Genomic DNA, 115,343 nt, shown 5'->3' with positions numbered 1-115,343 from the left:
CGCATCCACCGGGTAGAGCTCGGCCGCTGGCAGTCCGCCAGCAAGGCTGATGATATCCGCCCGCCCGCCGATCGCCATGAACTGCTGGGTGATGCTGTTGCCGGATTTGAACCACTGCGAGAGCGCAGGACGTGCTGCCGGCAGCTGGGCATTCGATATCGCCATGACGCTTGAACCACCTTTGTTTCAGCCGGGCACGATGTCCTTTGAGCGACTATAGCAGTCGTGAAGTGAGAGAATCCGTGCGATGTTCCGGCCTGCTGCGTTTCCTTTGCGGATAATCGCCATCAACCCGCAATTCTGGAGTGAAAATCACTCATGATCGAATTGGACCGGATCGACCGAAGGATCCTGGCCGCACTTCAGGATAACGGTCGGATTTCAACTCTCGAACTCGCCGAGAAAGTCGGCCTTTCGCCGACGCCATGCAGCCGCCGGATCAAGCGGCTCGAAGACGCCGGCGTCATCGAGGGGTACTCGGCGCAGATCAGTCCGACTGCGCTCGGTTTCGGCATCTGCGTGATGGTGAGCGTGAAACTGGCCAAGCAAAGCCCGGATGCGGCAAGCCAGTTCATGACCGCGATCCAGGGCCAGCCCGAGATCACGGAATGCCTGCTGGTCACCGGCAATGTCGACTATCTCTTGCGCGTCTGGGTCAGGGATATCGAGGCGCTCCGCACCTTCATCAGCGCTGCATTGCAGGCGATTCCCTGCGTCGCGGAGACCTCGACCATGGTGATCCTCGACACGCAGAAATCCAACCAGCTCCTGGATGTAGCCAGCCACGCACCAGGCAGGAAACCACGGTTCAGCCAGCCCAGGCATGCGCCCGGCAGCGTGTAGCGCCGACTCATCCGAATGTCGGAGACGACTTGCGCAGCCCTCTGGCGTTATCTTCGCCGCAGTGCAACATTGGGATTGCATTGGGTCCAGGGTGGAACGGCAAGGGAGCGGCGATGAACGCGATCGGCCCAATCGGCGACAAGCCGGCGCAGCGTGAGAAACCCTGGATTTTCCGCACGTATGCGGGCCATTCGGACGCGGCCGAGTCGAACAAGCTCTATCGCACCAATCTCGCCAAGGGACAGACCGGCCTGTCCGTCGCTTTCGATCTGCCGACCCAGACCGGCTACGATCCCGACCATGTGCTGTCGCGCGGCGAGGTCGGCAAGGTCGGTGTGCCGATCAGCCATCTCGGCGACATGCGGGCTCTGTTCGACCAGATCCCGCTGGCGCAGATGAACACCTCGATGACGATCAACGCGACCGCCGCCTGGCTGCTCTCGCTTTACGTCGCGGTTGCCGATGAGCAGGGCGCGCCGCGCGCGACGCTGCAAGGCACGACCCAGAACGATCTCGTCAAGGAATACCTGTCGCGCGGCACCTATGTGTTCCCCCCGCGCCCCTCGATGCAGCTGACCACCGATATCGTCGTGTTCACGGCCCGGGAGTTGCCGAAATGGAACCCGACGAACGTCTGCTCCTATCATTTGCAGGAAGCGGGCGCCTCGCCGGTGCAGGAACTCTCCTATGCGCTCGCGACCGCGATCGCGCTGCTCGACTCGATTCGGGCCCAGCCGGAGGTCAGCGAAGCGGAATTTCCGGGAATCGTCGGGCGCATTTCGTTCTTCGTCAACGCCGGCATGCGCTTCATCACCGAACTCTGCAAGATGCGGGCTTTCGTCGATCTCTGGGACGAGATCACGCTGAAGCGCTATGGCGTGCAGGAGGAGGCGATGCGCCGTTTCCGCTATGGCGTGCAGGTCAATTCTCTCGGCCTGACCGAGCCGCAGGCCGAGAACAATGTCTACCGCATCCTGATCGAGATGCTGGCAGTGACGCTCTCGAAGAAGGCACGCGCGCGGGCCGTTCAGCTTCCGGCCTGGAACGAGGCCCTGGGGCTGCCCCGCCCCTTCGACCAGCAATGGTCCCTGCGCATGCAACAGGTCCTGGCCTACGAGACCGACCTGCTCGAATTCGGCGACATCTTCGACGGTTCGGCCGCAATCGACGCCAAGGTCGAGGAGTTGAAGGCCGCTGCCCTCGACGAACTCGCGAAGATCGATGCCATGGGCGGCGCGCTGGCCGCAGTCGAGTCCGGCTACATGAAACAGGCGCTGGTCGAGAACGGCGCACGCCGTATCGAGGCGATCGAGCGCGGTGAGCAGATCGTCGTCGGCGTCAACAAGTTCACCACCAGCGAGCCCTCACCGCTCTCGGCCGGAGAGGGCAATGTCGTCACCGTGCCGGATTCCGTCGAGATGGAAGCCATCGGCCGGCTCAAGGCCTGGCGTTCGGCCCGCGACGACAAGGCAGCACAGGCTGCGCTTGCGGAGCTCTCGGCAGCCGCCAGGGAAGTCCGAAACGTCATGCCGGCCTCGATCGCCTGCGCCAAGGCCGGCGTCACCACCGGCGAATGGGCCCAGGCCCTGCGCGAGATCTTTGGCGAGTATCGCGCCCCGACCGGCGTCGACACCGGCAAGCGGGGCGACGATCCCGGCCTTGCGACCGTCAAGGCCGCCGTCGCGCGCGCGACCGCAAAGCTCGGACGCCCACCGCGCTTCCTCGTCGGCAAGCCTGGCCTCGACGGTCACTCCAACGGCGCCGAGCAGATCGCCGTCCGCGCCCGCGATGCCGGCATGGCGGTGAACTATGGCGGCATTCGCCAGACCCCTGAGGAGATCGTCACGCAGGCCCAGGAGACCAAGGCCGACATCATCGGCCTCTCGATCCTTTCCGGTTCGCATCTGCCATTGGTGCGCGATGTCACGGCCCGGCTGCGCGTCGCCGGCATGACGATCCCGGTCGTGGTCGGCGGCATCATCCCGCCCGATGACGAGAATGCCCTGCGCAACATGGGCGTGGCCGCGGTCTATACGCCGAAGGATTTCGCCTTGGACGGGATCATCGCGGATGTCGCCGGGCTCGCGGCGAAAACGCAGAAATAGGGCACTCGGCGCGCCATCGGCAAACCCGCCGGGGGTAGATGGGCGAGCCGGCGCACCGGCAGCGCAGCAGGTTACGTCACATGATCATCCCGGAGGGCCCGATAGGTCGTCTCAGACCAGCCCCGTGGTCTTCAGCTGCTGATACGCCTTGAGGATCTCCTGCAGCGTGCCTTCGCGCGAGCGGTCGCCGCCATTGGCGTCGGGGTGGAAGCGCTTCACCAGTTCCTTGTAGCGCGCCTTGATCGCGACGGAATCGGCCGTGTCGTCCAGCCCAAGCGCGTCGAGCGCCTTGCGCGCCACGGCGCCGACGCGGGGCTCCGGCTTTGCAGCCTGCTGCTCCCTGCGCGTGCCAAAGATGTTGAAACCGTCCTGCACCTCGGGCCCGGCATCGCCGGCAGCCGCCGCGCGTCCGCGCTGCGACATGCGTGCCGCCTTGGAATTGACGCCGAGTTTCCAGGTTGGCCGGTGGCCGATCTCTTCCTGCTTCTGATAGGCGGCGAGCGCCTCGTCATTCATGCCGGAGAAGTAGTTATAGGTCGCGTTATAGGCCTTCACATGTTCGAGGCAGAACTGGAAGAACTGGCCTTCCCGCCCCCTGCCCTTCGGCGCGCGGAACTCACCGGCGCGCTGGCACCCGGAATGGTCGCAGCGCACAGCCACAGTCTCGACCACCTCTTCCGCCTCGGAAGGGCCGATCCTGATCCGGTCGAAAAGGCGAGAATTGAAATTCATGGTCTCTCGGTTATGCGGGCGGAAAGCCAAACGGACAAGCTCTGCACGACAGGCGCTGTCAGGCGCCTGCGGCGGACACATTCGAAACGCTGCAGAGATCGGCCCCGATCGCGTCAGAATCCCAGCAATCCGGGTGGCCGTCAATGCGTCCTAGATAATGACGCGCTGCGCCAGTCTCAACGGCTGCATGCGGGATCACCGCCCGAAGCCAATATCGGCCTGGCCCCACGCGGCACGCGGTAGATCGGAGCCTCGCCCGAATCCGCCGCGACCTCGACCAAGCCGACGCCGACATGAGAGCCCGGAGAATCCGGCTCGAATGAGGCGGCGATGACATTCGCCCCCGATTGCGTCATCGGCACGAAGACTGCGGTCGCCGGAACGTCCAGCCGGCGCGGCCTGAGCTCGACCTTCACCGCCTGGTCCGGATTGATGTTCTCGCGATCGGCCTTCTTCACCGTCCCCTTCTGCTCGACGACGAAGGCCTCGACATCGAGCGAAGCCGGCCCGCCCAATGCGCAGACGGCGATGCCCTTCAGCTTCAGGGCTTCAACCGCAGGCTGGCCCGAGGCCAGCACGATATAGCCTTCCGGCCGCACCCGGCGCCCGGTGATCGTCACCTGGCGCGAGTCGCGGAAATCGACTTCCGTCGGCATGTCGGAAGCGGTGTCGGGATTGACCAGCGGGATCGCCATCTTGACGGTGGCAATGCGGTGGCCGACGACCAGCTCGCCTTCGTTCTTCGCCAGTTCGCCGCGCGCAGCCGCGACCGCCTGCAGCACCGCCTTGTCATTGGCGGCGACCGTATCGAGAACCGACCGGGAAATGACGTAATGCGTCGCGATGCGCCGCTCCAGGTTCTCGAGTTTGAGGCCGACGCCGCGCGTCTCGATCAGAAAGGAGACCGCGCCCGAAAGTCCGAACAGGTTGCGCGCGATGCCGGGCGCATTGCCGCCCATCGAGACGACCTTGTCGTCCTTGTTGTAGCCCGTCGTGAAATACCAGAAGGAGGAGAGCCCCTTCTCGGCCATTGCCTTGTCCATCGCAGGCTTGACCAGCTCGGACGCGAGCTTCGTCGTCTGCTGTGGCACGGCCGGATTGGTCGCGTAGAGGATCATAGCATCGGCGGCATTGAGCCCGCCGAACTTCTCGAGCCAGCGATTGGCGACTGAGAACTCATGCACGTCGACGATGACGTCGGGCGGCAGCTCGGCGAGCTTGGCATGCAGCGCCTTCGTCTCCGGCAAGGTCAGCAGCAGGTGATCACGGTTGAGATCAAAGCCGTTGGCACCGGTGCGCTTGTCGGCCGCTGCCCCGTCAGGGTTGGTGCGCGGCACGATCACCACCACCAGCTTGTCGAGCACGGCCTTGAGGTCGGTCGTGGCCAGATCATTGGCGAGTGCGAGCATCGCTTCACCACCGGCCGGCTCGTTGCCGTGCTGCTGGCCGACGAACCAGACGATGGGCCGCCCCAACGCCCTGAGCGCCGCCGCATCCTTGGCGCCTTCCTTGGAGAAGATCAGATAGGGCAGATCACGTCCCTGCTGCGACGTGCCAAGCGAGCCGAGCACGACCTGGGCCGGCGCCTTGGCGGCGAGATCGGCAACGAAGGCGTCGAGCTCGGCCTGCGTGGTCAGCCCGGGCGTGCCGCGTGTCAGCGACGGCGTCGCCAGCGGGATCGGCACGGATTTGTAGCGGGCAAGCACGGCCTCGCTCTGCTTGTAGTCGGCGACCTTGCCCTCCTCCTGCGCCAGAGCGGGAGCGGCTCCGAGCAGCGTCAACAGCCCAAGAGCGAACGCCGTTCTCGTCTTCATCCCAACCTCCAGCGAAATGCCGCATTCACCTGACACCAGGCGGCGACTATGAAACGGCGACGGAGACCGGACAAGCAATCCGCGATTGCTGACGGCCCAGCGGAACGAGGCGACAGATGACCAGCATGGCGGAACGCATCACCAGCAAGCTCGATTCGGCACTGGCGCCGGAGCATCTGCGTGTCATCGATGAATCGCATCAGCACCAGGGCCATGGTGGCTGGCGCGAGGGCGGCGAGACGCATTTTCGCGTCGAGCTCGTTTCCTCCGCCTTTGCCGGCAAGAGCCGGCTGGAGCGTCATCGCCTCGTCAACGCGGCGTTGGCCCAGGAACTGGCCGACCGGGTGCATGCGCTGGCGATTGTCGCCAAGGCACCGGGAGAGGCCTGAGCCGATCAGCTCTTGGCCGATCAGCTCTTGCCGGGCCGCTCCGGCATGAAGGCGTAGATCGCGCTCGGGACGAGCAGCAGCGCCGCAAAGCCCCAATGGAGATGGGCAAAGGTGGTCGCGGCGTCGAGTCCGGCCTGGCGCTGCTCGGCGATGAACCAGCCCGAGCCGGACTGGATCGCCGCTGCGCCTGCAATGAACAGGAAATTGATGCAGGTCATGCCACGCCCGATCAGGTGCTCGGGAAAGAACAGCCGTGCATGCGCCATCAACACCGCATAGGTGAACCCCGTCGCGCCGATGAGCGCGAACAGGCCGATGGCCAGCGCCGAATGCGCATCCCCCCAGAGTGCCAGGGCGATGAAACAGAACGCGGTCAGCACCGTCCCCCACAGGACCAGCGGCTTGCTGCGGCCGAGCCGCTGTTCGAGCCCACCATAGAGGAAGGCGCCCGCGATCATGGTCATCGCCATCGCCGTTGCGACATGGCCGCTGGCGATCGCATCGAAACCGTGCACGCCGCTCATGAAGGGCGCAATCCAGAGACCGCGGATCGTCGCGATGATCGCGTAGCCGGTGAGGGTGATCGGCGCGAGCAGCCAGAGCGGACGGAGCGCGAGAATGCTCCGCAGCCCCTTGAGCAGGCCTTCGTCACCGCCTGAGGCCGCCTTGGCCCTGGGCGGATCACGAACCAGCGCGGCGGCGACCACGGTCGCGGCCAGGAAGCAGGCGGCCACGACCAGCATCGACGGCCGCCAGCCGAAGCGGGCAGCCGCGACCGCCAGCGGGCCCGCGCCGACGAGATTGCCGATCGAGCCGAGGCCGATAAAGGCCGAGGTCAGGAAACCGAAGCGCTTGGGATCTTGCGTGCGTGCGAACAGGAACAGCGCAGACATGAAGATCGGCGAGCAGCCAAGCCCGAGCATCGCCATGCCGAGCGTGCCGGTGACAGCGTGGGTCGCCGTCGCGAAGAGGAAGGCGCCGGCCGAGCCGATTGCCATCGTCACGGCGACGGTCCGGCGCGGCCCCAGCCGGTCGAGCGCCCAGCCGACCGGGAACTGCGCCAGGGCGAAGGTTATGAACCAGGCCGCGCCCAGAAATCCCAGCTCGCGCGGCCCGATCCCCAGATCCGTCATCACCGGGCTGGCGATGACGCTCAGGAAGGATCGGTAGAAGATCGAGAGGATATAGGCCGGCAGCAGCGCCAGGAAGATCGTCACGTCAGACGGTCACTTGATCCGCTCGAGCACCGAGACATAGTTGGCCACCGCAGCCCCACCCATGTTGAAGATACCGCCCAGGCGTGCGTCCTGGACCTGCATGCCTTCGGGCGCCTCGCCAGTGAGCTGCATGGCGCTGAGCACATGCATCGAGACGCCGGTCGCGCCGATCGGATGGCCCTTGGCCTTCAGGCCGCCGGAGACATTGACCGGCAGCTTGCCGCCCTTCTGCGTCCAGCCTTCCTTGATGGCGCGGGCGCCCTCGCCTTCTTTCGTCAGGCCCATCGCCTCGTATTCGATCAGCTCGGCGACGGTGAAGCAGTCATGCGTCTCGACGAAGGAGAGATCATCCAGCGTGACGCCGGCATCGGCGAGCGCCTTCTTCCAGGCTTCGGCACAGCCGTCGAATTTGAGGATGTCGCGCTTCGACATCGGCAGGAAGTCCTGGACATGGGCCATGCCACGGAAGCCGACGGCCCGGCGCATTTCCATCGCCGTCGCCTGATCGGCCAGTACCAGCGCGGCAGCGCCGTCCGAGACCAGCGAACAATCGGTGCGCTTCAGCGGCCCGGCGACATAGGGGTTCTTCTCGCTCTCCTCGCGGCAGAAGGCGAAGCCGAGATCCTTGCGCATCTGCGCATAGGGGTTCTCGACGCCATTCTTGTGGTTCTTGGCCGCGATCATGGCGAGTGCATCCGACTGATCGCCATGGCGCTGGAAATAGGCGGCGGCAATCTTGCCGAACACACCGGCGAAGCCACCGGGGGTCTCGCCATCTTCCGGCAGATAGGAGGCCTTGAGCAGGAATTTGCCGATATCGGCCGAAGGTGTCTTGGTCATCTGCTCGACGCCGACGACGAGCACGATCTTGGCATCGCCGGCCTTGATGGCGCGCACGCCCTGGTGCACGGCGGCCGAGCCGGTCGCACAGGCATTTTCGACCCGCGTCGTCGGCTTGAAGCGCAGCGCCGGGTCCGCCTGCAGCACGAGCGAGGCCGTGAAATCCTGGGCGGAGAAGCCGGCATTGTAGTGGCCGAGAACGATCTCATCGACCTGTTCGGCGGTAATGCCGGCATCGACCAACGCGTCCGTCGCCACGCGGACGATCAGGCTCTCGATGGTTTCGGCATCCTGCTTGCCGAACGGCGTGTGGGCCCAGCCGACGATTGCAGCGCTCATGACGACCTCTCAGAGTAATGTGCAGTTACACTTATCTGCGCCCGACCACGGTATCGTTCAAGCCGGAAACAGCGCAATCCGGCCGTGCGCAGAAAGGGGGACTGCCCGCGAAGCCCCGCTCGTAACGATATAGCGCGTTGCCGCCCATGAGGGGAGAGGATGAGCCTGTTCGCGCATTCTGCGCCGGCTCTCTGCATGACGCTGGAGACTGTGCTGGGCTTGCCTGGTCGAGCTTTCCGCGTCCACCTGTGCCCGCGGCACGTCCAACTGACGGCCTACATTTTCTCGCCGGGCAGCTGACTGGCTTGTTTCACCCAAGCGGCGAACTGCGCCTCGTCGAGTTCGCCCTCATGGATATCGAGATAGCGCACGTCCTTCTGCTTGGACGCACCGGGCGGAACAGGGCTCAGCGATGCGCCGCGGAAGAACGCAACTTTCACGTATGTCGTGAGGCAATGAAAGCCGAGGAACCAGCCTTGGTCCTGACCCTCCACTCCGTAGAAGGGCGAATTCCATTTGACCGCCTTGCGCGCCCCGGGAACGGTGCGCTCGATGATGGCATCGAGGCGGCGTCCGACGTCGCTTTTCCAGCCCGGCATGGCCGCGATATAGGCCTGCACGGGGGCGTCACCATAGCCCTTGGCAATCTGGGGATTGCCACCCGAAAGCAGGACGACTTCGCCCGGCTGCGCCTTCAGCGCCGATTTGCGCGGTCTGGCCCGCTTCTCGAGAACCGGCTCGGCGGCCTCGTTCTCCGTGGCCTGCTCCGGCTTTCTGGACATCCCAGTCATCATCTTCACTGCTGTCTGGCGGTGCGTCGGCCGCCGCCCGATTTGGCGGCATAGGGCAGCGCGAACATGTAGAGACCGGTGGGCAGAAGCACGAAGAGCGGGAACAGCGGCAGGAAATACACCCACTCGGCAGGCTGCTTCCCAAGGCCCAAGGCGATGAAGATCGCGATGACGACCACCGTAAAGATAATCGACATCCAGCGGTGGATCTGCCGAATCCAGTCGTTCCAGTTCATTGGGACCTCCTCTGAGGGCAAGGTGCAGCGGATCGGGCGACGCAGACGTCAATCCGTCCGCGCCATGACCTCTTCCAGATTTCCAAAGAACCGCGGCCAGCCAGCCATTGCTCCCCGGTAATAGGGCTGCTGGTCCGGCCTGAACCCCGTCTGCTCCATGCGCAGAAAGGTCCCGGTGCTCGTAGGGATGAGCGTCCAGGTGACGACGCTCTCGAGATCCTTGGTGTTCCACGTGTAGGTCAGCGTCTTGTGCGGCTCGATCGCCTGAATTTGACACTCGACGACGCCCCAGTCCGCGCTGAGATTGAACCGGTGGCCCAGATCTGGCTTGAAGTTGTTCTTCATCAGCCACTCCTCGATGAGATGCGGTTGCGTGAGAGCGCGCCAGAGCTTTTCCGGCGGATGGGCTATCTCACGCTCGACAACGACCGAGAGCGTTTCGGTCGACGTTTCGTTCATTGGTCCATCCTCTTCAGCAGGTCTTCGAGGTCGTCGAATTTACTGTGCCAGAACCCGGCCATTTGGTTCGTCCAGTCGATCAGCGGGCCCAGGGCGCCGATTTGCGCGCTATAATGCGTCTGACGCCCTTCATGGCGATCCCGCACCAGCCCGGCCTGCTTCAGAATGCCGAGATGCTTTGAAACGGCCGGCTGCGAGATCCCGGCTTGGGCTGTGAGTGCCCCGACCGTCTGCTCACCTTCGCGACACAGCCGTTCGAAAATGCCCCGCCGCGTCGGATCGGCGAGCGTCCTGAAGAGCGCGTCGTGAGCGTTCAGCATCGGAACCCATAACTCATTGGCTATTGATTTGACTCATAACCGCCGAGATATGCGTAGGTCAAGCGCGGTGCTATCGCAGCACCATGATCGGTCACAGGAACCACCGGACATGTCGTACGGAGAGGCAGCCTCGCCACCCGTTGCGGCGCGGCTGTTCATCGGTCAGCCGGCACATATCGGCGCTGGGTCGAACCTGTCAGGCACCCAAGATCGGCCGTGTCCGCAAGATAGTCGCCCAAGCGGTTCCGTGGAGCGGCGGCCGGCTAAATCGCCAGCATCAGGAGCAGGCCGACACCGAAGACGATCATTGCCATGCCCAGCAGTTCGCGCCGCGTCGTACCTTCCGAGAACATCTTGCGCGAGGCGATCTGCGCCAGTGGCACTTCGATCAAAGCCAGGGTCCGGACATTGGCCGCCGTCGTCAGCGAGAAGCCGATGAACCAGAACTGCGAAGCCGCCGCGCCAAGGAAACCCGCCGTCAGCGAACGGCGCCAGTTCTTCAGGCTCAGGACCAGCGCCTTGCGGTTGGCGATCAGCATGTAGAGCGTCAGGATCAGTGTCTGCAGGCCCAGCCCCAGAGCAAGGGTCGTCGTCGCCCGGATCAGGAAGTCGCCATCCGGCAGAGACTGGATCGCGCCGCGATAGCCGATGGCCGACAGCGCGAAGCAGGCGCCTGAGCCGATGCCGAGCAGCGCGGGACGCAGGCCCGCCCGGCTCAGCTTTTCGCCCGGCTTCCAGGAAACCAGGACGACACCGGCCGTTGCGATCACGATCGCTGCGAATTTCGCCGGGCTCAGCGCATCCCCGAGCAGCAGCGCTCCGAAGACCGCCACCTGGACTGGCTCCGTCTTGGTATAGGCGGTGGTCACGGCGAAGGAGCGCTCTCTCATCGCCGCCAGCATCAGGGCCGTCGCCGCGATCTGGGTCAGCGCGCCCCAGCTCGTGATGCCGAGCGTCGCAAGGCTGATCTGCGGCGGCAGGCGCCCCAGGCCAAGGCAGACGAGGAGCAGGAACAGCAGCGCGAAGGGCAGACCGAACAGGAAGCGCACCTGCGTCGCGCCGACGACGCCGATCACCTCCGTCAGCGAGCGCTGGGTGAGGTTGCGCGCCGTCTGCAGCAGCGAGGCGACGATCGTTGCCGGGATCCAGAAGAGGGTAAAGCTCACGCGGGCATCCGGGGCTGGAACTGTGACCAAGGCTTTACGGCCGCCCGACATGACTAGGCAAATCGCTCCGCTGGGGGTAGGTATGCGTCCATGGGCGGGCCGATCGGTCGCGCCGTCTCGAAAATGCCGCACGCGTCGCGTTGAACCCTGCGCCTTCAACCCTCGTCCAGACAGGCTCAAGACCCGCCCGATGAACGCTCCCCGTCTCGCTGTCCTCGCCCTTGCCCTGTCCGTCAGCGCTCCGGCCCTCGCCGGCACGAGTCTGGTGGTCGATGCGTCCAGTGGCGCCGTTCTCTCCAGCGAGAATGCCAGCCAGGCCTGGCACCCGGCCTCGACCACGAAGATGATGACGGCCTATCTGGCGCTCAAGGCAGTGCGGGCCGGCAAGCTCGGGCTTGAAACGGCGATCCCCGCCTCGAAGCGGGCCGCGAGCCAGCCGCGCGTCAAGGTCTATATCCGCGCCGGGCAGGAGATCACGCTCGACAACGCCCTGCGCATCATGATGGTGAAATCGGCCAACGACATCGCCTATGTCATCGCCGAGGGCGTCGGCGGCGATGTCGAGACCTTCGTCGGGATGATGAATGCCGAAGCCCAGCGCCTCGGCATGAATGACACGGTCTTCACCAATCCGAATGGCTGGCATGATCCGAACCAGCAGGTCAGCGCCCGCGACCTCGCGGTTCTCGCCATGGCGCTGATGCGCGAATTCCCGGACTATTCCGATTACTGGAACACCGGCTCGGTTCAGCTCGGCAAGCAGGTTCTCCAGAACACGAACGGCCTCGTCGGACGCTATTCCGGCATCTCCGGCATGAAGACCGGTTTCGTCTGTGCCTCGGGTTTCAACGTCGTGGCGACGGCGACGCGTGGCGGCCGCACGCTCGTCGCGGTCGTGCTGGGTGCGCTGTCCGCCTCCGAACGCACCGTCAAGGCGGCGCAGTTGCTCGATGACGGCTTCTCGAAATGGGGAGGCTCCGGCTACACCCTCGCCAGCCTGCCCTCCGGCAATGGTGGACGCGCCAACAATATCTGCGACGAGGTTCGCCGCAGAGGCGGCGGCGTGGCTTTGGCGGACGATTCCGACGTGTCCGGCCCCATCGCTGCCAATGCCGCATCCGGCAGCGGTAACGACAACGCCATGAGCGAGCGCTTCGGCGGGCCGCAGCCGCAGGCTCGCGCCACAGGCGCCCTGCTGACCCGCACACCTTCCGGCCGGATTGTCCTGGGGCCGCGCGCGCCGATGACACCGGTACAGGTCTCCTTCGGCCGCACGCCGGGCTCTGCTTCGGCCCCGCTCGCCGCCAATGCCACGGCGCGGCCCGACACCCAGTTCGCCCGCGATCGCGCGCCGGTCATTACGCCAGGAGCCCCGGTGTCCGCCGGAGTAGCATCCGGCCCATCGACACGCACCGCCTCGAGCAATGGCGCCATTCCGCGCGGGACGACGGCCTTCGCTCCGAGCAGCGAGGATGTCCAGCCTCCGTCGAATGCCTTCCAGAGCGGCCCCATGAAGCTGCAGGGCGCGATCCGGCCCGGCGCGGCGGCGGCGTCCAGCCTGCGCCCAGGCTCAGCCGCAGGCATCAAACAGGCGGCCCGCCCGCCTGTAAGGCCGGCCCCCGCAAAGCCCGACGCGGCGGCGAAGGCCAAGCCGGAAGCGGCGGCAAAGGCCAAGACCAAGCCCGGCCAGAGTGAACCCAAGCCTCAGCCGGCCCGCACAGGCGCCGTGAAGCCCCCCGTCAAGCCGAAAGCCAAAGTGAACGACGACGCCTGAGTCCTGGAGGGTGCGCGCCGAGACCGCCCGCACCGCCAGTCGACACGGCATCGCCCTGGCGTTTGCCTCGGCTGCCGCCTATGGCAGCAACATCGTCTCGGCCCAGCTCGCGGGCCAGGCCGGCCTGAGCGGGCCGCTGCTGGTTTTCTACCGGGTTTTCATCATGCTCGCGCTGGTGGCCGGAGCCGCCTGGCTTCTGCGGGCGAACTTCAGGGTTCCGCGGGACCAATACCGGGCGCTGCTGGCCTTCGGCCTGACCAGCGCTCTCGTCGGCTCGGCTTACCTGTCCTCGGTCGCCTTCCTGCCCGTAACCGTCGCCGCCGTCATCTTCTACACCTACCCTGTCATCATCGTCCTGGCCGAGCCTCTGCTGACGCCTGCGCGCTTCAGCCTCGACCGACTTGCGGTGGCGCTGACCGCCTTTCTCGGTGTCGGCATGGTCGTCGGGCCCGATCTGCATGGGCTCGATCCGCGCGGGCTTGCGCTCGCGCTCGCAGCCAGCCTAGCGGCCGCGGCACAGTTTTTCGCGGGCTCCGCCTGCGCCGCGACGCCGCTCGCGCCAAAACTGTTCTGGTCGCATCTGCTCATCCTGCCGGTGACAGCGGGCATTCTCGCTTTCGTTGGCGGCTTTGCCCTTCCGAGCGCGCTGGCCTCGGCACCGATGGCCGTCGCGATCACCGTTGGCGGCTATCTCGTCGGCTTCCTGTTCCAGGCGATGGCATTGGCCCGTGTCGCGCCAGGCCCCGCTGCCCTCACCTTTTGTGCCGAGCCGGTCTTTGCCGTCGGGATAGCCGCCGTGATGCTCGGCGAGCGGGTCGGCGCGCTGCAATATGCGGGCGGCGCCCTTGTCGTCGTCGCGATCATGGCTAATGTAATATTGGAACAAAATCGGGCGCGACGCGTGCCCGCCCTCAGCCTTGATCGATGATGCCCGACATGACCGGTAGCGACCAGAGACCCATCCCGATCCCGCTGACCTTGCTCACCGGCTTCCTTGGAGCCGGCAAGACGACCCTGCTCAACCGGCTGCTCAAGGACCCCGCGCTTGCCGATACCCTCGTGATCGTCAACGAGTTCGGCGAGATCGGGCTCGACCATCTGATGATCGAGGGTGTCGAGGAGAACATGGTTCTGCTCGCCTCCGGCTGCCTCTGCTGCACCATCCGCGATGACCTCATCGTCACGCTGGAAGACCTCTTGCGCCGCCGCGACAACCATCGCATCGCGCCATTCAAACGCGTGGTGATCGAGACCACCGGCCTTGCCGACCCGGCACCGATCCTGAATGTGCTGATCAACCACCCCTATCTCGCCATGCGCTTCAGGCTCGACGGCGTCGTCACGCTGGTCGATGCCGTCAACGGCATGGCGACGCTCGACGCCCATGAGGAGGCGCGCAAGCAGGTGGTCGCGGCCGACAGGATCGTGCTGACCAAGGCGGACCTGGTCGCGGATGGTCAGGCGGTCGAGGTGCTACGCCAGCGACTCCTGGCGCTCAATCCCGGGATCAACCTTCTCGCGCCGGATGCTCCGGCTGCGGACTTGATCAGCGCCGGCCTCTACGACCTTGCCGACAGGCCCCAGGCCCTGCGGAACTGGCTTGCCGTCGAGGCTCTGGCGACCGGCTCGGGCGGCCATCACCATCACAATCACTATCACGATCATCACGCCCATGGACACGGGCACGGGCATGACAATCATCATCATGATGTGAACAGGCATGACGAGAGCATCCGCGCCTTCTCGCTCTCGGCTGATGCTCCGATCAATCTGGCGACCTTCGAGCTGTTCTGGACCTTGCTGCGCTCGACCCACGGGGCGAAGCTCCTGCGGCTGAAGGGGCTCGTCGCCATAGCCGAACACGCCGGCCAGCCGCTGCTGGTCCATGCGGTCCAGCAGATCCTGCATCCCCCGATCCTGCTCGACAGCTGGCCTGATGCAGACCAACGCTCGCGCCTGGTCCTCATCGTCAAGGAGCTCGACGAGGCGATGGTGCAGCGCCTCTGGGCCGCCTTCCTTGGTCAGGCTTCGGCGGCGCTCACGCCTCCGCGCGCAACAGCCGCCGGATGATCTTGCCTGTCGTCGTCAGCGGCAGTTCCTCGCGAAAGGCGATCTCGCGCGGATATTCGTGCGCCGAGAGCCGCTCGCGCACGAAGCGTTGAAGTTCACCGGCCAGATCCTGCGAAGGCGCGAAGCCGGCATTCGGCACGACGAAGGCCTTGACGATCTCGGTCCGGAGTTCGTCCGGCTTCCCGACGACCGCCGCCAGCGAAACCGCCGGATGCTTCAGCAGGCAGTCCTCGATCTCCCCCGGCCCGATCCGATACCCCGATGAGGTGATGACATCGTCGTCGCGGCCGACGAAGTGGACATAGCCATCGGCATCCCGCACGGCCTGATCGCCAGTGGTCATCCAGTCGCCGATGAATTTGTCGACCGTCGCCTCCGGTCGGCGCCAATAGCCGAGGAACATCACCGGGTTCGGCCGCCGGATGGCAATCTGCCCTTCCTCGTCCGGCGCACATTCCGAGCCATCGGGCCGGATGATCGCGACCTCATGGCCGGGCGTCGGCTTGCCGATGAAGCCGGGCCGGCTGACCCCGATCGTCGCGCAGGACGACAGCACGAGATTGCACTCGGTCTGGCCATAGGCCTCGTTGATCGTCAGCCCCAGCGCCTCGCGCCCCCAGCTCAGCGTCTCGGCTCCAAGCGTTTCGCCGGCTGCCGCGACCGTGCGCAGTTTCAGGTCAAAGCGGTCGCGCGGCTTGCCCACGCTGCGCAGCATCCGGAGCGCCGTCGGCGGGATGAAGGCATTGCGGATACCGAGATCGGCCATCAGCCGAAAGGCGTCTTCGGGGTCGAAACGGGAATGGGCGCGCGCCACGACCGGAACGCCGAAATGCAGCGCCGGCAGCAGCATATTGAGCAGACCGCCGGCCCAGGCCCAGTCGGCCGGCGTCCAGGCGAGGTCGCCGGGCATCGGCAGGAACTCGTGCACCATCTGCACACCGGGCAGATGCCCCGGCAGGACCCTGTGGCCATGCAGCGCGCCCTTCGGGTTGCCCGTGGTGCCGGAGGTATAGATCATCAGGGCCGGATCGTCGGGCCCGGTGTCCGCAACTGAAAAATCCTCGCTCGCATCCGCCAGCAGCTGCCCCCAGTCCTCAGCACCCGCCCCGGCGCCATCCGTGGACACCATCAGGTCGAGATCGGGCAGCGGCTCGGCAATCTGCCGAACCTTCATCAAGCCCGCAGCATTGGAGATGAGCGCGCTCGCGCCGGAATCGCGAAGGCGATAGGCCAGCGCATCGACCCCGAAGAGCGCGGCCAGCGGCACCGCGATGGCGCCCAACTTATAGGCGGCGAGATGTGCGGTGAGCACGGCCTCTCCCTGCGGCAGCAGGATCGCGACCCGATCCCCGACGCCGACGCCGCGCATCGACAGCGCCGTCGCCAGTCGGTTCGATTGCGCTCGCAACCGGCCGAAGCTGACCGGCGTTACCGTCCAGTCAGGGGTGACGTCGAGAATGGCCGGACGGTCGGGCTCCAGCGCGGCCCAGCGATCGCAGACATCGACAGCAATGTTGTAGCGCTCTGGAATCCGCCACTGGAAGGTCTCGCGCAGGCGGCCGTAATCGCGCAAATCGGGAAGCATGAAAGATTGAGGGTCCGGCGTTGATGGCGCGGCACGATAGGCAGCGCTCGCCGCGCTGTCACCTTGGCGCTAGGTCAGGTCCGCTCTGCACCTTGCTCAGCCATTCGCCATCTGCGAACGCCGGGCCCAGCCCGTCATGCGGCTCTCGACAAGATCGACGATGGCGACGAGAAGCACGCCGAGGACCGCAAGCACGATCAGCGCCGCAAAGATCAGCGGCACGTTGAAATCAGCCGAAGCGCGGGTGATCAGGTTGCCGATGCCGAGATTGGACGCATTCTGCTCGCCGATCACCGAGCCGACATAGGCGAGCGTGATCGAAACCTTCAGCGCCCCGAAGAAATAGGGCAGCGCGCGCGGAATCCCGACCTTGGTCATGATGTCGTAGCGGCTGGCACCCAGTGCCTTCAGCACATCCTCGGTCTCGGGCTCGATCGTGGCCAGCCCGGTCGCGACATTGACGACGATCGGGAAGAACGAAATCACGAACGCGGTCAGCACCGGCGGCTGCCAGCCGACCCCGAACCAGATCACCAGGATCGGCACGACAGCGACCTTGGGAATCGAGTTGAAGCCGACAAGCAGCGGGTTCAGGCCCGCATAGATCAACCGCGACGAGCCGACGAGCAGGCCGAGCGCCAGACCGAACACGATCGAGAGCACAAAGCCGGCCGTGGTCATCCAGAGCGTGTGAAAGGCGTTCGTGTAGAGCGGCTTTTGATACTGCACCAACGCAGCCCAGATCGCGGAGGGCGGCGGGAGGATGAAGGAGGAGATCGCGAAGGCGCGGCAGGCGATCTCCCAGATCGCGAAGAAGCCAAGCGTGAACAGATAGGGCGCGAGCCTCAGCCAGAGCGAGCGCTTCATGCCGCCTCCCGCGCCGTACGGATATGGCCGCGCAACTCATGCACGACCGACGCGAATTCAGGCGTATAGGTGATGTCGAGATCACGCGGGCGCGGGAAATCGATCTCGCGCTCGGCGATGATCCGCCCCGGCCGCGCCGACATGCAGAACACCCGGTCGGCCAGGAAAACGGCCTCGCGCAGATCATGCGTCACCAGGATCACGGTGATGCCGCGCTCGGCATGAAGATCGCGGATCACGCACCAGAGTTCTTCGCGCGTAAAGGCATCGAGCGCACCGAAGGGCTCATCCAGCATCAGGAGCTTCGGCTCATGGATCAGCGAGCGGCACAGCGAGGCGCGTTGCTGCATGCCGCCGGACAGCTGCCAGGGGAATTTCTGGCCCATGCCCTCGAGTCCGACCTTGGCGAGCAGAGCCTCGGCCCGCGCGACATAATCCGACTTGTTGGCACGCAAGCGCGAACGATGCGGCTCGACGATCTCCAGCGGCAGCAACAGGTTCCGCAATGTCGTGCGCCAGGGCAGCATCACCGGGTTCTGGAAGGCCATGCCGGTGATCTTGATCGGCTGCGTCACCTCCTGCCCGGCGACGATCACCGTGCCGCGCCGGGGCCTCTGCAGGCCGGTCGCGAGCTTCATCATCGTGGACTTGCCGCAGCCGGAGGGGCCGACGATCGCCGCGAACTCGCCCTCCCGGATCTTCAGCGAAAGCCCGTCCACGGCGGGGGTGCTTTCGCCTCCGCCGTAGACATGGGTGACTTCGTGGAGTTCGACGAAGGCGCTCAAGCGCGAGCCCGCAAGGTCGAGCGCATCAGAACTTCCGCTCGGCCACAGGCGGCAGGTAGCTGTCGTCGAAAGCCGCCCCGGCCTTCGCCTTGTCCTTGAACGTGAAGGTCAGCCCGATCTGGTCCAGCGCCCGTTCCCAGCGCGCCTTGTCGATACCGCCAAAGCCATCGGCCTTGACTGCTGGCGTCATGACGTTCTGGGCGATCGTCATCTTGAGGCGCTCGACCTCGACCTCGAGCTTGGCGACATCGTTTCGCTGGATCACGAGCTTGCCGCCGAGTTCCGGGTCGGCCACCGTGTCGCGAACGCCTTTGGTGATCGCCCGAAGCAGGCCACGCACGGCCTCGGGCTTTTCGGCCGCGAATTTCGGCGAGACCATCACGACATTGCCGTAGAGCTCGACGCCGTAATCCGACATCAGCAGAGTGACGATGTCGTCGACGGGAACGCCGCGTGATTTCAGGTTGATATAGGAGGAGTTCGCGAAGCCGAACACCGCGTCGACCTCGCCTGAGGCCAACATCGGCTCACGCACGGGGAAGCCGACATTCTCCATCCGCATCTTGCTGTCGTCGAGCTTGTTGACGGTCTTGAAGATCGGCCATTGCGCAAAGGCCGCGTCAGCCGCCGGGGCGCCGAACTTCTTGCCCTCGAGACTCTTCACGTCCGCGTTGATGCCACGGCTCTTGCGGCCGACGATCGAGAACGGCGGCCGGTCATAGACCATCATCACCGCCTTCAGATCGACGCTGGGATTCTCGTCGCGGAACCGGATCAGCGAATTCACGTCGCCGAAGCCGGCATCGTAGGTGCCGGACGCCACCCGCGGGATCGCCTCGCGCGAGCCGTTGCCCGTGTCGATCGTGACGTCGAGGCCCTCGGCTTTGAAATAGCCCTTCTCCTGCGCCATCAGGAACAGCGCAGCCGGACCCTCGAAGCGCCAGTCGAGCGTGAAGCGAACGGCGGTCTGAGCGAAGGCGGGACCCGCGCCGGTCAGGCAGGCTGCGGCGAGCCCCAGGGCGCCCAGCACACGGCTCATCCCACGCCGGGAGAGCATCGTGGGGCGGAACGGGTTCGTCGACATCGGCAGCTCCGGATCATCACATGCAGGCGGGTCGGCAGGACCCGTTCGAACGGAACGCGACCAGCAAATCCCATGCCGTGGCGTCCTATGCTCAAACTGGCCGAATACAAAACAAGGTCAAGCGCATAGCGCCGAAAATGCATGCACTGCGCCTAAAATATAACGCGACGTCACCAGGCCCGATCGCGATCGGCTAAAGCGGCAGCGCTCCGTCGGTCTTGACCTCTTCCATCACGGCATAGGTCCGCGTCTCGCGCACCGCCGGCAGCGCCAGCAGCACTTCGCCGAGGAAACGGCGATAGGCGTTCATATCGGCCACCCGCGTCTTCACGAGATAGTCGAATCCGCCGGCAACCATGTGGCATTCCAGCACTTCGGGCGCCCGTTTCACCGCGGTTGCGAAACGCTCGAAGGCGTCGGGCGTCGTCTTGTCGAGATAGACCTCGACGAAGACCAGCAGATGCAGCCCGAGCTTCAGCGGATCGAGCGTCGCGCGATAGCCCGTGATGTAGCCGTCTCGCGAGAGGCGCTTCAGTCGCTCACCGGTCGCGGTTGGCGACAGGCCAACCTTTTCAGCCAGTTCGACGCCGGCGATGCGCCCGTCGGATTGCAGCATGGCGAGGATACGCCGGTCGGTTCGATCGAGCACGGGATTATTCTCTAAAAGATCCGGAATATTCGAAGATAGATAAAGGCTATCACAGAAAATGGCCATTGATATCCGGCCACGCAAGCGCGATCCTTGAAATCATCCCGTCATTCATTCGGAATCGCACCATGGCCGCTCCTGCCCCCCGTCCGGTCGCCCCGTCCGCTCGCCACGCCTTCCGCGCGCCCTATGCCGAAGACGATGCGACGATTGCGGCACGGCTGCTTGCCGGCGCCAGGCGCGAACCGGCGGCCAAGGCGAGGATCGACCAGCGCGCGACAGGGCTGATCGAGGCCATCCGGACCCGCAAGGTCGGCCTGGGTGGCATCGAGGAACTCCTGCGCGAGTACTCGCTCTCGACCAAGGAGGGGCTTGCGCTGATGGTTCTGGCCGAAGCGCTGCTGCGCGTGCCGGATTCCACGACCGCCGACCAGTTGATCGAGGACAAGCTCGGCCAGGGCGATTTCGCCCATCACGAATCCAAATCGGATGCCTTCCTGATCTCGGCGTCGTCCTGGGCGCTTGGCATCACCGCTCGCATCATCCAGCCGGGCGAGACACCGACCAGCATCATCGGCAATCTGTCGAAGCGCCTCGGCCTGCCTGCCGTCCGCACCGCGACCCGCCAGGCGATGCGTGTCATGGGCAATCATTTCGTGCTCGGCCAGACCATCGAGGAGGCACTGAAGCGCGCCCGCTCGGGCACCGGCAAGCTTTATCGCTATTCCTTCGACATGCTCGGCGAAGGCGCACGCACCCAGGCCGATGCCGACCGCTATTTCGCCTCTTACGCCGCGGCCATCGACGCAATCGGCCGCTCGGCCGGCAATGACCCTCTGCCGAACCGGCCGGGCATCTCGGTCAAGCTGTCGGCCCTGCATCCGCGCTATGAGGCCACCAGCCACGAGCGCGTGCTGAGCGAACTCGTGCCCAAGGTCATCACGCTGGCCCAGCAGGCCAAGGGCTACGACCTGAACTTCACGATCGACGCCGAGGAAGCCGACAGGCTGGAACTCTCGCTCGACGTCATCGATGCGGTGACGGCAGATCCGACGCTCGCCGGCTGGGACGGCTTCGGCCTCGCGATCCAGGCCTACCAGAAGCGCGCCTCGGCGGTGATCGACCATATCGCGGCCCTGGCCGAGCGCCATAACCGCCGCATGATGGTGCGCCTGGTCAAGGGCGCCTACTGGGATACCGAGCTGAAGCGCGCCCAGGAGCGCGGCCTCTCCGACTACCCCGTGTTCAGCCGCAAGGCCATGACCGACCTCAACTACGAGGCCTGCGCCGCGCAGCTGCTAGCCTTGCGTCCACGCATCATTCCGCAATTCGCCACCCACAACGCATTGACGGTCGCAGCGGTCGCCGAGATGGCGGGCGGCTCCCAGGGCTTCGAGTTCCAGCGCCTGCACGGCATGGGCGAGGCGCTCTATGAGAGGTTGCTCCAGGAGGATTCCGGCTTCGCCTGCCGCACCTACGCCCCGGTTGGCGGCCATCAGGATCTGCTCGCCTATCTCGTGCGCCGTCTGCTCGAGAACGGTGCGAACTCCTCCTTCGTCAGCGTGTCCGGCGACCCTGACGTGCCGGTCGCACAGCTGCTCGTACCCCCTGCCGACATCATCGGCACCTCGGCAGCGGCTCGCCATCGACGCATTCCGCTTCCCGCCGACATGTTTGGCGCCTCGCGCAAGAACTCGGCCGGCGTCGAGCTTGGGCATGAGGCCAGCCTCGTCGCGCTTCAGTCGGAGATCGGCCAGGCAGCAGCCAAGCCGTTCCCCGAGGCGACGGTGATCATCAACGGCAAGCCGGCCGGTGGCGTCTCCCGCCCCGTCCTGTCCCCGATCGATGCCCGGCAGGTCGGGACCGTCCTGGAAGCCGATGATGCCCTGGCCGATCGCGCCATCCAGGCGGCCCAGGCCGGCTTCACCAGCTGGAACCGCACCCCCGCCCGGACGCGCGCTGCCGCCCTGCGCAAGGCTGCGGACCTGATGGAGGAACGCCGCGGCCTGCTGCTCGCACTGCTCCAGGCCGAAGCCGGCAAGACGCTTGACGATGCCATTTCGGAGGTGCGCGAGGCCGTCGATTTCTGCCGTTACTATGCGGCCGAAGCCGAAGCGCATTTCGCCACGCCGCAGGTACTTCCCGGCCCGACCGGCGAGGAGAACCGCCTGATCTTGCGTGGGCGCGGGCCGTTCGTCTGCGTCGCGCCCTGGAATTTCCCGCTGGCGATCTTCTCGGGCCAGGTCGTTGCCGCGCTCGTCGCCGGCAATAGCGTCGTCGCCAAGCCAGCCCCGCAGACGCCGCTCATCGCCGCCGCTACTGTCCGCCTGCTCCACGATGCCGGCATTCCGGCTTCCGCCCTCCATCTCGTGCCGGGAGACGGCAAGGTCGGCGCCCGGCTCGTCGCTCATCCAGCCGTGGCCGGCGTCGCCTTCACCGGCTCGACCGCAACGGCGCGCGCCATCAACCGGACGCTCGCGGCCAAGGATGGGCCGATCGTTCCGCTGATCGCAGAGACAGGCGGCCTCAACGCCATGATCGTCGATGCGACCGCCCTGCCTGAGCAGGTCGCCGACGACGTCGTGATGTCGGCCTTCCGCTCGGCCGGGCAGCGCTGCTCGGCGCTGCGCCTCCTGGTGGTGCAGGAGGATGTCGCCGACAAGATCCTCGAGATGATCATCGGTGCCGGGAAGGAGTTGAAGCTCGGCGATCCGCGCGCCATCGACGTTCATGTCGGTCCGGTGATCGATGCCGCCGCCAAGAGCCGGCTCGACAATCATGTCGCGGCGATGCGCGCCGAGGGCCGGGTCGAATGGGCCGGCAGCACGCCGGCCCTCGGCGGCACCTTCGTCGCACCGCATATCGTCAAGCTCGACGGCATCTCCGACCTCACCCAGGAGCATTTCGGCCCCATCCTGCATGTCGTGCGCTGGAAGGCCGGGGAACTCGACAAGGTCATCGACCAGATCGAGGCCACCGGGTATGGGCTGACGCTCGGCGTGCATTCGCGCATCGAGACGACGGTCGAGCGGGTTGCCGAGCGGCTCTCCACCGGCAATGTCTACGTCAATCGCAACATCATCGGTGCCGTCGTCGGTGTGCAGCCCTTTGGCGGTCACGGCCTGTCCGGCACTGGCCCCAAGGCTGGCGGACCGCACTATCTCGCCCGTTTCGCGACGGAGCAGACGGTCACGGTCAACACGGCGGCAGCCGGCGGCAATGCCAGCCTGATCGCGATGGGCGAATGAGCAAGGCAGGGCGAGTGAACAAGCCCTATCGGCCCAATGTCGGCATTGCGCTCTTCAATGCCCAGGGGCTCGTCTTTGCCGGACGCTCATGGAGCGACGGCCCGGAGATCGTCCACCCCGGACATGACTGGCAGATGCCGCAGGGCGGCATCGACCCGGCCGAGGAGATCGTCGCAGCAGCGCGACGCGAGCTGGCCGAGGAAACCGGCATCAGCGAGGCCGCATTTCTGGGTGTCACCGCGGAGTGGTGGCGCTACGACTTCCCACCCTATGACGGGCCGCCGCACCGGCTCGATCGCTTCGCGGGACAGGAACAGCGCTGGGTCGCATTCCGCTTCACCGGCAGCGAGGCGGCGATCGACATCGGCCGCCCGAACGGGGACGCCCCACCGGAGTTCACGCAATGGGCCTGGCTGCCGCTGGCCGAGATGCCGGCGCGCGTGACGCCGTTCAAGCGCGAGACCTATGAGCGCGTGACCGAGGCCTTCGGGCATTTCGCCAGACCGGCCTGATCTCGGGACGCAACGTGCAACAAAAAAGGGCCGCTCGCGCGGCCCTTATGTCATCTCGCTGCCTGAAGGCAGGTACGCGATCTCACGCAGCCTTGCGCTGCTGGAAGACGCCCTTGAACTCATGAAGCTGGATCAGCAGCTCCTGCAGGCGACGCTGCTCGTCTTCGGTCGGCGCAGCCGCCAGGCGAGTCTCGACACGAAGGATTTCGGCGTCGAGCACGTCATTGTCGACGTCCTCGATGAAGCCGGCCTTCTCGGTCAGGATCGTCAGGGCCGTGGGATTGGCTTCGACGATACCGCCGCCAACCACGAATTCCTTGCCGTTGCCCGGCCCCGTCTGGGCGAGCACGATACCCGGCTTCAGCGCGGCGACGATCGGCACGTGGCCGGCGAGAATGGTCATCTCGCCTTCGACCGACGGCACGATGACGCTGACGACTTCGCCCGAGAACAGGATGCTCTCCGGCGAGACGAGTTCGAACTTGAAGGTGGCCATCAAGGGCTCTCCCGCTGCTTCAGTCATCCCGGCTGGAGCGCAGCGTGGAGCCGGGATCCAGGCCAAGGCCTGTGTCGTCGATGCTCGGGCGCGGCTCCCGGGCTGGCGTACGCCATCCCGGGAGCCTCGCCCCAGCGGATTACGCCGCTTCGGCAGCCAGGCGCTGGGCCTTCTCGACTGCTTCGTCGATCGAGCCGACCATGTAGAAGGCCGCCTCCGGGAGGTGGTCGTACTTGCCCTCGACCAGTCCCTTGAAGCCCTTGATGGTGTCCTCGAGCGCAACGAGCTTGCCCGGCGAGCCGGTGAAGACTTCGGCGACGAAGAAGGGCTGCGACAGGAAGCGCTCGATCTTGCGGGCGCGGGCGACCGAGATCTTGTCCTCTTCCGAGAGCTCGTCCATGCCCAGGATCGCGATGATGTCCTGCAGCGCCTTGTAGCGCTGGAGGATCTGCTGGACCTGGCGGGCGATGTTGTAGTGCTCTTCACCGACGATCGCCGCGGACAGCATGCGCGAAGTCGAGTCGAGCGGGTCCACCGCCGGGTAGATGCCCTTTTCCGCGATCGAGCGCGAGAGCACCGTCGTGGCGTCCAAGTGGGCGAAGGAGGTGGCCGGCGCCGGGTCGGTCAGATCGTCCGCCGGCACGTAGATCGCCTGCACCGAGGTGATCGAGCCCTTGTTGGTGGTGGTGATGCGCTCCTGCAGGTTGCCCATGTCGGTCGCCAGCGTCGGCTGATAGCCCACCGCCGAAGGAATACGGCCGAGCAGCGCGGACACTTCCGAGCCGGCCTGCGTGAAGCGGAAGATGTTGTCGACGAAGAACAGCACGTCCTGGCCGCGGTCGCGGAAATCCTCGGCGACGGTCAGGCCCGAGAGAGCGACGCGCATGCGGGCGCCCGGGGGCTCGTTCATCTGGCCATAGACGAGGGCGCATTTCGAGCCTTCGCCGCCGCCCTTCTTGTTCACGCCCGACTCGATCATCTCGTGATAGAGGTCGTTACCCTCGCGGGTGCGCTCGCCGACGCCGGCGAACACCGAGTAGCCGCCATGGGCCTTGGCGACGTTGTTGATCAGCTCCATGATCAGAACGGTCTTGCCGACGCCGGCGCCGCCGAACAGACCGATCTTGCCGCCCTTCGCGTAGGGAGCCAGCAGGTCGACGACCTTGATGCCGGTGACCAGGATCTGCGCTTCCGTGGCCTGCTCGGCATAGCTCGGAGCCGGCTGGTGGATGCCGCGAGTGGTGGAGGTCTTGATCGGGCCAGCCTCGTCGACCGGCTCACCGATGACGTTCATGATGCGGCCGAGGCACTCGTCACCGACCGGAACCGCGATCGGCGCGCCGGTGTCGCTGACTTCCTGGCCACGGACCAGACCTTCGCTCGAATCCATCGCGATGCAGCGCACGGTGTTCTCGCCGAGGTGCTGTGCAACCTCGAGAACCAGGCGGTTGCCCAGGTTCGTGGTCTCGAGCGCGTTCAGGATCGCCGGCAGCTCGCCATCGAACTGCACGTCGACGACGGCGCCGATGACCTGAGCGACGCGGCCCGTACCGGTATTGGCGGACTTCTCGGTCTTGGTCTTGGTGGTCTTGGTTGCGGCTTTGGCCATGGTCGAACCTCGATGAGCGTTCAGCTTTACGGACAAGCCTGCGGGCTTAGGCGCCGCGCAGGCCCTTCAGGCGTTAGAGCGCTTCCGCTCCGGAGATGATTTCGATGAGTTCCTTGGTGATCATTGCCTGACGCGAGCGGTTGTAGAGCTGCGTCTGCTTCTTGATCATCTCACCGGCGTTACGCGTGGCGGAATCCATCGCCGACATGCGCGCGCCCTGCTCGGAGGCGGCATTCTCGAGAAGCGCCCGCAGTACCTGGACAGTCAGGTTGCGTGGCAGCAGAACGTCGAGAATTTCGCCCTCGTCGGGCTCGTACTCATAGACGGCGTCGGTCGTTTTGGTCCCCGCCGGAATCTCGGCCGGAATGATGCGCTGGGCCGTCGGAATCTGCGAAATCACCGACCTGAACTTCGAGAAGAACAGCGTCGCGACATCGAATTCGCCGGCGTCGAAGCGTGCCAGGACGTTCTGCGCGATCGCCTCCGCATTGACGAAGCCGACTTGCTTGAAGCTGCGCAGGTCGACCAGCTCGATGATATCCTGCTCGAACTGCCGGCGCAGGATGTCATAGCCCTTCTTGCCGACGCAGATGATCTTGATCGTCTTGCCTTCGGCCTTCAGCGCCTGCGCCTTGTCACGCGCCAGACGCGCGATCGAGGAGTTGAAGGCGCCGCACAGGCCGCGCTCGGCCGTGCAGACGACGAGCAGATGGACCTTGTCCGAGCCCGTGCCGCCAATCAGCCTTGGAGCGCCGTCACCGGCGACACCGGCAGCCAGACTGGCAAGCACCGTCTCCATGCGCTCGGCATAGGGACGCGCCGCTTCCGCCGCGCTCTGGGCGCGGCGCAGCTTGGCAGCCGCGACCATCTGCATGGCCTTGGTGATCTTCTGCGTCGCCTTCACTGAGGCGATACGATTTCGCAGATCCTTCAATGAAGGCATCGACGATCCTCATATTGCCGGGGTGATGAAACCCCGGTCGACCTCAAGCGAACGACTTGGCGTAATCAGCGACGATCTCTTTCAGCTTCGCGGCATTCGCGTCCGAAAGATCCTTGGTGTCGCGGATTTCGTTGAGCAGGGCGATATGCTTGCCGCGCACCAGCGCGAGCAGGCCGTCCTCGAAAGCGCGAACCTTGTTGACCGGCAGCGGGTCGAGATAGCCGTTCACGCCGGCATAGATCACGACCGTCTGCTCTTCCATCTTCAGCGGCGAGAACTGCCCCTGCTTCAGGAGCTCGGTCAGGCGGGCGCCGCGGTTGAGCAGGCGCTGCGTGACCGCGTCGAGATCCGAACCGAACTGCGCGAAGGCAGCCATCTCGCGATACTGCGCGAGCTCGCCCTTGATCTTGCCGGCAACCTTCTTGGTCGCCTTGGTCTGCGCGGCCGAACCGACGCGCGACACCGAGAGGCCGACGTTCACGGCCGGGCGGATGCCCTGGTAGAACAGGTCGGTCTCGAGGAAGATCTGGCCGTCGGTGATCGAGATCACGTTGGTCGGGATGTAGGCCGACACGTCGTTGGCCTGGGTTTCGATGACCGGCAGCGCCGTCAGCGAGCCCTTGCCGGCCTCGTCGCCCATCTTGGCGGCGCGCTCGAGCAGGCGGGAGTGGAGATAGAACACGTCGCCCGGATAGGCTTCGCGGCCCGGCGGGCGGCGCAGCAGGAGCGACATCTGGCGGTAGGCGACGGCCTGCTTCGACAGGTCGTCATAGATGATGACGGCGTGCATGCCGTTGTCGCGGAAATACTCGCCCATGGCGCAGCCGGCGAACGGAGCCAGGAACTGCATCGGGGCCGGATCGGAGGCGGTGGCCGCCACGACGATCGAGTATTCGAGCGCACCGCGCTCCTCGAGCACCTTCACGAACTGCGCGACGGTGGAACGCTTCTGACCGATGGCGACATAGACGCAGTAGAGCTTCTGGCTCTCGTCCGTGCCTTCGTTCAGGGCCTTCTGGTTGAGGATCGTGTCGAGCGCCACGGCGGTCTTGCCGGTCTGGCGGTCGCCGATGATCAGCTCGCGCTGGCCACGGCCGATCGGGATCAGGGCATCGATCGCCTTGAGGCCAGTCGCCATCGGCTCATGCACGGACTTGCGCGGAATGATGCCGGGCGCCTTCACGTCGACGCGCGAACGGATCTTTGCCTTGATCGGGCCCTTGCCGTCGATCGGATTGCCGAGCGCGTCGACGACGCGGCCGAGCAGCTCCTTGCCGACCGGCACGTCAACGATCGCGCCGGTGCGCTTGACGGTCTGGCCTTCCTTGATCTCTCGGTCGGAGCCGAAGATGACGACGCCGACATTGTCGCTCTCGAGGTTGAGCGCCATGCCGCGCACGCCACTCTCGAACTCGACCATCTCACCGGCCTGGACCTTGTCGAGGCCGTAGACGCGGGCGATGCCGTCGCCGACGGAGAGAACCTGACCGACTTCGGTGACGGAGGCTTCCGACCCGAAATTGCTGATCTGAGCCTTCAGGATCGCGGAGATTTCAGCGGGGCGGATTTCCATCAGCCGACCTCTTTCATGGCAAGACGAATTGAATTGAGTTTGGTTTTCAGCGAGGCGTCGACCATCCGCGAACCCATCTTGACGACGAGACCGCCAATGATGGCCGGATCGACCTTGATAGCGACGGCAACATCCTTGCCCGCCACATCCTTGAGCGTCGCGCGGATCTCGTCGAGGCGCTTGGCCGACGGCTCCTCGGCGACCGTGACTTCGGCACTGACGATGCCCTTGGCTTCGGCGACGAGCGCACGATAACCGCGGATCATGCCCGACAGCGCGAACAGGCGGCGCTTGCTGGCGACGAAACCGATGAAATTGCCGGCGATACCGCCGATGCCCGCCTTGGCCAGCAGGGCGGTGATTGCAGAGACCTGCTCCTCGGCCGTGAAGACCGGGCTGCTGATCAGCCGCTTCAGATCGTCGCTCTCGGCGATCATCGCGCTGAATGCGTCGAGATCGGCCGAAACGGCGTCGATCGCACTGGCCTCCGAAGCCAGTTCGAATAGCGCCGTGGCATAGCGCCCGGCTACGCCCGACACCAATGTCTGATCCTGCGATCCGCCTTCAGCCACGCTCACATCTCTCGTTCAATGGACTGCACCGGCGACCTTCTTGATGAAGGTGGAGTGCATCGTCCTGGCGCTGCGATGTTTCAGACAGACGAAAGCCGCGCGAGTGCGCACCTTGCGTCCGAAATGTGGCGGTGCACTAACATGAGGCTTTGGGGGGCGCAATCCGTAGATCGCGATCAACAGGGCCGTTTTCCGCAGCCGGGCCCTGCACTCACAGGAAGCTTTGCGGGTCGACATCGACCTGAACCCGGACCGAACCCTTCGCTCGCGGAGCGCTCTTCAGCCAGGCACGCAGGTAATCCTGCAGATTGACCTCACGTGCCGTTTTCACGATCAAACGCATGCGATGCCGCCCCCGTAGCACGGCAAGAGGGGCTTCTGCGGGCCCCAGAACGACGACTCCGTCCGGCGGTGCCGCGCAGCGCGCCAGTGCACGGGCATGATTTTCGGCCTCCGCCTGGCTGTTGGCGGAGACGATCAGTCCGGCCAGACGCCCAAAGGGCGGCAGGCCGGCAGCCTCACGAGACGCCGCCTCTGCGGCATAAAACCGCTCCGGGTCGCCCGAGACCAGCGCCTTGAGCACGGGATGGCTGGGATCATGGGTCTGGAGCAGAGCTCGGCCCGGCTTCTCGCCCCGGCCTGCCCTCCCCGTCACCTGACGCAGGACCTGGAAGGTTCGCTCGGCCGCGCGGGGATCGCCCGAGGTCAGGCCGAGATCGGCATCGACGACGCCGACCAGTGTCATCCCCGGAAAATTATGCCCCTTGGCGACGAGCTGGGTACCGATGACGATATCGAACTCCCCCTCCGCCACTGCCATCAGTTCCTGCTTCAGCCGTTCGGTACCACCGGGGAAATCGCTGGAGAGCACGATCGAACGCGCATCGGGGAACAGCGTCGCGACCTCTTCCGCAAGCCGTTCGACACCGGGTCCGCAGGCCGCGAGGCTTTCCGGCGCATGACAGGCCGGGCACTCGTGCGGCCGGCGTTCGACATGGCCGCAATGATGGCAGACCAGCGCCCGCCGAAAGCGATGATCGACCAGCCAGGTCGAGCAGTTCGGGCACTGGAACCGGTGACCGCAATCACGGCAGAGCGTCAGCGGTGCGTAGCCGCGGCGGTTGAGGAACAGCAGCGACTGCTCCTTCGCCTCCAGATTGGTCGTGATGGCCTTGACGAGCGCGCCCGAAATCCAGCGCCCGCGTTCAGGCTTGTCGCGCTTGAGATCGACGAGATCGAGCGTCGGCAGTTCCCGCCCGCCAAAACGTTCCGGCAGTTTCAGATAGGCATAGCGCCCGCGCTCGGCATTGACGCGCGTTTCCAGCGATGGCGTCGCAGAGGTGAGGATGACCGGCGCCTTCTCGATCATGCCGCGCACCACCGCCATGTCGCGGGCGTGATAGCTGACGCCGTCCTCCTGCTTGTAGGCGGCCTCGTGCTCTTCATCGACGACGATCAGTCCGAGATCGCGGTAAGGCAGGAACAGCGCCGAGCGCGCGCCGGCCACCACTCTCGCCTCGCCGCTTGCGATCGCCGCCTGCAGCCGCTCCCGCCGCCGCCCCGAGACTGCCGAGTGCCAAAGCCCGGGCCGCACGCCGAACCGGGCCTCGAAGCGGTCGATGAACTGCGCCGTCAGCGCGATTTCCGGCATCAGGATCAGGCTCTGGCGACCGAGCCGGATCGCCTCCGCCACAGCTTCGAAATAGACCTCCGTCTTGCCCGATCCCGTGACGCCCTCGAGCAGGGTCACGCCGGAGGCCGCCGCCTTGACGGACGCAACCAGTGCCGTCGCCGCCTCGGCCTGCCCCGCCGACAGGGCCGGTCGCGCGTGATCCGGGTCGGGAATGTCGACGACCTCACCGCGCGGCAGCGCCTCGATGGCAAAGGTCCCCGCATCGACGAGCGAATCGATCACCGCCCCACTCACCGAGGCCGTCTCGGCCAGCGCCGATTTCGCGATCAGCAGGCCGCCCTCCGCCGCCGCGATGGCTCGCGCCCGGGCCGGCGTCATGCGCTGGGGCGGCAGCCCGACGAGTCGGACGCCCATCTTCGGTCGTTCCGGCGTATCATCGGGCGGGCGCCGCAGCGCAAGCGCCAGCACCGAACCTTTGGCCGCAAGCGTGTACCAAGCGACCCAGTCGACCAGCTTCATCAGGGCCGGATCGAGCGGCGGCATGTCCACTTTGGCGCTGACGCGCTTCAGGTTGCCACCACGCCCCGAGCCCAGGCTCCAGACGACGCCCACAGTCTCGCGCGGGCCCAGCGGCACCTGCACGATATCGCCGGGTTTGAGCGCGAGCCCGTCTGGAACCGCATAACTATAGGCCTGATCGAGCGCGAGCGGGATCAGTACGTCGACCGTGCCGCCTGTTTCGATGCCTGTCTCAACCTCGCTCATGCGCCCGTGTCTAGCATCGATTCGGTCCCTGTTAAGGCAGGGGCGTCATGCTCGGCTCAGACCACAGGGGACGCCGATGACCGATTTCGAGACCCTGCGCCAAAACTGGCTCGTCCATCTCGCCAGCGAGCGCCGTCTTTCACCCAAGACGCTCGAGGCCTATGGCCGCGACCTTGCGCAGTTCTCTACCTTTCTCGACGGCCATTTCGGCGGCAAGCCGACCCTCGAGGATCTGGCAGCGCTGAAGCCGCTCGACTTGCGCGCCTTTCTCGGCCAGCGTCGGCGTGACGGTGTCGGCAACCGCACACTGATGCGCCAGCTTGCCTCGCTGCGCTCCTTTGCCCGCTTCGGAGAACGCACCGGCAAGCTCACGGCCTCGGCCTTTGCCGCGACGCGCGGGCCGCGCATTGGAAAATCGCTGCCGCGCCCGCTTGATGCCAAGGCCGCAAGGGCCGTGATGCAGGCCGATATCCGCGCCGGCGAGGACCGCGAAACCTGGATCCTGGCACGAGACGCAGCCGTGCTCGCCCTGCTCTATGGCTGCGGCCTGCGCATCTCCGAGGCGCTTGGGTTGTCGCGCGCGCAGGCACCAAGGAGCGCATCGGATACGCTGACCGTGATCGGCAAGGGCCAGAAGACCCGCATGGTGCCTGTTCTGCCGGTCGTGGTCACCGCGATCGAGGAGTATCTCTCGCTCTGCCCCTGGCGATTGCCGCCGGAGGGCCCGCTCTTCCTCGGCGCCAAGGGTGGACCGCTCTCGCCCCGCATCATCCAGCTCGCGGTCGAGGGCCTGCGCGGCGCGCTCGGCCTGCCCTCGTCTGCGACCCCGCATAGCCTGCGCCATTCCTTCGCGACCCATCTGCTCGGGCGTGGCGGCGATTTAAGGGCCATCCAGGAGCTACTCGGGCACGCGTCCCTCTCGACGACGCAGATCTATACCCGCATCGATTCGGCCCGTTTGATGGCGGCTTATGATGCGGCCCATCCCCGCGCCCAACGATAAGAGCCCAAGGCGAGCGAGCCCCCTTGATTCCGCCGCGGAACCCGGCCATTGCCCGCCGTCTCCGGGGGGAACCAGAATCGCATGTCTTCGCCAGCAGCCGACGTCACCGAAACCGCCACCAGCGGCAGCAACAAGCGCATCGCCCTGCTCATCGCGATGCTCGCCCTGATGCTGGCCTTCTCAGAAATCGGCGGCAAGAACGCCGAGCAGGAATCGATCGCCAAGAACATCGAGGCTTCGAACCTCTGGTCATTCTTCCAGGCCAAGACGATCCGCGGCACCACACTGCGCACGGCCGCGGACGCGATGGAGATCGATCTCGCAGCCGCGACGGACCCCGCCACCCGCGAGCGCATGCAGAAGCGCATCGACGGCTGGAAGCAGACCATTGCGCGCTATGATTCGGAGCCCGAGACCAATGAAGGCCGCAAGGAACTGGTCGCGCGCGCCAAGACGGCCGAGGCCGTGCGTGACGTCGCAGCGGCCCGCGACGACAAATACGACATCGTCTCAGGCCTGCTTCAGATCGCGATCGTGATTTCCTCGGCCGCGATCATCACCGGCGTGACGATGCTGGCCCTCACCGGCGCCGGCCTTGGCGTGATCAGTTTCGCCCTGATGCTGGTGGCGCAGTTCGCGCCGACCGCGCTGTTCTGAACCCTCACACGGTCTGTGGCGGCGCAGGCCATGGCACCTCGCTGCCGCGTAGAATTTCCCAGGCCCGCGCCATTCTCAACACGCCGAGATCGTCGAACCGCCGCCCGGTGATCTGCAAGCCGATCGGCAACCCCTCGGGAGTAAGCCCGGCATGGACCGAGACCGCCGGCTGATCCGACATGTTCGCTGAGACCGTGAACGCGATGTGCTCGAAGGGCCGCTCAGGGTCGTGGATGGGCGAGGCCAGCTCAGCCGCATAGGCCGGCACAGGGGAAACCGGCGACAGCACGAAATCGAACGGTGCACAGGCTTTCAGCGCCGCATCGCGCATCGCCAGCATCTGGCTCATCCCGCGATAGACTCTTTCGCCACTCAGATTCCGGCCGCCCTCGGCCCAGGCGTAGATATAGGGCAGAACCCGTCCCTGCCTGGCATCCGACAGGCCGCCAATGTCGACCCAGGCGCGCTGCCGCCAGAAATCATCAAGCCCGTCCAGCATTTCGCGGGTCAGGAAGGGCGCAACCGGCTCGACAATCGCGCCAGCCGCCACAAAGGCCCTGGCCGCCGCCTCGATCGCAGCCCGGGTATGCGGCTCGACGGCAAGCCCGACTCCGGCATCGACCTGGAGCCCCAGCCGCAAGCCCTTGACGTCAAACTCCAGCGCCAGCCAGTCGATCTCCTGTGGCGGCAGGCTCATGCCATCGCGCCTGTCCGGCCGGGACAGCTCCCGCATCATCAGCGCCGCATCCGCGACCGAGCGGGTCATCGGCCCGGCGACGCGGCCGTAATAGGTCGGGTCGATCGGCACGCGGCCAAAGCTCGGCTTGAGGCCGACCAAGCCGCACCAGCCGGCCGGCAGGCGGATCGAGCCACCGATATCGGTGCCGACATGAAGCGGCCCATAGCCCGCAGCTCCCGCCGCACCCGCCCCAGCCGAGGAGCCGCCAGGATTCTTGGTCAGGTCCCAGGGGTTGCAGGCGAGTTCGTGAAAGCTCGACAAACCCGAGGAGAGCATGCCGTAATCCGGCATCGTCGTCTTGGCGAGGATGACGCAGCCGGCCTCCCTCAACCGCGCCGCCGGCGGTGCGTCCGCCGATGCCGGCTCGAGATCGCGCGCGGCCGTGCCGAGCGGCACCGGCACGCCCTTGGTCGCGATGTTCTCCTTGATCGTGCCGGGCACCCCGTCGAGAGCCAGCGCCTCCCCCTTCAGCCAGCGCATCTCGGAGGCCTTCGCCATCGCCCGCGCCGCGGCGGGATCATAGGCATAGAGCGCCTTGAGCTGCGGCTCCCATGCGGTAATCCGTGCGATCACCGCCTCGGTCGCCTCGACCGGCGAGAATGTCCGTGCGGCATAGCCGGCGAGAAGCTCCGTCGCGCTCAGATCGGCAAGATCGGTCATCGTCTCATCCTCATCGTCACTCAGCGGCTTCGGCGCAGGCGCGGGTCGATGGCATCGCGCAGGCCGTCGCCGAGCAGATTGAAGCCGAGCACCGCGATGGCAATCGCCGCGCCGGGAAAGATAGCGAGCCATGGCTGCACCGCCATGAAGGTCTGCGCCTCGTTCAGCATGCGTCCCCAGGACGGATTCGGCGGCTGCGTGCCGAGCCCGAGATAGGACAGCCCCGCCTCCGCCAGGATCGCCAGTGCGAACTGGATCGTCGCCTGTACGACGATGACGCCAGCAACATTCGGCAGGACATGGCGGACGCTGATCTGCACATTGTCGAGCCCGGCCGCCCGCGCCGCCTGGATATAATCCCGCGTCCAGACCTGAATCGCCACCCCACGCGCCAGGCGCGCGAAATAAGGCAGGTTCAGGATGCCGATCGCGACGATGGCGTTGAGCATGCCCGGCCCGGCGATCGCCGTGATCATGATCGCCGTCAGCACCGCCGGGAAGGCATGGGTGAAGTCGGCCGTGCGCATGATCAGGTTGTCGAGGAAGCCGTCGCGCCGGATCGCGGCCAGCAGACCGAGCGTTGTGCCGAGCACCAGACCGAACCCGACCGCGCCGAGCCCGACCGCCAGCGAGTTGCGGGCGCCCACCATGATCATCGAGAAGACGTCGCGACCGAATTGGTCGGTCCCGAACCAGTTCGTCGCCGAAGGGGGCTTCAGGCGATTCAGGATCATCATCTGCGTCGGCGGATAGGGCGTCCAGACATAGGACAGCAGCGCCCCCGCAACGATGATCCCGGTCAGCGCGAAACCGATCAGGAAGGAGGGGCCCGTCCACCAGCGTTTCGCCGAGACCGGGGCCGACGCACCGGCCGGTGTCACGACGCCTCCCTCAGGCGCGGGTCGATGAGCCCATAGACGAGCTCGACCGCAAAATTCACCAGGATGGCGAGGCCGGCAAACAGCATCACCAGATCCTTCACGACGATCAGGTCATGCTGGGTGATCGACTGGAAGACGAGGCGCCCGAGCCCCGGCAGCGCAAAGACATTCTCGATGATGATCGCGCCGGCGATCAGCACCGAGAATTGCAGCCCCATGATGGTAACGACCGGAATCAAGGCGTTGCGCAGTGCATGCCTGACCACCGTGACCGGTTCTGCCAGTCCCTTGGCGCGAGCGGTACGGACGAAATCCTCCTGCAGCGTGTCGAGCATCGAGGAGCGCGTCACCCTGGCCAGGATCGCCGCCTGCGGCAGGGCGAGCGCGAAGGCCGGCAGCAGCAGCGCCTTCACGGCAGCAGCCGGCCCGGCCTGCCAGCCCGGGAAACCGCCGGCCGGAAACCAGCCGAGCCCGATCGCGAAAAGCAGCACGAGCAAGAGGCCGAACCAGAAATTCGGAACAGCCAGCCCGAGCTGCGCGAAGACCATCACGGCCGCATCGGTCGGCCGATTATGATTGGCTGCGGCGAGCAAGCCAAGTGGAACGCCGATCGATGTAGCTAGCATGATCGCCGCCAGCGCCAATGGCAGGGTCACGGCCATCCGCTCGCCGATCAGCTGGGCCACCGGCACACGATAGGTGTAGCTCAGGCCGAGATCGCCGGTCAGAAGACCCGAGATCCAGGCGAGAAAACGGACCGGCGCCGGCTTGTCGAGCCCCATCTCCAGGCGCAGGGCCGCCAGCGCCTCGGGAGCCGCATTGAGCCCAAGCGTCACGGCAGCCGGATCGCCCGGCAGCACCTCGAGCGCGATGAAGATCACCAGCGCCGCACCAAGCAGAGTGGCGACAAGCGCCACGCACCGGCGCGCCAGGAACGACAGCACGACCTAGCGCCAGCGCACCTCGGCGAGCGGCGTGATCGGGAGCGGCCAATCCGTCCACATCCCGTCCAGCCCGGCCGCCGTCACCGTGATCTTCGGCAGGATGAAGAGGAAGCCGTTGACCGCATCGCGCGCCAGGATGCGCTGGGCTTGCCTGTACATCTCATTGCGCTGGCCCTCGTCGAGGGTGACGTCGATCTTCGCCATCAGTGCCTTGAACTCGGGGTTCTTGTACTGGAAGTAGTAGTCGTCGCGGGCATAGATATTGATGTCGAGCGGTTCGGTATGGGCGATCACGCTCAGGTCGAAATCCTTGCCGCGGAAGACGCGCTCCAGCCATTGCGGAAATTCGAGCGGCTCGATCGAGGCGTTGATGCCGATCTGCGCCAGCAATGCCGCGATGATCTCGCCCGAACGCCGGGCATAGGTCGGCGGTGGCAGTTTCAGCGTGCAGGAGAAGCCGTTCGGGAAGCCGGCCGCGGCAAGCAGCGCCTTGGCCTTGGGGATATCGACCGGATAGGTGCCGGTCAGATCGATATAGGCCGGATGCAGCGGCGAGAAATGACTGCCGATCAGGTCGACATCGAAACCGTAGACCCCGAGCGCGATCGTCTTGCGGTCGAGCACATGAGCGATCGCCTGACGCACGCGCAGATCGTTGAACGGCGCTTTGGCATTGTTGATGGCGAGGATGACCTCGCCCTCCGTCTTGCCGAAGCTGACCTTGAGCTTGGGATCAGCCTTGAGCTGCGGCACGGCTTCAGGGGCCGCCAGATTGGTTTGCGCGTGGACATCCCCGGCGCGCAACGCGGCGACCTGCGCCTGTGGATCGGCGATGAAGCGGAAGGTCGCCTTGGCGAGTGTCGGCTTCTCCCCCCAATAGCCGTCGAAGCGTTCGAGCTCGAGCCTGTCGCCACGATTCCAGCGCACGAACTTGAACGGGCCGGTGCCAACCGGATTGGTCTTGTTGTTGGCGGCGCTCGCTGGCGCCACGATCACCGCATCGCCCCAGGCGAGACCGTAGAGGAAATTCGCCGTCGGCTGTTTCAGCCTGATGACCACGGACGCCGGATCAGGCGTCGCGATCTCGGCGATCGGCGTGAACAGCTGGCGCTGGGCGTTGGTCGATTCCGGAGCGACGGCCCGCTCGAACGAGAACCTGACCTGCTCGGAGCTGAACGGGGTGCCGTCATGGAACGTCGCGCCCCGCCGCAGCTTGAAGCTGTACGTGATATTGTCAGGTGCGATCTCCCAGCTTTCGGCGAGGCAGGGCACGATCTTGCCGGTCCGGTCCATCTTGACCAGGCCTTCGAAGATGTTCTGCAAGGTGACTTCGCGGATCGCCTGCGCCGCGCCCGAGGTCGGGTCGAGCGTCGGCGGTTCCAGCGTCATCGCAATGATGACGCTGTCCTTGGCCTGCGCCAGAGCAACGAGAGGCAACTGGGCCGCCAGCGCGGCTGCGCCTGCTCCGGCAAGAAGGTCACGCCGCGTCGTCATCAGCCACTCCCATGCATGTCGCGGCGCAAGATGGCGCGGGAGATGGGCCCGGCGCAAGACGGCTCTTCCGTTTCGTCCACGCGACAGATCGATCGCGTCAGACGAAGTAATCCGGATGCTTTGCCTGAAGATGCACGAGATCGGGAAGGAGCGTGCCGAGATGGGTGCGCATCGCCGCAACCGCCTCGGTGGCGCGGCCCTTGCGGATGGCATCGACGATCGACAGGTGCTCGCGGATCACCATCGCCATGCGCCCGGGCACCGGCAGGGTCATGCGTCGGCAGCGGTCGATCTGGCTTTTCGCCGCCTGTGCGATTTTCCAGATACCGGGATACCCGGCGGCATCGGCCAGCGTCTCGTGAAAGGCTTCGTCCGCGAGATGGAAATTCTCCTGATCGCCGATATCGAAGGCTTCGTGCAGGCGCGCGATCGTGGCATCAAGTCGGGCGATGGCCTCCGGCGTCGCGATGCGGGCAAGCAGTTCCACGGTCGCGCATTCCAGCGCCTGCCGGATGAAGACCGCTTCGGGAATAGCCCCGGTCGGGATGCGCGCAACGAAAGTCCCCGCCTGCGGAAAGATCTCGACCAGCCCCTCTTCCTTGAGACGGATCAGCGCTTCACGGACCGGGGTACGGCTGACGCCGAAGCGCGCCGTCAGCTCCTTCTCGGAGAGCGGCACGCCGGGCCTCAGCTCCATGGCGAGGATGGCGCGTCGGAGATCGTCCTGAACCAGTGAAGCGGCCGTCGAGCGCCCGGCGGGAGCCACGGCCCGCCCCAGGGGGCGCCGCTCGCGTCGATTATCCGCTGCATGGCCGCGGCCGCCTGCGAGCTCGTTCATCGTCCCGTCCCAGCCACTCATGTCTCCCGAACGCTCCGGCCTGAGCCCTGTGAGCGCCACCCTCCTTAGGCGCTACCACAATCACCTTTGACATACTAGTATATTAGTATATTGATCCGATACGCTTCTCGCCCGTACAGTCGCGGGCCTATCGGGACAGATTGCTGATGTTGCTGCACGATGATCGCCTGTTTCCTGCCGATCCGGTGACGCGAGGCATCGCGCGCCGTCTCTATGCCGGGATTCGCGATCTCCCGATCATCTCGCCACACGGCCATACCGACCCGCGCTGGTTCGCCGAGGACAAGCCGTTCCCGGATCCGGCGACGCTGCTGGTCAAGCCCGACCACTACATCTTCCGGATGCTTTACTCGCAGGGCGTCAGGCTCGAGCAGCTCGGCATCGCCCGCAAGGATGGCGGCCCGGTCGAGACCGATCCCCGCGCGATCTGGCGGCTCTTCGCCAGCCATTGGCGGCTGTTCCGCGGCACGCCGACCCGGCTCTGGTTCGAGCATGCCCTGTCCGGGGTCTTCGGCATCAACGAGCGCCTGAGCCCGGAGAATGCCGACCGCATCTACGACCGCATCGCCGAAAAGCTCGAGCAGCCGGAGTTTCGTCCCCGCGCCCTGTTCGAGCGTTTCAACATCGAGGCGATCGCGACCACCGAGGGCGCGCTCGACGACCTGAAATGGCACGACATGATCCGGGAATCCGGCTGGGGCGGCAAGGTCGTCACGGCCTATCGGCCGGACAGCGTCGTCGACCCCGAATTCGGGGGCTTCAAGGACAATCTCGCACAGTTCGGCGAGCTGACCGGCGAAGATGTCATGAACTGGACCGGCTATCTCGCGGCCCACCGCGCCCGCCGGGCCTATTTCAAACAGCGTGGCGCGACCTCCTCGGACCATGGCCACGCCACCGCGCGCACGGCAAATCTCTCGCAGGCAGAATCCGAAAAACTCTTCGCCAAGATCCTGAAGGGCAAGTTCTCGGCCGAGGATGCCGACCTGTTCCGCGGTCAGATGCTCACCGAGATGGCGAAGATGAGCCTCGATGACGGCTTCGTCCTGCAGATCCACCCCGGCTCCGTCCGCAACCATAACCCGATGCTGTTCGAAACCTTCGGCCGCGATATGGGCTGCGATATCCCGCGCGGCGTGGATTACGTCTCGGCACTGAAGCCGCTGCTCGATGCGGTGGGCAACGAACCCAACCTGACGGTCATCGCCTTCACCCTCGACGAGACCGTCTACTCCCGCGAACTCGCGCCGCTCGCCGGACATTATCCCGCTTTGAAGCTCGGACCCGGCTGGTGGTTCCTCGACGCGCCGGAAGCCATGCTGCGCTTCCGCGAGCTCACGACGGAGACCGCAGGCTTCTACAATACCGTCGGCTTCAACGACGACACGCGCGCCTATCTCTCGATTCCAGCCCGTCACGACGTCGCTCGCCGCTGCGACTGCACCTATCTCGCCAAGCTCGTCGCCGAGCATCGCCTCGGCGAGGACGAGGCGGCGGAGGTGGCCTACGACCTCGCCTATCGCCTGGCCAAGGAGGCCTACCGCCTGTGACCAGCGCAGCGAGCTCGATCGACGAACGCCAGGCCGCGCATCCACGCGATGTGAAGCGCTACGACACCGAGGCACTGCGTCAGGACTTCCTGGTCGAGCGCATCTTCGTGCCGGGTGAGCTGACGCGGACCTACAGCCATTACGACCGCATGATCGTCGGCGGCGCCACCCCGGTGAGCAAGCCGCTGACGCTCGACCCCTTCGCCCCGACCGGCACGCCCTTCTTCCTGGCGCGCCGCGAACTCGGGGTGATCAATATCGGAGGCGCCGGCACGGTCACCGTCGACGGTAAGCAGTTCGAACTGCCGAACCTCGACGCGCTCTATGTCGGACTGGGCGCGAAGGAGGTCAGCTTCTCCAGCGCCGATCCGGCCAACCCCGCCAAGTTCTACCTGACCAGCGCCCCCGCCCATCGCGAGGCGCCGCATCAGCTCGTCCGCCAATCGGATGCCAACACTCTGCATCTCGGCACGGCCGAGACCTCGAACAAGCGCACCATCCGGCAATACATCATGCCGAACACGACGGGCACCAACCAGCTCGTCATGGGCATGACGGCACTCGAGCCCGGTTCGGTCTGGAACTCCATGCCCTGCCACACCCACACGCGGCGGATGGAAGCCTATCTCTATTTCAACCTCGACCCGGCCCATCGCGTCTTCCATTTCATGGGCGAACCGACCGAAACCCGGCACCTGCTCGTCGCCAACGAGCAGGCCGTGATTTCGCCGAACTGGTCGATCCATTGCGGCTGCGGCACCTCGAACTACGCCTTCGTCTGGGCCATGGCCGGCGACAATGTCGAGTTCACCGACATGGACGCCGCGCCCGTCGAGATGCTGCGCTGATGGTTGCGCGTGCGCCCTTCGATCTCGTCGGGCGCACGGCGCTCGTCACCGGCGCCAATACCGGCATAGGCCAGGGCATTGCGCTGGCGCTGGCCGAGGCCGGAGCCACGGTCGTCGCCGCCGGCCGCTCGTCCATGACCGAGACGGTGGCAAAGATCACCAATGCCGGCGGACGCTGCCTGCCGCTCGCCGTCGATCTGCAGCAACCCGGGATCGCAGCCGAGGCCGTCACCAGAGCCGCCGAAGCCGCCGGCCCGCTCGATATCCTCGTCAACAATGCCGGCATCATCCGCCGCGCCGACGCTCTCGATTTCAGCGAGAGCGACTGGGACGAGGTCATGAACGTGAACCTCAAGGCGAGTTTCTTCCTGTCCCAGGCCTTTGCGAAGGCAGCGCTCGCGGCCGGCCGCACCGGGCGCATCGTCAACATCGCCTCGCTGCTTTCCTTCCAGGGCGGTATCCGCGTCGCCTCCTATACTGCGAGCAAGAGCGGGCTTGCCGGCCTGACCCGGCTGTTGGCCTGCGAATGGGCGGGCAAGGGCATCAATGTGAACGCGATCGCCCCCGGCTATATCGAGAGCAACAACACGCAGGCCCTGCGTGAGGATGCCGACCGTAACGCCGCCATCCTTGCCCGCATCCCGGCTGGTCGTTGGGGCAAGCCTTCGGATATCGGCGGGGCTGCCGTCTTCCTTGCAAGCGACGCGGCGGCCTACGTGCATGGTGCGATCATCCCCGTCGATGGAGGCTGGCTGGCACGATGAGCGAGCGTCTCAACTCCTTCTTCCAGCATGAGCGCGACTTCGCCTGGCAGGCGACCGAGCCTGGCGTGAAGCGCAAGATCATGGCCTATGGGCCCGACCTGATGATCGTCCGCGTCGTCTTCGAGGCCGGAGCCATCGGCAGGGCGCACCAGCACCCGCATCGTCAGGCGTCCTATGTCGAGAGCGGCGTCTTCGACGTCACGATTGACGGCAGGACCAGCAGGCTAGCGGCCGGCGACAGCTTCTTCGTGCCCGAAAACCTCGTCCATGGCGTCGTCGCCATCGAGGCCGGGCAGTTGATCGATTCCTTCACGCCGATGCGGAGGGAATTTCTCTAAGGCCGAAGCCGGCATGGGGCGGCACGGCTCCCGAACACGGGACAAGAACGACCGGGAAAATCCGGCGATCTACTCAAACGGGAGGAACAGGAACATGCTTACAAGACGGACAGTCTCCGCGCTCGTCGGCGCGGCTTTCATCGCAGCGACCGTCGGCGCGGCTCAGGCGCAGAACGTCACCCTGCGCTCCACCGACATCCACCCTGACGGCTATCCGACCATCGAAGCGGTCAAATACATGGGCCAGCTGCTGGATCAGCGGACCAATGGACGCATCAAGATCAACGTCTTCCACTCCGCCCAGCTCGGCCAGGAGAAGGATACGATCGATCAGACGCGCTTTGGCGTCATCGACATGAACCGCATCAACATGGCGCCGTTCAACAACCTGATCCCGGCGACCAACATACCCTCGCTGCCCTTCATCTTCCGCTCGGTCGATCATATGCGGAAAGTCATGGACGGCCCGATCGGCGACAACCTGCTCAAGGATTTTGAGAAGCACGACCTGATCGGCCTCGCCTTCTACGATTCCGGCTCGCGCTCCTTCTATAACGGCAAGCGCCCGATCGGCTCGCCAGCCGACATGAAGGGCATGAAGATTCGCGTCCAGCAGTCCGACATGTTCGTGGCTCTGGTCTCGGCGCTCGGCGCCAATGCCACCCCGATGCCGTTCGGCGAAGTCTATTCGGCGCTGCAGACCGGCGTCATCGACGGCGCCGAGAACAACTGGCCGTCCTACGAGTCGACCCGCCATTTCGAGGTCTCGAAGTTCTATTCGACCACCGAGCACTCGCTCTCGCCGGAGGTGCTCGTGATGTCGAAGCGCAGCTTCGACAAGTTCAACGCGGCGGACCAGGCGCTGATCAAGACCGCAGCCAAGGAATCCGTCGCCAAGATGCGCGAGCTCTGGGATGCGCGCGAGAAGGAGTCGGAAGCCAAGGTCAAAGCTGGCGGCGCACAGATCAACACGGTCGAGAAGCAGCCCTTCATCGATGCGATGAAGCCCGTCTACGACAAGTTCGTCACCGATCCGAAGCTCAAGGAGATGGTGGCTGCCATCCAGGCGGTGAAGTGAAGGCCGGCGCGGCCCTTCCGGCCGCGCCCAGTCACTTGCGTCTCCTTTTCGGCCTTCCCCGGGTGGAGCGGTTCTGACGATCCCGCTTCGCAGGCGGCTTTCACCGCCGGCGAAACTGGAACAAGCCAGCATCACCCGGGAAAAAGCGCCTCACGCGGCGCCGGAGCGTCTTGATGCTTCTCCTTGCACAAATCCTGACCCGGCTGGGCGCCAAGCTCTGCCTCATTGCACTGGTCATCGCCGGGGCAGGTCTTGTCGCCATGACCGTGATCGTCGCATGGGGCGTCTTCGGGCGTTATGTGCTGAACGACACGCCGATCTGGGTCGAGGCCAGCGCCCTCTTCCTGATGTCCTGGTTCATCCTGCTCGGCGCCGCAGTCGGCGTGCGCGAGAGCGATCATCTCGGCTTCGAGGTCGGCCTCGCCATGTCGCCGCCGCCGCTGCGCAACGGGCTGATCATCCTGACCGAGCTTCTGGTGATTGCCTTCGGCCTCGCCATGCTGGTCTATGGCGCGCAGCTCGCCATCGGGACCTGGAGCGACCGCCTGCCGATCATCGGCATCTCGCGCGGCTGGGACTATGTCCCCATCGCGGTCGGCGGCGCCTTGATCGCCCTCTTCTCCTTCGAAAAGCTCATGCTCTTTCTCACCAAGGCGAAATCCGCCCCGCTCGGCTTCACGCATTTCGGCAGCGCACAGGAAGTCTGAGCGATGGAACTCTGGATCCTCTTTGGTACCTTCGCGCTGCTTCTCCTCATCGGCGTGCCCGTGGCTTTCTGCCTGGGCATGTCGTCGATCGCCACCGTCGTCTATATGGGCCTGCCGCCGGTCGTCGTCTTCCAGCAGATGAATTCCGGCATGAACGCCTTCGCCATGATGGCGATTCCGTTCTTCATCTATGCCGGCGACCTGATGATCCGCGGCGGCATCGCCGAGCGCCTGATCCAGATGGCCTCGAGTCTCGTCGGCCATCTGCGCGGCGGCCTGGGGCAGGTCAATGTCGTCACCTGCACGCTGTTCGGCGGCATTTCCGGCTCGGCCGTCGCGGATGCATCCGCCGTCGGCGGCCTGATGATCCCGCAAATGGTCAAACGCGGCTACGACGCGGACTATGCGGTCAATGTCACGGCCAATGCGGCGATCATCGCGCTGCTGATCCCGCCCTCGCACAACATGATCATCTATTCGCTCTCGGCGGGCGGAAACATCTCGATCGCCGATCTGTTTACCGCCGGCATCATTCCCGGCCTGATGCTCTGCGCCGCGCTGATGGTTGCGGCCTGGGCCGTCGCGGTCCGGCGCGGCTATCCGCGCGAGGCGTTTCCGGGATTTGCTGCGGTGGGCCGCTACATGGTGCTGGCGCTGCCCGGCATCCTGCTGATCTTCATCATCTTCGGCGGGGTCCGGTCCGGCGTTTTCACCGCAACGGAATCCTCCTGCGTGGCTGTCGTCTACGCCGTCCTCGTCACCATCTTCGTCTATCGCCAGCTCACCTGGACGGCCTTTGTCGAAGCGACCCTTGGCGCGGTTCGCACCACGGCTATGGTGCTGCTGGTGATCGGGACGGCCGGCGCCTTCGGCTGGCTGATGGCCTTCCTGCAGGTGCCGCAGGCGACGATCGGCGCGATGAAGGCGGTCTCGGACAACCCACTCGTCATCCTGCTGATGATCAATCTCATCCTGCTCGTGCTCGGCACGTTCATGGACATGGCGCCGATGATCATCATCTGCACGCCGATCTTTCTGCCGGTTGTGAAGGCCTTTGGCGTCGACCCCGTGCATTTCGGCGTGATCCTGATCCTGAACGCCGGCATCGGCCTGAACACGCCGCCGGTCGGATCGGTACAGTTCGTCGCCTGTGCCATCGGGCGCGTCTCGATCGGGGAATCGATGCGGACGATCTGGCCCTTCTACGGCGCCAGCGTTGCCGTACTCCTGCTGGTGACCTATGTCCCTGCAATCTCCCTCTGGCTGCCAAGAGTGTTCCATTGACCAGACTGTCGCCGCAAACCCTTGGCAGCCTGCCCAAGACTGTCCGCCGTCCATCCTATGAGCGCGCAGGGCTGAAGCCCGGCATCGTGCATCTCGGGCTCGGCGCCTTCGCCCGCGCCCATCTCTGCGAATATACGGATGATGCGCTCGAGCACGCTTTCGGCGCCTGGGGTATCATCGGCGCCAGCCTGCAGCGCCCCGACCAGCGCGACAGGCTGAAGCCACAAGGCGGTCTCTACAGCTTCCTGAAGCGGGCTCCAGACGGCCCGCAGATGCGCATCATCGGTTCCGTGCTCGATGTGCTCGTCGCGCCCGAGAATCCCGCCGCTCTCGTCACACGTCTCGCCGCCGCCGAAACGCGCATCGTCTCGCTGACCGTGACCGAGAAGGGCTATTGCCACGACCCGGCCACCGGCCGACTGCGGCAGGATCATCCCGACATTGTTCACGATCTGGAACATCCCGATGCCCCGCGCTCGGCCATTGGCCTGATCGTCGCCGCCCTGAAGCTGCGAAAGGCCGAAGGCCTCGCTCCCTTTACCGCGCTGAGCTGCGACAACCTTCCGCATAACGGCAAGGTCCTGCGCGGCCTGGTGCGCGACTTCGCAGCTCTGCAGGACGATACGCTTGCAGCCTGGATCGAAGCGAATGGAGCCTTCCCGGCGACGATGGTCGACCGCATCGTGCCCGCCACCACCGACGCCGACATCGCGGAGGCCGCCGGCCTGCTCGGTGTCGAAGACGCCGCACCGGTGATCGGAGAACCCTTCCGGCAATGGGCGGTCGAGGATCGTTTTGCCAGTGGCAGGCCCGCATGGGACGAAGTCGGCGCCCAGATGGTCTCCGAGGTCGCGCCCTTCGAGTTCATGAAGCTGCGCATGCTCAACGGTGCCCATTCCAGCCTCGCCTATCTCGGCTATCTCTCCGGCCACGAGACCGTAGCCGAGGCGAGCGGCGATCCCGTGCTCGCCCGCTTCCTGCAGGGGCTCTGGGCCGAGATCATCCCGACCGTGCCCGCTCCGCAAGGCGTCGATCTCTCCGACTATGCCGGCGCGCTGCTCACCCGCTTCCGCAACCCCGCCATTCGCCACCGTACCTGGCAGATCGCCATGGACGGCTCGCAGAAGCTGCCGCAGCGCCTGCTCGGCACGATCCGCGAACGCCTCAAGGCCGGTGCGCCGATCGATCACCTTGCGCTCGGCGTCGCGGCCTGGATGCGTTACGTCACCGGCACGGACGAGACGGGCGCCGTCATCGATGTCCGCGACCCGCTGGCGGGCGAATTCGCCCGCATCGCGACGCAGGCGGGCCGGAATGCGCAGGCGCTGAGCAGCGGCCTTCTCGGCATCGAAGCGATCTTCGGTAGCGATCTGCCGCGCGAGACGGCCTTCACCCAGGCTGTCGCCCGGCAGCTCGATAGCCTGTTCTCGCAGGGCGCGAAGGCAACGGCGGCGGCGCTGGCGGCCTGAGGCCGAAGCCCGGAAAGCAACAGCGCATGTGGAACCCTCTCCTGCCGGGACAGGGTTCCACATGCGAATAGCGAAACCTCTTGATCAGGCTCGCCCCCTGTCGCCAGATGCGGCCATGAAGCGGCTCGCCCTCCTTGCCTCCACATTCTGCCTTGGCCTCCTGATAGCCGGCACAGCTGCGGCGCAATCTCCCGCGACCGTCCCCAATTTCTGGGACGGCAAGATCAGGCTCGATCGGCCGGAGCCCGGGCCCCCACGCGTGGTTCGCTTCCTGACCGACGACGACTATCCGCCGCTGCATTTTGCTGCGCCGGACGGCGCGCTGACCGGTTTCTCGGTCGAGCTCGCCCGTGCGGTCTGCGAGAGGATGCTGTGGACCTGCACGGTTCAGGCCCGCCGCTTCGACACGCTGCTCGATTCCCTGGCCGAAGGGCGCGGCGACGTCCTGGCGGCGGCGATGGCGGTGACGCCGCAGATCCGCGCCCGTTTCAGCGCCAGCCATCTCTATTTCCGCTCCCCTGCCCGTTTCGTCACGACCCGCGGCAGTGCTCAGCCGGAACTCGACAGCCGCGAGTTGCAGGGCAAGCGGATCGCCGTCATCAGCGGCTCGGCGCATCAGGCCTTCCTCGAACGTCTGATGCCCTTCGCCCAGCGCCGTGAAGCCCCCAGCCTGACGGCAGCGATTGCCGCATTGCGCAGCGGCGAGGTTGAATATGTCTTCGGGGACGGCGTCGCGCTTGCACTCACGCTCGCCGGCCGCAACGGCGGCGAGCTCGCCTTCAGCGGCGGCCCCTTCCTGGAAAGCCGCTATTTCGGCGAGGGGGTCAGCTTCCTCACGCGCAAGGATGACCCGACCCTGATACGCGCAATCGACTATGCGCTCCAATCGCTCTGGGACGACGGCACCTATGCCAGGCTCTATCTGCGGTTCTTTCCGGTGAGCCCGTTCTGAAGGGAAGCCAACCCAGGCTCCTCGCCGATCTCGTGTCCGGAGCGCTCGCAATCGGCGCCCGGCCTACCCGGTTCCCCGAGGGCTCGCTGCCGCCCCAATCTCGTCAGGTTCGGTTGCCCCACGCAGAATCAGGAGGGAGGTGAGCCCGTGGACCCGCCTCCCTCCCGTTTCATCGCGCGGGGCGCGTATTGGAGAGCTCGCCCTCGAGCGCCAGGCGGGCCGCGCTTGCCATCCAGCCAGCCGTGGCGGGCAGGATATCGTCATTGAAGTTGTAGCGCTCGTTGTGGAGCTCGCCACCGTCGGTCACCGGGCCATTGCCGATCCAGACATAGGCGCCCGGCCTGTCCGCCATGAAATGGCAGAAATCCTCGCTCGCGGTGCTCGGCGGCACGTCGCGCCGAACCGTCAGACCAGCCTGCTTCGCTGCCGCGACCGAGATCTCTTCTTCCAGTTCGGTATTCGCCGTGGCGCGACCGCCAGTGATGATCTCGATCTCGGCCCGCATCTCGAAGGCCTCGGCCGTGCTGTTGGCAATGCGCTTGAGGCTCCCGATCACGCGATCGCGCACCGCCGGCCGATAGGTCCGGAAAGTGCCGTCGATGGTGACGCTGGACGGGATCTGGTTCGGCGCCTGGCCGCCATGCACCATGCCGACCGAGACGACCGCGCTGTCGAGCGGATCGACATTGCGGGCGACGATCGTCTGCAGAGCCACGATCAGATGGCTCATCGCAACGATCGGATCGCGCGTCAGGTCGGGCTTGGCGGCATGGCCGGCCGTGCCCTGCAGGGTGATCCGGAATCGGCCGGGCTCGGCCATAACCGGTCCGTGATGAACCGCCACCGTGCCGGCTTCCAGGCCGGGCCAGTTATGGAATCCGAAGACGCGCTCCATCGGGAAGCGTTCGAACAGACCGTCGGCGATCATCGCCCGGGCGCCGGCACCATTCTCCTCCGAAGGCTGGAACAGCAGATGGACCGTCCCGCTCCAGCTTTCGTCGCGCGCCAGCAGGGCGGCGGCTCCGAGCAGGGAGGTCGTGTGGCCATCATGGCCGCAAGCGTGCATCACGCCCTTGTTCGTGGAGACATAGGGCAGGTCATTCGCCTCGAGAATCGGCAAGGCGTCCATATCGGCCCGCAATCCGACGCTGCGGTCCGAGTTGCCGCGCTTCAGCGTCGCGACGACGCCGTGGCCACCAATGCCGGCGGTAAAGGGAATGCCGAGTTCGGTCAGCTTCTCCTGAACGAAGGCGGCCGTCGCGCTCTCCTTCAGCGAGAGTTCGGGATGCGCGTGGAGATGTCGTCGCCACGTCTTGAGCGTTTCGAGGAGAGCGTGATCCATGAGGTATCCGATACAGAGCCAATCGCGGGGCGGAGCCTATACGCATGCGCCGCAAGAGCAATTCGACCGAACGCGACCCGGGCAGGCAATGAATGCGGTGCAGGGCAGGCAACGCCCCAGGACAGCCGGCACCGATTGACGCCGCCCGTTCTCATCTGTCAAAGCCGGAGCTTCCGAAAACCTTGAGACAGACGAGGACCCGCCGCAAATGTCCGCTTTCGATCCCACGCTCGTGGATGCCGCCCAGCGTTCGGCCGCCTGGCCGTTCGAGGAAGCACGCAAGCTCGTGGCCCGGATCGAGAAATCGGGCAAGAAAGAGGTGCTCTTCGAGACCGGATACGGCCCCTCGGGCCTGCCGCATATCGGCACCTTTGGCGAGGTCGCGCGCACCTCGATGGTGCGCCACGCCTTCCGCGTGCTCACTGACGACACGGTGCCGACGCGGCTGATCGCCTTCTCCGACGATCTCGACGGCCTGCGCAAGGTGCCGGACAACGTCCCGAACAAGGAATTGCTGGCGAAGCATCTCGGACGGCCGCTGACCGAGGTCCCCGATCCTTTCGGCACGCATGACTCGTTCGGCCGGCATAACAACGCCCGCCTGCGTGCCTTCCTCGACCAGTTCGGCTTCGATTACGAGTTCAAGTCCTCGACCGACAGCTATCGGGCGGGCGAGTTCGACGCGACCCTGCTGAAGCTGCTGGCGCGCTACGACGCGGTGATGAAGATCATGCTGCCAACGCTCCGCGAGGAGCGCGCCGCGACCTATTCGCCCTTCCTGCCGATCCATCCCAGGACCCGCATCGTCATGCAGGTGCCGATCGAGGCGCGCGATGTCGAGAAGGGGACCATCACCTGGACCGACCCGGAGAGCGGCGAGCGTTTCGAGACCCCTGTCACCGGCGGCCATGCCAAGCTGCAATGGAAGCCGGATTGGGCGATGCGCTGGGTCGCGCTCGGCATCGACTACGAGATGGCCGGCAAGGACCTGATCGATTCCGTCAAGGTCTCGTCGGCCATCGCGCGCGCCCTCGATGCGACGCCGCCGGACGGCTTCAACTACGAGCTCTTCCTCGATGAGCAGGGCCAGAAGATCTCGAAGTCGAAGGGCAACGGCCTGACCATCGAGCAATGGCTCTCCTATGGCTCGCAGGAGAGCCTGGCGCTCTTCATGTACTCGCGTCCGCGCGAGGCCAAGAAGCTGCATTTCGACGTCATTCCGCGTGCGGCTGACGAATATCTGCAGTTCCTCGGCGGCTACGAGCGGCAGGATTGGAAGAACCGGCTCGGCAATCCCGTCTGGCATATCCATAACGGCAACCCGCCGGCGCCGGAGGTGATCGCCTCGGGCGAAGGCGATAACGCCGCCAAGACGCAGGTCACCTTCGGGCTGCTGATGAACCTCGTCGCCGTGGCCAATGCCGAGGACAAGGATGTACTCTGGGGCTTCCTGCGCCGCTATGCGCCGGGTGCCTCGCCTGCGACCCATCCGCGTCTCGACGCGCTGGTCGGCTACGCGATCCGCTATTTCCAGGATTTCGTGAAGCCAGCCAAGCAATACCGTCCGGCGACGCTGGAGGAGCGGCAGGCCCTGCAGGATCTCTCAGCCAGGCTCGGCGAACTCTCGGCTGCAGGCGTCACCGATGCCGGCACGATCCAGGACGCGGTCTACGATATCGGCCGACGCGATCCCTACAAGACCGTGCAGAAGGACGGCTCGGCCGGCGTCTCGCTCGCCTGGTTCAACACGCTCTACGAGATCCTGCTCGGTGAGCCCAAAGGCCCACGCTTCGGCTCCTTCGCTGCGATCTACGGCATCGAGAACACCCGCGCGCTGATCGCCAAGGCGCTCGCCGGCGACCTGCTCGCCGAGCACCACGCCTTCCTGAAGGCGCGTGAGGCCGCACGGGGATGAACAAACGCACCGCGCTTGCACCGGATATGGTCGAACAGGCCATCCGCAGTCGCCGCGCGGTGCGTGCCTTTCTGCCGGATCCGGTCGATCCTGCGCTGGTGCGGCTCCTGCTCGAACTCGCCGCCCAAGCGCCGAGCGGGACCAATATGCAGCCCTGGAAGGCGCGTGTGCTCGGCCCCAAGAGCCGGGCACGGCTGGAAGCCGGGTTGCTCGCTGCGCTGGACGATCCCGACTTCAAACCGGCGGAGGAGTACCGCTACTACCCGCAGACCTTCACCGAGCCCTATCAGTCGCGCCGCCGCAAGGTCGGCTGGGACCTCTATGGCCTGCTCGGCGTCACCAGGGGTGACCATGAGGGCATGAAGCGGCAGACGGCCTATAACCTGCGCTTTTTCGGCGCGCCGGTCGCGCTGATGGTGACGATCGACCGCGACCTCGAAATCGGCTCCTGGCTCGATCTCGGCATGTTCATCCAGAATCTGCTGATCGCTGCCCAGGCGCATGGCCTCGATACCTGCCCGCAGGCGATTTTTGCCCGCTTTCATCCGGTCGTGCGCGATGCGTTGGCGATCCCCGAGAGCGAGGTCGTCGTCTGCGGCATCGCGATCGGCCATGCCGACCCTGACGCAGCTGCGAACCGGCTAGTGCCGGAGCGCGAGCCGGTCGAGACCTTCACCACCTGGCTCGACTGAAGGCAGGAGCTACACCAGCTTCGGCCTGCTCTTGCCGAACAGCTTCAGCACTGGCGCAACGGCGAAGTGAATGCCGATCATCGTTGCCACGCCCGCGGCCAGCCCGACGACCGCCGACAGCGCCGCCGTCACCAGCCATTCGACAACCGCGCCCAGGCCGGGGACGGGGCGGGCCGATGCCACGGCGGCATCGTGAATGAGGTGCCCCACCGCACTGAAGCCATAGCCCTCGAAACCGTGGATCAGGATGCCGCCGCCGACCCAGAGCATGGCAACGGTCCCGACAGCGCTGAGGATCGAGAGCAGCACGGGCATGCTCACCACGAGCCCCCGCCCGAATCCCTTGGACAGGGGCCGCAGCAGGCGGTCGACGATGCTGGGCTCGGCTTCGGCGGGGCGTTTGCCACGCCCAAGGTGAAGCAGGTTTGAGATGGGGTGATCGTTCTGCGCCAGAGCAACGCCGGCATCATCGGCCTTCACGATCAGCGCGACGAGACCGTAGACGAAGGCGGTCATCCCGATGCCGACGATGGCCAGGACCAGCGCCTGCGTCCAGAACGAGGACTGAGACACGCTTGCGAGCGTGATCGCCATGATCTCCGCCGAGAGGATGAAGTCGGTCCTCACTGCACCGCTGATCCTCTGGTTCTCGAACTGGGTGGCGTCGATCCCCGCCGAGGCGCCCTCGCCTTCGACATCAGCGCCATGAGGCCGGACCAATTCCAGGACCTTCTCGGCTCCCTCGAAGCAGAGATAGAGGCTGCCCAGCATCAGCAGCGGCGTGATTGCCCAGGGTGCGAACAGCGCCAGCAGGAGCGCCGCCGGCAGCAGGAATACCAGCTTGTTCCGCAATGAGCCCAGCGCGATCCGCCCGATGATCGGAAGTTCCCGATCCGCGCTGAACCCGACGGCATAGCGCGGCGTCACGGCCGTATCGTCGATGACGATGCCGGCAGCCTTGGCACTCGCCTTCGCCGCCTGGCTCGCGGCATCGTCGAGGGACGCCGCAGCGACCTTCGCAAGCGCCGCGATATCGTCGAGCAGGGCGACAAGGCCGGAACTCACGATCGCACCTCCGGGGACACGCACTGGGCCAAACCAGTCAACGACGCGGCCCCGAAGATGACAAGGGGCGCCTCCGTCCAGCAAGTCGCCTCAGGAGGCAGCGACCAGCCCGCCAGCCTGCCCGACCCGCCGCAGATGATGGGGGGTATCGCCGAACAGGCTCTCGATCATGGTCAGGCGCTTGAAATAATGCGCGCCGAGATATTCCATCGTCATGCCGATGCCGCCATGGAGCTGCACCGCCTCCTGCCCGACGAGCCGGCAGGAGCGATTGATCTGGACCTTCACGGCCGACAACGCGGCGGTCCGCTCGCCCGCATCGGGATGGCCGACCATCATCGCGGCATAGAGCGCCATCGAGCGGGCTTGTTCGAGCGCCATCAGCATGTCGACGGCGCGATGCTGCAGCACCTGGAACTGGCCGATCGCGACGCCGAACTGCTGGCGCGTCTTGAGATAGTCGACGGTCAGGCCGTGCAGCGCATCCATGATGCCGACAGCTTCGGCGGCGAGCGCAGCAATGGCGTGGTCAGCGACACGCTCGAGGATCGGCAGCCCTGCGCCGAGCGATCCCAGCAGAGCCTCCTGGCCGAGCACGACGCCGGAGAAGGCGATCTCCGCAGCGCGTCCGCCATCCTGTGTCGGGTAGCCTCGGGTTCTCACGCCGGGCGCCGCCGCATCGACGAGGAAGAGGCTGATCCCGGTCCGGTCGCGCCGGCCGCCATCTGTCCTGGCGCTCACCACGATCCGGTGCGCGCTGTCGCCATTGATCACGACGCTCTTGGCGCCATCGAGCACGAACCCTGTCTCCGTGCGCTGCGCGCTCGTCGCCACGTCGAAGAGATCGTAGCGTGACTGCTTCTCGGTGAAGGCCAGCGCCAGGCGCAAGGTGCCGTCAACGATGCCCGGAATGATCCGCGCCTTCTGTTCAGACGAACCGCCGAACCGGACGGCGCCGCCACCCAGCACAATGCTCGCAAGATAGGGCTCCAGCGCCAGTCCCTTGCCCAGCGCCTCCATCACCACCATGGTCTCGACAGGACCGCCGCCGAAACCGCCCTCCTCCTCAGAAAACGGAATGCCGGTGAGGCCCAGCTCCGCAAGCTGCGCCCAACCCTTCTCGGAGAAGCCGAGCGGCTCCTTCGCCAAGGCCTGCCGCGCGTCGAGCGTGCCATAGGCCGCACCGATCAGCCGCTCGACACTGTCCTTGAGCTGGGCCTGTTCGGAGGAGAGGTCGAAATCCATCGGGTTTCATCCAGCTGGCGGGGCGCTAGCCACCGCGTCATGCTCGCCCTTGTGGCGAGCTCTTGCGTCCTGCGACGCGCGTGGAGGGAAGACGGGGATGGCCGGGACAAGCCCGGCCAGGACGCGGCAGGGCGCCAAGCCTCATCGTCAAAGCCCCAGCACCGCCTTGGCGATGATGTTCTTCTGGATTTCGTTCGAGCCGCCATAGATCGAGACCTTGCGGTTGTTGAAATAGCTCGCTGCAGCCGCATCGGCCCAGTCATGCTCGAAGGGCCAGTCATTGGTGAGGTCGCCCGTCCGCAGCGGCGCGGCAAGCGCGAATGGCCCGGCCACCTCCAGCAGCAGTTCCGTCGTCGCCTGCTGCAATTGGGAGCCCTTGATCTTGAGGATCGAGGAGGCAGGATCGGGTTTGTTGGGATCGCGCCTGCCCTGTGCTGCGACCACCCGCATCTGGGTGATTTCCAGCGCCTTCAGTTCGATCTCGACCAGCGCAAACCGTTCGCGGAAATCGGCGTCATCCCACAGCACACCGTCGCCGGCCGGCATCTCCTTCGCCAGCCGTTTGATCCGGGCAAGACGTTCCTTGGAGAGGCCGATCCGGGCGATGCCGACACGCTCGTTGGCAAGGAGGAACTTGGCATAGTCCCAGCCTCTGTTCTCCTCGCCGACGAGGTTTTCGACGGGCACGCGGACATCGTCGAAGAAAACCTCGTTGACCTCGTGCCGGCCCTCGAGCGTGATGATCGGGCGCAGGGTGATGCCGGGCGTCTTCATGTCGATCAGGATGAAAGAGATCCCGGCCTGCTTCTTCGCCGCGGGGTCGGTGCGCACGAGGCAGAAGATCCAGTCTGCGTGCTGCCCGAGCGTGGTCCAGGTCTTCTGGCCGTTGACGACGTAATGATCGCCATCGCGGACGGCCCGCGTCTTCAGCGAGGCGAGGTCCGAACCCGCGCCGGGCTCGGAAAAGCCCTGGCACCACCATTCGTCGAGATTGGCGATACGCGCGAGGTGCTTCTCCTTCTGGCTCTGGGAGCCGAAGGCCGCGATCACCGGCCCGACCATGTAGCAATTGAACTGCTGCGGCAGCGGCACGGCGGCGAGCAGCATCTCCTCAGTGAAGATATAGCGCTGGATCGGGCTCCAATCCTGCCCGCCCCATTCGCTCGGCCAATGCGGTACGGCCCAGCCGCGCGCGTTCATGACCCGCTGCGAGGTGACATAATCCTCCCGCGCCAGCCCGAGGCCTTCGGAGACCTTCCTGCGGATAGAAGCCGGGATCTCGGTGCGGAAGAACTGCCTCACCTCATCGCGGAAGGCGATTTCCTCGGGCGTGAAGCGCAGGTCCATGATGGCTAGCCCTGATTGATCTCGAACAGCCCCGCGCAGCCCATGCCGCCGGCGACGCACATGGTGACGACGGCATAGCGCGCCTTGCGGCGGCGCCCCTCCAGCAATGCATGGCCAACCAGCCGCGCCCCGCTCATCCCGAAGGGATGGCCGACCGAGATCGCGCCGCCATTGACGTTGACCTTCTCGGGATCGATGCCGAGCGTGTCGCGGCAATAGATCGACTGGGAGGCGAAGGCCTCGTTGAGTTCCCAGAGATCGATATCCGAAACCTTCAGGCCATTGCGCTCGAGCAGGCGCGGCACGGCGAAGACCGGGCCGATGCCCATCTCGTCCGGCTCGCAGCCGGCCGAGGCGAAGCCACGGAAGATGCCGAGCGGCGACAGGCCCCGCCGCGCAGCCTCCTTCGCCGACATCACGACGCTCGCAGCCGCACCGTCCGAGAGCTGGCTGGCATTGCCGGCGGTGATGAACTTGTCCTCGCCGCGCACCGGCTTCAGCTTCGCAAGTCCCTCCAGCGTAGTGTCCGGCCGGTTGCCCTCGTCCTTGGCGAGCGTGACCTGCTCGTTCCACGTTTCGCCGCTCGCCTTGTCGGTGACGGACATCACTGCGCTCATCGGCACGATCTCGTCGTCGAACAGCAAGCGCTGCTGGGCCGCGGCGGTGCGGCGCTGGCTTTCCAGCGAGAACAGATCCTGCGCCTCGCGCGAGATGCCGTAGCGCTCGGCGACGTTGTCGGCGGTCTCGATCATCGTCGTGTAGATCTCGGGCTTGTGCTTCATCAGCCAGTCGTTCTGGGTGAGTTCGCGCCGCACCACCGGCTGCACCAGGCTGATCGACTCGACGCCTCCGCCGATCGCGACCGGCACGCCGTCCATGACGATGCGCCGCGCCGCATGCGCGATCGCCTCGAGGCCCGAAGCGCAGAAGCGGCTGACGGTGACACCGGCGGACGCGACCGGGATGCCGGCGACCAGCGCGGCATGACGGGCGACATTGCCGCCGGTCGCAGCCTCCGGATAGCCGCAGCCGAGCACGATCTCCTCGATCGCCGCCGGCTCGATCCCGGCCTTCTCATAGGCTGCCTTGATCGCGTGCGCCGCAAGATCGGCACCGCGGGTCTGGTTGAAGGCACCGCGAAAGGCCTTGCCGATCGGCGTGCGGGCGGTGGAGACGATGACGGCTTCTGTCATGGATTTTCTCAGGTCCTATGCAGCGGATTCGGGCGAAGCGGGCTTGGGCCGCTTCTCTTGTTCTTCGGCGATCAACACCTTCGCCAGCAGCTTCCCGGCAGCGCTGCGCGGCAGGCTCTCGCGAAATTCCAGCCCGCGCGGCGTCTCGTGCCGGCCGAGGCGATCCTTGAGGAAGTGCAGCAATTCGTCGAGCGTAAAGGCAGGCATGCCGGCCTTGAGCACGACGAAGGCCTTCGCCGCCTGGCCGCGATAATCGTCGTCGATGCCGATCACCAGCACTTCCTGCACCGCCGGATGCTCGTAGATCGCATTCTCGATCGCCACCGGATAGACGTTGAAGCCGCTCGAGATGATCATGTTCTTGCGCCGGTCGACGATCTGGAACAGCCCGTCGGCGTCCATCCGGCCGAGATCCCCGGTCAGGAACCAGCCCTCGTGGAAGGCATCGCGCGTCGCCTCCGCCTCGTTCCAATAACCCTTGAAGACATTGGGGCCGCGAATGGCGATCTCACCGATTTCGTCGGGCGGGCAATCGGCACGCCCGACGTCGAGCGAGACGATCTTCATCTCGAGGCCTGGCAGCGGTACGCCGATCACGCCCGGCCGAGGTTTCGCCTGCTTCGGCAGGCGCGAGCCGGCGGGCGCGGTCTCGGTCATGCCCCAGCCATTGTTCAGCCTGACGCCCAATATGCCTTCGAGTCGGGTCTGGACCTCGAAGGGCAGGGGCGCGCCGCCCGAGACGCAGGAGCGCAACGACGAAAAATCGACCGTGTCGACGCCCTTGCGGTTGAGCAGGGCAAACCACATCGTCGGCACACCGGAGAACATCGTCGCGCGACGGATCGCGATATCCTCGATCAGGGTTTCGACATCGAAGCGCTGGCGCAGCAGGATGCGGTTGCCGTCCCGCAAATGGCGCAGCAGGATCGTGGTCAGCGCGTAGATATGGAACAGCGGCAGCACCGCGATCGCGGTCTGCGCTCCGGCTTCCAACGGTTCGCCATCCGTCCAGAGACGGTAGATGTTCACCGCCGAGACAAGATTGCCATGCGTCAGCATCGCTGCCTTCGGCGCCCCTGTCGTGCCGCCGGTGAACTGCAGCAACACCACATCCTCGGGCGAAAGCACCGGCCAGTTCACCGGGTCAGGCGCCGTCATCAGGTCGTCGAGCCAGACGAAGCCGCCACCAGTCGGAAGATCCTGCCGCTCGGCCTCCCCCGCTCCCCAGCGCGAATCGTCGCCGACCAATACGCGATCGACGAAGCCCGCCGCACGCAGCGCCTGCATCTGCGGCAGGAAGCCTGGAAGGTTCGTGGTGATCAGGCGGACCGGCTGCGTTGCCACGAGCTTGTGTTCAAGCTCCCGCAAGGCATCGAGCGCGCTGAGATGCACGACGGTCGCGCCGCAGCGCGCAACCGCGAAGAACGCGACGGGATGCCAGGGCGTATTGGGAAGGAACAGCGCCACCCGGTCGCCCTGCCTGACGCCATCGGCGATCAACCCCGCCGCGAGCCGGGTGGCCAGCCTGTCGAGTTCGCCATAGCTCAGCTCGCTCTCGCGGAACGCGATGGCCACCGCGTCCGGCCGCGCCGCGACGGCCGGCACGAGCAGGTCCGGCACCGTACCGGTTTCCACTGCCGCGTCCCAGTCGCAGGCCTGCGGAAAGCGCTCCTGCCAGATAGGGCGCGCTGCCTGGATCACGCCGGCATGGCCTTCAGGTCCGCGAAGCCCTTGCCCTCGGCCGCGAGCTTGCGCAGCAGCGGCGCCGGTTCGAGCGCGGCATCACCGCTTTCCGCTGCGAGCCTTTCCAGACGCTTGACGATCACGTCGAGCCCGACAGAGTCAGCCCAGTGCATCGGCCCACCGCGCCAGGCCGGCCAGTTATAGCCGTTGATCCAGATCGTATCGATATCGCCCGGCCGCGCAGCAATCCCCTCCGCGAGGATCTTCGCACCCTCATTGACCATCGGATCGAGCAGGCGCGCCAGGATTTCGTCCGGCTTCATCGCCCGGCGCTCAACGCCCTGCTCCTTGGAAACCTGCGCAATCAGCGCCTCGACCTCCGGGTCGCGTTGCCCGGCGCGCGCGCCCTCTGGATAGAGATAGTAGCCACGCCCGGTCTTCTGACCAAACCAGCCGCGCTCGCAGATCGCGTCCGCGACCGCTGCGGTTTTGCCGCGCGACTTGCGCGTGCGCCAGCCGATATCGTTGCCCGCGAGATCCGACATCGCGAATGGCCCCATCTTGAAGCCGAAACCGGTCAGCGCCGCGTCGACCTCATGCGGCAGCGCACCGGCGATCAGCAGCCGCTCGGCGGCCCGCGTGCGCTGTTCCAGCATGCGGTTGCCAACGAAGCCGAAGCAGTTCCCGACCACGACCGGCACCTTGCCGAGCCTGCGTCCGAGCGAAATCGCAGTGGCCACCGCATCATCCGCAACGCAGGCCGGCCGCACGATTTCAAGCAGCTTCATGACATTGGCCGGGCTGAAGAAATGCATCCCGATCACATCCTGCGGCCGCTTCGTTGCCATGGCGATCGTCGCGAGGTCGAGATAGGAGGTGTTCGAGGCCAGGATTGCGCCTTGCTTCGCAATCCCATCGAGCGCGCCGAAGATCTCCTGCTTGACGCCCATCTCCTCGAAGGCGGCTTCGATCACGATATCCGCCTCCGCTGCCGCCTCGAGCCCGAGCTTCGGCGTGATCAGCGCCATACGCTGGTCACGCGCGGCCTCCGTCAGCGAACCGCGCTTGACCGAGAAGCCGTAGGTGTCGCGGATGCGGGCGTAGCCCTTGTCGAGTTGCTCCCGCGTCGTCTCGATCACGGTCACTGGGATGCCGGCATTGGCGAAACACATCGCGATCCCGCCACCCATCGTGCCGGCGCCAATGACGGCCGCCTGCCGGATCTGACGCGTCCCCTTGCCCTCGTCGATGCCCGGGACCTTGGCCGCCTCGCGCTCGGCAAAGAAGGCGTAGCGCAGGGCCTTGGAACGGTCATCGACGACCAGCTTGAGGAACAGCGCGCGCTCGGCGGCAAGCCCCTCGCCAAATGGCAGGGTGAAGACGCCGCGCACCGCCTCGATCAGCGCCAGCGCATTCGGCATGTCGCCCGACCTGGCTGCCGCATCCTTGGCCAAAGCCTCGAACGCCTCGCGGTCGGATGATGTCAGCATGTCCGCGCGCTCGCCGGTCTTCACGGGGGCCCCCTTGGCCGCCAGCTCCTGCGCCAGCGCAATGGCCGCAGCGACGATGTCGCCCTCGACGACCCGGTCGACGAGGCCGAGTGCGGCCGCCTTCTCCGCAGAGATGGCCTCTCCGCTCAGCATCAGGGGAAAGGCCTTCGCCGCACCGATCACGCGCGGCAGGCGTTGGGTTCCGCCGGCACCCGGAATGATGCCGAGCTTGATCTCGGGCAGGCCGAGCTTTGCCGCTGGTGCCGCCACACGGCCATGGCAGGCGAGCGCCAGTTCCAGCCCCCCGCCCAGCGCGACGCCCTGAATGGCAGCCACCACCGGCTTCGCGGAGCCTTCGATGATCGCGAGCACGCCAGGCAAGGTTGGTTCGACCGGCGGCCTGCCGAACTCGCTGATATCGGCACCGGCGATGAAGGCCCGCCCGGCGGCCGCGATCACGATAGACTCGACCGCCGGATCGGCAGCCGCACGCGAAAGCGCATCGACGAGAGCGGCCCGCAGGCTCGCACTCAGGGCATTCACCGGAGGATTATCGATGGTCGCGATCGCCACCGGGCCGCGCTGCGAGAGCCGGACGGTCTCCATGGGCATGTTCCTGACGCTTTCAGTCTGCACTGCAGAATTGAATGCTGCATTTCTCGGACTAGAGAGGCGACTGGCCACGGCTTGTCAAGAATGGGCAGGACGGCGCCGGCGGCGCCACAAGCGGGAACTGCATTGCAGAATGAACGCCCACAACTTGACCGCTCCGGAAGCTGCATGTCATGCCTTGCACGGATCGACGCTAGGACGGATCGTTCMTGCGAATCCAGCATCACGGCGCATCCTTCCGACAGGCAGAACAGCGCTGCTGGGATTGCGTGAAGATCGACAGGGGATAGGCAAGGGATGACCGCGACCGTTCTGACTCAAAGCCCCTTTCCCGGCGTCCTCCAGATCACCATCAATCGCCCCGACCGGCGCAACGCGCTCGACCGCGCAACCTATGGCGGATTGATCGCGGCCATCACCGCAGGCGAAGCTGATGAGGCTGTCCGCGCGCTGGTGCTCACCGGCGCGGCCGGGTGCTTCACCAGCGGTAACGACATCAAGGATTTCGCCGCGGCCTCGGGCGACGGTGCGCGCATCGCCATCGATTTCCTGACGACGATCTCGACGGCGAAGAAGCCGATCGTCGCCGCGGTCGAAGGCTTTGCCGTCGGCATCGGCACCACCATGCTGTTGCATTGCGACCTTGCCTTCGCCGGGCGCAGCGCCAGCTTCCGCCTGCCCTTCGTTACACTCGGGCTCTGCCCCGAAGGCGGATCGAGCCATCTGCTGCCGATGATTGCCGGCAGCAAGCGCGCCGCGGAACTGCTGCTGCTGGGCGAAGCTTTCCCTCCCGAGACGGCAGCCGAAGCGGGCCTCGTCAATGCCGTGGTGGCGGAAGGCGAAGCGCTCTCGATCGCGCTCGACAAGGCGCGCGCGCTCGCTGCCCTGCCGCCGCAATCGGTCGCCCTGACGAAGATGCTGCTGAAGCGCGGCAATGCCGCCGCCGTGGCCGAAACGATCGCGCTCGAAGCCAGGCATTTCGGCGAGCGCCTGGTCTCGGCCGAGGCGCAGGCCGCCTTCGCCGCGTTCCTGATGAAACGCTGAGGCCATGGCGGCGCAGCTGTCGGACGACCCCGAACGCGGCGAACGAGCCGGGCCGAAGGAAGACCGGCATTTCGTCACCGCCCTGGCGCGCGGGCTCGATGTGCTCGCCTGTTTCAAGCGCAACGAGGATGCGCTCGCCAACTCGGAAATCGCAGCACGCTGCGGACTTGCCCGCTCCACCGTTTCGCGGCTGACTTATACGCTGACCAAGCTGGGCTATCTCCATCATGTCCCGCATAGCGGAGCATACCGGCTTGGCACCGCGCTGATCGCGCTCGGCGCCACCGCGCTTGCCGGGCTCGATGTCCGCCAGATCGCCCGGCCCGGCATGCAGGAACTCGCCGACTTCGCCAAGGCCTCGGTCGGCCTCGGCGTCCGCGACCGGCTGAGCATGCGCTATATCGAGTGCTGCCGGGGCGAGGTCGCGATCGCGCTCAACATCGATACCGGCTCGCGCATCTCGATGGCACGCAGCGCCATGGGCCGGGCCTATCTCGCCGCCTGCGACCCGGCCGAGCGCCAGGCCATCATGGACGATTTCCGCTCCGTCGACGACGCTGCCTGGCCGAGTCTGCGCGAGGGCATTGAACAGGCGCTCGAGGAGTATCGCATGACAGGTTGCGTCCGCTCCTTCGGCGACTGGCAGCCGACGGTGAGCGCGATCGCAGTGGCCTTCCACCCCGGTGGAGGCCTGCCGCCGATGACGATCAATTGCGGCGCGCCGACCGTCATCCTCGATCCCGGTTTCCTGCTCGAGGACGTCCGGCCGCGCCTGATCGCGCTGGCAGCCAGTCTTGAAGGAGTGATGGGTTCGTGATCGCATCCGACCTTCCCCTCGCCGGCATTCGCGTTCTCGATCTCTCGCGCATCCTCGCCGGCCCCTGGTGCGGCCAGGTCCTGGCCGATCTCGGCGCCGATGTCATCAAGGTCGAGCATCCCCAGCGCGGCGACGATACGCGCGACTGGGGCATGCGGCTCGGAGAGCGCAACACCTGCTATTTCAACAGCGTCAACCGCAACAAGCGCTCGATCGGCATCGATCTCGGCCAGCCCGAGGGCCTCGCCATCGTCCTTGAGCTCGCGTGCAAGAGCGACGTGCTGATCCAGAATTTCAAAACCGGCGGCGCCGACAAGCTCGGCCTTGGCTATGCCGCGCTCAGCGCCGGGAACCCCGGCCTGATCTACTGCTCCATTGCCGGCTACGGCTCCGATGGACCGGAGGCCGCACGACCCGGCTACGATCTCGTCATCCAGGGCGAATCCGGCCTCATGGCCATGAACGGCAATGACGACCAGCCCCCGCTGAAATTCGGTGTCGCGATCGCCGATCTCTTCACCGGCCAATATGCGGCGCAGGCCGTGCTCGCGGCGCTCGTCCAGCGCGGACGCTCCGGCAAGGGCAGGCATGTCGAGATGGCGCTGTTCGATTGCGGCCTCTCGGTCACCTCCTATTACGGGCTGGAGGCCCTGGCGCTCGGCGGGGACCCGCCGCGCTACGGCAACGCCCATCCCTCGATCGTGCCCTATGGCGTGTTCGATGCGGCGGACGGCGCGCTCGTCCTCACGGTCGGGAACAACGCTCAATATGATCGTTTCTGCCGTTCGGTGATCGACCGGGTCGACCTTGCCGAGAACCCGCGCTACGCCACAAATCTCCAGCGCACCACCCACCGCTCCGAACTGTTGCCGCTCATCGAGGCGGAGCTGCGCGCCCGCCCGCGCGCCGAACTGCTCACGAAACTGGCGGCGAACGGCATTCCCTGCGGCGAAGTGCTCGGCCTCAACCGCGCCTTGCGCTCGGAGCGGGCTGGGCGGGCCGGCATGCTGGTGGAGGACGGGGACAATGCCGGCGCACCCGCCGTACTCGCTCCGCCCTACCGCCTCGATGGCGAACGGCTGCCGGTGCGCCATATGCCGCCGGCGCTGGGCCATGACACCTGGGCAGTCCTCGCGGACGAACTCGGTCTGCCTGCCGAGCGTCTGGACGCATTGAAGGCGCGCGACGTAATAGCCTGACGCCGCGCGCCCGCCGCAACTACGCGGCGACCGCCCGTCTCGACCGCAGTTTCTCCAGGGACCACATGAAGACCGGCCAGAGCAGTGCCGCGATCGTCATCGAAGACAGCACCATCGAGACCGGGCGGCTGAAGAAGGGCAGGATGGAACCGTCCGACTTGATCAACGAGGTGACGAAGCTCTGCTCCACCATCGTGCCCATGACGATGCCGAGCACCATGGCAGCAACGGGATAGCCGTTCTTCTCCATCACAAAGCCGAGCAGGCCAAAGATCGCGACGCACCAGACCGCAAACAGGTTGTTGCCCGCCGTTGAGAAGGCACCGACCGCACAAAAGATCATGATCACCGGCATGACCGCCGAGCGCGGAGCCCCGACGACACGGCTCGCCAGCCTGATCATGATGATGCCGAACGGGATCATGATGATGTTGCCGAGCAGGAAGATGATGTAGAGCGCATACATGCTCGACGCTTGCTCCGTGAACAGCGTCGGGCCCGGATTGAGCCCCTTCATGTAAAGCACGCCGATGGCGATCGCGGTGATCGTGTCGCCGGGAATGCCGAAGAGCAGCGCCGGAACCCAACCCGACGCGAGCGAGGCGTTATTGCTTGCGCCAGCCTCGATCAAACCTTCGGGATGGCCGGTCCCGAATTTCTCCGGGGTCTTTGAGAAGCGCTTGGACATCGCATAGCTGACCCAGGCAGCCATGTCGGCACCGGCACCGGGCAGGACGCCGATGATGATGCCGACGATGTTCCCGCGCGTCTGCTGCTTCGGATATTTCTTGGTCAGCTCGATCTGCCCCTTGAGGATGCTGCCGAGCCGGCGGTGCTCCAGCTTCGGCGGCTCGCGCTCGGTCAGGGCGCGCATCACCTCGGCAAGCGCAAAGACGCCGACCAGCGCCGGTATCGGCTCGATGCCGCCAAGAAGATCGGTCGAGCCGAAGGTGAAGCGCGGGACGCCGCCGGGATTGTCGATACCGATGCAGGTGATGAGCAGGCCAAGCAGCATCGCGGCGATAGCCTTGATCGGCGAGGAGCGGGCCACCAGCGTCGAGCACATCAGCCCCAGCATGGCGAGCCAGAAATTCTCGTAGGTCGAGAAGGACAGCGCAAACTCGGCCAGCAACGGTGCGATCAGCATCAGCGACAGCGTGCCGGCGATGCCGCCGAGCGCCGAGAACCACAGGCAGATGCCGAGTGCCGTCTCGGCTTGGCCCTTGCGGGTCATTGCATAGGCTTCGTCCGTGTAGGCCGCGGAAGCCGGCGTCCCGGGAATGCGCAGCAGGCAGCCCGGAATATCGCCCGAGAAGATCGCCATCGCCGATGCGGTGATGATGGTGGCAATGGCCGCGATCGGTGACAGATAGAAGGTGATCGGCACCAGCAGCGCCGTTGCCATCGTCGCCGAGAGCCCCGGCAATGCACCGACGGTCAGGCCATAGAAGGCCGAAGCGACGATCGCGATCATCACATCGGTCTGGAAGACCAATCCGAAGGCCTGGATGACGGTATTCATCGGCTCACCACGGGAAAGGCAGAAGGCCGCCGGGCAAGGGCACGCGCAGCAGCTTCAGGAAAATCAGGTTGATGACGAAAGGCGCGACCAGCGCCAACGGCACCGCGAGCTTCGGCCGCGCCCCGAAGGCGAGGCTCGCGATCACAACCATGATCCCTGCCGTCGGCAGAAAGCCCAATGCCTCGGACGCAAGCGCATAGAAGGCGAGCAGGGCCGGCGGCAGCAATGCAAGCCAGTTCCGCCAGGCCGGCAAGGGCTCGAGCAGTTCCGGCGCACTATGGCTCGCGACATCCGCCTCGGCCACTTCCTCGAAATGCCGCCCGATACCGAAGACGATCAGCGTGCCGCAGAGGACGAGGGCAGCGCCGACGGCCATTGGGAAGGCCGAAGGCCCGACCTGCTGGCCAGGGACCGGCGGAAGCGTGGATCCATAGAGGAAGGCAGTGGCTCCGAGCGCCACCATCGCGCCCCCGGTTATCTTGTCGGATAGAAGCATCGTAAAACGTCCGCTGATCCGTGCCGGGGCGGCGCCATGAGCGCGAGCGACCGCATCTCCCGCACTCATTTCAGGCACAGTCTGAAAGATCGAGAAGCGGCGGAAGGATGAAGCTGCCTCACCCTTCCGCCAACCGTTTGCCGCCTCAGGCCTTGGCCAGGCCCGCCGCCTTCATCGCGGACGCCATGGCCTTGTCACCTTCGGCCATGAATGAAGCAAAGCCTGCCGGGTCGGCGAACTTCATGCCGAAGCCCCGGGCGTTCATGAAGTCCTTGTATTCCTTGGAGTCGAAGGCCTTTTTCAGCGCGGCGGCGAGCTTGCCCTGGATATCGGCCGGCAGCCCCTTGGGCGCGCCAATGCCCCGCCAGGCGCCGACCGAGTAGTTGACGCCGAGTGTCTCGTTCAGCGTCGGAACGTCTTTGAACTGCGGATTGCGCTCGGTCGCCATGATGGCGAGCGACTTCGCCTTGCCGGCATCGATCATGGCCCGGGCTTCGGGCACCGAGCAGGTGACGATGTCGATGCCGCCGGCTGCGAGGTCCTGCATGCCGGGTGCTGCGCCATTCGACGGCACCCAGGCGACATGATCGGGCTTCAGCCCCATCGCCACCAGCCAGCCGACCAGCGCCAGGTGCCAGATGCCGCCCTGGCCTGTTCCCGAGGCCTTGAGCTTGCCGGGAGGCGCAGCCTTGATGGCTTCGGCAAGCGCCTTGATGTCCTTGTGCGGGCTCGAGGCGCTGACCTGCACGCCTGGCGGATCCTCGTTCATCAGCGCCAGCGCGGTATAGCTTGCCGGCGTGAGATCGGTGAGACCCTGATGATGCATCATCGAGATCTCGACCGTCAGCATGCCGATATTGTAGCCGTCGGGAGCCGCCGTCGCGATCGCCGAATGGCCGACGACGCCCGAGCCGCCGGTGCGGTTGACGACGTTGCAGGGCTGGCCGAGATCCTTCTCCAGGAGCGAAGCGACGATGCGCGCCGTCGCGTCCGTGCCGCCGCCTGCGCCCCAGGGGCAGATCATCGTCAGGGGGCGGCTCGGCCATTGTGCCTGCGCGATTGCCGGCTTGACGATCAGACCTGCCGCGCCTGCCGCTGCCGCACCCTTCAAAAGCTTACGTCTGTTGATGCCGTCCGTCATTCCCGTGTTCCCTCCGCTTAATCGATTTAGGTCTGGGATGCTTCTCCGCGAGTGCGGGGCTCCCTTGTCAGTCCGCCGCTATCTGAGCCGATTGTCGTTACGGAAACAACTGCTCTTTGAAGACGGGTTCACAGTCCGCATGCGACGGGCAATGCAGCCTTTCCAACCTTCTCGACCACCGCCCCGGTGCTGATCTCCGGCCCCGGCGTCGCGGCTTGAAGCGTTACGCCTGCCTTGCCCAGCAGCGCCTGCATGGCAGCCCCGACGGCAATCGCGTAGGCGCGCTGCGGCGCGACCCCTGCAATCAGCACCTTGTCCGAGGGGTTGGCCGTCACCAACCCGGCAAGACGACCCTGGCGATCGAAGACCGGGCTGCCCGCCTGGCCGGGTTGCAGCGGCGCGAACACCGCCTCGCCGGCGCCGAGGCGCACGGATTGTCCCGGCAAGGCCATCGCCGTGCGCTGCCCGCCGGAATCGCCGAAAGCCATCAGCACGAAGCTCTCCTGCGCCACCAGCGCCTCACTCCGAAGGCCTGGAGGAGCTCCGGCCGCAGTGCCGTCGACATCCAGCAAGGCAAGGCCGCTCGCATCGTCCTTGATGCGCAGCCGCGCCGGCCGACCGGAAACCTTGAGCGATTTGCAGGAGTCGATCGCCGCCGTCGCAGTCAGGACGAGCTTGTCCGAGATAGCGAGGCCGACACCGAAGCGCTCCGTCGGCCTTGCCCCGACCACGACCGGAGGCGCCGCGCCTGGCGTCGCCACGCTCGCGACCGCAGGACCCGCCGTTGCAGGCGCAGGCCCGGTCGGAAAGGGTTCGAAGCTGCTGGCAATGGCGATGACGAGCTTGTCGATGCTCGGCGCGAGAGCCTTGTCGTAGCCGATCGAGAAGCCGCGCAGGCCGCCCGGCCCTGACGACAGGCGCCGGTAGAACCGACCCGACGGCGTCTCTCCGGTGACCACGAAGAAATCCGGCCGGAGCAGCTTGTAGGTGATTTTCCGCCCTGGAACGGCCGCGCTTGTGGCCTTCTCGAACAGCGCCTCGACAGTATCGCCTGCCGGTGCCGTGCTCGTGTCGAGCGTCACCCTGCCATCCTCGCTCTGCCAGCGGCCACCACCGGTCGCGGTCGCCTCGCGGCGCGGCAGCAGCTTGGTCGGAATGCCGATGCGTATGCCGGTGCGTTCGTCGGTGATGACGCGAAATCCCGCCGCCTCGCGCGCCGTCCCCGCCGCCTGCGCCAATGCCCGGCGCTCGACGGGCGTCAGGATACCGTCCGGTGCGCCGCGTGAGCCGGCCTTCAGCGCGTTGATGCCACGAAAGGTCAGCGGCCCGTAAGAGCCGCTAACCGCGCCGTTGAAATGTCCCGCCCAGATCAGGTCGTTCTGGATCGCCTTGCGTTCGACCTCGGGCAAGGCGTCGAAGGCAGCCTGCGCCGCGGCAAGTTGCGGATTCGCCGCAGGTTGCGGCTGGGCTTGCGCGAGCGCCGGCAAGAACAGCAGCCCGGCAGCGACGAGCAGCCCCCTTGTCCCAAGCGAAGACCTCAACCCCGTCGCCATCACGCGCTCCCCTGCAATCGGCAGCATTGAAGCGTCATTGCCGGCGCATCCGCAACTGATCTCGTCAGGCGAGCATTTCGCGGACCAGCGGCATGACCCGGCGTCCATAGAGCTCTATGCAGCCCATGAGCCTGTCATGGCTAAGAGGCCCGGCGCTGTATTTCATCTGGAAGCGCGCCGCATCGAGCGCCTTGACCGTCGCGGCGATCTTGCGCGCGACCGTCTCTGGCGACCCGACATAGAGCGAACCGTAGTCGATCTCCTGATCGAACTCGGCGCGGTTCATCGGCGGCCAGCCACGCTCGCCGCCGATCCGGTCGCGCATCCGCTTGTAATCCGTGAAGAACTCCTCGCGCGCCCGCTCGTCCGTTTCCGCCACATAGCCCGGCGAATGCACCCCGACCGGCGGCACCGGTTTCCCCAGTTGCGCGAAAGCGCGATGATAGAGATCGACATAGGGCCGGAAGCGCGCCGGATCGCCGCCAATGATCGCGAGCATCAGCGGCAGGCCGTAGCGGGCGGCACGAACGACGGATTCGGGACTCCCGCCAACCCCGATCCAGGTCTTCAGCACCCCGGTTTCCAACGAGGGAAAGACGCGCTGGTTCTTGAGCGGCGGCCGCGTCGTGCCCGACCACGTCACCGCATCCTGGCTGATCAGTGCCGCGAAGATTTCGAGCTTCTCCTCGAACAGGGTTTCGTAATCGCGCAGCTCATAGCCGAAGAGCGGGAAGGACTCGGTGAAGGAGCCCCGGCCGAGAATGACCTCGGCCCGTCCGCCCGACGCCGCGTTGAGCGTCGAGAAACGCTGGAACACCCGGATCGGATCGTCGGAGCTCAGCACCGTGACGGCTGAGCCGAGGCGGATCCGCTCTGTGCGCCCGGCAATCGCCGCAAGCACGACCTCCGGCGAGGAAATGGCGAAATCCGCGCGATGATGCTCGCCGACACCGAAGAAATCGACCCCGACCTGATCGGCCAGCATGGCCTCGTCGATCAGGTTGCGGATGACCTCTGCGTGCGGCAACGGCTGGCCGTCCGCCCCGGAGGTGACATCGCCAAACGTGTCCAGGCCCAGTTCGAGAGGCTGTGTCATGCACATGTCCGTTCAGGCTTGCTACGGTCGAGGGAGATTGTGCCGAGATGAGCCCGGCAGAACGCATCCGCACCAATTGAGGCGCAGGACGCGTGCTTTCAAGGAGGCCCGCCATGCGTGCCGGTTCAGAGCCTCAGGCAGCGGATGCGCGGCTGGCTCCGCCTATGCTGCAGACACTCCGTCATCAGCTTTCACGTTGCACCGGCGAACACGGATGCTAGCCTTTGGTGATACCGCGCCGCCCGTGCGACTGCGCGACACTATCGATGACGACAGGCCGGACTGGCCGAAGGGACTGATCATGACCTTGCTCTCCCGGCTCGCGCTGATTCTCGGTCTTGCCCTCGCCGCCACCCCGGCGCTCGCCCAGAAGGCCTATATCCGCAACGATCTCCAGGCTGACGGGCAAAGGCTCGAGGAACGCCTGAAGCGCGACGTCTCGGCCAGCACACGCCCCGCGGCGGTCGCGCTGCGTGACGGCGAAGCTGCGCTCTCCCGAGGCGATGCCCGTGCCGCCCTGCCCCAGGCCAATGCCGCCGTCGTCGCCGATCCCCAGAATTCCGCCGGCTGGCGCCTGATGGCACGCGCCGCCAATGCGATCGAGCCGCGTGACTATCGTGAGCGCTGGGAACTGCGCGAACGCGCGATCAGTGCAGCCTACCTAGCCTATCAGCGCGCAACCTCCCGCCCGGACGAAGCAGCCTCGCTCGCGGTGCTCGCCCGCACCTTCGAGCGCAACGAACTCTGGCGCCCGGCCCTGACCGCCTATCGTCTCAGCCTCGATCTCCAGGACAATGCGCAACTGCGCACCGCCTATGAAGGCCTGCGCGAGAAGCGCGGCTTCCGCTTGCTCTCCAACAAGGTCGATGCCGATGCGGCGAGCCCGCGCGCCTGCTTCGAATTCTCCGAGCCGCTCGCCCGCGGGCGTGTCGACTTCGCGCCCTATGTCGCGATTTCCGGCGGCAAGGGCGATTTCGCCGTCAGCGCCGAGGAGCGCCAGATCTGCGTCGACGGCCTGCGCCACGGCGAACGCTACGCGTTCGTCATTCGCCAGGGTGTACCTTCCGCACTCCCCGACGAGAAGCTGCTGAAATCCGCCGATTATGAGGTCTATGTCCGCGATCGCACACCGTCAGTGCGCTTCACCGGCAAGAACTATGTGCTGCCGCGCACCGGTCAGCAGGGCATCCCGGTCGTCTCCGTGAATGCCGACAAGCTCGACCTCGAAGTCATGCGCATCGGCGACCGCAACCTGATCAACTCCGTCCATTCCGACGATTTCCTCAGCCAGCTCGGCAGCTACAACGCGGGCCAGATCGCGTCCGACAAGGGCCAGCGCGTCTGGGCCGGCGCGATGGACGTCAAGTCCGAGCTCAACAAGGATGTGATCACCGCCTTCCCGGTGCTGGAAGCGGTCGGGCAGCTCAAGCCCGGGGTCTACGTGATGTTTGCCAAGCCGACGGGCGGACAGGCCGCGCAGCCCTCGGGCGACGGCGACTATGACGACGGCTCGACCCGCGCGACACAATGGTTTGTCGTCTCCGATCTCGGCCTGACTTCCTTCTCCGGTCCCGATGGCGTGCATGTGCTGGCGCGCTCGCTCGCCAACGCAGCGCCGATCCCGAATGCGGAGCTGCGCCTCATCGCCCGCAACAACGAGGTGCTCGCCACCGCCCGCACGGATGCGAAGGGCTATGCCCGCTTCGATGCCGGCCTTGCCAAGGGCCAGGGCGGCAATGCGCCGGGCCTCGTCACCGCCCTGCTCGACGAGGATTATGGCTTCCTTGACCTGAAGCAGACTGCCTTCGATCTCTCCGATCGTGGCGTGAAGGGCCGCGTCGCCCCGGCCGGCCTCGACGCCTATCTCTATACCGAGCGCGGCGTTTATCGCTCCGGCGAGACCGTCTATCTCACCAGCCTGCTGCGGGATTCCGCCGGCGCTGCCGTCACCGGCCTGCCGCTGACTCTGGTGGTGAAGCGACCGGACGGTGTCGAGTACCGCCGCCGTCAGGTCGAGGATCAGGGTGCCGGCGGGCGGGCTCATTCCATCCCGCTGATCTCCGGCGCGCAGACCGGCACCTGGCGCGTCCAGGCCCATGCCGACCCGAAGGGCGCAGCCATCGGCGAAGTTTCCTTCCTCGTCGAGGATTACGTGCCCGAGCGCCTCGAGCTGACGCTCGCGCCGAAATCACCCGTGCTCCAGGCCGGCGAACCGGCCGAGATCGATGTCAATGCACGCTATCTCTACGGCGCGCCGGGCTCCGAGCTCGACGTCAACGGCTCGACCACGATCCGCGCCGCCGCGAAATCCGCCATCCCGGGCTTCGCCGAGTTTCAGGTCGGCCTCACCGACGAGGCCTTCGAGTCGATCCAGAGCGACCTCGAGGAGAGCGCCACCACCGACGCCGCAGGCAAGGCCACGATCTCGGCCGGCGTGCAGCAGCCCGAGACCAACCGCCCGCTCGAGGTCGAGATCACCTTGCGCGTCGGTGAGCCGGGCGGCCGCGCCATCGCCCGCTCCGTCACCTTGCCGATCGTGCCGAAGGGCGCCGCCATCGGCGTGAAGCCCCTGTTCAAAGATGGCGAGCTCGGCAATGGCCAAACGGCGAGTTTCGACGTCATCATGGCCAATGGCGACGGCCGCCGCCTTGCCAAGCCGGGCGTGAAATGGACGCTGTCCAAGGTCAATCGCAACTATCAGTGGTTCTTCCAGGATGGTCGCTGGAACTATGAGGGAGTGAAGACGACGCGCCGCGTCGCCGATGGCGAGGTCGCCGTCAGCGAGACGGCCGCGGCCCGCATCGCTGCCCCGGTTCAATGGGGCAATTACCGGCTCGACGTCGCCTCCGATGGCTCCGACGCGACCGAGACCAGCGTCTCCTTCACCGTCGGCTATGAGAGCGACAAGACCGCCGACACGCCCGATGTGCTGGAGGTCGCGCTCGACAAGCCGTCCTATGCGATTGGCGAGACCATGCAGGTCAGGCTCTCGCCGCGCTTCGCGGGCAAGGCAACGCTCGCCGTCGTCGGCGACAAGCTGAACGAGATCCAGACGATCGACATCGCTCCCGACGGCAGCACGGCCTCGATCCCGGTCAAGGCGGAATGGGGTGCGAGCGCCTATCTCGTCGCGTTGGCCCACCGCCCGATGGACACCGCCGCCCAGCGCCTGCCCGGGCGCGCCATCGGCCTGTCCTGGTTCTCGATCGGCAAGGAACAGCGCACGCTCCAGGTCGACCTCGGAGCGCCCAATCTGGTGCGCCCGCTCTCGACGCTGTCCCTGCCGGTCAAGGTCAGCGGGGCACGCGCCGGCGAGGAGGCTTTCGTCACGGTTGCGGCGGTCGATGTCGGCATCCTCAATCTCACCCGCTTCGAAAGCCCGGACGCCAGCAAGTACTTCTTCGGCCAGCGCCAGATCGGCCATGAACTCCGTGATCTTTACGGCTATCTGATCGACGGCATGCAGGGCGTGCGCGGCACCATCCGCTCCGGCGGTGACGCAGCCCCTGCATTGCAGGGCGAGGCGCCTACGCAGGAGCCGCTCGCGCGCTATTCCGGGGTGGTCAAGCTCGGCCAGGACGGCACTGCGAAGATCGATTTCGAACTGCCCGCCTTCAACGGTTCGGTCCGCGTCATGGCTGTCGCCTGGTCGCAAGGCCGCACCGGCCAAACCAGCACCGACGTCATCGTGCGCGACCAGATCGTCGCCCAGGCGACGCTGCCGCGCTTCCTCGCGATCGGCGACCAGTCGCGCTTCCATCTCCAGATCGACAATGTCGAGGGACCCGCGGGCCCCTATCTCGTCGATCTCGACGTGAAGGGGCCCGTCCTCGTTGCCGCCGATGCAACACGGCGCACGCTGACGCTCGCGGCCGGCGCCAAGAGCCAGATGACGATCCCGGTCACGGCGGCGGGTCTCGGCCGCGCCGAGTTCGATGTCCGGATCAGCGGCCCGAACGGCGTCGGTACCGTGCAGAACCTCGCGGTGCGCGTGCAGCCCTCGGCCAACACGATCGCCCGCCGCATCGTCCGGCCGATCCCCGGCAATGGCGGCTCTATCACCGTGTCGTCGGACCTCCTCGCCGATCTCGTACCGCGCTCCGGCCAGGTCTCTGTCTCCGTCTCGCCGCTGGCCGCGCTCGACGTGCCGGCGATCCTGAAGGCGCTTGACCGCTACCCTTATGGCTGCACCGAGCAGACCGTCAGCCGCGCCTTGCCGCTGCTGCATGTCAACCGGCTGGCCAGTCTCGAGCAGCTCGCGCTCGATGCCAATGCCGACGAGCGCGTCAACGGCGCGATCGAGCGCGTGCTCACCCGCCAGGGCGGCAACGGCTCCTTCGGGCTCTGGGGTGTCGGCGGCGAAGACCTCTGGCTCGATGCCTTCGTTACGGACTTCCTGACCCGCGCCCGCGAGCGCCAGTTCAACGTTCCGCAGATCGCCTTCAATCTCGCGCTCGACCGGCTGCGCAATCAGGTCGTCAACACCAGCGAGATCAACAAGGAAGAAGCCGCCGGCATCGCCTATGCGCTCTATGTGCTCGCGCGCAACGGCCGACCCGTGATGGGCGACCTGCGCTATCTCGCCGACAACAAGCTGGCCGAGTTCGCCTCGCCGCTGGCGCGCGCACAGATTGGAGCGGCACTCTCGCTTCTCGGCGATCGCGGTCGCGGTCGCGCCGCCTTCACCAGCGCGCTTGCTGGCCTCCAGGAGGCGCGCGACGATGGCCTTTCGCGGCCCGATTACGGCTCGCGCCTGCGCGACGGCACGGCGGTCCTGACCCTGATCGCCGAAACCAATGGCGAGCGTGCCGACATCGCCCGCGCTTCCGCAATCGTCGAGAGCGCTCGCGGCTCCGCCCGCTACACCTCGACCCAGGAGAACATGTGGATGGTGCTGGCGGCACAGGCCATGGCCAAGGAGGCCGAGGGCATGGCGCTGACCGTCGACGGCACCGAGCGCAAGGGCGCCTTCTACCGCACGCTTTCGGATGAGGCGCTGGAAGCAAAGCCGCTCGTCATCGCCAATCCCGGCGCCGCCTCCGCACAGGCCGTGATCACCGTTGCCGGCATTCCGACCGCAGCCGAGCCCGCCCTGAATCAGGGCTTTGCGCTGGAGCGGACCTATTACACCATGAAGGGCGAGAAGGCTGATCCGGCGCGTCTGCGCCAGAACGAGCGCTATGTCGTCGTGCTGGGGGTGACCGAGCCCTCGGTCCGCTACGGGCGGCTGTTGCTGGTCGATCCTCTGCCGGCCGGGCTCGAGATCGAGAATGCCAATCTCACGGAGGGGGCATCGACGCAGGGGTTGAGCTGGCTGAAACAGGAGGTCACGCCCGTCCACACCGAGGCGCGCGACGATCGCTATGTCGCAGCCTTCGAACGGCCTGGCTCGTCCAACCAGCCGCTCTCCTTCACCGTCGCCTATATCGCGCGCGCCGTCTCGCCCGGCCGCTATGTCGCGCCCGCAGCCGCCATTGAGGACATGTACCGTCCCGACCGCTTCGGCCGTACCGCCTTCGGCACGGTCGACATCGCCTCGGCCAGGTAAGGACGCGAAAGCTCGTGATCGCGCAGGACGCGCATAACGGCATCGCATCTCCCTCCCCTTCGCAGGGCGGAAGGGGTCGACGTCGCTGGCTGAAACCCGTTGCGCTGGCATCGGCGTTCGGGCTTGCGCTCATGGGTTTAGCTGCCGGGTCCGTTGCCTTCTACGCCTCGACCCTCCCCCCACTCGACGTCTCGGCAGCGCATGATCGCTCGACCGTGGTGCTCGATCGCGAGGGCAAGCTGCTGCGCCCCTTCCTCACCGCTGACGGTCGCTGGAAGCTTCCGGTCGGTGTCGAGGATGTCGACCCACGCTATCTCGCGATGCTGAAGGCCTTCGAGGACAGGCGCTTCGACAGCCATTCCGGGATCGACCCGGTCGCGATGCTGCGTGCCGCCGGGCAGATGCTGATCAATGGCCGCATCGTCTCCGGCGGCTCGACACTGACCATGCAGGTCGCGCGGCTGCTCGAACCGCGCGAGGAGCGTTCGCTCGCCGCCAAGCTGCGCCAGGCCGTGCGAGCGATTGAGCTGGAACGCCGCTTCAGCAAGGATCAGATTCTCGATCTCTACCTGGCGCTCGCGCCCTTCGGCGGCAATCTCGAAGGCCTGCGCGCGGCAAGCATCGCCTATTTCGGCCGCGAGCCGAAACGCCTTTCGACTGCGGAAGCCGCCCTGCTCGTCGCGCTGCCACAAGCACCGGAGCAACGCCGTCCCGACCGCTTCGCCGAGACCGCCCGCAAGGCGCGCGACAGGGTGCTCGCCCGCATCGAGGCAGCAGGCCTCGTGACGCAGTCCGAAGTCGCGGCCGCGCGTGATGAGCCGGTTCCGACCGCACGAAGGGCCTTTCCCAATCTGGCGCCGCATGTCGCCGAGCAGGTCGTGGCCGAGGCACCGACCGTTCGCCGCCACCACCTGACCATCGATGCAAGGCTGCAGGCCAATCTCGAACAGCTTGCCCGCGAACGCAGCCTCGGCCTCGCCCCGCAGGTCTCGATTGCCGTTCTCGCCGTCGACAACGAGACCGGTGAGATCCGTGCCTCGGTCGGCGGCGTCGATTATTTTGCAGCCGAGCGCGCCGGCTCGCTCGATCTCACCCGTGCCCTGCGCTCGCCGGGTTCGGCCCTCAAGCCCTTCATCTATGCGCTCGCCTTCGATAACGGCCTCGCCCATCCCGAGACCATGCTGGAGGATCGGCCGGCGCGTTACGGGCTCTATGTGCCGGAGAATTTCGATCTCGGCTTCCAGGGCATGGTCAGCGCGCGCAAGGCCTTGCAGCTTTCGCTGAACGTCCCGACCGTGGAATTGCTTTCGTCACTCGGCCCGCAACGTTTCCTGTCGCGGCTGCGCGATTCCGGCGTCGCGATCGCCATGCCGAAAGAGGGCGGTGCGCCAGGGCTCGCGGTGGGCCTTGGTGGTCTCGGCATCACCCTGTCCGACCTGACGCGGCTCTATGTCGGCCTCGCCCGCGGCGGCGAGATGCTGCCGCTCAAGGTCAAGGCCGGCGATCAGCCGGCCGGAGAGGCGCCTCGCCTCGTCGATCCCGTCGCAGCCTGGTATGTCGCCGACACGCTCCTAGGCGCTCCGCCGCCGCTCAATGCCGCACCAGGGCGTATCGCCTACAAGACCGGCACATCCTATGGCTATCGCGATGCCTGGGCCGTCGGCTTCGACCGCAAGCACACGATCGGCGTCTGGGTCGGCCGCGCCGATAACGGAGCCGTGCCGGGGCTCGTCGGGCGCGTCGTCGCGGCACCGATCCTGTTCGATGCCTTCGCACGTCTCGGCCATGATCCGCGGCCATTCCTGCAGCCGCCGAACGCCATCATATCCTCGACATCGAACCTGCCGCCACCGCTGCGCCATCTCCGGCAGGACGTGCCCAAGACGCTGACCGCACTGGCCCGCCCTGGCCTCACGCTGGCCTTCCCGCCGGAAGGCGCGCGCATCGATCTCGCGGCGTCGGCCGTCGACGGGCACGCGCTGCTCAACCTCAAGGTCGCCGGGGGCGCCCCGCCCTATACCTGGCTGGTCGACGGGGCGCCGGTGACCGCACCGACCCGCCGCCGTGAAACCGCCTGGCAGCCCGGCGGCAAGGGCTTTGTCCGGATTTCGGTGATCGACGGCGCAGGCGCGAGCGAGAGCGTCTCGGTCAGGCTGCAGTAGCGCAAGGCATCAGCGCGGACTGAGCGATCCAGGCGCCGGCGATGCGGCCTGGATCGCCTTTCCGCAGAGTTCATTCCGCGGGCTGGACCTGTGTCTGGCCATGCGCCGCGTCCTCGCCGTGCACGGGCCGATGCGCCCGCGCCAGATAGCTATAGGCGACCGGCACCACATAGAGCGTCAGCAGGGTGCCGAAGGTCATGCCGCCGACGATGACCCAGCCGATCTGAGAGCGGCTTTCGGCACCGGCGCCATGGGCGAGTGCCAGCGGCACCGCACCCAGCACCATCGCGCCCGTCGTCATCAGGATCGGCCGCAGGCGCAGTTCCGCGGCCTCGACCAGCGCATCGACGAGGTCCTTGCCCTCCTCGCGCAACTGGTTGGTGAACTCGAGGATCAGGATGCCGTGCTTGGTGATCAGGCCGACGAGCGTGATCAGGCCGATCTGGCTGTAGACGTTGAGCGTGCCACCGCTGAAATACAAAGCCGCCAGCGCGCCCGTGATCGAGAGCGGCACCGAGACCATGATCACCACCGGGTCGATGAAGCTCTCGAACTGCGCCGCCAGCACCAGGTAGATGAAGCCAAGCGCCAGGAGGAACACGATCGCGATCGAGGAGCCGGCCTGCTTGAACTCGCGGCTCTGGCCGGAATAGTCGATCTGCACCGATTTCGGCAGCACCTTGGCGGCCGCCTGCTCCAGGACGGCCAGTCCATCGCCGAGCGAATAGCCCGGCGCCGGCACCGCCGTGATCGTCGCGGAGCGCAGCTGGTTGAAGCGGATCAGCTCCTTGGGCGCGACGTTCTCCTCGATGCTGACAAGGCTGGAGAGCTGCACCACCGTGCCGTTGCGACCACGCAGATAGATCGACTGCAGCGCCTGGGGCGTGTTGCGATCCTCCCCGGCGACCTGCAGCATCACGTCATACTGCTCGCCGTTCATGTTGAAGCGCGTCACCTGCCGTCCACCGAGCAAGGTCTCCATCGTCCGGCCGATGATGTCGACGCCGACGCCAAGATCGCTGGCGCGCTGCCGGTCGATCGAAACCTTGATCTGCGGCTTGTCCAGGATGAGGTTGGATTCGAGGTTGGTCAGCACCGGCGAGGAGGACGCCTCCGCGATGACCGCATCGACATAGTTCTTGATCTCGGCATAGGAATCCGAGGAGCGCAGCACGAACTCGATCGGCTTGCTGTTGGCTCCGCCGCCGCCAAGCGAGGGCGGATTGACCGCGAAGAGGCGGATGCCCGGAATCTGCGACAGCCCGCGATTGATCTCGGCAACGAGATCCTGCTGTTTGCGGTGGCGCTCTTCCCACGGCTTCAGCCGCGCGAATGCGATGGCGCGCGTCACGTCGGGGAAGCCGGTGATGACGAGATAGCTCTCGACCTCAGGAAGATTCTTGAAATACTCCTCGACCTGCCGCGCATAGCTCGCCGTGAAGCTCAGCGTTGCGCCCTCAGGCGAGACGCCGATGGCGTTGATCGTGCCACGGTCCTCCACCGGAGCCAGCTCCGAGCGCAGGTTGGTGAAGAAGTAATAGCTGCCGCCCGCAACACAGAACGCCAGCAGCACGATGACCGGGCGCATCGAAAGCGCCCCACGCAGCGAACGGCGATAACCGCTGGAAAGCGCATCGAAACCGCGCTCCAGCACGTTGTAGAGCCAGCCATGCGACTCGTGCGGCTTCAGGAGTTTGGCGCACATCATCGGCGTCAGCGTCAGCGCGACGAAACCGGAAACGAGCACCGCCCCTGCCAGCGTCAGGGCAAACTCGATGAAGAGCTTTCCGGTGCGCCCGGTCGAGAACGCCATCGGTGCATAGACCGCTACCAGCGTCAGCGTCATCGCGACGACCGCAAAGGCGATCTCGTTGATGCCGCGGATCGCCGCCTTGCTTGGTTCCATGCCGTTCTCGACATGGCGGTGCACGTTCTCCAGCACGACGATCGCGTCGTCGACTACGAGGCCGATGGCGAGCACCATCGAGAGCAGCGTCAGCGTGTTGACGGTGAAGCCGAGCGCATACATCAGCGCGAAGGAGCCGATCAGCGAAACCGGGATCGTGACCAGCGGGATCAGCGTCGCGCGCAGCGAGCGCAGGAAGACGAAGATGATCAGCACGACGAGGACGACCGCCTCGCCGATCGTGGTGTACACCGCCTGGATCGAGCGATCGATGAAGATCGAGGTGTCGTAGGAGGTCGCGATCGCCATGCCGTCGGGCAGATCATCGGTGATCTCCGGCAGCGCCGCACGAACACCGGAGGAGACATCGAGCGGATTGGCCGTCGCCTGCTTGACGATGCCGATCGTCACCGAAGGGCGGCCGGCGAACCAGGCGGCGTTACGCTCCTCGCGCGCGCCGAGCTCGACCTTCGCGACATCGCTCAGCTTCACCGGAAATGCGCTGACATCCTTGATCACGATCTGCTGGAATTGCTCGGGCGTGGTCAGGCCGGTCTGCGACAGCACCGTGAACTCACGGTCGTTGCTCTCGATGCGGCCGGACGGGATCTCGACATTCTGCGCCCGCAGCGCCGCCTCGATCTCCTGTACGGTGATATTGTAGGCGGCCATGCGGGCCCGATCGAGCCAGATGCGCATCGCATATTGCCGTTGGCCGAGAATGCGCACTTCGGCGACGCCGGTGATGTTCTGCACCCGGTCGGCAATGAAGCGGTCGGCGAAGTCGGTCAGCTCCAGCGGGCTGTGCCGCGTGCTGGTCAGCGACAGATACATCACCGGCTGGGCGTCGGCCTCGACCTTGGCGATGATCGGCTCGTCGATCTCGTCCGGCATGCGCCCACGCACGCGGCTGACGCGGTCGCGCACGTCGGAGGCCGCGACATCCGGATCCACGTCCGGACGGAAGCGCACAGAGATGCTGCTGCGCTCCTGACGGCTGTTCGAGGTGATGATCTCGATGCCCTCGATGCCCGCGATCGAGTTCTCCAGGATCTGCGTGACCTGGGATTCGATGATCTCGGCGCTGGCGCCGCGATAGGTCGTGTTCACCGAGACGATCGGCTCGTCGATGTTCGGGTATTCGCGCACCGTCAGCCGGCCATAGGAGACGATGCCGATGAGGATGACGAGCAGGCTGAGGACGGTCGAGAGAACCGGCCGGCGGACGAAGAGCGCAAACAGGCTCATCGTGCGTCGCTCGTCTGCACCGGAGCCGGAGCATTCTTGACGGCAACGGCCGAGCCGTCACGCAGGCGCATCTGGCCGGCCGTGACGATCTGCATGGTCGGGGTCAGCCCCTTCACGATCTCGACCTTGCCCGGAAGGCGCTTGCCGAGTTCGACCGGCATGCGCTTCGCCTTGCCGTTCTCGACCACGAAGATCATCTTGCCGGTGCCATCGGGGACTACGGCAGTCTCCGGCACGACGAGCGCGTTCTCGCGCTGGTCGACGATGATGTTGATCCGCGCGAACAGGCCGGGCTTCAGGACGCCGTCGCCGTTCGGGATGGTGGCGCGCAGCCGGATCGCACGGCCGTTCACATCGACGATCGGATCGATCGCGAAGATCGTGCCGGTGAAGCCGGTGTCGGGCAGCGCATCGACCTTGAGCTGGATGGTCTGCCCGACCTTGACCCGTGTCAGGTAAATCTCGGGAACCCGGAAATCGACCTTCATCGGGTCGGTTGCGGTGAGCGTGATCAGCTCCTTGCCGACCGAGACATAGTCTCCGACGCTGACCGAACGCAGGCCGACAACCCCGGTGAAGGGCGCACTTATGGCGGTCAGAGCGCGGCGCGAGGTCGCGAGCTGCAGGCGGGCCTCGCTGGAGGCCAGTTGCGCCGTCGCCTGTTCGAGCGCGACCTGCGTGCCCGAGCCACGGTCGACCAGCGCCCGGTTGCGCTCATAGGTATCGCGCGCCAGCCGCAGATCCGCCTCGGCCAGTTTCACTTCGGCGTCGAGGATCGCCCGGTCGAGCTTGACCAGTTCCTGGCCCTTGGTGACGCGCTCACCTTCCTTGAATCCCAGTGCCACGACCCGGCCGGCGATCTCGGGAGCGATGACCACTGTTTCATTCGCGGTCAGCGTGCCCAGCGCCTGGACCTCTTCATTGACCGTTACGGCCTCCACCCGGCTGACCTCGACGGGCACGCCGGCAGCCTGCGGGTTCGCCACCGCGCGCGCTTGCGCAGGCTGCGCGCCAGCCTTGAAGCTGCGGTAGCCGTAATAGCCGCCGCCAGCGACGCCGGCGATCAGGAGGACAAGGACAAGCCGCTTCATAGGTCAGGGTGCTCCGGTATCGTCGCAAGCCCTATGGGACTGGACGATGCAGTTCAAATTACAAATCCGTAAGTGTGGTTTCATGACGGCCGCGACGGTTTAGTGAACCAACCGGCTTTTTCGCATGCAAGACCGGAACCAAGACACGAAACAAGTCCGGAATGGGCTGCTGGCGGCAGATTTCGGGGGTCTGTGGCCGAATTAAGCCTTTAGTGGAAGTCGCGAGAGCGCGGCAGCACCCTGACATTGCGCGGGTGAGTGTGCTGGCGTGGTGGCAGGCGGCTGTCGGATTGCAGGTGCTGCACCTCGTCGGCCCGCGCCAGGGTGCGGTGCAGCAGCCCGTCGGCCAGCCGCGCCAGTTCCTCCGAGCGATCCTCGATCCTGTCGACGACGAGATGGACGATGCCTTCCGGACTGCGTTGCAGCCGGCCGGCGAGCAGGACAAGTCGCGCACCCATCGCCTGCCGGCGGTAACGCTCGAAGGTCTTTGGCCAGAGCACCGCATTGGCGATGCCGGTCTCGTCCTCCAGCGTCATGAACATCACCCCCTTGGCACTGCCCGGCCGCTGGCGCACCGTGATGATGCCCGCCAGCCGGCAGCGCGTGCCATCAGATGCTGCCAGAACCTGCTCGCAGCTCAGGGCCCGCTCACGTGCGAAAAGCGGACGCAGGAACTGCATCGGATGTCCCTTCAGCGACAGGCGCAGATGCTGGTAATCCGCGATGACCTGTTCGGAGTCCCGCATACGCGGCAGCAGGGTCTCGGGCTCCTGGGCGAGTTCGGCGCTCTCGCTCGCCGCAAAAAGCGGCAGTGGCCTGTCATCCGGGAGCCTGCGCACCTCCCAGAGCGCCTCGCGCCGGCTGAGCCCGAGTGAACCGAAGGCATCGGCATCGGCCAGCGCAACGAGGGCACGCGTGGGCAACCTGGCGCCCCGCGCCAGGGCCTCGACGCTGTCATAACCCTGCTCGCGCGCCGTCACGAGCGCCTCGACAAAAGCCTTCGAGATCCCGTCGATCTGGCGCAGACCGAGCCGCATCGCAAGTGCGCCGTCCTCGCGTCGCTCCAGCGTGTTGTCATGATCGCTCAGGTTGATGTCGGCTGGCCGGATCTCGACCTTGTTGTCCTGCGCAGCGCGAATGATCTGCACTGGCGCATAGAAACCCATGGGCTGCGAGTTCAGTAGCGCTGCGGTGAAAGCGGCGGGATGGTGATGCTTGAGCCAGGCCGAGGCATAGACCAGCAGGGCGAAGGAGGCCGCGTGGCTCTCCGGAAAACCGTATTCGCCAAAGCCCTTGATCTGATTGAAACACGCGGACGCGAAGGCGCGGTCATAGCCGCGCGCGACCATGCGCTCGACCATCATCGCCTCGAAATTCTGGATCGTGCCGACATGACGGAAGGTCGCCATGGCACGCCGCAGACCATTGGCCTCATCCTCGGTGAACTTCGCCGCCTCGATGGCGATGCGCATGGCCTGCTCCTGGAACAGCGGCACGCCGAGCGTCTTTTTCAGAACCTGTTCCAGCTCGTCTGGAGGCCCATGTTCCGGTGCGGGCCTGGGGTAGACGACCTCATCCGGATTTTTCCGCCGCCGCAGATAGGGGTGGACCATATTGCCCTGGATCGGGCCCGGCCGGACGATCGCGACCTCGATGACGAGATCGTAGAATTCCTTCGGCCTCAGTCGCGGCAGCATGTTCATCTGCGCCCGGCTCTCGACCTGGAAGACGCCGATCGCATCGGCCCGGCAGAGCATGTCGTAGACCTCGCCATCTTTGGGTGGGATCGTCGCCAGCTCCCAGCGTTTGCCCCCGTGCAGGGCGATCAGGTCGAGCGCCTTGCGGATGCAGGTCAGCATGCCGAGCGCGAGCACATCGACCTTCATCATCCTGAGCGCGTCGATATCGTCCTTGTCCCACTCGATGAAGCTGCGGTCCTTCATGCCGCCCCAGCCGATCGGCACGCATTCATCGAGCCGCCCGCGCGTCAGCACGAAGCCGCCGACATGCTGCGAGAGATGGCGGGGAAAGCCGATCAGTTCGGTAGCCAGCGCGGCCGCGCGCGCGATCATCGGATTGGCGGGGTCGAGCCCCGCCTGCCGGACATGGTTTTCCGGCAGGCCGTCGCCCCAGCTGCCCCAGACCGTGTTGGCGAGCGCGGCCGTGACATCCTCGCTCAGGCCGAGCACCTTGCCGACCTCGCGAATGGCGCTACGCGGCCGATAGCAGATCACCGTCGCGCAGATGCCGGCGCGCAGCCGGCCATAGCGCTCATAGATATACTGCATCACCTCCTCGCGCCGCTCATGCTCGAAGTCGACATCGATATCGGGCGGCTCCTTGCGCTGTTCGGAGAGAAAGCGGGCCAGGAGCGAATTGCCCTCCATCGGGTCGACCGCGGTGACCCAGAGGCAGTAGCAGACCGCCGAATTCGCCGCCGAGCCCCGGCCTTGGCACAGGATCGGCGGCTCCTGTGCACGGGCGAAGCGCACGATGTCGTGGACCGTCAGGAAGTAGCGCGCGTAATCGAGCTTCGCGATCAGTGCGAATTCCTTGTGCAGCAGGTCGCGTACCTTGCTCGGGATGCCCTCGGGATAGCGCCTGTTCGCTCCTTCCCAGGCGAGATGCTCCAGATGTTCCTGCGGGGTGCTGCCCGGCGGCACCGGCTCGTCCGGATACTCATATTGCAACTGGTCGAGCGAGAACCGGCAGCGTTCGAGGAAGCGCACCGTCTCCGCCACCATCTCCGGCGCGTGCCGGAACAGGTGGGCCATCTCGCGCGGCGATTTGAGATGGCGCTCGGCATGGGCCTCCAGCATGCGCCCGGCTCGCTCGATCGGGACATGCTCGCGGATGCAGCTGACGACATCCTGCAAGGGCCGCCGCTCGGGCGCATGATAGAGCACGTCGTTGACGGCAAGGCAGGGCACGCCCGCCCTGGTCGCGAGCTGCACCAATGCATCGGCGCGGCGCCGGTCGTCGCCGCGATGCGGCATGTCGATACCCAGCCAGAGTCGACCGCGCGCAAATTCGAAAACGCTCGCGAGTGCCGCCGCGATCTCGCTGTCCGGCCGCCGGTCCGGCATCAGGATCAGCAGCATGCCTTCCGCGAATTCGCGCAGGTCGGAGAGCGTGAGGATGCATTCGCCCTTCTTCTCGACCTTCATCTTGCCGTGGGTCAGCAGGCGGCAGAGCCTGCCATAGGCGTCGCGATCCTGGGGATAGGCGAGCAGGTCGGGCGTGCCATCGGACAGGACGAGGCGGACCCCGACCGCGAATGTCAGCTTCGTTGTGGCGATACCCCCCTCGCGCATCGCCGCATGGGCCCGCACCACGCCGGCCAGAGAATTGCGGTCGGCGAGCCCGATTCCGGCAAGGTCGAGTTCGGCCGCCCGGCCAACCAGTTCCTCCGGACTCGAGGCTCCGCGCAGGAAGGAGAAGTTGGAGGTAACCGCGAGTTCGGCATAGCGCGCGGCTGGTCCTCCCGGGGCAGCCTCGACCAGGCGATTGTCATTGAGCCCGCTCACGCGAAAAGCCCGTGCATGAACCAGGGTGGATGCGCGGCCTCGCGGCCATAGAGTCCGTCGCGATAAAGCCAGAAGCGCCTCCCGCCCGGCTCTTCGACGCGAAAATAGTCGCGGGTCGGCGCGATCCTGCCCGTCGTCGCCCACCATTCGGCGGCGATCCGCTCCGGCCCCTCCGCCTTGGCGACCTCATGCAGCACGCGCCGCCAGCGGAAACGCGTCGGCGGTCCGTCCGGAATTTCGGCCAGGACCTCGATCGGCTCAGGCCGCGACAGCAGCCGCAGGGGCCGTTCCGGGGCAGCGCTCGGTGCCGGCCAGTCTGGGGAAAGGCCGAGCCGTACAAGCTCGCCATGCCGCAGGGCGGGCACCGCCAGCGCCGCACGCTCGGGATCATGGCTGTCCTGCGCCAAGAAACGCCGCACGCGATCCGGGCCGATCCGGGCCGCGATCGCATCGGCGACCTCCGTCAATGCCCGCTCGGCGGCGGCTTCGTCGGGCTCCTCCTTCCCCCCGGCGGCGAGCGTTCCCTGATCGACGGCGAAAGGCTCGGTCGCACCGGCCGAGAGCCGGATCAGGTCGAAGCCGAAGCCGGGATCGAGCGGGTCCGCCAAGGCATCCAGCTTCAGGGCGAAGAGCCGGTCGAGCGCAGCCGGATCGCGCAACGGCATCCCGGTCTCGATGCCGAGACGGCGCACGGCCCCGTCACTGCGGAAAAAGCTCGCCTCGAACAGTCTTGCGCCTTCGCCCCGCGCTTCCAGCATGCCGGCGAGACTTTCCTCCAGGCCGGCCAGGGCGGCCCGGATACCGGCCTCATGCGCCAGCGGCTCGGCAAAACGCCGCTCCGCCATACAGTCCGGCAGCGGTCGTCGCGGGGACAGCGCCTGCGGCAGGCGGCCAAGCGCCTGGTCGAGCCTGTCGAGCAGGTCGCGGCCGAAACGGGCGGCCAGCGGCGCGCGCGGCCGCGTCTCCAGATCGGCGATATGGGTGAGGCCCATGCGCGCGAGCCCGTGCTGCCGTGCCGCCTCCAGTCCAAGCGCCGCGGTCGGCAAGGGCCACAGGGCCTCGCTCTCCCCGTCCGGCGGCACGATGCCGCCGCGCCCATAGCGCGCGACACCCCAGGCGGCGCGCGCCGTCCCGGCAATGGCGGCGCGCAGCGTAAAGCCCTGTCGTTTCAGCCGAAGCAGGCAGTCGCGGCCAAGCGCGGCCTCGCCGCCAAAGAGATGGGTGCAGCCCGAGATATCGAGCAGCAATCCATCCTCACCATCGAGCGCGACCAGCGGTGTATAGCGGTCGCACCAGTCGGCAACGGCGCAGAGCAGGGCCGCATCGGCCGCCCTGTCCTCCTCGACCACGACCAGCCGCGGGATCATCGCCCGCGCATCGGCCAGCGCCATGGTCGCATGAAGGCCGAGACGTTCGGCTTCGGCATCGAGGCTCGTCAGCCGGAAGGCGCCCTTCGCCTTGCCCACCACAACAAGAGGACCAGGATCATCCGCTGGCCCGCCGGGCTGCGGGCCAGGCCTCTGCGATATTGCCCGAACGGATGCGCCCTGGCTGCGCCTGATCCGGTCGATGGGCAGGCGCGGGAACCAGAGCGACAGGAAGCGGCTCGCGGAAGCTATACGCATGACTGTCCCACTCCATCACCCACTGCCCTGTCGCCCCATGCCGGTTGCGCAGCACCGTGACCGCAAAATTCGGCCGGCCCGGCCCATGCGCTCTCATCCGTCCCTCCGAAGGCGCCGCCGAAACCGACCAGCGGATCGTCGCCGCGCTTGGAGCAGGACTGCTTCCCAGCCGCAGGAGAAAAGCCGTCGCGCCGGCATCCCGCGCCGCCAGGACGAGACGCCGGCTGGCCGTGAGATCGAGGCAGGCCGGCGCACCTTCGAGCTCGATCACCACCGCGCCGATACCCGAGCGCGGGTCATTGCCGCGCGGAAAGGCGTCGCCCGCCGCCTTCAGCACGGCAAGCGGATCGCGCCCCCGCACCGCAAGCACCCGGTCGGGATCGAGCCCGAACGCCGCAAGCCCCGGCGCATAGAGTTCGCCCCCTTCCGCGCCGGCGGAATCCTGCCGCAGCCAGACGACCGGCCGCCGCTCCAGCCGCGCGATCAGCCCGGCGACGAAGCCCGTCGCCGCTGGAGCCTGATGCGCCGCAGCCACGATCTCGTGCAGGGCATGGCGGCGCAGCGGCCCCAGCGCCGCATCGGCCGCCGCGTGGCCAAGGCTGAAGCTCGCCTCCTCGCCCAGCGAGACGGAGACGCTTTCCAAACCGGCAATGCTTCGCCGCAGCGCGGCGACGGCATGATCGCTCACGTCTTGGCACTCCAAATGTTCCTATTTTGTTCTTTATGACTCCGCCGCCTCAGACGAGTCAACAGCCTCCGTGACGCCCCGCCCCACAGCCCCCGATCCTGCTGTCACGGCCCTGTCATCTGTCGCCGATACCGGTTTGCGCACTGCAAGAGAGCATGAGCTCCGGACTGCGCCTCGCCCATGTCCGGATGTCGCCATGCTCGCTCCTCGATGGGAAGACCGTTCATGCTGCGTATCGAAGGCCTGACCAAGCGCTTCAGCGGCAAAGCCGCCGTGGACAATGTCTCGCTGTCGATCCCGAAGGGCGAAATGGTCGGCGTCATCGGCCGCTCCGGCGCCGGCAAGTCGACCCTGCTGCGCATGATCAACCGCTTGGCGGAGCCGAGTTCCGGCCGCCTGATCAGCGACGAGCGCGATGTCACCGCATTGAAGGGCGCCGAACTGCGCGCCTGGCGTCGCGACACCGCGATGATCTTCCAGCAGTTCAATCTCGTCGGCCGCCTCGACGTGCTGACCAATGTCCTGCTTGGCCGGCTCAATCACCGCTCGGCCTTCCTGACGTTGGTGAAGAGCTTCTCGCCGGACGACAAGATCCGCGCCATCGCCGCACTCGAGCGTCTCGACATGGGCCATCTGCTCGCCCAACGCGCCGAGACCCTTTCGGGCGGCCAGCAGCAGCGCGTCGCGATCGCCCGTGCCTTGGTCCAGGAGCCGAAGGTCATCCTTGCCGACGAGCCGATCGCTTCGCTCGATCCGCGCAACACCCAGGTCGTGATGGATGCGCTCTTCCGCATTAATCGCGAGGACGGCATCACCGTGATCTGCAATCTGCATGATCTCGATATCGCGGCGAAATATTGCGACCGACTGATCGGCATGGCCGCAGGCAAGGTCGTGTTCGACGACGTGCCGCAGGCGCTGACCCGCGAGATCGCGGCCGAACTCTACGGCATCGAGGCCAAGGATGCCGGCGCCGAGGCGCTCGACGCGCTCGATGCCATCGCCATCGCCGAAGCCAAGCGCGCCAAGCAGACCGCAGCCTGAGCCGGGTTCAAGCCCGGCCAGGACCACTCACGCCTGAAAAGACCACCAACAGCCTTCAACAGGAGCAAACCATGCTGACCCGTCGTCATACCCTCACGCTCGCCGCCGCCGGCCTGGCCGCGACGCTCGCCGCTCCCGCCTTCGCGCAGGACTGGAAAGCCAAGTATCCGGAGCTGATCTTCGCCATCATCCCGTCCGAGAACGCGTCTGGCGTCGTCGAGCGCTACACCCCCTTCGTCAACTACCTCGCGAAGGAACTCGGCACCAAGGTGACGCTGCGCATCGCCAACGACTATGCCGCGATCATCGAAGGCCAGCGCGCCGGCAACATCCATATCGGCATGTACGGCCCCGCCTCCTTCGCCCGCGCCCGCATGACCGGCGCCAAGGTCGATGCCTTCGCGATCGAGACCAATCTCGACGGCACCAAGGGCTACCACTCCGTCTTCTACGTGAAGAAGGACTCGCCCTATCAGAAGGTCGAGGACCTGAAGGGCAAGAATCTCGGCCTCGTCGATCCCAATTCCACCTCTGGCAACAATGTGCCGCGCTTCGTGCTCGACGGCATGAAGATCGAGCCCGAGACCTTCTTCGGCAAGGTCGTCTATACCGGCAGCCACGAGAACGCGGTCATCGCGCTCGGCCAGGGCACCGTCGACATCGCCGCCAACTGGTGGAACGACGAGCAGGAATCCAACCTGCAGCGCATGGCCCGCAAGAACATGGTCAAGGCCGACGATTTCCGGATCATCTACAAGTCCGAGCAGATCGTGAACTCGCCGATGGCCTATCTTTCCGACCTGCCGGAGCCGCTCAAGGCCTCGATCCGCGACGCCGTCCTCAACCTCGCCACCAAGGACAAGGTCGCCTTCGACAAGATCTATGAAGGCAAGCAGGGCCCGCTCGTCGCGGTCGACAACAAGGCCTACGACCCGATCATCGAACTGAACAAGTTCGTCGACGCGCTCCGCAAGAAGAAGTCTTCGTAAGCGCTTACCCGCCGACCGTCATGGCCGGGCATGTCCCGGCCGTGACGGAGTGGCGTCCCGCCGCGACTGGCGAACCCCGCGACGGAACCAACATGACCCTGACGATCGATCGCAACGACCCCGCCATTCGCGGCCATGCCGATCTCTATCGGCGCGAGATGGGCGCAAAGCGCCGCCAGGCCCTGCTCGGCGCCGCCATCTTCATCGCCTGCGTCACCCTCTCCGCGATCGGCTCGGAGGTCGATCTCGCGAAATTCGCCGCAAACGCCTGGCGTTTCCCGAAATACATCCTCGAGACCCTGCCGACCCTGCACCTCGCCACGCTCGGTGCCGATCTCAAGGAATGGTACTGGGGCCTGAACGGCTGGCTGAAACTGCTCTGGCAAACCCTGTTGATTGCCTATGTCGGCACCGTGCTGGGCGCCGTCGGCGGCTTCCTGCTCTGCTTTTCCGCCGCCGCCAATCTCGGCCGTGCCGGCTGGCTGCGCTGGGCCACCCGCCGATTCCTCGAATTCTGCCGCACCGTGCCGGAGATCGTCTTCGCGCTGATCTTCGTCATCGCCTTCGGCCTCGGCCCGCTGCCGGGCGTGCTCGCCATCGCGATCCACACCATGGGTGCGATGGGCAAGCTCTTCTCCGAGGTGGTCGAGAACATCGACATGAAGCCGGTCGACGGCCTCACCGCGACAGGCGCGGGCTGGTGGCAGACGATCCGCTTTGCCGTCGTCCCGCAGGTGCTTTCCAATTTCGCCAGCTACGCGCTGCTGCGCTTCGAGATCAATGTCCGCGGCGCCTCGATCATGGGCTTCGTCGGTGCCGGCGGCATCGGCCAGGATCTGATCGAAGCCATCCGCAAGTTCTACTTCACCGATGTCAGCGCCATCCTGCTGCTGATCATCGTCACCGTCATGCTGATCGACTACGGCACCGAGCGCCTGCGCCACGCCCTGCTCAACCTGGAGCACCGCTCATGAGCCTCGTCCTCACCGCCACCGAGCGCGCCGATCTCGTCCGTCGCCACCAAGGCGCCATCGACGGCTCGCTGAAGACACGCCTGACCACCATCGCGGTCGTTGCCGCCCTGCTCGGCCTCTTCCTCTATGGCCTGACCACACTGGAAGTCTCGTTCTGGAAGATCATCACCGGCATCGGCAATCTCGGCACATTCGTCGTGCTGATGCTGCCGCCGGATCCCGGCTCTGCGGCCCGCGCCGTGATCTTCGTGAAAGCGCTGTTCGAGACCATCGCCATCGCCTTTCTCGGCACCATCCTCGCCGCGATCCTCGCCTTCCCGCTCGGCTTCCTCGCAGCCAAGAACGTCGTCGCCAACCGCGTCATCCATTTCCTGGCGCGCCGCTCGCTCGACACCGTGCGCGGCGTCGATGCCCTGATCTGGGCCCTGATCTGGGTCAATGTCGTAGGCCTCGGCCCCTTCGCCGGCATGCTCGCAATCATGACCAGCGATCTCGGCGCCTTCGGCAAGCTCTATTCGGAAGCGATCGAATCCGCCGACCGCAAGCCCGTCGAGGGCGTGACCTCCTCCGGCGGCGGCAAGCTCCACGAGATCCGCTTCGGCCTGATCCCGCAGGTGTTGCCGGTCATCGCCAGCCAGGTGCTCTACTATATCGAGTCGAACACCCGCTCCTCGACCATCATCGGCATTGTCGGCGCCGGCGGCATCGGCCTCTATCTCGCCGAGACCATCCGCACCCTGGAATGGCAACAGGTCTCGTTCCTGATCCTGCTCGTGCTTGCCGCCGTGACCGCGATCGACTTCCTGTCCAGCAAGCTGCGCTTCGCTATCATCGGCAAAAGGGCCATCTGACGGACAGGCTCGTCATATGGCCCGGGCCTGCCCCGACCATTCGCACCTCGCCGGGAGCACGAGCGGCTGCCCTCACTCCGTGAACGGCTCGACCACCATTTCCATCCGCTCGCCGGCAAAGATGCCATCGACCAGATGGATCGGGGTCAGGTCAGGCAGCGCGTCGACAGCCGCGGAGAGCATGACCGCGGCGCCGGGCTCGATCCTGAGCAGCAACGCCTCGCGCTCGCTGGCGAGCCGCGCCGAAAGCCGTGTCGAGAGTCGCACATAATCCGGGATGCCGCAGGCGGCGAAGGCTGCCGAGATCGACGAGCCGGCTCGGCTCAGCATCTTGTCGAAATCCGGGAAGCGCTCGGCCGAAAGGAGATGCACGCCGGTGCTCACCGGCACGCCACCGGCAAGGCTCAGCGTCTCGATCCGCCAGAGCGGCGCCCCGTCCTCCAATCGCAGCGCCGCGCAGGTTTCCGCCGCGCCCTTGACGATCTCGGCGCCCAGGATCGAGCCTGCCACGGTGATGCCGGCCGCACCAAAATTGGTCCGCATGCTGACGCGCCGGCCGATGCGATAGGGGAAGCGCGGCGCCGTGACCTGCGTCCCGCGACCGCGAGAGACGCTGACCAGCCCACGATCGGCGAGATGCCGAAAGGCCTGGCGAACCGTATGCCGGTGCACGCCATAGCGCTCAGCCAGCGCGAGCGAAGAGGGCAATGTGGCGCCCGTCTCATATTCGCCGCGCCCGATCGCCGCTTCGATCTCGTCCGCGATACGCCGCCATGCCGTGGCGGCTTCGCCGGCCTGGCTGGCTGCATGGGCATCCGTCATCAAAGCTTCATCCAAAATGTATAGACCTTTCCCCGTGACGACCTTATCGTAGTCTAGACATTAGGCCCTGACCAGAGAGCGACCTGAGATGAGCGGGACCACTCCACGACAGCAATGGCTGGCAATCCTCGCCCGAGCCTCACGCGCCGAGATCGAGAGTCTCGCCGGCGGGCTCGGCGCCCTGCCCGACCATGACGTGCTGAAGGCGCCCGAAACCGGGACCGTCATGGTCGAGGGCCGCGCCGGCGGCGCGGGACGCCGCTTCAACCTCGGCGAAGCCACCGTGACGCGCTGCGTCGTGCGCCTCGGCGACGGCACCATGGGCTTTTCCTACGCTCTCGGTCGCGATGGCCGCAAGGCGCGGCTCGCAGCCGTGATCGACGGGCTGTTGCAGGGCGAAGGCGAGGCTGGGCCGCTCCGCAGCGGCGTCGCCGAACTCGCAGATCGCCAGCAGGCGGCGCGCACCCTCGCCTCCCGCAAGGCTGCAGCCACCAAGGTCGATTTCTTCACTCTGGTCCGGGGCGCGTGATGCAGAACGACACACTCATTGGCGCCGGCCTTTCCGACCCGGTCTTCCAGTCCCAGGCCGCCTTCCGCGCCCTGCTCGCCGCCTTGTCGGAGCCAGGTCTCGTCCAGGACGTCGCAACCGGCTTTGCTGCGCCGGCAGGACTGGAACCGGCAACCGCCATCGCCCTGCTGACCCTTGCCGATTACGAGACGCCGATCTGGCTGCCGGCCGATCTGCGGGCCGGCCCCGCCGGCGCCTGGCTGCGCTTCCATTGCGGCGCGACATTGGTCGAAAGCCCTGATGAAGCCGCCTTCGCCGTGCTGAACGGCACCGATATCGCTCCGGCGCTGTCCGCCTTCAGCCCCGGCACCGACCAGTTTCCGGATCGCTCGACCAGCGTGATCGTACAATGCGCCAGCCTCGCAGGTGGCGACGCCGTGACGCTGGCCGGCCCGGGCATTGCTGACAGCCACGAGATTGCACCGAAGGGACTGCGCCCCGGCTTCTGGACCGAGGTCACGGCCAATGCCGCGCGCTACCCCCTCGGCATCGACCTTATCCTCAGCCATGGCGAGGCGATCATCGGCCTGCCGCGCTCGACGCAGATCCTGGAGGCCCGCTGATGTATGTCGCCGTCAAGGGGGGCGAGGCCGCCATCCTCGCCACACATGATCTCATCGCGGAAGCCCGCCGCGGCAACGAGGCCGTGCCCGAATTGGCCGTCGCGCAGATCCGCGAGCAGATGGGGCTCGCCTGCGCCCGCGTCATGAACGAAGGCTCGCTCTACGATCCCGATCTCGCGGCGCTGGCGCTGAAGCAGGCGCAGGGCGACGCGATCGAGGCCGCCTTCCTGATGCGGGCCTATCGCACGACCTTGCCGCGCTTCGGCTCGTCGGAGCCGGTTGACACGGCGCAGATGGCGATCCGCCGCCGCGTATCCGCCACCTACAAGGATCTGCCGGGTGGCCAGGTGCTTGGCCCGACCTATGACTACACCCACCGCCTGTTCGATTTCGCGCTGATGGATGGCGCCTCGCCTGTCGCAGTACCAGCGGCGGCGGCCGACCCGCTCGACGCCACCATGCCGCGCGTGCCCGACATTCTCGGTGCCGAAGGCCTGATGGAAGCCGAAGAGCCGCCCGAGGGCGATCCGCGTCCCTTCGACCTCACCCGCGAGCCGGTCTCCTTCCCCGCCGACCGTGATGTCCGGCTCCAGGCCATGGCGCGCGGCGATGAGGGCTTCATGCTCGGCCTCGGCTATTCCGTGCAGCGCGGATACGGCAATTCGCATCCCTTCGTCGGCGAGGTCCGGGTCGGTGAGGTCAGCGTCGAATTCGTGCCCGAGGAACTCGGCTTCGCCGTCGATCTCGGCGAGATCACGCTGACCGAATGCCAGATGGTCAACCAGTTCAACGGCACCAAGGACGTGCCGCCGCAGTTCACGCGCGGCTATGGCCTCGCCTTCGGCCATGCCGAGCGCAAGGCGATGTCGATGTCGCTGGTCGACCGTGCACTCAAGGCACGCGAGTTCGGCGAGGCGGCAGAGTATCCCGCGCAGCAGGACGAATTCGTGCTCTACCACTCCGACAATGTCGAAGCGGCCGGCTTCGTCGAGCATCTCAAGCTGCCGCATTATGTCGACTTCCAGGGTGAGCTCGAACTGATCCGCCGCATCCGCCGCGAGCGCGAGCAGCGCCTGGCGGACGAGACCCAAGAGACCCAGGTCCGAGAGACGCAAGACACCCTGCCGGAGGCCGCGGAATGACCCTGCATCAGATCGTCTCCGGCGAAGATACGAAGCCGGCTTATAATTATGCCTATCTCGACGAGCAGACCAAGCGGATGATCCGCCGCGCCCTGCTCAAGGCGGTCGCGGTGCCGGGCTATCAGGTGCCGTTCGGCTCACGCGAAATGCCGTTGGCGCGCGGCTGGGGCACGGGCGGCATCCAGATCACCGCCGCGATCATTGGCCCGGACGATGTGCTGAAGGTCATCGACCAGGGCGCGGACGACACCACCAACGCCGTCTCGATCCGCCGCTTCTTCGAGCGCACGGCCGATGCGAACACGACCGAGGCGACGGACGAGGCCACCATCATCCAGACCCGCCACCGCATCCCGGAAGCGCCGCTCAAGGCCGGGCAGATCATGGTCTACCAGGTGCCGCAGCCCGAACCCCTGCGGAAGCTCGAGCCGCGCGAGGCCGAGACCCGGAAGATGCACGCCTGGGCCGAATACGGGCTGATGCAGGTCAAGCTCTACGAGAATATCGCCCGCTTCGGCGAAGTGACGACGACCTATGACTATCCGGTCGACGTCAATGGCCGCTACGTGATGGCGCCCTCGCCGATCCCGAAATTCGACAATCCCAAGATGCATATGTCGCCCTCGCTCCAGCTCTTCGGAGCCGGCCGCGAGAAGCGCATCTATGCGGTGCCGCCCTATACCAGCGTGCGCAGCCTCGACTTCGAGGACCATCCCTTCCGCATCCAGAGCTGGAACGAGCCCTGCGGGCTCTGCGGCGCGACCGATTCCTATCTCGACGAAGTCATCACGGACGACCGCGGCGGGCGCATGTTCGTCTGCTCCGACAGCCACCATTGCGAGACGCGGCGCGCTGACGGCCATCGCGGCGCGATGCTGGCCGACGCATCGGCGCTCCATCTCGTCGACGACAAGCAGGCCAAGGACGAGGTGTCGAAGTCATGACCCAGCATGTCTCCCCGCAGGATCTCGGCATCGATCCCGATCCGCTGCTCTCGGTCTCCGGCGTCAGCCGCTTCTACGGCGAGCGCATCGGCTGCGCCGATGTCTCCTTCGATCTCTGGCCGGGCGAGGTGCTCGGCATCGTCGGCGAATCCGGCTCGGGCAAATCCACCCTGCTTCGCTGCCTTGCCGGCATCGACGCACCGGACGAGGGCGAAGTGCTCTTTCGCGGCTCCGGCGAGCCGCTCGACATCTATTCGGTCGCCGAGCAGGATCGCCGCCGCCTGATGCGCACGGCCTGGGGCATCGTGCACCAGAACCCACGCGACGGCCTGCGCATGGACGTCTCGGCCGGCGGCAATGTCGGCGAGCGCCTGATGGACCGCGGCGACCGGCATTACGGCAAGATCCGCGAGCGCGCGCTCGACTGGCTCACCCGTGTCGAGATCGCCGAGAACCGCATCGACGATCGTCCGCGCCAGTTCTCGGGCGGCATGCAGCAGCGCCTGCAGATCGCCCGCGTATTGGTCTCGGAGCCGAAACTCGTCTTCATGGACGAGCCGACCGGCGGCCTCGACGTCTCCGTGCAGGCGCGGCTGCTCGATCTGCTGCGCGTGCTGGTCCGTGATCTCGGTCTGGCCGCCATCATCGTCACGCATGACCTCGCCGTCGCGCGCCTGCTCACCGACCGGCTGATGGTGATGAAGGACGGCCGCGTCGTCGAGCAGGGACTGACCGATCAGGTCCTGGACGACCCCCATCACGCCTACACGCAGTTGCTCACCTCGGCGGTGCTGAGCGTATGAGCGTCACAATCGCGTCACCGGAACCGCGCAAGGCATCCCGACCATGACCACGATGATTCACGTCGAGCACGTCGCCAAGACCTTTACCCTGCACAATCAGGGCGGGGTCCGGCTGCCTGTCTTCGACAATATCAATTTCAGCGTCGACGCCGGCGAGGCGCTCGTCCTGGCCGGAGCCTCCGGCGCCGGCAAGTCGAGCCTGCTGCGCATTCTCTACGGCAACTACCGGCCGAGCTCCGGCCATATCCACATCACCCATGCCGGCCGGGCCATCGACATCGTCGCGGCCGTGCCGCGTACCGTGCTCGATATCCGCCGCCGCACGCTCGGTTTCGTCTCGCAGTTCCTGCGCGTGATCCCGCGCGTTTCGGCGCTCGACATCGTCCGCGATCCGCTGCTGGCACGCGGCGTCTCCCCTGATGAGGCCAGCGCGCGCGCCACGGCGATTCTCGCTCGGCTGAACCTGCCGGAACGCCTCTGGCACCTCGCGCCCGCCACCTTCTCCGGCGGCGAGCAGCAGCGCGTCAACATCGCCCGCTCCTTCGTCGATCCGGCGCCGATCCTGCTGATCGACGAACCGACCGCCTCGCTCGATGCCGCCAATCGCGACGTCGTGGTTGACCTGATCGGTGAGGCGCGCGCAAACGGGTCCGCCATCGTCGGGATCTTCCATGACGAGGCGGTGCGCGAGCGCGTCGCCACCCGCTATCTCGACATCACCGCATTCCGGAAGGCCGCCTGATGCAGACCGTTCTCACCAATGCCAAGCTGATCCTGGAGAACGAGGTCGTCACCGGCACGATCGCCTTCGACGCAACCGGGATCACCGATGTCGACCAGGGCCGCTCACAATTGCCGGGCGCGATCGACATCGGCGGCGACTATGTCGCGCCCGGCCTCGTCGAGATGCATACCGACAACATGGAAAAGCACTTCATGCCCCGGCCCAAGGTGTTCTGGCCGAACGGGCTTGCAGCCGCGCTGGTCCATGACGCCCAGATGGCGGCCTCCGGGGTCACCACCGTCTATGACGCGGTCTGCGCCGGCACGCCCTTCTCGGCCAAGGATTACCGCAAGGACATCTTCGCCGACGTGATGAAGGCGCTGCGCGAAGGCAAGGCCGAAGGCGTCTTCCGCATCGACCACCGCATCCACATGCGCTGCGAACTGACCAGCCCGGACCTGATGCGCGACATCGAGCCCTATCGCGAGGACGATCTCGTCCAGCTCGTCTCGCTGATGGACCACACGCCCGGCCAGCGCCAGTGGCGCGACATTCAGCACCTGCGCACCTATGCGCTCGGCAACGGCAAGACCGAGGCCGAGTTCGAGGAGGACGTCGCCGTCCGCCAGTCCGAAGGCACGGCCAATGTGCCGAGCAACTGGAGCGCCGTGGTCGAGATGTTCCGGACGCGCGGCATCCCGATCGCAACCCATGACGACACCACGGTCGACCATGTCGAGGCCGGTGTCGCATCGGGCGCCGTGATCTCGGAATTCCCGACCACGATCGAGGCGGCGGCTGCCGCGAAACAGCGTGGACTTGCCACCATCGCCGGCGCACCGAACGTCGTGCGCGGCGGCTCGCATTCCGGCGGCGTCTCGGTCTCCGAACTGGCCGAGAAGGGCCTGCTCGACGGCCTCTCCTCGGATTATGTGCCGGCAAGCCTGCTGCAGGCGGTGCTGAAGCTGCATGCCAGCCATGGCATCGCGCTGCCCGACGCCATGGGCATGGTGACCTGGAAGGTCGCCGACATCCTCGGCCTGAAGGATCGCGGCCATCTCAAGACCGGCCTGCGCGCCGACCTGGTGCGCTTCAAGGCACTCGGTGCGACGCCGGTGATCGCCGCCGTCTGGTCGAAGGGCGAGCGCGCATTTTGAGCACGCCGCGCTACGCTCTCTATTACGCCCCCGCCGCCGACAGCGCCCTCTGGCGCTTCGGCAGCGCCGTGCTGGGCTATGACGCCGTCACCGGCGCGGATGTCCCCGCCCTCGTGCCGCCCGGCTGCGATCACAGCCAGTGGCCGACGCTGACTGAGGAGCCGCGCCGCTACGGTTTCCACGCCACGCTGAAGGCGCCCTTCGAACTGGCTGCCGGTCGCAGCGAAGGCCAGTTGCGCGCCTTCGCCCATAATTATGCGGCAGGCCTCGAGAGCGTCCGTCTCGACGGCCTGTGTCTCACTGCGCTCGGTTCCTTCATCGCGCTGACTCCTTCGGCCGAAAGCCCGGCGCTGCAGCACTTCGCCTTCGCCCTCGTCCAGGCCTTCGAGCCGTTCCGCGCTCCGCTGGCCGAGGCCGACATGGCGCGGCGGCTGAAGCACCCGCTGACCCCGGCCCAGCGCGCCTATCTCGAAGCCTATGGCTATCCCTATGTCGGCGACGCCTTCCGTTTCCACATGACGCTGACCGGCTCGCTGCCGATGGATCAGGGGGCTGCGGTGCAACTCGCCCTCAGCGACGCCTATGCACGGGCCGTTCCGCCGAAGCCCGCCGTGATCGACCGCATCGCGCTGTTCAAGCAGGACACGCGGGCAGGCCGCTTCCGCCTGCTCGACAGTTTCCCGCTGGCCTGATCAGCGATGCGGGCTGAGCGCGGTCAACACGGCGACGAACTCGCCAGCCGCCTCGGCCACGGTCCGGTCGTTCTGGATCGAAACCAGTTGCGCGCGCTCGGTCGTCAGCGGCACCTCACGGGCAAGCCGGGCACGGATATCGGCCTCGCTTTCGCGTCCACGCGCTGCCAGCCGCCTGGCAAGAACCTCGTTCGGGGCGGTGATGTTGACCACCGTCACCTGGCCGGCAAGACGCTCGGCCGCGGGAACGGCCCGGCGCGAGCCATTGGCGATGACCACCTGCCCGCTCGCGATGCCAGCCAGCGCCGCGGCCGGAATGCCGTAGCAAAGGCCATGGGCGCGCCAGCTGAGCGCGAGTGCGCCGCGCGCCTCCGTCGCGTCGAATTCAGCCTCGCTGCAGCTGTCATGGTCCTCCGCGCCGGCCATGGCCTGGCGGGTGATCAGACGGCGGACGAAGGCGAAGCGGCCATCACCTGCCAGCGCGGCACGGGCGGCCTCCATCAACGTGTCCTTGCCCGCTCCGGACGGGCCAACCACCAGCACCAGGACTCCCGATCCTGCGGCCGTCATGGCTGCAGAGGGTTCCAGCAGATCTTGAGAGGATGATGACATGGCGGGCAAGAAACTCGGACTTGAACCTGTGATCGACCCGACCGCTCATGTGCGGCAGGCGACGCTCGGGCGCTACACCGAAATCGGCGCGCGCACCTCCTTCGTCGAGTCGACGATGGGGGACTACTCCTATGTCGTGAACGACTCGAATGTCATTTACACGACAATCGGCAAATTCTGTTCGATTGCGGCCATGACCCGCATCAACCCCGGCAACCACCCGATGCAGCGGGCGAGCCAGTCGCATTTCAGCTACCGCGCCAGCGCTTATTTTGACGATGCCGAGGACGACGCGCCCTTCTTCGCCTGGCGCCGCTCGACGCCGGTGACGATCGGCCACGATGTCTGGATCGGCCATGGCGCGATCGTGCTGGCCGGCCGCTCGATCGGCACGGGCGCAGTCGTCGCCGGCGGCGCCGTCGTCACCAAGGACGTGCCAGCCTACACCATCGTCGCCGGCAACCCGGCCAGGCCGATCCGCAGGCGCTTTCCCGAAGACATCGCCGAGAGGCTGATCGCGCTATCCTGGTGGGACTGGGATCATGCCGCCTTGCGGACCGCACTCGACGATTTCCGGACGCTGCCCGTCGAAGCCTTTCTCGAGCGCTATGAAGGCCTGCGGTGAACCGCTGGCGACTGACAATCCTGCGGCATAGGACCACAGACGCTCCGTCCTGCAGGCAAGAGCCGCAATCTTCTTCGGATGTTAACCAGCCATCGCCGAGTCTCGGCCGGCGTGCCGAGGGGGCTCGGCGCATCAGGCTTGAGTAAACGGCTATGGCACCATCCGACGATCTCGCCCGGCGGCGCGACTTCATGAAGCTCGGTCCGGACGCGTTGCGGCGCATCCACGATGTCGAGGACACGCTGCTGGAGGCCCTGCCGGATGCGCTCGGCGCCTTCTATGCACAGGTCCGCGCCTTCCCCGAAACCCGCGTTTTCTTCGGCAGCGACGCCCATATCGAGCACGCGAAGAGCAAGCAGCTCGGCTACTGGGATCGTATCGCCAGGGGCCGGCTCGACGAGGATTACGTCGCCGCCGTCACCACGGTCGGCAAGGTCCACGCCAGGATCGGGCTGGAGCCGCGCTGGTATATCGGCGGCTATGCCCTGCTGCTGGAGCAGCTGATCGGCAAGGTGCTCGAGGCGCGCTGGCCGAAGGGCCGCTTCGGCGGCAAGATCGAGGGCGCCGAAGACCGCGCCGCCGAGATCACCGCCATCGTCAAGGCGACCCTGCTCGACATGGACTATGCCATCTCGGTCTATCTCGAGGCGTCCGAGGCCGCCCGTCTCAAGGTCGAGGCCGAGGCCCGCGCCGTCGAGCAGGCCAAGGCGGACGAGCGCGACAGGGTCGTCAGCCTGGTCAGCGAAGGCATGGCCGCGCTCGCCAAGGGTGACCTGACCTTCCGCATGGACGCGGAGATGCCGCCCGAATACGCGCTGCTGCGCAGCCATTTCAATCACGCCATGGAACAGCTCGGCGAGATGGTCACGACCATCCAGGCGACGTCGGGTTCGATCGCCACCTCCTCGCAGGAGATCGCGTCCGGTGCCGACGACCTGTCGCGACGCACCGAGGAACAGGCCGCCGCGCTCGAACAGACGGCGGCCACGACCGAAGAGCTCGCCGCGTCCGTCAAGACCTCAGCCCAGTCTTCGCGCGAGTCGGTTGCGCTGGCCGATGACGCCGCCGCCGTCGCCCGCACCGGCGGCACCATCGTCAGCGACGCGATCGATGCCATGACCCGTATCGAGCAGGCCTCGAAGAAGATCTCGGAGATCACCACGGTGATCGACGGCATCGCCTTCCAGACCAACCTTCTCGCGCTCAACGCCGCGGTCGAAGCGGCGCGCGCCGGCGATGCCGGACGCGGCTTTGCCGTCGTCGCAGCCGAGGTCCGGGCGCTTGCCCAGCGCTCGGCTGAAGCCGCCAAGGACATCACCGGGCTGATCGGATCTTCCGATGCCGAGGTCGCCGAAGGCGTCCGGCTCGTCCGCCTCGCCGGCGGCACGCTGGAGAAGATCGTCGATGCCTCGATGCGCGTCTCCGGCACCGTCAACGAGATCGCGGTGGCGTCCGGCGAACAGGCCAATGGCATCGACGAGATGAGCCAGACCGTCAGCCATATGGACGAGATCACCCAGAGCAACGCGGCTCTCGCCGAACAGAGCGCAGCCTCGGCCCGGACTCTGCTCAGCCAGATCGAGCGGCTGAACCAGCTCGTCGCAGCTTTCCGCACGCAGGAGCAGCGCGCGGCGGCACGGCACCGGGCAGCCTAGGAACCCTGGCCTATCTCCGGACGAGGGCGACGAGATAGACGCTCTCGCCCGCGCCCGGGTTGAAGAAAGACGAATCCGCCGGCGGCCCGAGTTGCAGGCAGTCACCCTGCTGCAGGGTGTGGGTGACGCCGCCTTCGCGGAATTCGAGCTCGCCCTGCAGAACCCAGATCTGCTGGCGCTGGAACAGGAAGGCGGCGGCCGGATACGGCACCCGCACACCGGGCGGCAGCGTGATCTGCAGCAGCTCGAGAATATCTCCGGAGGGCGGCGAGATCGTCCGGCGAACGTAGCCGGTTTCCGGGTCCTGCCAGACCGGCTGATGGCCATGGCGGCTGATGCGGTCTTCCGAGCGCTCGGCCAGGGCCAACAGCACCGAGAGCGACAGGCCAAAAGCTCCCGACAGCCGCCCGAGCACGGTTGCCGTCGGGCTCGCATCGCCGCGCTCGATCTTGCTGATCATCGCCTTCGAGACGCCTGAACGCTCCGCGAGATCGGCCAGCGACCAGCCGCGCGTGTCCCGTTCGATCCGGATGCGGGCGGCGATGGCCTGATTGGGGTCGTCTGGGCTCTGGGAACGCATGGACTCTCGATGGTCAGCTTCTGAGGCGGATCCTAAGCTCTTCCGCGTCTCGCCCGTCCGCTCAAGAGGCTCGACCCGAAAAATGATGCCTCATGCCTGAATCGTCTTCTATAGAAGCCATACGTATACTATAGGAGACGCCAGAGCGCCTTCGGACGGTTCCGCACGGGCGCAGAAGGCCGGTGAGCGATGCATCCTGGACTCCGAACTCCCGGCGGGACCACCACCCCCTATGCCGCGAAGGCGAGCTCGCTTGCGCTCCTCCTCCTCGCCGAAACCCTGGCAATGGCGGCCTGGTTCGCCTCGGCCGCGGCGATCGTGGCGATCCGGCGGGAGCAGCCGCTCGACCCGCTGAGCGAAGTGCTGCTCACCAGTTCCGTCCAGGCCGGCTTCGTCCTCGGCACGCTGGCGAGCAGCCTGCTCGGCCTGGCCGACCGCTTCGATCCGCGCCGCCTCTTTGCTCTCTCCGGCGCGGCAGCGGCTGCGCTGACCGCTGCGCTCGCGTTGCTGCCGCCGGTCGGGCCGGTGACGATCGCCCTGCGGGTCCTGACCGGCCTGTGCATGGGAGGCATCTATCCGGTCGGCATGCGCATCGCCGCGACCTGGGCGAACAGGGACCTCGGCCTGCTGATCGGCCTCCTGGTCGGCGCCCTCGTCATCGGCTCGGCGAGCCCGCATCTGCTCGGTGCCTTCGAGGGCATAGGCTGGCGCGGCATCTATCTCGGCGCCGCCGCCTCGACGCTATGCGGCGCCGTCCTCATCCTGTTTGCCGGGCTCGGGCCCCATCTCGTCCGACGCGCCGGTCTCGCTCTCGGCCAGTTCGCCCAGGCCTGGCGCAACCCTGCGCTGCGTCTCGCCAATGCCGGCTATTGCGGCCACATGTGGGAGCTCTACGCCATGTGGGCCTGGCTCGGCGTGTTCCTGCAGCAGACCATCGCCGGCCGCGGTCCGCAGGCCGGGCACGGCGCAGCCGCAGTGCTGACCTTCTTCGCCGTCGCCTCCGGCGCGCTCGGCGCCTGGCTCGGCGGCTGGCTGGCCGACAGGCTCGGCCGCACCGCTGTCACCATCGGCGCCATGGCGCTGAGCGGCGCCTGCGCGCTTGCGATCGGCTGGCTCGCCGCAGCCCCTGTCATGCTGGCTGTCGTCGCGATCCTCTGGGGCATCTCGGCCGTGGCCGACTCCGCCCAGTTCTCGGCCAGCGTCGCCGAGCTCGCTGAGCCCTCGCTGGTCGGGACCATGATCACGGCGCAGACCTGCGCCGGCTTCCTGGTGACGCTTGTCTCGATTCACCTCGTGCCGCATTTCGTCTCGGCCTTCGGGTGGACGGCGGCCTTCTCGGTGCTGGCGCTCGGCCCCGCCGCCGGCTGCTGGGCCATGTGGCGGCTACGCCGGCTTCCCGAGGCAAGCAGGCTCGCGGGCGGGAACCGCTGAGGCCGCTTAGTCCTCCGCGGCCCGCGCCACCGCCTGGCCCAGCCGCGCGATCGCCTCGGCCGCGCCCGCCTTCAGCGTGACGTCCTGCGCCTCGGCATCCCTGGAGAGCTGCTCGCTCAGCGCCGCGAGGCTGACCTCGTTGCCGCTCGCTGCGAGCTTCAGCACCGCGTTCGCGAGAACATTCGGCCAATAGGCGGCACCGCCCTTGGCCAGCCCCTTCGCCTTGCGGCCCTCGAACTCCTTGGTGAGTTGCTCCGGCGTCTTCCTGGCCATGTCCGTCTCCGGTTCCTCTGCTGGTTTGGCCCCATGGACGAGACGGAAGCGGCGCGGTCAAGCCCGGTGGCACAACGATGGACCCGGCGCCTCTCTTCTGGCCGGAGAAGATGCGAAGCGCCGGCCCCTTCCCACCATGCTTGACCTCGTCTCGGGCGCAGCCGCATCCGACGCATGGGCCGACAACCTCAAAACCGTGATCGTCAGGGCCGAAATCCCTCATGGACCGTTCATTTTACGAGGAATATCCTCTTTTCCGGAGACCTGACCGGGATGGGATGCGCTCGCCCGGCCCAGGTTCCGCCGACGGGCATGCCCCGTCAGGAGGCGATGACCATGACCAAGACCAGCACTGCGCTTGCCCTCGGCCTGTTTGCGCTCGCGGGCGGCTTCGTCCTGCCGGCCGCGACGCCGGCCCAGGCCCTGACGATGAAGGAATGCAGCACGAAGTATAACGCCGCCAAGACCGGCAATACGCTGGGTGGCCAATCCTGGAACGACTTCCGCAAGAGCCAGTGCAGCGAAGCCGCCACGCCGGCGGCCGCGACGCCGGCTGCTGCCCCCGCGGCTGCCCCGGCCGCCCAACCGAAGCCGCAGATGGCAGCTCCCGCCGCCGCGCCGGCCCAGTCGAAGCCGCACGCCGCCATGCCGGCCGCCATGGGCAATGCCGTCTTCCCGGCCAAAATCGACCCGAAATACGCTTCCGAGACCGCCGGCAAGCAGCGTTTCAAGACCTGCAACGACCAGTACAACATCAACAAGGCCAATGGCGGCAATGGCGACCTGAAATGGATCCAGAAGGGCGGTGGCTATTACAGCCAGTGCAACACCAAGCTGAAGGGCGTCTGAGACAGACGCGCCGCGCCCCGCTTCCCCCTCTCCCTGATCTCGGGCCTGCCCGAGATCAGCTCTCGGAAGTATCGAAGTCGGGAACACCCGATTTCGATGCGGGAGGGGGGTCCTCGCAGCGTCCCGGGAAGGAATTGCCCGGCAGTTTCTTCCCGCCTGCCGGGATTGCGTGTGCAGCGGCACCGAAGACAATCAATAAAGCATTGAGAAACAAAGACTTCTCCGGAAGCATCGCTGGCCCGCCCCTTGCGTGACGCGTGCAACCAGCCCGGAGGTTGCCATGTCGATTTCAATCTCGTCGTCCCAGCCGGCGACATCGCTTGCCGATGCCTTCAAGACCGTTGCCAAGGTCGCCGACAAGTCCGCCGCGCAGAAGACGGCGGAAACGGATTTCCTCAAGCACGCCCAGATGACGCCGGCCGAGCGCATGCACACCGCCATGCTCGCCAAGTTCGGTCTGACCAAGGAACAATTCGACCAGCTCGATCCCAAGGCCAAGGGCGAGATCGCCGACAAGATCCGCGACGAAATCAAGAAGCAGCTGGAAGCAAGCGGCACCATGCGGACCGGCGTGATCACCGACAAGAAGATCTGAACGGGCGCGAGCGCGCCGCGCTTTACAGCGCCACCGCCACGGCATCATCCTGCCCTTCCCGGTCGGGAGATGACGCCATGTGTGGACGCTTCAGCCAGGCCTTTACCTGGGAGGAGATCGTCGCCTTCAGCCAGCCGCTGACGGTGCCGACCGAGCGGGCCAATCTCCAGCCACATTACAATCTCGCGCCGACCGACACGGTGCGGATCATCGTCAGGACGCCGCTCGGCCGCGAACTCATCCCGGCGCGCTGGGGGCTGATTCCGCCCTGGCACAAGGGCAGGCCGAACGAGGTCGGCGCCACCTTCAACGCCCGTGTCGAGTCGGTGGCGACGAAGCCGACCTTCCGCTCGGCCTTCAGGAGCCGGCGCTGCATCATCCCGGCCAGCGGCTTCTTCGAATGGACCGGCCCGAAGGGCGACAAGACCCCGCATTTCATCAGCGCCGCCGACGGCGCCCTGCTCGCCTTCGCGGGGCTCTGGGAGCGCTGGAGAGACCCGGAGAGCGGGCAGGAGATCATCAGTTGCACGATCATCGTGCGCGATCCCGTCGCCGGCATCGCGACGCTGCATGACCGCATGCCCTGCATGCTGCATCCCCGGGATTTCGACGCCTGGCTCGACGGCTCCGCCGGCGAAAAGCTGTTGACCGATCCGCCGCCGGCGCTACGCGACTGGATCGTCGACCGCCGCGTCAACAAGAGCGGCGTCGGCGATGACGATCCCGCGACGATCATGCCGGTGGGTTAGCCGGCTCACGCGAAAACCCTGGCTCTTCTGCAATGCCCTGCCTGCAGACCAGGGCGTCGGTCAGCGTCGTTGCGCCGCACGGCCGGGCGGTGCAGGAGCGGCGCAAAAGGGCCGCATGGCCCGGCCGTTCAGGACAACCATCATGCCTCTCGCCTCCCGCGCGCTTGCCGCGGCTTTCGCCTGCCTCCTCCTCTCCTCCCCGGCGTCAGCCGCGATCACCGACCCGGAGATGACCTGCGCCGCCTATCTCAGGAATGGCGGCCACAAGCCGGCTGGCCATGCCGCCAGGGACAGGACACCGGCCGATGTCGCAGCCAGGATCAGGGCGTTTTGTGCCGCCAATCCGAAGATGAAGGCGATGGATGCAGAGATGACGATGACGGGGGATTGAGCCGGGCGAGGCTCGATCGTGGCTACACGTCCAGCAGGCTTTACTCTGTCATCGCGGCTGGGCGAGCCGGCCCGGCAGTCGCCTGCCAGCCCGGCTCTGACCGGGGGGCGGACGAAACCAAGCTCACCTCGGCTGGTCCCAGCAGAGCGCCGACGTTCAAGAGATTCAACACCGGCTTTCGGCGCATTGCTCAACCCAAGGGATGAACCACGCCAGCACCATAACGATGAGTCAGCTGGTTGATGCCGCACAGTGGCTATCAAATACGTGACGTGACATTTCGAGGGTGCCATTCGGGGCGGGCTTCCTGCTCCCGGCAATCCCACCGCTAGTGACTTCTTGGCCGTGGCGCGGCAACCGCTATTCTGAAATCCAATCTGTCACCATTTGATCCTTCGTTCATTGCCATTTGATTGTTCGCGCTACAATAAGCCCGCCGCTTGACTCCCCCCGCCCTGATCCCCTACCCCCATCGACGGGACACGCCGCCCCAACGCGGCGCGCCCATCTGTAAGGATGGAGACATCGATGGCGAATACTGTTCCGGCCACGCGTCCGCGCGTGCCGCATTTCTCGTCCGGCCCCTGCGCCAAGCGCCCCGGCTGGTCCCTCAAAGCCCTGTCAGACGCGGCGCTCGGCCGCTCGCACCGTGCCAAGATCGGCAAGGACAAGCTCAAGCTTGCGATCGACCTGACGCGTGAGATCCTGCAGGTGCCGGCCGATTACCGCATCGGCATCGTGCCCGCCTCCGATACCGGCGCCGTCGAGATGGCGATGTGGTCGCTGCTCGGCGCGCGCGGCGTCGACATGGTCGCCTGGGAGAGCTTTGGCGAGGGATGGGTGACCGATGTCGCCAAGCAGCTCAAGCTCAGCGATGTCCGCATCTTCAATGCGCCCTATGGCGAGCTGCCGAACCTGAAGAAGGTCGACACCAGGAATCGCGACGTCGTCTTCACCTGGAATGGAACGACCTCTGGCGTCCGCGTCATCGACGCGAGCTGGATCGCCGATGACCGCGAGGGCCTGACGATCTGCGACGCGACCTCGGCCGCCTTCGCCCAACGCCTCGACTGGGGCAAGCTCGATGTCACGACCTTCTCCTGGCAGAAGGTCCTGGGCGGCGAAGCGGCCCATGGCATGATCGTGCTCTCGCCACGCGCCGTCGAACGTCTCACCACCTACAAGCCGGCCTGGCCGCTGCCGAAGGTTTTCCGCATGACCTCCGGCGGCAAGCTCTCCGAGGGCATCTTTGTCGGCGAGACGATCAACACGCCCTCCATGCTCGCGGTCGAGGATTATCTCGATGCGCTGCACTGGGCGAAGAAGGTCGGCGGGCTCGAAGGGCTGGTGAAGCGCGCCGACGGCAATGCCCGCGTGCTCGCCAAGTTCGTGCGCGAGAATGACTGGATCGATTTCCTCGCGGTGAAGCCGAAGACGCGTTCGAACACCTCGGTGTGCCTGAAGTTCACCGACCCGGCGGTGACGGCGCTGCCGGCCGACGCCCAGGCGGCCTTTGCCAAGCAGGTGGTTTCGATCATCGAGAAGGCCGGCGCCGGCTTCGATCTCGGGCATTATCGCGACGCCCCTCCCGGTCTGCGCATCTGGTGCGGTGCGACCGTGCAGAGCCGCGATGTCAAGGCGCTGCTGCCTTGGATCACCTATGCCTTCAACGAGGCCAAGGCCGGGCTGAAGAAGGCGGCGTAAGCGCAGCTGCGCCGCGCTCAACGTCATGGTCGGGCCACGCCCGACCATTCTGCCTTGCGACGCCGATGGCGTGCGGGTCGAAGACTTTGAGGCCGGTCGCCTTTTGTCCAGGCGCGCGCCTGACCCGCGCGAAGACGTGGATGGTCGCCGCAAGCGGCGGCCATGACGACCTTCCCCATTTGGCCCGCCCTCATGCGCGGGCAACCGAGGTATTCCCCATGACCGCCCCCAAAGTCCTGATCTCGGACGCTCTTTCTCCCGCCGCCGTGCAGATCTTCAAGGATCGCGGCATCGACGTGACCTTCGATCCGAGCCTCGGCAAGGACAAGGACAAGCTCGCCGCGATCATCGGCGAGTATGACGGCCTCGCCATCCGCTCGGCGACCAAGGCCACCGCCAAGCTCCTGGAGCAGGCGAAGAACCTCAAGGTCATCGGCCGCGCCGGCATCGGCGTCGACAATGTCGAGATTCCGGCCGCGACCGCGCGCGGCATCATCGTGATGAACACGCCCTTCGGCAATTCGATCACCACCGCCGAGCACGCCATCGCCATGATGTTCGCGCTCGCACGGCAGATCCCCTCCGCTGACCTATCGACCCAGGCCGGCAAGTGGGAGAAGAACCGCTTCATGGGCGTCGAGATCACCGCCAAGACGCTCGGCCTGATCGGCTGCGGCAATATCGGCTCGATCGTTGCCGAGCGCGGCATCGGCCTGAAGATGCGCGTCATCGCCTTCGACCCCTATCTCTCGCCGGAGCGGGCCGTGCAGCTCGGCGTCGAGAAAGTCGAGCTCGACGAGTTGCTGAAGCGTGCGGACTTCATCACCCTGCACGTGCCGATGACCGAGAAGACGAAGAACATCCTCTCGGCCGAGAATCTCGCCAAGACCAAGAAGGGCGTGCGCATCATCAACTGCGCGCGCGGCGGCCTGGTCGACGAGGCAGCACTCGCCGAGCTGATCAAGTCCGGCCATGTCGCGGGCGCCGCCTTCGACGTGTTCTCGGCTGAGCCGGCCGAGACAAACCCGCTCTTCGGGCTGGAGAACGTCGTCTGCACGCCGCATCTCGGCGCCTCGACCAATGAGGCGCAGGAGAATGTCGCGCTCCAGGTCGCCGAGCAGATGTCGGACTACCTGCTCAAGGGCGCGATCACCAATGCGGTCAACTTCCCGTCGATCTCGGCCGAGGAAGCGCCGCGGATCAAGCCCTTCGTCGCGCTGGCCGAAAAGCTCGGCTCGTTCCTCGGACAGCTGACCGAAGCCGCCGTGAAGGGCATCCGCATCGAGTATGAGGGCGCGGTCGCCCAGCTCAATCTGAAGGCGATCTCGGCCGCCGCGATCACCGGCGTGCTGCGGCCCTTCCTGCCCGAGATCAACATGGTCAACGCCGCGATGATCGCCAAGGAGAAGGGCATCGTCGTCGAGGAGATGACACGCGAGGTCGCCGGCAATCTCGAAAGCGTCATCCGCATCGTCGTCGATGCCGAGGACATGCCGCGCCATGCCTCCGGCACGGTGTTCCAGGACGGCAAGCCGCGCATCGTCGAGATCCGCGACATCCAGATCGATGCCGAGTTCGCGCCGCACATGCTCTATGTCCGCAATGCCGACAAGCCGGGCTTCATCGGTCAGTTCGGCTCGCTGCTCGGGGCGGCCGGCGTCAATGTCGCGACCTTCAGCCTTGGCCGCGACAAGCCGGGCGGGGATGCGATCTGCTATGTCGCCGTCGACGAGGCGATCTCGGACGAGCTGCTCGCCAAGATCCACGAGATCCCGATGGTGAAGCGGGCGCGCCGGCTGAAGTTCTGAAGCCGCCGGCATCGCGCCCAAACGGCGCCGCAATCCAGATCCCCTGTGGCCCCGCCACAGGGGATTTTTCATGCCGCGATTCGCCGCTCTCGCCCTCGCCTGCCTCGTTGCCACGCCAGCTCTCGCCGACTGGGACAGGGCAAAGCTCGACAGCGGCATCAAGACCATCGAACAGGATGCCAGGGGCCGCCTCGGTGTCGCGCTGATCGATCTGAAGGACCGCAAGAGCTGGTCGCATCGCGGGCAGGAGCGCTTCCCGATGCAGAGCGTCTTCAAGCTGCCGCTCGCGATCGCGGTGCTGCAGGCGGTCGAGGCCGGCAAGCTCGGGCTCGACCAGGAGATCCGCGTGAAGCGCACCGAGTTCGCGCCCTACTGGAGCCCGATGAAGAAGGGCTTCAAGGGTGAGGAACAGGGCTACACGGTCACGGATCTTCTGACCCGCTCGACCGGGGCAAGCGACAACAGCGCCGCCGACGTGCTGATGAAGCGGACCGGCGGGCCGAAGGTCGTCACGACCATGCTGAACGAGGGCGGCATCGCCGGAATTTCGGTCGATCGCTATGAGCGCGAATTCCAGCCCGAGATCGCCGGCCTGCCGGCCTTCGCCTGGGATGAGGTCATCGACGACGAAGCCTTCGAGGCCGCGATCGCGGCCATGCCGAGGGAGAAGCGGCGCCCGGCGCTGGAGAGCTATATCAAGGGCGAAGCTCGGGATTCCGCCACGCCCGAGGCCTCGATCGCCTTTCTCGAAGGCCTCGCCAGGGGCAACTGGCTGCGCGAGCCGGCGCATGACCGGCTTCTGACCGAGATCCTCTTGAAATCACCGACCGGCGCCCAGCGGGTCAGGGCCGGCCTCCCCGCTGGCGCGAGTTTCGCGCATAAGACCGGCACCGGCGACACGCTCGACGGCATCAACAGCGCCACCAACGATATCGGGATCGTCGCTCTGCCCGACGGGCGGCGTTTCGCGATCGCGGTCTATCTTGCCGGCGCGCAGGCCGATGCCACAGCGCGCGAAGCGGCGCATGCAGCCGTGGCGAAGCTCGCGGTCGAGAGCCTGAACTAAAGCATCGGCCCGAAAAGTGGAGTGCGGTTTTCGGGAAAGCCGATGCAAATACAGGAGGTTAGATCATCGGACTGGATATATGATATCCGATCCGTTGATCTAAGGGATCACGCCCTGGAGGCGCGATGTTCGGCGATCCAGATGCCGCCGAGCACCAGCGCCAGCGCCAGCCCGTGATAGAGCGCGAGTCGCTCGCCCAGGATCAGCACGGCGAGCATCGGTGCGAAGACCGGCACCAGGTTGACGAAGACGCCGGCCCGGCCAGGTCCGATCAGCTCGACCGCGCGCAGGAAGAAGAGTTGGGAGAGCAGCGACGGCCCGAGCACGACAAAGGCCAGGATCGCCCAGCCTTCGCGGGTCGGCCAGACGACGCTGCCGTTCCAGATTTCGAGCCCGAGCAGCGGCAGCGAGACGATGCCGGCGACGATCGCCATCGCCGTGAAGAAGACCAGCCCCGGCACGGCCGGACGCGAGCGGATCCCGACCGTGTAGCCGGCATAGAAGACGCAGCCGATGATCATCCAGACGTCACCTGGCACGAAACTGAAATTCGCCAGCGTCGCGAAGTCTCCGCGGCTCGCCGTCACCACGACGCCAAGCATGGTGACCGCGACGCCGATCGCCTGCATCCAGCCGATCGGCGTGCGATAGGCGATGAAGGCCCCGATCAGCACATAGACCGGGATCGAGCCCTGCAGAATTCCGATATTGATCGCGGTCGTCGAATAGGCCGCGAGGTACATCAGCGCGTTGAAGGCCGTGAAGCCAAGGGCGCCGAGCATGATGATCCGCCAGCGATGCGCCAGCAGGACCGGCGCATAGTGCTTCAGCTCGCGCCGCAGCATCAACGGCAGGATCGCGCAGACGAAAACCCAACGCAGCGAGGTCAGCGCCATTGGCGAGATCTGCCCCACGGCAAGCCGGCTCGCCACGGCATTGCCGCCCCACATCAAGGTGGTGAGGATCAGGAGCAGGTAGGCGTTGCCCCAGACACGCTGCGGCAGGGAGGTGGCTGGGGACAAGGTTGCGGCCTGTGCGGGGGCGGAATGCGCTTCAATAGCCTTGTGTCCCCGTCGCATCCTATGAGATGAGGCGCAAGGCTGCCCGTCGCCCGACGCATCCCTCCCAAGAGGCGTTTGCCACCATGCTGCATGTTTCGAGACCGCTGCGCCTGCTCGTCGTCGATGGCAACACACGGGAGCAGCGCGAGAGCCATGCTGCCGGCTATGGCAGCCAACCGGGCGAAGCCTATGCCGATGTCGTGCGCTCGATCGCGCCCGAGAGCATCACCGATATCTGCCTGCCCGCCGATGCCGGCGCGAACCTGCCGGACGGTGCGGGGCTCTCGTCCTATGACGGCATCTTCCTCACCGGTTCAGCCCTGCACATCTACAACCTTGAACCGTCGGTCACGCGCCAGATCGAGCTGATGCGGGCGATCTATGCCAGCGGCACGCCCAGTTTCGGCTCCTGCTGGGGCATCCAGATGGGCGCGGTCGCCGCCGGCGGCACCGTCGTCGCCAACCCCAGGGGCCGCGAGATCGGCGTCGCCCGCAAGATCACCCTGACCGAGGCCGGGCGCTCGCATCCGCTGCTCGCCGGTCGCCCGCTCAGCTTCGATGCGCCCGCGATCCATCTCGACACCATCGCCCTGCCCCCGGCGGATACGACGGTCCTCGCCTCGAATGCCTACAGCGCCGTGCATGCGGCCGAGATCCGCCATGACGGCGGCACCTTCTGGGGCGTGCAGTATCATCCCGAATTCCCGCTCGGTCAGGTCGCCTCGATCCTCGGGCGCATGGTGCCAGCCCTGATCGCGGAAGGTTTCCGCAAGGACGAAGCGGCGGCGCAGAGCTGGCTTGCCGATCTCTACGCGCTCGATGCCGAGCCGACGCGGCATGACCTTGCCTGGGCTCACGGCCTCGACGAAGAGGTTCTGGACAGCGAGCGGCGCGTCACCGAATTGCGGAATTTCATCGCACATCGCGTCAAGCCTCACATGAGCATGCGCGCCAGGGCCTGAAAGCCAGGGCACATCCGCATTCCGGCCCAATTCCGCCTTGGCCGCGCCGAATTCCGACGCGCCAATCCGCCGCACTGATTTGCCTCGGGGGAATGCCTGATGATGAGCCGACTTGCCGCCGCCCTGATCTTCGCGCCGAGCCTTGCAAGCGCAGCCGAGATCGAACTGCCGACGCGGATCGACCGGGTCACGGTCTATCCCGATGGCGCGGTGGTGACGCGGCTCGGCAAGGCCGAATTGCTGCAGGGGGCCTCGCAGGTCGTGCTGCGTGGCCTACCGGCGGCGGTCGATCCCGCCTCGATCCGTGTCGAAGGCAAGGGTGACGGCGCCTTCGCGATTGGCGCGGTCGATGTCCGCCCCGTTCCCGGCGATGCCAGGCAGGGCCTCGATGCGGTGATCGAGACCAAGCTCAAGGCCCTGCGCGAGCAGAAGGAGACGCTCGAAGGTCAGGTCAGCGCGATCGAAGCCAAACGCGGGACCATCGAGCGCTTCGGCCAGACGGGCCCCGACAAGCTCGGCCCCGACGGCAAGGCACTGCCGATCAGCGACTGGCCGGCCGTCTTCGACGCGATCGGCACCGCGCTGGTCAAGGTCAATGACGAGCTCCGCATCGCGCGCAGCCGCGTCTCCGATACGCAGGCTGAAATCGAAGCGCTGGAGCGCACAAGGCCGCAGGCCGGCCGCGGCAATGCACCCAAGCGCGACGTCGCGATCGCGGTCGAGGCCAAGGCCCCGCTCGCAGCCGAGTTCACCGTCAGCTACCGCGTCACCAGCGCGAACTGGCTGCCGAGCTATGAGGCCAGGCTGGCGACCGGCAGCGCCGCCGCCAAGCCCGAGATCACCTTCATTCGCCGCGCGGAGCTGCGCCAGCGCACCGGCGAGGACTGGACCGACGTCGCGCTGACCCTCTCGACCACGCGCTCGGCGGGCGGCACGCGCGCACCCGAGCTCGCCCCGGTGCAGGTCGCCTTCCTCGATGCGGCGGTTCTCTATGAGAGCCGCACACGCGTCAGTGCTGCGCCGGCGCCGATGGCGGCGGCCAAGGCGAGGGCCGAAGCCGAATTCGAGGCCGCGAAGTCGCGCAAGATGGCGGATTCGGCGCGCCCGGCAGAAGTCCAGACGGCCCAGGTCGAGACCAGCTCCTATCAGGCGAGCTTCATCGTGCCTGGCCGCGTCACAGTCCCCCAGGGCGCGACGTCCAAGGCCGTGGTGCTGAGCCAGGGCCAGGTCAGCCCGACGCTCCTGGCCCGCGCCACGCCGGAGCTTGAGGAGAAAGCCTATCTCGAAGCCGCCTTCCTCCACGAGGACGAGGCACCGCTGCTTCCAGGCGAGGTCCTGCTGCACCGTGACGGCGCTTATATCGGCCGCGGCCGGCTCGGGCTGGTCGCGCCCGGCGACAAGGTCGAGCTCGGCTTCGGCGCAGATGACAAGCTCAAGGTCAGCCGCGCCCCGGTGCGCCGCCGGGAGAACGAGCCGACCTGGCTTGGCCAGACGCGCACGGATCTGCGCGAATTCAGGACTGTGGTGAAGAGCCTCCACGCTCAGCCGGTCAAGGTCACCGTCATGGAACGCGTGCCCTTCTCGGAGAACAGTTCGATCACGGTCGAGACCCTGCCGCAAACCACGCCGCCGACCGAGAAACAGGTCGGCGACAAGCGCGGCGTCTCGGCCTGGACCTTCGATCTCGCCCCCGGCGCGGAGAAGGAGATCAAGCTCGCCTACCGCCTGAAATGGCCGGGGGACCGCGAGGTTACCTTCGAACCCAGGCCAATCCAGCCGGCAGACATGCCGCGCCCGCTGGCGCAGAACTGACTGGATGATCGGCGCGGATCTCGTATCCGGCCCGATGATCTCAACTTCTGGGCTTGCATCGGCTTTCCCGAAAACCGCAATCCACTTTTCGGGCCGATGCTCCAGCCTTCTGTGATTGCATCGGCTTTCCCGAAAACCGCAATCCACTTTTCGGGCCGATGCTCGAGGGTTCAGCGCCGCACCGCCGCAGGGACGGCGCGGAAACTGATCGCCATCCGATTATAGGCGTTCATCAGGCCGATCGCGATCGTCAGGTCGGCCAGTTCCTTCTCGCTGAACTGGGCAGAGGCGGCCGCAAACTCCGCATCGGGCACGGTGGTGTCGGCGACACGCGTCACCGTTTCGGCCCAGGCCAGGGCGGCCCGCTCCTGCTCGGAGAACAGGCTCGGCGCCTCGCGCCAGGCCGGCACCAGCACCAGCTTCTCGACGGCAAGGCCGCCCTTGAGCAAATCGCGCGAATGCATGTCGATGCAATAGGCGCAGCCATTGATCTGCGAGATCCTGAGATAGACAAGGTCGACCAGGGATTTGGCGAGGCCGGACTGGCCGACATGAGCATAGACTCCGCCAAGAGCCTTCATGCCGGCAGGCGAAACGCTGGTGTAATCGAGACGCTGGGTCATGGAGTCGCTCCTCACTGGTGATCGGGAGTGGTCAGCACCTCTTCGGTGCTGTCGACGATGAAGACGGCGAGCAGGCGCGCCGGCTCGGTCTTGCTGGCATTCTCGCTGATTGTGTGGTGCGCGCCCGGCACCTCGAACCAGGTCTCGCCGGTCCGGTAGACCCGGGCCGGCTGGTCATCGACCTGGCTGCGGATCGCACCCGAGAGCACATGGGCGTAGATGAAGGCCGAACCGGCATGATGGTGCGGGGTCGAGGCCGCGCCGGGCTTGTAGGTCACCTCGACGCTGACCAGGCTCTTGCCGGGAATGTTGGGAATCGCCTGCCGGAATACCGGCTTGACCGTCTCTCCCCCCGGCCTGGGCGAATGAGCCGAGGCGATGGCG

General features: G+C 66.3%; 100 protein-coding genes (2 of these 100 only partly in view). 50 read left to right on the top strand and 50 right to left on the bottom strand.

Going from position 1 to position 115,343, the window contains the following annotated elements:
* Nucleotides 1-165: the 5' end (the start) of an aminotransferase-like domain-containing protein gene (locus AB4118_RS01535; RefSeq protein WP_441488063.1), read on the bottom strand. Its footprint begins 1,080 nt before the window's first position; the window shows 165 of its 1,245 coding nt (coding positions 1-165); the start codon lies at nt 163-165; its stop codon lies off the left edge, out of view.
* 153 nt (nt 166-318) lie between these two features.
* Between AB4118_RS01535 and AB4118_RS01530 the strand changes: the two genes are divergently transcribed.
* Complete coding sequence (locus tag AB4118_RS01530) at nt 319-843, top strand: Lrp/AsnC family transcriptional regulator (protein ID WP_441488062.1); 525 nt, start codon at nt 319-321, stop codon at nt 841-843.
* 113 nt (nt 844-956) lie between these two features.
* Nucleotides 957-2,948, top strand: a complete 1,992-nt coding sequence (locus tag AB4118_RS01525; RefSeq protein WP_441488061.1) for a methylmalonyl-CoA mutase family protein — start codon at nt 957-959, stop codon at nt 2,946-2,948.
* A 111-nt stretch (nt 2,949-3,059) separates the two neighbouring features.
* On the opposite strand, the gene AB4118_RS01520 is transcribed toward AB4118_RS01525, so the two are convergent.
* Together AB4118_RS01520 and AB4118_RS01515 are read right to left on the bottom strand one after the other, a co-directional pair.
* Nucleotides 3,060-3,680 carry a DnaJ domain-containing protein gene (locus tag AB4118_RS01520; protein ID WP_113512968.1) on the bottom strand — a complete coding sequence of 207 codons (621 nt, stop codon included), beginning with the start codon at nt 3,678-3,680 and terminating at the stop codon, nt 3,060-3,062.
* Nucleotides 3,681-3,856: 176 nt separating this feature from the next.
* Nucleotides 3,857-5,494 carry a M14 family metallopeptidase gene (locus tag AB4118_RS01515; protein ID WP_441488060.1) on the bottom strand — a complete coding sequence of 546 codons (1,638 nt, stop codon included), beginning with the start codon at nt 5,492-5,494 and terminating at the stop codon, nt 3,857-3,859.
* A 116-nt stretch (nt 5,495-5,610) separates the two neighbouring features.
* Here AB4118_RS01515 and AB4118_RS01510 point away from each other — a divergent pair, with 116 nt between their 5' ends.
* On the top strand, nt 5,611-5,883 hold the full coding sequence (locus tag AB4118_RS01510; protein ID WP_441488059.1) for a BolA family protein: 273 nt from the start codon (nt 5,611-5,613) through the stop codon (nt 5,881-5,883).
* Nucleotides 5,884-5,903: 20 nt separating this feature from the next.
* On the opposite strand, the gene AB4118_RS01505 is transcribed toward AB4118_RS01510, so the two are convergent.
* From AB4118_RS01505 to AB4118_RS01475, 7 genes are all read right to left on the bottom strand, one after another.
* The gene (locus AB4118_RS01505; protein WP_441488058.1) at nt 5,904-7,100 is read right to left on the bottom strand and encodes an MFS transporter; all 1,197 of its coding nucleotides are present in this window, start codon (nt 7,098-7,100) and stop codon (nt 5,904-5,906) included.
* Between the two features lie 9 nt (nt 7,101-7,109).
* Nucleotides 7,110-8,279 (bottom strand): acetyl-CoA acetyltransferase, encoded by a 1,170-nt coding sequence (locus tag AB4118_RS01500; protein ID WP_441488057.1) that lies wholly within the window; start codon nt 8,277-8,279, stop codon nt 7,110-7,112.
* A gap of 275 nt (nt 8,280-8,554) precedes the next feature.
* Entirely contained in the window at nt 8,555-9,070 is a 516-nt protein-coding gene (locus tag AB4118_RS01495; protein WP_441488056.1) for a DUF1801 domain-containing protein, read from the bottom strand.
* A gap of 5 nt (nt 9,071-9,075) precedes the next feature.
* Entirely contained in the window at nt 9,076-9,306 is a 231-nt protein-coding gene (locus AB4118_RS01490) for a hypothetical protein (RefSeq protein ID WP_441488055.1), read from the bottom strand.
* 48 nt (nt 9,307-9,354) lie between these two features.
* Nucleotides 9,355-9,765 (bottom strand): SRPBCC family protein, encoded by a 411-nt coding sequence (locus tag AB4118_RS01485; protein ID WP_441488054.1) that lies wholly within the window; start codon nt 9,763-9,765, stop codon nt 9,355-9,357.
* On the bottom strand, nt 9,762-10,085 hold the full coding sequence (locus AB4118_RS01480; protein WP_441488053.1) for an ArsR/SmtB family transcription factor: 324 nt from the start codon (nt 10,083-10,085) through the stop codon (nt 9,762-9,764). The genes AB4118_RS01485 and AB4118_RS01480 overlap by 4 nt, the downstream gene beginning before the upstream one ends.
* A gap of 263 nt (nt 10,086-10,348) precedes the next feature.
* The gene (locus tag AB4118_RS01475; RefSeq protein WP_441488052.1) at nt 10,349-11,251 is read right to left on the bottom strand and encodes an EamA family transporter; all 903 of its coding nucleotides are present in this window, start codon (nt 11,249-11,251) and stop codon (nt 10,349-10,351) included.
* Between the two features lie 190 nt (nt 11,252-11,441).
* On the opposite strand from AB4118_RS01475, the gene AB4118_RS01470 reads away from it, so the two are divergent.
* The 3 genes from AB4118_RS01470 to AB4118_RS01460 are packed head-to-tail and all read left to right on the top strand — an operon-like array spanning nt 11,442 to nt 15,095.
* The gene (locus tag AB4118_RS01470; RefSeq protein WP_441488051.1) at nt 11,442-13,025 is read left to right on the top strand and encodes a D-alanyl-D-alanine carboxypeptidase family protein; all 1,584 of its coding nucleotides are present in this window, start codon (nt 11,442-11,444) and stop codon (nt 13,023-13,025) included.
* A 10-nt stretch (nt 13,026-13,035) separates the two neighbouring features.
* Nucleotides 13,036-13,953, top strand: a complete 918-nt coding sequence (locus tag AB4118_RS01465) for a DMT family transporter (protein WP_441488050.1) — start codon at nt 13,036-13,038, stop codon at nt 13,951-13,953.
* Nucleotides 13,953-15,095: a CobW family GTP-binding protein gene (locus AB4118_RS01460; protein WP_441488049.1), complete on the top strand. Its 1,143-nt coding sequence runs from the start codon at nt 13,953-13,955 to the stop codon at nt 15,093-15,095. Before AB4118_RS01465 ends, AB4118_RS01460 begins: the two co-directional genes overlap by 1 nt.
* On the opposite strand, the gene AB4118_RS01455 is transcribed toward AB4118_RS01460, so the two are convergent.
* From AB4118_RS01455 to AB4118_RS01435, 5 genes are all read right to left on the bottom strand, one after another.
* The gene (locus tag AB4118_RS01455) at nt 15,064-16,680 is read right to left on the bottom strand and encodes an AMP-binding protein (protein ID WP_441488048.1); all 1,617 of its coding nucleotides are present in this window, start codon (nt 16,678-16,680) and stop codon (nt 15,064-15,066) included. The two genes, AB4118_RS01460 and AB4118_RS01455, sit on opposite strands and share 32 nt — an antisense overlap.
* A gap of 96 nt (nt 16,681-16,776) precedes the next feature.
* Nucleotides 16,777-17,547, bottom strand: a complete 771-nt coding sequence (locus AB4118_RS01450) for an ABC transporter permease (RefSeq protein WP_441488047.1) — start codon at nt 17,545-17,547, stop codon at nt 16,777-16,779.
* A complete protein-coding gene (locus AB4118_RS01445) occupies nt 17,544-18,332 on the bottom strand; it encodes an ABC transporter ATP-binding protein (protein WP_441488046.1) in 789 nt (262 codons plus the stop codon). Before AB4118_RS01445 ends, AB4118_RS01450 begins: the two co-directional genes overlap by 4 nt.
* 25 nt (nt 18,333-18,357) lie before the next feature.
* Nucleotides 18,358-19,416, bottom strand: a complete 1,059-nt coding sequence (locus tag AB4118_RS01440) for an ABC transporter substrate-binding protein (RefSeq protein WP_441488045.1) — start codon at nt 19,414-19,416, stop codon at nt 18,358-18,360.
* Between the two features lie 193 nt (nt 19,417-19,609).
* Nucleotides 19,610-20,065 (bottom strand): Lrp/AsnC ligand binding domain-containing protein, encoded by a 456-nt coding sequence (locus AB4118_RS01435; RefSeq protein WP_441488044.1) that lies wholly within the window; start codon nt 20,063-20,065, stop codon nt 19,610-19,612.
* Between the two features lie 128 nt (nt 20,066-20,193).
* Here AB4118_RS01435 and putA point away from each other — a divergent pair, with 128 nt between their 5' ends.
* Both putA and AB4118_RS01425 read left to right on the top strand, forming a co-directional pair.
* Nucleotides 20,194-23,313: a bifunctional proline dehydrogenase/L-glutamate gamma-semialdehyde dehydrogenase PutA gene (gene putA, locus AB4118_RS01430; RefSeq protein ID WP_441488043.1), complete on the top strand. Its 3,120-nt coding sequence runs from the start codon at nt 20,194-20,196 to the stop codon at nt 23,311-23,313.
* Nucleotides 23,314-23,327: 14 nt separating this feature from the next.
* Nucleotides 23,328-23,825, top strand: a complete 498-nt coding sequence (locus AB4118_RS01425) for an RNA pyrophosphohydrolase (protein WP_441488042.1) — start codon at nt 23,328-23,330, stop codon at nt 23,823-23,825.
* A gap of 82 nt (nt 23,826-23,907) precedes the next feature.
* On the opposite strand, the gene atpC is transcribed toward AB4118_RS01425, so the two are convergent.
* The 6 genes from atpC to AB4118_RS01395 all read right to left on the bottom strand — a co-directional run bounded on the left by atpC (nt 23,908) and on the right by AB4118_RS01395 (nt 31,416).
* The gene (atpC, locus tag AB4118_RS01420; RefSeq protein ID WP_441488041.1) at nt 23,908-24,321 is read right to left on the bottom strand and encodes an ATP synthase F1 subunit epsilon; all 414 of its coding nucleotides are present in this window, start codon (nt 24,319-24,321) and stop codon (nt 23,908-23,910) included.
* A 139-nt stretch (nt 24,322-24,460) separates the two neighbouring features.
* Nucleotides 24,461-25,930, bottom strand: a complete 1,470-nt coding sequence (atpD, locus tag AB4118_RS01415) for a F0F1 ATP synthase subunit beta (protein ID WP_113517308.1) — start codon at nt 25,928-25,930, stop codon at nt 24,461-24,463.
* A 73-nt stretch (nt 25,931-26,003) separates the two neighbouring features.
* Nucleotides 26,004-26,873: a F0F1 ATP synthase subunit gamma gene (locus AB4118_RS01410; RefSeq protein ID WP_441488040.1), complete on the bottom strand. Its 870-nt coding sequence runs from the start codon at nt 26,871-26,873 to the stop codon at nt 26,004-26,006.
* 43 nt (nt 26,874-26,916) lie between these two features.
* Complete coding sequence (gene atpA / locus AB4118_RS01405; protein ID WP_441488039.1) at nt 26,917-28,446, bottom strand: F0F1 ATP synthase subunit alpha; 1,530 nt, start codon at nt 28,444-28,446, stop codon at nt 26,917-26,919.
* Nucleotides 28,446-29,018, bottom strand: a complete 573-nt coding sequence (locus tag AB4118_RS01400) for a F0F1 ATP synthase subunit delta (protein ID WP_441488038.1) — start codon at nt 29,016-29,018, stop codon at nt 28,446-28,448. Before AB4118_RS01400 ends, atpA begins: the two co-directional genes overlap by 1 nt.
* 211 nt (nt 29,019-29,229) lie before the next feature.
* Nucleotides 29,230-31,416, bottom strand: coding sequence for a primosomal protein N' (locus AB4118_RS01395; RefSeq protein ID WP_441488037.1), 2,187 nt, complete (start codon nt 31,414-31,416; stop codon nt 29,230-29,232).
* Between the two features lie 76 nt (nt 31,417-31,492).
* Between AB4118_RS01395 and AB4118_RS01390 the strand changes: the two genes are divergently transcribed.
* Nucleotides 31,493-32,419 (top strand): tyrosine recombinase XerC, encoded by a 927-nt coding sequence (locus AB4118_RS01390; RefSeq protein ID WP_441488036.1) that lies wholly within the window; start codon nt 31,493-31,495, stop codon nt 32,417-32,419.
* A gap of 81 nt (nt 32,420-32,500) precedes the next feature.
* Nucleotides 32,501-33,076, top strand: coding sequence for a DUF4337 domain-containing protein (locus tag AB4118_RS01385; RefSeq protein ID WP_441488035.1), 576 nt, complete (start codon nt 32,501-32,503; stop codon nt 33,074-33,076).
* Nucleotides 33,077-33,080: 4 nt separating this feature from the next.
* On the opposite strand, the gene AB4118_RS01380 is transcribed toward AB4118_RS01385, so the two are convergent.
* From AB4118_RS01380 to AB4118_RS01360, 5 genes are all read right to left on the bottom strand, one after another.
* Complete coding sequence (locus AB4118_RS01380) at nt 33,081-34,475, bottom strand: amidase (protein WP_441488034.1); 1,395 nt, start codon at nt 34,473-34,475, stop codon at nt 33,081-33,083.
* Nucleotides 34,476-34,495: 20 nt separating this feature from the next.
* Entirely contained in the window at nt 34,496-35,356 is an 861-nt protein-coding gene (locus AB4118_RS01375) for an ABC transporter permease (RefSeq protein ID WP_441488033.1), read from the bottom strand.
* Entirely contained in the window at nt 35,353-36,300 is a 948-nt protein-coding gene (locus AB4118_RS01370) for an ABC transporter permease (RefSeq protein WP_441488032.1), read from the bottom strand. Before AB4118_RS01370 ends, AB4118_RS01375 begins: the two co-directional genes overlap by 4 nt.
* Before the next feature lie 3 nt (nt 36,301-36,303).
* Entirely contained in the window at nt 36,304-37,794 is a 1,491-nt protein-coding gene (locus AB4118_RS01365) for an ABC transporter substrate-binding protein (protein WP_441488031.1), read from the bottom strand.
* A 97-nt stretch (nt 37,795-37,891) separates the two neighbouring features.
* The gene (locus AB4118_RS01360; RefSeq protein ID WP_441488030.1) at nt 37,892-38,632 is read right to left on the bottom strand and encodes a GntR family transcriptional regulator; all 741 of its coding nucleotides are present in this window, start codon (nt 38,630-38,632) and stop codon (nt 37,892-37,894) included.
* 167 nt (nt 38,633-38,799) lie between these two features.
* Here AB4118_RS01360 and uxaC point away from each other — a divergent pair, with 167 nt between their 5' ends.
* The 9 genes from uxaC (at nt 38,800) to AB4118_RS01315 (ending at nt 47,643) form a co-directional block, all read left to right on the top strand.
* Nucleotides 38,800-40,203 carry a glucuronate isomerase gene (gene uxaC, locus AB4118_RS01355; RefSeq protein ID WP_441488029.1) on the top strand — a complete coding sequence of 468 codons (1,404 nt, stop codon included), beginning with the start codon at nt 38,800-38,802 and terminating at the stop codon, nt 40,201-40,203.
* A complete protein-coding gene (gene kduI, locus AB4118_RS01350) occupies nt 40,200-41,051 on the top strand; it encodes a 5-dehydro-4-deoxy-D-glucuronate isomerase (RefSeq protein WP_441488028.1) in 852 nt (283 codons plus the stop codon). Before uxaC ends, kduI begins: the two co-directional genes overlap by 4 nt.
* Complete coding sequence (kduD, locus tag AB4118_RS01345; RefSeq protein ID WP_441488027.1) at nt 41,051-41,815, top strand: 2-dehydro-3-deoxy-D-gluconate 5-dehydrogenase KduD; 765 nt, start codon at nt 41,051-41,053, stop codon at nt 41,813-41,815. Before kduI ends, kduD begins: the two co-directional genes overlap by 1 nt.
* On the top strand, nt 41,812-42,153 hold the full coding sequence (locus tag AB4118_RS01340) for a cupin domain-containing protein (RefSeq protein ID WP_441488026.1): 342 nt from the start codon (nt 41,812-41,814) through the stop codon (nt 42,151-42,153). Before kduD ends, AB4118_RS01340 begins: the two co-directional genes overlap by 4 nt.
* Before the next feature lie 94 nt (nt 42,154-42,247).
* Complete coding sequence (locus AB4118_RS01335) at nt 42,248-43,231, top strand: TRAP transporter substrate-binding protein (protein WP_441488025.1); 984 nt, start codon at nt 42,248-42,250, stop codon at nt 43,229-43,231.
* A gap of 173 nt (nt 43,232-43,404) precedes the next feature.
* Nucleotides 43,405-43,938: a TRAP transporter small permease gene (locus AB4118_RS01330; protein WP_441488024.1), complete on the top strand. Its 534-nt coding sequence runs from the start codon at nt 43,405-43,407 to the stop codon at nt 43,936-43,938.
* A 3-nt stretch (nt 43,939-43,941) separates the two neighbouring features.
* Nucleotides 43,942-45,222, top strand: a complete 1,281-nt coding sequence (locus AB4118_RS01325) for a TRAP transporter large permease (protein ID WP_441488023.1) — start codon at nt 43,942-43,944, stop codon at nt 45,220-45,222.
* Nucleotides 45,219-46,691, top strand: a complete 1,473-nt coding sequence (locus AB4118_RS01320) for a mannitol dehydrogenase family protein (protein ID WP_441488022.1) — start codon at nt 45,219-45,221, stop codon at nt 46,689-46,691. The genes AB4118_RS01325 and AB4118_RS01320 overlap by 4 nt, the downstream gene beginning before the upstream one ends.
* A gap of 115 nt (nt 46,692-46,806) precedes the next feature.
* The gene (locus AB4118_RS01315) at nt 46,807-47,643 is read left to right on the top strand and encodes a transporter substrate-binding domain-containing protein (RefSeq protein ID WP_441488021.1); all 837 of its coding nucleotides are present in this window, start codon (nt 46,807-46,809) and stop codon (nt 47,641-47,643) included.
* A 169-nt stretch (nt 47,644-47,812) separates the two neighbouring features.
* Here AB4118_RS01315 and AB4118_RS01310 read toward each other — a convergent pair whose 3' ends face one another.
* On the bottom strand, nt 47,813-48,985 hold the full coding sequence (locus AB4118_RS01310) for an amidohydrolase (RefSeq protein WP_441488020.1): 1,173 nt from the start codon (nt 48,983-48,985) through the stop codon (nt 47,813-47,815).
* A gap of 208 nt (nt 48,986-49,193) precedes the next feature.
* Between AB4118_RS01310 and AB4118_RS01305 the strand changes: the two genes are divergently transcribed.
* Both AB4118_RS01305 and AB4118_RS01300 read left to right on the top strand, forming a co-directional pair.
* Nucleotides 49,194-50,900 (top strand): lysine--tRNA ligase, encoded by a 1,707-nt coding sequence (locus AB4118_RS01305; protein ID WP_441488019.1) that lies wholly within the window; start codon nt 49,194-49,196, stop codon nt 50,898-50,900.
* A complete protein-coding gene (locus tag AB4118_RS01300; RefSeq protein WP_441488018.1) occupies nt 50,897-51,592 on the top strand; it encodes a nitroreductase in 696 nt (231 codons plus the stop codon). Before AB4118_RS01305 ends, AB4118_RS01300 begins: the two co-directional genes overlap by 4 nt.
* Nucleotides 51,593-51,601: 9 nt before the next feature.
* Here AB4118_RS01300 and AB4118_RS01295 read toward each other — a convergent pair whose 3' ends face one another.
* From AB4118_RS01295 to AB4118_RS01270, 6 genes are all read right to left on the bottom strand, one after another.
* Nucleotides 51,602-52,657: a DUF808 domain-containing protein gene (locus tag AB4118_RS01295; RefSeq protein WP_441488017.1), complete on the bottom strand. Its 1,056-nt coding sequence runs from the start codon at nt 52,655-52,657 to the stop codon at nt 51,602-51,604.
* A gap of 90 nt (nt 52,658-52,747) precedes the next feature.
* Entirely contained in the window at nt 52,748-53,902 is a 1,155-nt protein-coding gene (locus AB4118_RS01290; RefSeq protein ID WP_441488016.1) for an acyl-CoA dehydrogenase family protein, read from the bottom strand.
* A 147-nt stretch (nt 53,903-54,049) separates the two neighbouring features.
* Entirely contained in the window at nt 54,050-55,249 is a 1,200-nt protein-coding gene (locus AB4118_RS01285) for an acyl-CoA dehydrogenase family protein (protein ID WP_441488015.1), read from the bottom strand.
* A 5-nt stretch (nt 55,250-55,254) separates the two neighbouring features.
* Nucleotides 55,255-56,442: an acetyl-CoA C-acyltransferase gene (locus AB4118_RS01280; RefSeq protein ID WP_441488014.1), complete on the bottom strand. Its 1,188-nt coding sequence runs from the start codon at nt 56,440-56,442 to the stop codon at nt 55,255-55,257.
* Nucleotides 56,443-56,457: 15 nt separating this feature from the next.
* Nucleotides 56,458-58,143: an AMP-binding protein gene (locus tag AB4118_RS01275; RefSeq protein ID WP_441488013.1), complete on the bottom strand. Its 1,686-nt coding sequence runs from the start codon at nt 58,141-58,143 to the stop codon at nt 56,458-56,460.
* A complete protein-coding gene (locus AB4118_RS01270; RefSeq protein WP_441488012.1) occupies nt 58,140-60,221 on the bottom strand; it encodes a 3-hydroxyacyl-CoA dehydrogenase NAD-binding domain-containing protein in 2,082 nt (693 codons plus the stop codon). Before AB4118_RS01270 ends, AB4118_RS01275 begins: the two co-directional genes overlap by 4 nt.
* Nucleotides 60,222-60,524: 303 nt before the next feature.
* On the opposite strand from AB4118_RS01270, the gene AB4118_RS01265 reads away from it, so the two are divergent.
* Genes AB4118_RS01265 through AB4118_RS01255 form a run of 3 tightly spaced genes read left to right on the top strand, consistent with a single transcriptional unit; the run spans nt 60,525 to nt 63,287 of the window.
* A complete protein-coding gene (locus AB4118_RS01265; RefSeq protein ID WP_441488011.1) occupies nt 60,525-61,271 on the top strand; it encodes an enoyl-CoA hydratase-related protein in 747 nt (248 codons plus the stop codon).
* Between the two features lie 4 nt (nt 61,272-61,275).
* Nucleotides 61,276-62,088 (top strand): IclR family transcriptional regulator, encoded by an 813-nt coding sequence (locus tag AB4118_RS01260; protein ID WP_441488010.1) that lies wholly within the window; start codon nt 61,276-61,278, stop codon nt 62,086-62,088.
* The gene (locus tag AB4118_RS01255; RefSeq protein WP_441488009.1) at nt 62,085-63,287 is read left to right on the top strand and encodes a CaiB/BaiF CoA transferase family protein; all 1,203 of its coding nucleotides are present in this window, start codon (nt 62,085-62,087) and stop codon (nt 63,285-63,287) included. Before AB4118_RS01260 ends, AB4118_RS01255 begins: the two co-directional genes overlap by 4 nt.
* Nucleotides 63,288-63,306: 19 nt before the next feature.
* Here the strand turns inward: AB4118_RS01255 and AB4118_RS01250 are convergent, their stop codons facing one another.
* The 5 genes from AB4118_RS01250 to AB4118_RS01230 form a co-directional block, all read right to left on the bottom strand.
* On the bottom strand, nt 63,307-64,809 hold the full coding sequence (locus tag AB4118_RS01250) for a tripartite tricarboxylate transporter permease (RefSeq protein ID WP_441488008.1): 1,503 nt from the start codon (nt 64,807-64,809) through the stop codon (nt 63,307-63,309).
* 4 nt (nt 64,810-64,813) lie between these two features.
* The gene (locus tag AB4118_RS01245) at nt 64,814-65,305 is read right to left on the bottom strand and encodes a tripartite tricarboxylate transporter TctB family protein (protein WP_441488007.1); all 492 of its coding nucleotides are present in this window, start codon (nt 65,303-65,305) and stop codon (nt 64,814-64,816) included.
* 145 nt (nt 65,306-65,450) lie between these two features.
* Nucleotides 65,451-66,446: a tripartite tricarboxylate transporter substrate binding protein gene (locus AB4118_RS01240; protein WP_441488006.1), complete on the bottom strand. Its 996-nt coding sequence runs from the start codon at nt 66,444-66,446 to the stop codon at nt 65,451-65,453.
* Between the two features lie 128 nt (nt 66,447-66,574).
* On the bottom strand, nt 66,575-68,026 hold the full coding sequence (locus AB4118_RS01235) for a S1 family peptidase (RefSeq protein ID WP_441488005.1): 1,452 nt from the start codon (nt 68,024-68,026) through the stop codon (nt 66,575-66,577).
* A gap of 37 nt (nt 68,027-68,063) precedes the next feature.
* Nucleotides 68,064-69,095: an LLM class flavin-dependent oxidoreductase gene (locus tag AB4118_RS01230; RefSeq protein WP_441488004.1), complete on the bottom strand. Its 1,032-nt coding sequence runs from the start codon at nt 69,093-69,095 to the stop codon at nt 68,064-68,066.
* 301 nt (nt 69,096-69,396) lie between these two features.
* Here AB4118_RS01230 and AB4118_RS01225 point away from each other — a divergent pair, with 301 nt between their 5' ends.
* Entirely contained in the window at nt 69,397-74,643 is a 5,247-nt protein-coding gene (locus tag AB4118_RS01225; protein WP_441488340.1) for an alpha-2-macroglobulin, read from the top strand.
* Between the two features lie 131 nt (nt 74,644-74,774).
* Nucleotides 74,775-76,805 (top strand): penicillin-binding protein 1C, encoded by a 2,031-nt coding sequence (gene pbpC, locus AB4118_RS01220; protein ID WP_441488003.1) that lies wholly within the window; start codon nt 74,775-74,777, stop codon nt 76,803-76,805.
* A gap of 70 nt (nt 76,806-76,875) precedes the next feature.
* Here pbpC and AB4118_RS01215 read toward each other — a convergent pair whose 3' ends face one another.
* From AB4118_RS01215 to AB4118_RS01195, 5 genes are all read right to left on the bottom strand, one after another.
* Complete coding sequence (locus AB4118_RS01215; RefSeq protein ID WP_441488002.1) at nt 76,876-79,959, bottom strand: efflux RND transporter permease subunit; 3,084 nt, start codon at nt 79,957-79,959, stop codon at nt 76,876-76,878.
* Nucleotides 79,956-81,050 carry an efflux RND transporter periplasmic adaptor subunit gene (locus AB4118_RS01210; RefSeq protein ID WP_441488001.1) on the bottom strand — a complete coding sequence of 365 codons (1,095 nt, stop codon included), beginning with the start codon at nt 81,048-81,050 and terminating at the stop codon, nt 79,956-79,958. The genes AB4118_RS01215 and AB4118_RS01210 overlap by 4 nt, the downstream gene beginning before the upstream one ends.
* Nucleotides 81,051-81,259: 209 nt before the next feature.
* The gene (locus tag AB4118_RS01205) at nt 81,260-84,577 is read right to left on the bottom strand and encodes an error-prone DNA polymerase (protein WP_441488000.1); all 3,318 of its coding nucleotides are present in this window, start codon (nt 84,575-84,577) and stop codon (nt 81,260-81,262) included.
* Nucleotides 84,574-86,043 (bottom strand): Y-family DNA polymerase, encoded by a 1,470-nt coding sequence (locus AB4118_RS01200; RefSeq protein WP_441488339.1) that lies wholly within the window; start codon nt 86,041-86,043, stop codon nt 84,574-84,576. Before AB4118_RS01200 ends, AB4118_RS01205 begins: the two co-directional genes overlap by 4 nt.
* A 19-nt stretch (nt 86,044-86,062) precedes the next feature.
* Nucleotides 86,063-86,890, bottom strand: a complete 828-nt coding sequence (locus AB4118_RS01195) for an ImuA family protein (protein WP_441487999.1) — start codon at nt 86,888-86,890, stop codon at nt 86,063-86,065.
* A gap of 225 nt (nt 86,891-87,115) precedes the next feature.
* Between AB4118_RS01195 and phnC the strand changes: the two genes are divergently transcribed.
* The 4 genes from phnC to phnE (AB4118_RS01175) all read left to right on the top strand — a co-directional run bounded on the left by phnC (nt 87,116) and on the right by phnE (AB4118_RS01175) (nt 90,748).
* A complete protein-coding gene (gene phnC, locus AB4118_RS01190; RefSeq protein ID WP_441487998.1) occupies nt 87,116-87,934 on the top strand; it encodes a phosphonate ABC transporter ATP-binding protein in 819 nt (272 codons plus the stop codon).
* 71 nt (nt 87,935-88,005) lie between these two features.
* Complete coding sequence (gene phnD, locus AB4118_RS01185; protein ID WP_441487997.1) at nt 88,006-88,923, top strand: phosphonate ABC transporter substrate-binding protein; 918 nt, start codon at nt 88,006-88,008, stop codon at nt 88,921-88,923.
* Between the two features lie 92 nt (nt 88,924-89,015).
* Nucleotides 89,016-89,897 carry a phosphonate ABC transporter, permease protein PhnE gene (gene phnE, locus AB4118_RS01180; RefSeq protein WP_441487996.1) on the top strand — a complete coding sequence of 294 codons (882 nt, stop codon included), beginning with the start codon at nt 89,016-89,018 and terminating at the stop codon, nt 89,895-89,897.
* On the top strand, nt 89,894-90,748 hold the full coding sequence (gene phnE, locus AB4118_RS01175; RefSeq protein WP_441487995.1) for a phosphonate ABC transporter, permease protein PhnE: 855 nt from the start codon (nt 89,894-89,896) through the stop codon (nt 90,746-90,748). Before phnE (AB4118_RS01180) ends, phnE (AB4118_RS01175) begins: the two co-directional genes overlap by 4 nt.
* A 72-nt stretch (nt 90,749-90,820) precedes the next feature.
* Here phnE (AB4118_RS01175) and phnF read toward each other — a convergent pair whose 3' ends face one another.
* Nucleotides 90,821-91,570, bottom strand: a complete 750-nt coding sequence (phnF, locus tag AB4118_RS01170) for a phosphonate metabolism transcriptional regulator PhnF (RefSeq protein ID WP_441487994.1) — start codon at nt 91,568-91,570, stop codon at nt 90,821-90,823.
* An 88-nt stretch (nt 91,571-91,658) separates the two neighbouring features.
* Here phnF and phnG point away from each other — a divergent pair, with 88 nt between their 5' ends.
* Genes phnG through AB4118_RS01130 form a run of 8 tightly spaced genes read left to right on the top strand, consistent with a single transcriptional unit; the run spans nt 91,659 to nt 98,163 of the window.
* Nucleotides 91,659-92,099 carry a phosphonate C-P lyase system protein PhnG gene (phnG, locus tag AB4118_RS01165; RefSeq protein WP_441487993.1) on the top strand — a complete coding sequence of 147 codons (441 nt, stop codon included), beginning with the start codon at nt 91,659-91,661 and terminating at the stop codon, nt 92,097-92,099.
* Entirely contained in the window at nt 92,099-92,701 is a 603-nt protein-coding gene (phnH, locus tag AB4118_RS01160) for a phosphonate C-P lyase system protein PhnH (protein ID WP_441487992.1), read from the top strand. The genes phnG and phnH overlap by 1 nt, the downstream gene beginning before the upstream one ends.
* Nucleotides 92,701-93,843 (top strand): carbon-phosphorus lyase complex subunit, encoded by a 1,143-nt coding sequence (locus AB4118_RS01155; protein ID WP_441487991.1) that lies wholly within the window; start codon nt 92,701-92,703, stop codon nt 93,841-93,843. Before phnH ends, AB4118_RS01155 begins: the two co-directional genes overlap by 1 nt.
* Nucleotides 93,840-94,787: an alpha-D-ribose 1-methylphosphonate 5-phosphate C-P-lyase PhnJ gene (locus AB4118_RS01150; protein WP_441487990.1), complete on the top strand. Its 948-nt coding sequence runs from the start codon at nt 93,840-93,842 to the stop codon at nt 94,785-94,787. Before AB4118_RS01155 ends, AB4118_RS01150 begins: the two co-directional genes overlap by 4 nt.
* Nucleotides 94,788-94,816: 29 nt before the next feature.
* The gene (gene phnK / locus AB4118_RS01145; protein ID WP_441488338.1) at nt 94,817-95,590 is read left to right on the top strand and encodes a phosphonate C-P lyase system protein PhnK; all 774 of its coding nucleotides are present in this window, start codon (nt 94,817-94,819) and stop codon (nt 95,588-95,590) included.
* Between the two features lie 43 nt (nt 95,591-95,633).
* The gene (phnL, locus tag AB4118_RS01140) at nt 95,634-96,332 is read left to right on the top strand and encodes a phosphonate C-P lyase system protein PhnL (RefSeq protein WP_441487989.1); all 699 of its coding nucleotides are present in this window, start codon (nt 95,634-95,636) and stop codon (nt 96,330-96,332) included.
* The gene (locus AB4118_RS01135; RefSeq protein ID WP_441487988.1) at nt 96,332-97,471 is read left to right on the top strand and encodes an alpha-D-ribose 1-methylphosphonate 5-triphosphate diphosphatase; all 1,140 of its coding nucleotides are present in this window, start codon (nt 96,332-96,334) and stop codon (nt 97,469-97,471) included. Before phnL ends, AB4118_RS01135 begins: the two co-directional genes overlap by 1 nt.
* Nucleotides 97,468-98,163: a DUF1045 domain-containing protein gene (locus AB4118_RS01130; protein WP_441487987.1), complete on the top strand. Its 696-nt coding sequence runs from the start codon at nt 97,468-97,470 to the stop codon at nt 98,161-98,163. The genes AB4118_RS01135 and AB4118_RS01130 overlap by 4 nt, the downstream gene beginning before the upstream one ends.
* Here the strand turns inward: AB4118_RS01130 and phnN are convergent, their stop codons facing one another.
* Entirely contained in the window at nt 98,164-98,733 is a 570-nt protein-coding gene (gene phnN / locus AB4118_RS01125; protein WP_441487986.1) for a phosphonate metabolism protein/1,5-bisphosphokinase (PRPP-forming) PhnN, read from the bottom strand.
* Nucleotides 98,734-98,773: 40 nt separating this feature from the next.
* On the opposite strand from phnN, the gene AB4118_RS01120 reads away from it, so the two are divergent.
* Nucleotides 98,774-99,400 (top strand): LbetaH domain-containing protein, encoded by a 627-nt coding sequence (locus tag AB4118_RS01120; protein WP_441487985.1) that lies wholly within the window; start codon nt 98,774-98,776, stop codon nt 99,398-99,400.
* A gap of 152 nt (nt 99,401-99,552) precedes the next feature.
* The gene (locus AB4118_RS01115; RefSeq protein WP_441487984.1) at nt 99,553-101,055 is read left to right on the top strand and encodes a methyl-accepting chemotaxis protein; all 1,503 of its coding nucleotides are present in this window, start codon (nt 99,553-99,555) and stop codon (nt 101,053-101,055) included.
* Nucleotides 101,056-101,065: 10 nt separating this feature from the next.
* On the opposite strand, the gene AB4118_RS01110 is transcribed toward AB4118_RS01115, so the two are convergent.
* Entirely contained in the window at nt 101,066-101,635 is a 570-nt protein-coding gene (locus AB4118_RS01110) for a helix-turn-helix domain-containing protein (RefSeq protein WP_441487983.1), read from the bottom strand.
* Nucleotides 101,636-101,824: 189 nt separating this feature from the next.
* Between AB4118_RS01110 and AB4118_RS01105 the strand changes: the two genes are divergently transcribed.
* On the top strand, nt 101,825-103,066 hold the full coding sequence (locus AB4118_RS01105; protein ID WP_441487982.1) for an MFS transporter: 1,242 nt from the start codon (nt 101,825-101,827) through the stop codon (nt 103,064-103,066).
* Between the two features lie 6 nt (nt 103,067-103,072).
* Here AB4118_RS01105 and AB4118_RS01100 read toward each other — a convergent pair whose 3' ends face one another.
* Nucleotides 103,073-103,339 (bottom strand): hypothetical protein, encoded by a 267-nt coding sequence (locus tag AB4118_RS01100; protein ID WP_441487981.1) that lies wholly within the window; start codon nt 103,337-103,339, stop codon nt 103,073-103,075.
* Between the two features lie 336 nt (nt 103,340-103,675).
* Between AB4118_RS01100 and AB4118_RS01095 the strand changes: the two genes are divergently transcribed.
* The 7 genes from AB4118_RS01095 (at nt 103,676) to bla (ending at nt 110,501) form a co-directional block, all read left to right on the top strand.
* Nucleotides 103,676-104,188: a hypothetical protein gene (locus AB4118_RS01095; RefSeq protein WP_441487980.1), complete on the top strand. Its 513-nt coding sequence runs from the start codon at nt 103,676-103,678 to the stop codon at nt 104,186-104,188.
* Nucleotides 104,189-104,468: 280 nt separating this feature from the next.
* On the top strand, nt 104,469-104,783 hold the full coding sequence (locus AB4118_RS01090) for a hypothetical protein (protein ID WP_069879203.1): 315 nt from the start codon (nt 104,469-104,471) through the stop codon (nt 104,781-104,783).
* A 77-nt stretch (nt 104,784-104,860) separates the two neighbouring features.
* Nucleotides 104,861-105,532 (top strand): SOS response-associated peptidase, encoded by a 672-nt coding sequence (locus AB4118_RS01085; protein ID WP_441487979.1) that lies wholly within the window; start codon nt 104,861-104,863, stop codon nt 105,530-105,532.
* A 142-nt stretch (nt 105,533-105,674) separates the two neighbouring features.
* Entirely contained in the window at nt 105,675-105,923 is a 249-nt protein-coding gene (locus AB4118_RS01080; protein ID WP_441487978.1) for a hypothetical protein, read from the top strand.
* 528 nt (nt 105,924-106,451) lie between these two features.
* Nucleotides 106,452-107,627 carry a phosphoserine transaminase gene (locus AB4118_RS01075; protein ID WP_441487977.1) on the top strand — a complete coding sequence of 392 codons (1,176 nt, stop codon included), beginning with the start codon at nt 106,452-106,454 and terminating at the stop codon, nt 107,625-107,627.
* Between the two features lie 218 nt (nt 107,628-107,845).
* Nucleotides 107,846-109,435 (top strand): phosphoglycerate dehydrogenase, encoded by a 1,590-nt coding sequence (gene serA, locus AB4118_RS01070; protein ID WP_441487976.1) that lies wholly within the window; start codon nt 107,846-107,848, stop codon nt 109,433-109,435.
* Between the two features lie 70 nt (nt 109,436-109,505).
* Nucleotides 109,506-110,501, top strand: coding sequence for a class A beta-lactamase (bla, locus tag AB4118_RS01065; RefSeq protein WP_441487975.1), 996 nt, complete (start codon nt 109,506-109,508; stop codon nt 110,499-110,501).
* Nucleotides 110,502-110,608: 107 nt separating this feature from the next.
* Here the strand turns inward: bla and AB4118_RS01060 are convergent, their stop codons facing one another.
* Nucleotides 110,609-111,523, bottom strand: coding sequence for a DMT family transporter (locus AB4118_RS01060; protein ID WP_441487974.1), 915 nt, complete (start codon nt 111,521-111,523; stop codon nt 110,609-110,611).
* Nucleotides 111,524-111,645: 122 nt separating this feature from the next.
* Between AB4118_RS01060 and AB4118_RS01055 the strand changes: the two genes are divergently transcribed.
* Entirely contained in the window at nt 111,646-112,524 is an 879-nt protein-coding gene (locus AB4118_RS01055) for a type 1 glutamine amidotransferase (RefSeq protein ID WP_441487973.1), read from the top strand.
* Between the two features lie 99 nt (nt 112,525-112,623).
* Nucleotides 112,624-114,336, top strand: coding sequence for a mucoidy inhibitor MuiA family protein (locus AB4118_RS01050; RefSeq protein ID WP_441487972.1), 1,713 nt, complete (start codon nt 112,624-112,626; stop codon nt 114,334-114,336).
* A gap of 170 nt (nt 114,337-114,506) precedes the next feature.
* Here the strand turns inward: AB4118_RS01050 and AB4118_RS01045 are convergent, their stop codons facing one another.
* Nucleotides 114,507-114,959 (bottom strand): carboxymuconolactone decarboxylase family protein, encoded by a 453-nt coding sequence (locus tag AB4118_RS01045; protein WP_441487971.1) that lies wholly within the window; start codon nt 114,957-114,959, stop codon nt 114,507-114,509.
* 11 nt (nt 114,960-114,970) lie between these two features.
* Nucleotides 114,971-115,343, bottom strand: the 3' portion of a protein-coding gene (locus AB4118_RS01040; protein WP_441487970.1) for a cupin domain-containing protein. Its footprint extends 56 nt past the window's final position; the window shows 373 of its 429 coding nt (coding positions 57-429); its start codon lies beyond the right edge, outside the window; the stop codon is at nt 114,971-114,973.

The organism is Allobosea sp. 2RAB26 (assembly GCF_052115465.1).
Lineage (GTDB): Bacteria > Pseudomonadota > Alphaproteobacteria > Rhizobiales > Beijerinckiaceae > Allobosea.
Note: the sequence above shows the minus strand (reverse complement) of the source record. Positions and strands in the feature narration are given on the sequence as shown.

Excerpts from the sequence above, each read along its gene's own strand:
- AB4118_RS01530 (WP_441488062.1), top strand. The coding sequence starts at position 319 with ATGATCGAATTGGACCGGATCGACCGAAGGATCCTGGCCGCACTTCAG.
- AB4118_RS01525 (WP_441488061.1), top strand. The coding sequence starts at position 957 with ATGAACGCGATCGGCCCAATCGGCGACAAGCCGGCGCAGCGTGAGAAA.
- AB4118_RS01520 (WP_113512968.1), bottom strand. The coding sequence starts at position 3,680 with ATGAATTTCAATTCTCGCCTTTTCGACCGGATCAGGATCGGCCCTTCC.
- AB4118_RS01515 (WP_441488060.1), bottom strand. The coding sequence starts at position 5,494 with ATGAAGACGAGAACGGCGTTCGCTCTTGGGCTGTTGACGCTGCTCGGA.
- AB4118_RS01510 (WP_441488059.1), top strand. The coding sequence starts at position 5,611 with ATGACCAGCATGGCGGAACGCATCACCAGCAAGCTCGATTCGGCACTG.
- AB4118_RS01500 (WP_441488057.1), bottom strand. The coding sequence starts at position 8,279 with ATGAGCGCTGCAATCGTCGGCTGGGCCCACACGCCGTTCGGCAAGCAG.
- AB4118_RS01495 (WP_441488056.1), bottom strand. The coding sequence starts at position 9,070 with ATGACTGGGATGTCCAGAAAGCCGGAGCAGGCCACGGAGAACGAGGCC.
- AB4118_RS01490 (WP_441488055.1), bottom strand. The coding sequence starts at position 9,306 with ATGAACTGGAACGACTGGATTCGGCAGATCCACCGCTGGATGTCGATT.
- AB4118_RS01485 (WP_441488054.1), bottom strand. The coding sequence starts at position 9,765 with ATGAACGAAACGTCGACCGAAACGCTCTCGGTCGTTGTCGAGCGTGAG.
- AB4118_RS01480 (WP_441488053.1), bottom strand. The coding sequence starts at position 10,085 with ATGCTGAACGCTCACGACGCGCTCTTCAGGACGCTCGCCGATCCGACG.
- AB4118_RS01470 (WP_441488051.1), top strand. The coding sequence starts at position 11,442 with ATGAACGCTCCCCGTCTCGCTGTCCTCGCCCTTGCCCTGTCCGTCAGC.
- AB4118_RS01460 (WP_441488049.1), top strand. The coding sequence starts at position 13,953 with ATGCCCGACATGACCGGTAGCGACCAGAGACCCATCCCGATCCCGCTG.
- AB4118_RS01455 (WP_441488048.1), bottom strand. The coding sequence starts at position 16,680 with ATGCTTCCCGATTTGCGCGATTACGGCCGCCTGCGCGAGACCTTCCAG.
- AB4118_RS01450 (WP_441488047.1), bottom strand. The coding sequence starts at position 17,547 with ATGAAGCGCTCGCTCTGGCTGAGGCTCGCGCCCTATCTGTTCACGCTT.
- AB4118_RS01440 (WP_441488045.1), bottom strand. The coding sequence starts at position 19,416 with ATGTCGACGAACCCGTTCCGCCCCACGATGCTCTCCCGGCGTGGGATG.
- putA (WP_441488043.1), top strand. The coding sequence starts at position 20,194 with ATGGCCGCTCCTGCCCCCCGTCCGGTCGCCCCGTCCGCTCGCCACGCC.
- atpC (WP_441488041.1), bottom strand. The coding sequence starts at position 24,321 with ATGGCCACCTTCAAGTTCGAACTCGTCTCGCCGGAGAGCATCCTGTTC.
- atpD (WP_113517308.1), bottom strand. The coding sequence starts at position 25,930 with ATGGCCAAAGCCGCAACCAAGACCACCAAGACCAAGACCGAGAAGTCC.
- AB4118_RS01410 (WP_441488040.1), bottom strand. The coding sequence starts at position 26,873 with ATGCCTTCATTGAAGGATCTGCGAAATCGTATCGCCTCAGTGAAGGCG.
- atpA (WP_441488039.1), bottom strand. The coding sequence starts at position 28,446 with ATGGAAATCCGCCCCGCTGAAATCTCCGCGATCCTGAAGGCTCAGATC.
- AB4118_RS01395 (WP_441488037.1), bottom strand. The coding sequence starts at position 31,416 with ATGAGCGAGGTTGAGACAGGCATCGAAACAGGCGGCACGGTCGACGTA.
- AB4118_RS01390 (WP_441488036.1), top strand. The coding sequence starts at position 31,493 with ATGACCGATTTCGAGACCCTGCGCCAAAACTGGCTCGTCCATCTCGCC.
- AB4118_RS01385 (WP_441488035.1), top strand. The coding sequence starts at position 32,501 with ATGTCTTCGCCAGCAGCCGACGTCACCGAAACCGCCACCAGCGGCAGC.
- AB4118_RS01380 (WP_441488034.1), bottom strand. The coding sequence starts at position 34,475 with ATGACCGATCTTGCCGATCTGAGCGCGACGGAGCTTCTCGCCGGCTAT.
- AB4118_RS01365 (WP_441488031.1), bottom strand. The coding sequence starts at position 37,794 with ATGACGACGCGGCGTGACCTTCTTGCCGGAGCAGGCGCAGCCGCGCTG.
- AB4118_RS01360 (WP_441488030.1), bottom strand. The coding sequence starts at position 38,632 with ATGAACGAGCTCGCAGGCGGCCGCGGCCATGCAGCGGATAATCGACGC.
- uxaC (WP_441488029.1), top strand. The coding sequence starts at position 38,800 with ATGTTGCTGCACGATGATCGCCTGTTTCCTGCCGATCCGGTGACGCGA.
- kduD (WP_441488027.1), top strand. The coding sequence starts at position 41,051 with ATGGTTGCGCGTGCGCCCTTCGATCTCGTCGGGCGCACGGCGCTCGTC.
- AB4118_RS01340 (WP_441488026.1), top strand. The coding sequence starts at position 41,812 with ATGAGCGAGCGTCTCAACTCCTTCTTCCAGCATGAGCGCGACTTCGCC.
- AB4118_RS01335 (WP_441488025.1), top strand. The coding sequence starts at position 42,248 with ATGCTTACAAGACGGACAGTCTCCGCGCTCGTCGGCGCGGCTTTCATC.
- AB4118_RS01330 (WP_441488024.1), top strand. The coding sequence starts at position 43,405 with ATGCTTCTCCTTGCACAAATCCTGACCCGGCTGGGCGCCAAGCTCTGC.
- AB4118_RS01325 (WP_441488023.1), top strand. The coding sequence starts at position 43,942 with ATGGAACTCTGGATCCTCTTTGGTACCTTCGCGCTGCTTCTCCTCATC.
- AB4118_RS01315 (WP_441488021.1), top strand. The coding sequence starts at position 46,807 with ATGAAGCGGCTCGCCCTCCTTGCCTCCACATTCTGCCTTGGCCTCCTG.
- AB4118_RS01310 (WP_441488020.1), bottom strand. The coding sequence starts at position 48,985 with ATGGATCACGCTCTCCTCGAAACGCTCAAGACGTGGCGACGACATCTC.
- AB4118_RS01305 (WP_441488019.1), top strand. The coding sequence starts at position 49,194 with ATGTCCGCTTTCGATCCCACGCTCGTGGATGCCGCCCAGCGTTCGGCC.
- AB4118_RS01300 (WP_441488018.1), top strand. The coding sequence starts at position 50,897 with ATGAACAAACGCACCGCGCTTGCACCGGATATGGTCGAACAGGCCATC.
- AB4118_RS01290 (WP_441488016.1), bottom strand. The coding sequence starts at position 53,902 with ATGGATTTCGACCTCTCCTCCGAACAGGCCCAGCTCAAGGACAGTGTC.
- AB4118_RS01285 (WP_441488015.1), bottom strand. The coding sequence starts at position 55,249 with ATGGACCTGCGCTTCACGCCCGAGGAAATCGCCTTCCGCGATGAGGTG.
- AB4118_RS01280 (WP_441488014.1), bottom strand. The coding sequence starts at position 56,442 with ATGACAGAAGCCGTCATCGTCTCCACCGCCCGCACGCCGATCGGCAAG.
- AB4118_RS01270 (WP_441488012.1), bottom strand. The coding sequence starts at position 60,221 with ATGGAGACCGTCCGGCTCTCGCAGCGCGGCCCGGTGGCGATCGCGACC.
- AB4118_RS01265 (WP_441488011.1), top strand. The coding sequence starts at position 60,525 with ATGACCGCGACCGTTCTGACTCAAAGCCCCTTTCCCGGCGTCCTCCAG.
- AB4118_RS01260 (WP_441488010.1), top strand. The coding sequence starts at position 61,276 with ATGGCGGCGCAGCTGTCGGACGACCCCGAACGCGGCGAACGAGCCGGG.
- AB4118_RS01250 (WP_441488008.1), bottom strand. The coding sequence starts at position 64,809 with ATGAATACCGTCATCCAGGCCTTCGGATTGGTCTTCCAGACCGATGTG.
- AB4118_RS01245 (WP_441488007.1), bottom strand. The coding sequence starts at position 65,305 with ATGCTTCTATCCGACAAGATAACCGGGGGCGCGATGGTGGCGCTCGGA.
- AB4118_RS01240 (WP_441488006.1), bottom strand. The coding sequence starts at position 66,446 with ATGACGGACGGCATCAACAGACGTAAGCTTTTGAAGGGTGCGGCAGCG.
- AB4118_RS01235 (WP_441488005.1), bottom strand. The coding sequence starts at position 68,026 with ATGCTGCCGATTGCAGGGGAGCGCGTGATGGCGACGGGGTTGAGGTCT.
- AB4118_RS01230 (WP_441488004.1), bottom strand. The coding sequence starts at position 69,095 with ATGACACAGCCTCTCGAACTGGGCCTGGACACGTTTGGCGATGTCACC.
- AB4118_RS01225 (WP_441488340.1), top strand. The coding sequence starts at position 69,397 with ATGACCTTGCTCTCCCGGCTCGCGCTGATTCTCGGTCTTGCCCTCGCC.
- pbpC (WP_441488003.1), top strand. The coding sequence starts at position 74,775 with ATGGGTTTAGCTGCCGGGTCCGTTGCCTTCTACGCCTCGACCCTCCCC.
- AB4118_RS01215 (WP_441488002.1), bottom strand. The coding sequence starts at position 79,959 with ATGAGCCTGTTTGCGCTCTTCGTCCGCCGGCCGGTTCTCTCGACCGTC.
- AB4118_RS01210 (WP_441488001.1), bottom strand. The coding sequence starts at position 81,050 with ATGAAGCGGCTTGTCCTTGTCCTCCTGATCGCCGGCGTCGCTGGCGGC.
- phnC (WP_441487998.1), top strand. The coding sequence starts at position 87,116 with ATGCTGCGTATCGAAGGCCTGACCAAGCGCTTCAGCGGCAAAGCCGCC.
- phnD (WP_441487997.1), top strand. The coding sequence starts at position 88,006 with ATGCTGACCCGTCGTCATACCCTCACGCTCGCCGCCGCCGGCCTGGCC.
- phnE (WP_441487996.1), top strand. The coding sequence starts at position 89,016 with ATGACCCTGACGATCGATCGCAACGACCCCGCCATTCGCGGCCATGCC.
- phnE (WP_441487995.1), top strand. The coding sequence starts at position 89,894 with ATGAGCCTCGTCCTCACCGCCACCGAGCGCGCCGATCTCGTCCGTCGC.
- phnF (WP_441487994.1), bottom strand. The coding sequence starts at position 91,570 with ATGACGGATGCCCATGCAGCCAGCCAGGCCGGCGAAGCCGCCACGGCA.
- phnG (WP_441487993.1), top strand. The coding sequence starts at position 91,659 with ATGAGCGGGACCACTCCACGACAGCAATGGCTGGCAATCCTCGCCCGA.
- phnH (WP_441487992.1), top strand. The coding sequence starts at position 92,099 with ATGCAGAACGACACACTCATTGGCGCCGGCCTTTCCGACCCGGTCTTC.
- AB4118_RS01155 (WP_441487991.1), top strand. The coding sequence starts at position 92,701 with ATGTATGTCGCCGTCAAGGGGGGCGAGGCCGCCATCCTCGCCACACAT.
- AB4118_RS01150 (WP_441487990.1), top strand. The coding sequence starts at position 93,840 with ATGACCCTGCATCAGATCGTCTCCGGCGAAGATACGAAGCCGGCTTAT.
- phnL (WP_441487989.1), top strand. The coding sequence starts at position 95,634 with ATGACCACGATGATTCACGTCGAGCACGTCGCCAAGACCTTTACCCTG.
- AB4118_RS01135 (WP_441487988.1), top strand. The coding sequence starts at position 96,332 with ATGCAGACCGTTCTCACCAATGCCAAGCTGATCCTGGAGAACGAGGTC.
- phnN (WP_441487986.1), bottom strand. The coding sequence starts at position 98,733 with ATGACGGCCGCAGGATCGGGAGTCCTGGTGCTGGTGGTTGGCCCGTCC.
- AB4118_RS01120 (WP_441487985.1), top strand. The coding sequence starts at position 98,774 with ATGGCGGGCAAGAAACTCGGACTTGAACCTGTGATCGACCCGACCGCT.
- AB4118_RS01115 (WP_441487984.1), top strand. The coding sequence starts at position 99,553 with ATGGCACCATCCGACGATCTCGCCCGGCGGCGCGACTTCATGAAGCTC.
- AB4118_RS01110 (WP_441487983.1), bottom strand. The coding sequence starts at position 101,635 with ATGCGTTCCCAGAGCCCAGACGACCCCAATCAGGCCATCGCCGCCCGC.
- AB4118_RS01105 (WP_441487982.1), top strand. The coding sequence starts at position 101,825 with ATGCATCCTGGACTCCGAACTCCCGGCGGGACCACCACCCCCTATGCC.
- AB4118_RS01100 (WP_441487981.1), bottom strand. The coding sequence starts at position 103,339 with ATGGCCAGGAAGACGCCGGAGCAACTCACCAAGGAGTTCGAGGGCCGC.
- AB4118_RS01095 (WP_441487980.1), top strand. The coding sequence starts at position 103,676 with ATGACCAAGACCAGCACTGCGCTTGCCCTCGGCCTGTTTGCGCTCGCG.
- AB4118_RS01090 (WP_069879203.1), top strand. The coding sequence starts at position 104,469 with ATGTCGATTTCAATCTCGTCGTCCCAGCCGGCGACATCGCTTGCCGAT.
- AB4118_RS01085 (WP_441487979.1), top strand. The coding sequence starts at position 104,861 with ATGTGTGGACGCTTCAGCCAGGCCTTTACCTGGGAGGAGATCGTCGCC.
- AB4118_RS01080 (WP_441487978.1), top strand. The coding sequence starts at position 105,675 with ATGCCTCTCGCCTCCCGCGCGCTTGCCGCGGCTTTCGCCTGCCTCCTC.
- AB4118_RS01075 (WP_441487977.1), top strand. The coding sequence starts at position 106,452 with ATGGCGAATACTGTTCCGGCCACGCGTCCGCGCGTGCCGCATTTCTCG.
- serA (WP_441487976.1), top strand. The coding sequence starts at position 107,846 with ATGACCGCCCCCAAAGTCCTGATCTCGGACGCTCTTTCTCCCGCCGCC.
- bla (WP_441487975.1), top strand. The coding sequence starts at position 109,506 with ATGCCGCGATTCGCCGCTCTCGCCCTCGCCTGCCTCGTTGCCACGCCA.
- AB4118_RS01055 (WP_441487973.1), top strand. The coding sequence starts at position 111,646 with ATGCTGCATGTTTCGAGACCGCTGCGCCTGCTCGTCGTCGATGGCAAC.
- AB4118_RS01050 (WP_441487972.1), top strand. The coding sequence starts at position 112,624 with ATGATGAGCCGACTTGCCGCCGCCCTGATCTTCGCGCCGAGCCTTGCA.
- AB4118_RS01045 (WP_441487971.1), bottom strand. The coding sequence starts at position 114,959 with ATGACCCAGCGTCTCGATTACACCAGCGTTTCGCCTGCCGGCATGAAG.